The sequence below is a fragment of the Streptomyces sp. NPDC048353 genome (assembly GCF_055587165.1).
On record NZ_JBVJGU010000007.1, the window covers coordinates 134,215 to 245,664 of the forward strand.

105 protein-coding genes, 7 tRNA genes and 1 pseudogene (2 of these 113 cut by a window edge) are annotated in these 111,450 nt (G+C 73.1%); 31 read left to right on the forward strand and 82 right to left on the reverse strand.

What is annotated here, in order from left to right; all coding sequences use genetic code 11:
- The 3 genes from ACZ6RC_RS24715 to ACZ6RC_RS24725 all read right to left on the reverse strand — a co-directional run.
- On the reverse strand, positions 1–154 hold the 5' end (the start) of the coding sequence (locus tag ACZ6RC_RS24715) for a vitamin K epoxide reductase family protein (RefSeq protein WP_391145053.1). Its footprint begins 455 nt before the window's first position; 154 of the gene's 609 nt are visible here — the first part of the coding sequence; its start codon is at positions 152–154; the stop codon falls past the left edge of the window.
- 164 nt (positions 155–318) lie between these two features.
- Entirely contained in the window at positions 319–1,581 is a 1,263-nt protein-coding gene (gene hisS, locus ACZ6RC_RS24720; RefSeq protein ID WP_469587009.1) for a histidine--tRNA ligase, read from the reverse strand.
- Positions 1,582–1,591: 10 nt separating this feature from the next.
- Positions 1,592–2,299 carry an MBL fold metallo-hydrolase gene (locus ACZ6RC_RS24725; protein WP_391145047.1) on the reverse strand — a complete coding sequence of 236 codons (708 nt, stop codon included), beginning with the start codon at positions 2,297–2,299 and terminating at the stop codon, positions 1,592–1,594.
- Between the two features lie 153 nt (positions 2,300–2,452).
- Between ACZ6RC_RS24725 and ACZ6RC_RS24730 the strand changes: the two genes are divergently transcribed.
- Positions 2,453–3,241, forward strand: coding sequence for a peptidylprolyl isomerase (locus tag ACZ6RC_RS24730; protein ID WP_391145045.1), 789 nt, complete (start codon positions 2,453–2,455; stop codon positions 3,239–3,241).
- A 186-nt stretch (positions 3,242–3,427) separates the two neighbouring features.
- Positions 3,428–4,657 carry a DUF349 domain-containing protein gene (locus tag ACZ6RC_RS24735; RefSeq protein ID WP_469587016.1) on the forward strand — a complete coding sequence of 410 codons (1,230 nt, stop codon included), beginning with the start codon at positions 3,428–3,430 and terminating at the stop codon, positions 4,655–4,657.
- Between the two features lie 100 nt (positions 4,658–4,757).
- Here ACZ6RC_RS24735 and ACZ6RC_RS24740 read toward each other — a convergent pair whose 3' ends face one another.
- From ACZ6RC_RS24740 to pgsA, 15 genes are all read right to left on the reverse strand, one after another.
- Positions 4,758–7,235, reverse strand: a complete 2,478-nt coding sequence (locus ACZ6RC_RS24740) for a RelA/SpoT family protein (RefSeq protein WP_391145042.1) — start codon at positions 7,233–7,235, stop codon at positions 4,758–4,760.
- Positions 7,236–7,437: 202 nt separating this feature from the next.
- Positions 7,438–7,989 carry an adenine phosphoribosyltransferase gene (locus ACZ6RC_RS24745; protein ID WP_391145039.1) on the reverse strand — a complete coding sequence of 184 codons (552 nt, stop codon included), beginning with the start codon at positions 7,987–7,989 and terminating at the stop codon, positions 7,438–7,440.
- Positions 7,986–9,074 carry a protein translocase subunit SecF gene (gene secF, locus ACZ6RC_RS24750; protein WP_453618104.1) on the reverse strand — a complete coding sequence of 363 codons (1,089 nt, stop codon included), beginning with the start codon at positions 9,072–9,074 and terminating at the stop codon, positions 7,986–7,988. The genes ACZ6RC_RS24745 and secF overlap by 4 nt, the downstream gene beginning before the upstream one ends.
- Position 9,075: 1 nt before the next feature.
- Positions 9,076–10,872, reverse strand: coding sequence for a protein translocase subunit SecD (secD, locus tag ACZ6RC_RS24755; protein ID WP_469587020.1), 1,797 nt, complete (start codon positions 10,870–10,872; stop codon positions 9,076–9,078).
- A gap of 145 nt (positions 10,873–11,017) precedes the next feature.
- Positions 11,018–11,494, reverse strand: a complete 477-nt coding sequence (yajC, locus tag ACZ6RC_RS24760) for a preprotein translocase subunit YajC (RefSeq protein WP_391145030.1) — start codon at positions 11,492–11,494, stop codon at positions 11,018–11,020.
- Positions 11,495–11,670: 176 nt separating this feature from the next.
- Positions 11,671–12,750 carry a Holliday junction branch migration DNA helicase RuvB gene (ruvB, locus tag ACZ6RC_RS24765; protein ID WP_391145026.1) on the reverse strand — a complete coding sequence of 360 codons (1,080 nt, stop codon included), beginning with the start codon at positions 12,748–12,750 and terminating at the stop codon, positions 11,671–11,673.
- 54 nt (positions 12,751–12,804) lie between these two features.
- A complete protein-coding gene (ruvA, locus tag ACZ6RC_RS24770) occupies positions 12,805–13,437 on the reverse strand; it encodes a Holliday junction branch migration protein RuvA (RefSeq protein ID WP_453618111.1) in 633 nt (210 codons plus the stop codon).
- Positions 13,434–14,030, reverse strand: coding sequence for a crossover junction endodeoxyribonuclease RuvC (gene ruvC / locus ACZ6RC_RS24775; RefSeq protein ID WP_469587025.1), 597 nt, complete (start codon positions 14,028–14,030; stop codon positions 13,434–13,436). The genes ruvA and ruvC overlap by 4 nt, the downstream gene beginning before the upstream one ends.
- Positions 14,031–14,159: 129 nt before the next feature.
- Complete coding sequence (locus tag ACZ6RC_RS24780; RefSeq protein WP_391145018.1) at positions 14,160–14,912, reverse strand: YebC/PmpR family DNA-binding transcriptional regulator; 753 nt, start codon at positions 14,910–14,912, stop codon at positions 14,160–14,162.
- Positions 14,913–14,974: 62 nt separating this feature from the next.
- Positions 14,975–15,565, reverse strand: coding sequence for a pyridoxal 5'-phosphate synthase glutaminase subunit PdxT (gene pdxT / locus ACZ6RC_RS24785; RefSeq protein ID WP_391145015.1), 591 nt, complete (start codon positions 15,563–15,565; stop codon positions 14,975–14,977).
- A 6-nt stretch (positions 15,566–15,571) separates the two neighbouring features.
- A complete protein-coding gene (pdxS, locus tag ACZ6RC_RS24790) occupies positions 15,572–16,495 on the reverse strand; it encodes a pyridoxal 5'-phosphate synthase lyase subunit PdxS (protein ID WP_391145012.1) in 924 nt (307 codons plus the stop codon).
- 121 nt (positions 16,496–16,616) lie between these two features.
- Positions 16,617–17,159, reverse strand: a complete 543-nt coding sequence (locus ACZ6RC_RS24795) for a hypothetical protein (RefSeq protein ID WP_391145010.1) — start codon at positions 17,157–17,159, stop codon at positions 16,617–16,619.
- A gap of 174 nt (positions 17,160–17,333) precedes the next feature.
- Complete coding sequence (locus ACZ6RC_RS24800; RefSeq protein WP_391145008.1) at positions 17,334–18,497, reverse strand: glycosyltransferase family 4 protein; 1,164 nt, start codon at positions 18,495–18,497, stop codon at positions 17,334–17,336.
- Entirely contained in the window at positions 18,494–19,504 is a 1,011-nt protein-coding gene (locus ACZ6RC_RS24805; RefSeq protein WP_453618114.1) for a phosphatidylinositol mannoside acyltransferase, read from the reverse strand. Before ACZ6RC_RS24805 ends, ACZ6RC_RS24800 begins: the two co-directional genes overlap by 4 nt.
- On the reverse strand, positions 19,501–20,175 hold the full coding sequence (gene pgsA / locus ACZ6RC_RS24810) for a phosphatidylinositol phosphate synthase (protein ID WP_391145002.1): 675 nt from the start codon (positions 20,173–20,175) through the stop codon (positions 19,501–19,503). Before pgsA ends, ACZ6RC_RS24805 begins: the two co-directional genes overlap by 4 nt.
- Before the next feature lie 252 nt (positions 20,176–20,427).
- On the opposite strand from pgsA, the gene ACZ6RC_RS24815 reads away from it, so the two are divergent.
- Both ACZ6RC_RS24815 and ACZ6RC_RS24820 read left to right on the forward strand, forming a co-directional pair.
- A complete protein-coding gene (locus ACZ6RC_RS24815; RefSeq protein ID WP_469587034.1) occupies positions 20,428–22,635 on the forward strand; it encodes an elongation factor G-like protein EF-G2 in 2,208 nt (735 codons plus the stop codon).
- 229 nt (positions 22,636–22,864) lie between these two features.
- Positions 22,865–24,523: a hypothetical protein gene (locus ACZ6RC_RS24820; protein WP_391144997.1), complete on the forward strand. Its 1,659-nt coding sequence runs from the start codon at positions 22,865–22,867 to the stop codon at positions 24,521–24,523.
- 58 nt (positions 24,524–24,581) lie between these two features.
- Here ACZ6RC_RS24820 and ACZ6RC_RS24825 read toward each other — a convergent pair whose 3' ends face one another.
- The 4 genes from ACZ6RC_RS24825 to ACZ6RC_RS24840 form a co-directional block, all read right to left on the reverse strand.
- On the reverse strand, positions 24,582–25,145 hold the full coding sequence (locus ACZ6RC_RS24825; RefSeq protein WP_469587037.1) for an HIT family protein: 564 nt from the start codon (positions 25,143–25,145) through the stop codon (positions 24,582–24,584).
- Between the two features lie 165 nt (positions 25,146–25,310).
- Positions 25,311–27,287 carry a threonine--tRNA ligase gene (gene thrS, locus ACZ6RC_RS24830; RefSeq protein WP_391144991.1) on the reverse strand — a complete coding sequence of 659 codons (1,977 nt, stop codon included), beginning with the start codon at positions 27,285–27,287 and terminating at the stop codon, positions 25,311–25,313.
- 154 nt (positions 27,288–27,441) lie between these two features.
- Positions 27,442–28,713: a hypothetical protein gene (locus ACZ6RC_RS24835; protein WP_469587042.1), complete on the reverse strand. Its 1,272-nt coding sequence runs from the start codon at positions 28,711–28,713 to the stop codon at positions 27,442–27,444.
- Positions 28,713–29,279, reverse strand: coding sequence for a DUF4365 domain-containing protein (locus ACZ6RC_RS24840; protein ID WP_453618123.1), 567 nt, complete (start codon positions 29,277–29,279; stop codon positions 28,713–28,715). The genes ACZ6RC_RS24835 and ACZ6RC_RS24840 overlap by 1 nt, the downstream gene beginning before the upstream one ends.
- 120 nt (positions 29,280–29,399) lie before the next feature.
- Between ACZ6RC_RS24840 and ACZ6RC_RS24845 the strand changes: the two genes are divergently transcribed.
- Positions 29,400–30,125 (forward strand): 3'-5' exonuclease, encoded by a 726-nt coding sequence (locus ACZ6RC_RS24845; RefSeq protein ID WP_453618124.1) that lies wholly within the window; start codon positions 29,400–29,402, stop codon positions 30,123–30,125.
- Positions 30,126–30,188: 63 nt separating this feature from the next.
- Here the strand turns inward: ACZ6RC_RS24845 and ACZ6RC_RS24850 are convergent.
- Both ACZ6RC_RS24850 and ACZ6RC_RS24855 read right to left on the reverse strand, forming a co-directional pair.
- Positions 30,189–30,260 (reverse strand) — tRNA-Val (locus ACZ6RC_RS24850).
- 39 nt (positions 30,261–30,299) lie between these two features.
- Positions 30,300–30,746, reverse strand: a complete 447-nt coding sequence (locus tag ACZ6RC_RS24855; RefSeq protein ID WP_469587046.1) for an SRPBCC family protein — start codon at positions 30,744–30,746, stop codon at positions 30,300–30,302.
- Positions 30,747–30,829: 83 nt separating this feature from the next.
- Between ACZ6RC_RS24855 and ACZ6RC_RS24860 the strand changes: the two genes are divergently transcribed.
- Positions 30,830–33,397: an SCO7613 C-terminal domain-containing membrane protein gene (locus ACZ6RC_RS24860; protein WP_469587049.1), complete on the forward strand. Its 2,568-nt coding sequence runs from the start codon at positions 30,830–30,832 to the stop codon at positions 33,395–33,397.
- Between the two features lie 57 nt (positions 33,398–33,454).
- On the opposite strand, the gene ACZ6RC_RS24865 is transcribed toward ACZ6RC_RS24860, so the two are convergent.
- Both ACZ6RC_RS24865 and ACZ6RC_RS24870 read right to left on the reverse strand, forming a co-directional pair.
- Positions 33,455–33,529, reverse strand: a tRNA-Val gene (locus tag ACZ6RC_RS24865).
- A gap of 55 nt (positions 33,530–33,584) precedes the next feature.
- Entirely contained in the window at positions 33,585–34,007 is a 423-nt protein-coding gene (locus tag ACZ6RC_RS24870; RefSeq protein ID WP_391144974.1) for a TIGR02611 family protein, read from the reverse strand.
- Positions 34,008–34,197: 190 nt separating this feature from the next.
- On the opposite strand from ACZ6RC_RS24870, the gene ACZ6RC_RS24875 reads away from it, so the two are divergent.
- Positions 34,198–34,611, forward strand: a complete 414-nt coding sequence (locus ACZ6RC_RS24875) for an SsgA family sporulation/cell division regulator (RefSeq protein WP_015032345.1) — start codon at positions 34,198–34,200, stop codon at positions 34,609–34,611.
- Between the two features lie 344 nt (positions 34,612–34,955).
- Complete coding sequence (locus tag ACZ6RC_RS24880; RefSeq protein WP_469587053.1) at positions 34,956–35,513, forward strand: CGNR zinc finger domain-containing protein; 558 nt, start codon at positions 34,956–34,958, stop codon at positions 35,511–35,513.
- A gap of 19 nt (positions 35,514–35,532) precedes the next feature.
- On the opposite strand, the gene ACZ6RC_RS24885 is transcribed toward ACZ6RC_RS24880, so the two are convergent.
- Together ACZ6RC_RS24885 and ACZ6RC_RS24890 are read right to left on the reverse strand one after the other, a co-directional pair.
- Positions 35,533–35,685 (reverse strand): hypothetical protein, encoded by a 153-nt coding sequence (locus ACZ6RC_RS24885; protein ID WP_391144969.1) that lies wholly within the window; start codon positions 35,683–35,685, stop codon positions 35,533–35,535.
- Between the two features lie 95 nt (positions 35,686–35,780).
- Positions 35,781–36,209 carry a hypothetical protein gene (locus ACZ6RC_RS24890; protein ID WP_469587056.1) on the reverse strand — a complete coding sequence of 143 codons (429 nt, stop codon included), beginning with the start codon at positions 36,207–36,209 and terminating at the stop codon, positions 35,781–35,783.
- A gap of 166 nt (positions 36,210–36,375) precedes the next feature.
- Here ACZ6RC_RS24890 and ACZ6RC_RS24895 point away from each other — a divergent pair, with 166 nt between their 5' ends.
- A complete protein-coding gene (locus tag ACZ6RC_RS24895; protein WP_469587059.1) occupies positions 36,376–36,897 on the forward strand; it encodes a DsbA family protein in 522 nt (173 codons plus the stop codon).
- Here ACZ6RC_RS24895 and ACZ6RC_RS24900 read toward each other — a convergent pair.
- Genes ACZ6RC_RS24900 through ACZ6RC_RS24910 form a run of 3 tightly spaced genes read right to left on the reverse strand, consistent with a single transcriptional unit; the run spans position 36,894 to position 39,669 of the window.
- A complete protein-coding gene (locus tag ACZ6RC_RS24900) occupies positions 36,894–37,733 on the reverse strand; it encodes a GNAT family N-acetyltransferase (protein ID WP_391144961.1) in 840 nt (279 codons plus the stop codon). The genes ACZ6RC_RS24895 and ACZ6RC_RS24900 overlap by 4 nt on opposite strands.
- Before the next feature lie 56 nt (positions 37,734–37,789).
- Entirely contained in the window at positions 37,790–38,620 is an 831-nt protein-coding gene (locus tag ACZ6RC_RS24905) for an aminotransferase class IV (RefSeq protein WP_469587063.1), read from the reverse strand.
- The gene (locus ACZ6RC_RS24910) at positions 38,617–39,669 is read right to left on the reverse strand and encodes a chorismate-binding protein (RefSeq protein ID WP_469587066.1); all 1,053 of its coding nucleotides are present in this window, start codon (positions 39,667–39,669) and stop codon (positions 38,617–38,619) included. Before ACZ6RC_RS24910 ends, ACZ6RC_RS24905 begins: the two co-directional genes overlap by 4 nt.
- A 243-nt stretch (positions 39,670–39,912) precedes the next feature.
- Here ACZ6RC_RS24910 and ACZ6RC_RS24915 point away from each other — a divergent pair.
- From ACZ6RC_RS24915 to ACZ6RC_RS24935, 5 genes are all read left to right on the forward strand, one after another.
- Positions 39,913–39,985: transfer RNA gene (locus ACZ6RC_RS24915), tRNA-Gly, on the forward strand.
- Between the two features lie 39 nt (positions 39,986–40,024).
- Positions 40,025–40,098: transfer RNA gene (locus ACZ6RC_RS24920), tRNA-Cys, on the forward strand.
- Between the two features lies 1 nt (position 40,099).
- Positions 40,100–40,171: transfer RNA gene (locus tag ACZ6RC_RS24925), tRNA-Val, on the forward strand.
- 35 nt (positions 40,172–40,206) lie between these two features.
- A tRNA-Val gene (locus ACZ6RC_RS24930) sits at positions 40,207–40,278 on the forward strand.
- Positions 40,279–40,319: 41 nt separating this feature from the next.
- A tRNA-Val gene (locus ACZ6RC_RS24935) sits at positions 40,320–40,391 on the forward strand.
- Between the two features lie 60 nt (positions 40,392–40,451).
- Here the strand turns inward: ACZ6RC_RS24935 and ACZ6RC_RS24940 are convergent.
- The 4 genes from ACZ6RC_RS24940 to ACZ6RC_RS24955 all read right to left on the reverse strand — a co-directional run bounded on the left by ACZ6RC_RS24940 (position 40,452) and on the right by ACZ6RC_RS24955 (position 42,597).
- Positions 40,452–40,739: a TFIIB-type zinc ribbon-containing protein gene (locus tag ACZ6RC_RS24940; RefSeq protein WP_453618139.1), complete on the reverse strand. Its 288-nt coding sequence runs from the start codon at positions 40,737–40,739 to the stop codon at positions 40,452–40,454.
- A gap of 41 nt (positions 40,740–40,780) precedes the next feature.
- A complete protein-coding gene (locus ACZ6RC_RS24945; protein WP_469587070.1) occupies positions 40,781–41,719 on the reverse strand; it encodes a phosphotransferase family protein in 939 nt (312 codons plus the stop codon).
- Positions 41,720–42,008: 289 nt separating this feature from the next.
- Positions 42,009–42,176, reverse strand: coding sequence for a hypothetical protein (locus ACZ6RC_RS24950; RefSeq protein WP_391144949.1), 168 nt, complete (start codon positions 42,174–42,176; stop codon positions 42,009–42,011).
- Positions 42,177–42,363: 187 nt separating this feature from the next.
- The gene (locus ACZ6RC_RS24955; RefSeq protein WP_137990476.1) at positions 42,364–42,597 is read right to left on the reverse strand and encodes a hypothetical protein; all 234 of its coding nucleotides are present in this window, start codon (positions 42,595–42,597) and stop codon (positions 42,364–42,366) included.
- A 195-nt stretch (positions 42,598–42,792) separates the two neighbouring features.
- Here ACZ6RC_RS24955 and ACZ6RC_RS24960 point away from each other — a divergent pair, with 195 nt between their 5' ends.
- The gene (locus tag ACZ6RC_RS24960) at positions 42,793–43,953 is read left to right on the forward strand and encodes a serine/threonine-protein kinase (protein WP_391145347.1); all 1,161 of its coding nucleotides are present in this window, start codon (positions 42,793–42,795) and stop codon (positions 43,951–43,953) included.
- A gap of 52 nt (positions 43,954–44,005) precedes the next feature.
- Here the strand turns inward: ACZ6RC_RS24960 and ACZ6RC_RS24965 are convergent, their stop codons facing one another.
- From ACZ6RC_RS24965 to ACZ6RC_RS25000, 8 genes are all read right to left on the reverse strand, one after another.
- Complete coding sequence (locus ACZ6RC_RS24965) at positions 44,006–44,824, reverse strand: TrmH family RNA methyltransferase (RefSeq protein WP_391144946.1); 819 nt, start codon at positions 44,822–44,824, stop codon at positions 44,006–44,008.
- A 101-nt stretch (positions 44,825–44,925) separates the two neighbouring features.
- Positions 44,926–46,158 carry a uroporphyrinogen-III C-methyltransferase gene (gene cobA, locus ACZ6RC_RS24970; protein ID WP_453618144.1) on the reverse strand — a complete coding sequence of 411 codons (1,233 nt, stop codon included), beginning with the start codon at positions 46,156–46,158 and terminating at the stop codon, positions 44,926–44,928.
- 196 nt (positions 46,159–46,354) lie between these two features.
- Complete coding sequence (gene cobT / locus ACZ6RC_RS24975; RefSeq protein WP_469587075.1) at positions 46,355–50,101, reverse strand: nicotinate-nucleotide--dimethylbenzimidazole phosphoribosyltransferase; 3,747 nt, start codon at positions 50,099–50,101, stop codon at positions 46,355–46,357.
- Between the two features lie 303 nt (positions 50,102–50,404).
- On the reverse strand, positions 50,405–51,628 hold the full coding sequence (cbiE, locus tag ACZ6RC_RS24980; protein ID WP_391144939.1) for a precorrin-6y C5,15-methyltransferase (decarboxylating) subunit CbiE: 1,224 nt from the start codon (positions 51,626–51,628) through the stop codon (positions 50,405–50,407).
- 106 nt (positions 51,629–51,734) lie between these two features.
- Positions 51,735–52,370 (reverse strand): GNAT family N-acetyltransferase, encoded by a 636-nt coding sequence (locus ACZ6RC_RS24985; protein WP_453618148.1) that lies wholly within the window; start codon positions 52,368–52,370, stop codon positions 51,735–51,737.
- Positions 52,371–52,535: 165 nt separating this feature from the next.
- Positions 52,536–53,396, reverse strand: a complete 861-nt coding sequence (locus tag ACZ6RC_RS24990) for a MetQ/NlpA family ABC transporter substrate-binding protein (protein ID WP_469587080.1) — start codon at positions 53,394–53,396, stop codon at positions 52,536–52,538.
- An 83-nt stretch (positions 53,397–53,479) separates the two neighbouring features.
- Positions 53,480–54,148, reverse strand: coding sequence for a methionine ABC transporter permease (locus ACZ6RC_RS24995; protein WP_391144934.1), 669 nt, complete (start codon positions 54,146–54,148; stop codon positions 53,480–53,482).
- Positions 54,145–55,245 (reverse strand): methionine ABC transporter ATP-binding protein, encoded by a 1,101-nt coding sequence (locus ACZ6RC_RS25000; RefSeq protein ID WP_469587085.1) that lies wholly within the window; start codon positions 55,243–55,245, stop codon positions 54,145–54,147. The genes ACZ6RC_RS24995 and ACZ6RC_RS25000 overlap by 4 nt, the downstream gene beginning before the upstream one ends.
- 553 nt (positions 55,246–55,798) lie before the next feature.
- Between ACZ6RC_RS25000 and ACZ6RC_RS25005 the strand changes: the two genes are divergently transcribed.
- Entirely contained in the window at positions 55,799–56,161 is a 363-nt protein-coding gene (locus ACZ6RC_RS25005) for a hypothetical protein (protein WP_469587087.1), read from the forward strand.
- Positions 56,162–56,163: 2 nt separating this feature from the next.
- Entirely contained in the window at positions 56,164–56,586 is a 423-nt protein-coding gene (locus ACZ6RC_RS25010; protein ID WP_391144929.1) for a hypothetical protein, read from the forward strand.
- 40 nt (positions 56,587–56,626) lie between these two features.
- Here the strand turns inward: ACZ6RC_RS25010 and ACZ6RC_RS25015 are convergent, their stop codons facing one another.
- The 3 genes from ACZ6RC_RS25015 to ACZ6RC_RS25025 all read right to left on the reverse strand — a co-directional run bounded on the left by ACZ6RC_RS25015 (position 56,627) and on the right by ACZ6RC_RS25025 (position 59,004).
- A complete protein-coding gene (locus ACZ6RC_RS25015) occupies positions 56,627–57,103 on the reverse strand; it encodes a GNAT family N-acetyltransferase (protein WP_453618157.1) in 477 nt (158 codons plus the stop codon).
- A gap of 17 nt (positions 57,104–57,120) precedes the next feature.
- A complete protein-coding gene (locus ACZ6RC_RS25020; RefSeq protein ID WP_469587092.1) occupies positions 57,121–57,666 on the reverse strand; it encodes a sigma-70 family RNA polymerase sigma factor in 546 nt (181 codons plus the stop codon).
- A gap of 174 nt (positions 57,667–57,840) precedes the next feature.
- Positions 57,841–59,004: a glycerophosphodiester phosphodiesterase gene (locus ACZ6RC_RS25025; protein WP_469587094.1), complete on the reverse strand. Its 1,164-nt coding sequence runs from the start codon at positions 59,002–59,004 to the stop codon at positions 57,841–57,843.
- Between the two features lie 212 nt (positions 59,005–59,216).
- Here ACZ6RC_RS25025 and ACZ6RC_RS25030 point away from each other — a divergent pair, with 212 nt between their 5' ends.
- Positions 59,217–59,888 carry a lysophospholipid acyltransferase family protein gene (locus tag ACZ6RC_RS25030; protein ID WP_391145344.1) on the forward strand — a complete coding sequence of 224 codons (672 nt, stop codon included), beginning with the start codon at positions 59,217–59,219 and terminating at the stop codon, positions 59,886–59,888.
- An 85-nt stretch (positions 59,889–59,973) separates the two neighbouring features.
- Here the strand turns inward: ACZ6RC_RS25030 and ACZ6RC_RS25035 are convergent, their stop codons facing one another.
- Positions 59,974–61,518 carry an MFS transporter gene (locus ACZ6RC_RS25035; protein WP_469587098.1) on the reverse strand — a complete coding sequence of 515 codons (1,545 nt, stop codon included), beginning with the start codon at positions 61,516–61,518 and terminating at the stop codon, positions 59,974–59,976.
- Positions 61,515–62,066 (reverse strand): TetR/AcrR family transcriptional regulator, encoded by a 552-nt coding sequence (locus ACZ6RC_RS25040; protein WP_391144917.1) that lies wholly within the window; start codon positions 62,064–62,066, stop codon positions 61,515–61,517. Before ACZ6RC_RS25040 ends, ACZ6RC_RS25035 begins: the two co-directional genes overlap by 4 nt.
- 85 nt (positions 62,067–62,151) lie before the next feature.
- Here ACZ6RC_RS25040 and ACZ6RC_RS25045 point away from each other — a divergent pair, with 85 nt between their 5' ends.
- Complete coding sequence (locus ACZ6RC_RS25045; RefSeq protein ID WP_391144915.1) at positions 62,152–62,661, forward strand: HAD domain-containing protein; 510 nt, start codon at positions 62,152–62,154, stop codon at positions 62,659–62,661.
- A gap of 33 nt (positions 62,662–62,694) precedes the next feature.
- On the opposite strand, the gene argH is transcribed toward ACZ6RC_RS25045, so the two are convergent.
- Positions 62,695–64,122: an argininosuccinate lyase gene (argH, locus tag ACZ6RC_RS25050; RefSeq protein ID WP_391144912.1), complete on the reverse strand. Its 1,428-nt coding sequence runs from the start codon at positions 64,120–64,122 to the stop codon at positions 62,695–62,697.
- Positions 64,123–64,329: 207 nt separating this feature from the next.
- Between argH and ACZ6RC_RS25055 the strand changes: the two genes are divergently transcribed.
- The 3 genes from ACZ6RC_RS25055 (at position 64,330) to ACZ6RC_RS25065 (ending at position 67,178) form a co-directional block, all read left to right on the forward strand.
- Entirely contained in the window at positions 64,330–65,787 is a 1,458-nt protein-coding gene (locus ACZ6RC_RS25055; RefSeq protein WP_469587102.1) for a HEAT repeat domain-containing protein, read from the forward strand.
- 66 nt (positions 65,788–65,853) lie between these two features.
- Positions 65,854–66,450 carry a pyridoxamine 5'-phosphate oxidase family protein gene (locus tag ACZ6RC_RS25060; protein ID WP_391144909.1) on the forward strand — a complete coding sequence of 199 codons (597 nt, stop codon included), beginning with the start codon at positions 65,854–65,856 and terminating at the stop codon, positions 66,448–66,450.
- Positions 66,451–66,488: 38 nt separating this feature from the next.
- The gene (locus tag ACZ6RC_RS25065) at positions 66,489–67,178 is read left to right on the forward strand and encodes a L,D-transpeptidase family protein (protein WP_469587106.1); all 690 of its coding nucleotides are present in this window, start codon (positions 66,489–66,491) and stop codon (positions 67,176–67,178) included.
- Between the two features lie 24 nt (positions 67,179–67,202).
- Here the strand turns inward: ACZ6RC_RS25065 and ACZ6RC_RS25070 are convergent, their stop codons facing one another.
- The 12 genes from ACZ6RC_RS25070 to ACZ6RC_RS25125 form a co-directional block, all read right to left on the reverse strand.
- On the reverse strand, positions 67,203–67,739 hold the full coding sequence (locus tag ACZ6RC_RS25070; RefSeq protein ID WP_391144903.1) for an arginine repressor: 537 nt from the start codon (positions 67,737–67,739) through the stop codon (positions 67,203–67,205).
- Positions 67,740–67,746: 7 nt separating this feature from the next.
- Positions 67,747–68,946 carry an acetylornithine transaminase gene (locus tag ACZ6RC_RS25075; protein ID WP_469587110.1) on the reverse strand — a complete coding sequence of 400 codons (1,200 nt, stop codon included), beginning with the start codon at positions 68,944–68,946 and terminating at the stop codon, positions 67,747–67,749.
- On the reverse strand, positions 68,943–69,845 hold the full coding sequence (argB, locus tag ACZ6RC_RS25080) for an acetylglutamate kinase (RefSeq protein ID WP_391144900.1): 903 nt from the start codon (positions 69,843–69,845) through the stop codon (positions 68,943–68,945). The genes ACZ6RC_RS25075 and argB overlap by 4 nt, the downstream gene beginning before the upstream one ends.
- Positions 69,842–71,008 carry a bifunctional glutamate N-acetyltransferase/amino-acid acetyltransferase ArgJ gene (gene argJ / locus ACZ6RC_RS25085; protein WP_469587114.1) on the reverse strand — a complete coding sequence of 389 codons (1,167 nt, stop codon included), beginning with the start codon at positions 71,006–71,008 and terminating at the stop codon, positions 69,842–69,844. Before argJ ends, argB begins: the two co-directional genes overlap by 4 nt.
- Complete coding sequence (gene argC, locus ACZ6RC_RS25090; protein ID WP_469587117.1) at positions 71,005–72,033, reverse strand: N-acetyl-gamma-glutamyl-phosphate reductase; 1,029 nt, start codon at positions 72,031–72,033, stop codon at positions 71,005–71,007. The genes argJ and argC overlap by 4 nt, the downstream gene beginning before the upstream one ends.
- A gap of 115 nt (positions 72,034–72,148) precedes the next feature.
- Complete coding sequence (locus ACZ6RC_RS25095) at positions 72,149–72,673, reverse strand: AAA family ATPase (protein ID WP_469587120.1); 525 nt, start codon at positions 72,671–72,673, stop codon at positions 72,149–72,151.
- A 46-nt stretch (positions 72,674–72,719) separates the two neighbouring features.
- Positions 72,720–73,907, reverse strand: a complete 1,188-nt coding sequence (locus ACZ6RC_RS25100; RefSeq protein WP_453618177.1) for an MFS transporter — start codon at positions 73,905–73,907, stop codon at positions 72,720–72,722.
- A gap of 226 nt (positions 73,908–74,133) precedes the next feature.
- Positions 74,134–75,309: a methyltransferase gene (locus tag ACZ6RC_RS25105; RefSeq protein ID WP_469587124.1), complete on the reverse strand. Its 1,176-nt coding sequence runs from the start codon at positions 75,307–75,309 to the stop codon at positions 74,134–74,136.
- Between the two features lie 7 nt (positions 75,310–75,316).
- Positions 75,317–76,006 carry a nucleoside deaminase gene (locus ACZ6RC_RS25110; protein ID WP_469587127.1) on the reverse strand — a complete coding sequence of 230 codons (690 nt, stop codon included), beginning with the start codon at positions 76,004–76,006 and terminating at the stop codon, positions 75,317–75,319.
- A 75-nt stretch (positions 76,007–76,081) separates the two neighbouring features.
- Positions 76,082–76,657: a histidine phosphatase family protein gene (locus ACZ6RC_RS25115; protein WP_391144883.1), complete on the reverse strand. Its 576-nt coding sequence runs from the start codon at positions 76,655–76,657 to the stop codon at positions 76,082–76,084.
- Positions 76,658–76,751: 94 nt separating this feature from the next.
- On the reverse strand, positions 76,752–77,204 hold the full coding sequence (locus ACZ6RC_RS25120) for a GNAT family N-acetyltransferase (protein ID WP_391144881.1): 453 nt from the start codon (positions 77,202–77,204) through the stop codon (positions 76,752–76,754).
- Positions 77,205–77,394: 190 nt separating this feature from the next.
- The gene (locus tag ACZ6RC_RS25125) at positions 77,395–78,831 is read right to left on the reverse strand and encodes an aminotransferase-like domain-containing protein (RefSeq protein ID WP_453618184.1); all 1,437 of its coding nucleotides are present in this window, start codon (positions 78,829–78,831) and stop codon (positions 77,395–77,397) included.
- Here ACZ6RC_RS25125 and ACZ6RC_RS25130 point away from each other — a divergent pair.
- Together ACZ6RC_RS25130 and ACZ6RC_RS25135 are read left to right on the forward strand one after the other, a co-directional pair.
- The gene (locus tag ACZ6RC_RS25130) at positions 78,830–79,858 is read left to right on the forward strand and encodes a DMT family transporter (RefSeq protein WP_469587132.1); all 1,029 of its coding nucleotides are present in this window, start codon (positions 78,830–78,832) and stop codon (positions 79,856–79,858) included. The genes ACZ6RC_RS25125 and ACZ6RC_RS25130 overlap by 2 nt on opposite strands.
- A gap of 158 nt (positions 79,859–80,016) precedes the next feature.
- A complete protein-coding gene (locus tag ACZ6RC_RS25135; protein ID WP_453618187.1) occupies positions 80,017–80,208 on the forward strand; it encodes a DUF1918 domain-containing protein in 192 nt (63 codons plus the stop codon).
- A gap of 92 nt (positions 80,209–80,300) precedes the next feature.
- Here ACZ6RC_RS25135 and ACZ6RC_RS25140 read toward each other — a convergent pair.
- Positions 80,301–81,407: pseudogene (locus ACZ6RC_RS25140) on the reverse strand (glycoside hydrolase family 10-like protein); the annotation flags it as partial.
- A 214-nt stretch (positions 81,408–81,621) separates the two neighbouring features.
- Between ACZ6RC_RS25140 and ACZ6RC_RS25145 the strand changes: the two are divergent.
- Complete coding sequence (locus ACZ6RC_RS25145; protein WP_391144870.1) at positions 81,622–82,482, forward strand: 3-hydroxybutyryl-CoA dehydrogenase; 861 nt, start codon at positions 81,622–81,624, stop codon at positions 82,480–82,482.
- Between the two features lie 158 nt (positions 82,483–82,640).
- Here ACZ6RC_RS25145 and ACZ6RC_RS25150 read toward each other — a convergent pair whose 3' ends face one another.
- From ACZ6RC_RS25150 to infC, 9 genes are all read right to left on the reverse strand, one after another.
- The gene (locus ACZ6RC_RS25150; RefSeq protein WP_469587136.1) at positions 82,641–83,171 is read right to left on the reverse strand and encodes an NUDIX hydrolase; all 531 of its coding nucleotides are present in this window, start codon (positions 83,169–83,171) and stop codon (positions 82,641–82,643) included.
- Positions 83,172–83,222: 51 nt separating this feature from the next.
- Positions 83,223–84,563 (reverse strand): transcriptional regulator, encoded by a 1,341-nt coding sequence (locus tag ACZ6RC_RS25155; RefSeq protein ID WP_469587139.1) that lies wholly within the window; start codon positions 84,561–84,563, stop codon positions 83,223–83,225.
- Between the two features lie 486 nt (positions 84,564–85,049).
- Positions 85,050–87,563, reverse strand: coding sequence for a phenylalanine--tRNA ligase subunit beta (pheT, locus tag ACZ6RC_RS25160; protein WP_391144864.1), 2,514 nt, complete (start codon positions 87,561–87,563; stop codon positions 85,050–85,052).
- Positions 87,563–88,690, reverse strand: a complete 1,128-nt coding sequence (gene pheS, locus ACZ6RC_RS25165; protein ID WP_391144861.1) for a phenylalanine--tRNA ligase subunit alpha — start codon at positions 88,688–88,690, stop codon at positions 87,563–87,565. Before pheS ends, pheT begins: the two co-directional genes overlap by 1 nt.
- A 135-nt stretch (positions 88,691–88,825) precedes the next feature.
- The gene (locus tag ACZ6RC_RS25170; protein WP_469587144.1) at positions 88,826–89,950 is read right to left on the reverse strand and encodes a sensor histidine kinase; all 1,125 of its coding nucleotides are present in this window, start codon (positions 89,948–89,950) and stop codon (positions 88,826–88,828) included.
- Between the two features lie 82 nt (positions 89,951–90,032).
- Entirely contained in the window at positions 90,033–90,872 is an 840-nt protein-coding gene (locus tag ACZ6RC_RS25175; RefSeq protein WP_391144856.1) for a TrmH family RNA methyltransferase, read from the reverse strand.
- 176 nt (positions 90,873–91,048) lie between these two features.
- Positions 91,049–91,435, reverse strand: a complete 387-nt coding sequence (rplT, locus tag ACZ6RC_RS25180; protein WP_125652405.1) for a 50S ribosomal protein L20 — start codon at positions 91,433–91,435, stop codon at positions 91,049–91,051.
- Positions 91,436–91,540: 105 nt separating this feature from the next.
- Positions 91,541–91,735: a 50S ribosomal protein L35 gene (gene rpmI, locus ACZ6RC_RS25185; RefSeq protein WP_019884943.1), complete on the reverse strand. Its 195-nt coding sequence runs from the start codon at positions 91,733–91,735 to the stop codon at positions 91,541–91,543.
- Positions 91,736–91,858: 123 nt separating this feature from the next.
- The gene (gene infC, locus ACZ6RC_RS25190; protein ID WP_391144854.1) at positions 91,859–92,590 is read right to left on the reverse strand and encodes a translation initiation factor IF-3; all 732 of its coding nucleotides are present in this window, start codon (positions 92,588–92,590) and stop codon (positions 91,859–91,861) included.
- A gap of 309 nt (positions 92,591–92,899) precedes the next feature.
- Between infC and ACZ6RC_RS25195 the strand changes: the two genes are divergently transcribed.
- Entirely contained in the window at positions 92,900–93,268 is a 369-nt protein-coding gene (locus ACZ6RC_RS25195) for a DUF1844 domain-containing protein (protein WP_365719564.1), read from the forward strand.
- A gap of 125 nt (positions 93,269–93,393) precedes the next feature.
- On the opposite strand, the gene ACZ6RC_RS25200 is transcribed toward ACZ6RC_RS25195, so the two are convergent.
- The 3 genes from ACZ6RC_RS25200 to ACZ6RC_RS25210 form a co-directional block, all read right to left on the reverse strand.
- Positions 93,394–94,137, reverse strand: a complete 744-nt coding sequence (locus tag ACZ6RC_RS25200; protein WP_469587150.1) for an SseB family protein — start codon at positions 94,135–94,137, stop codon at positions 93,394–93,396.
- 221 nt (positions 94,138–94,358) lie between these two features.
- The gene (mycP, locus tag ACZ6RC_RS25205; RefSeq protein ID WP_469587154.1) at positions 94,359–95,576 is read right to left on the reverse strand and encodes a type VII secretion-associated serine protease mycosin; all 1,218 of its coding nucleotides are present in this window, start codon (positions 95,574–95,576) and stop codon (positions 94,359–94,361) included.
- A complete protein-coding gene (locus ACZ6RC_RS25210) occupies positions 95,573–96,997 on the reverse strand; it encodes a hypothetical protein (RefSeq protein WP_469587157.1) in 1,425 nt (474 codons plus the stop codon). Before ACZ6RC_RS25210 ends, mycP begins: the two co-directional genes overlap by 4 nt.
- A 109-nt stretch (positions 96,998–97,106) precedes the next feature.
- Here ACZ6RC_RS25210 and ACZ6RC_RS25215 point away from each other — a divergent pair, with 109 nt between their 5' ends.
- A complete protein-coding gene (locus ACZ6RC_RS25215; protein WP_469587160.1) occupies positions 97,107–98,309 on the forward strand; it encodes an amino acid deaminase/aldolase in 1,203 nt (400 codons plus the stop codon).
- A 44-nt stretch (positions 98,310–98,353) separates the two neighbouring features.
- On the opposite strand, the gene ACZ6RC_RS25220 is transcribed toward ACZ6RC_RS25215, so the two are convergent.
- The 4 genes from ACZ6RC_RS25220 to ACZ6RC_RS25235 form a co-directional block, all read right to left on the reverse strand.
- Positions 98,354–99,265, reverse strand: coding sequence for a DUF2510 domain-containing protein (locus ACZ6RC_RS25220; RefSeq protein ID WP_469587163.1), 912 nt, complete (start codon positions 99,263–99,265; stop codon positions 98,354–98,356).
- Between the two features lie 124 nt (positions 99,266–99,389).
- Complete coding sequence (locus ACZ6RC_RS25225; protein WP_453618202.1) at positions 99,390–100,172, reverse strand: 3-oxoacyl-ACP reductase; 783 nt, start codon at positions 100,170–100,172, stop codon at positions 99,390–99,392.
- Between the two features lie 5 nt (positions 100,173–100,177).
- On the reverse strand, positions 100,178–101,551 hold the full coding sequence (locus ACZ6RC_RS25230; protein ID WP_469587167.1) for an aldehyde dehydrogenase family protein: 1,374 nt from the start codon (positions 101,549–101,551) through the stop codon (positions 100,178–100,180).
- Between the two features lie 8 nt (positions 101,552–101,559).
- The gene (locus ACZ6RC_RS25235) at positions 101,560–102,924 is read right to left on the reverse strand and encodes a glutamine synthetase family protein (protein ID WP_453618204.1); all 1,365 of its coding nucleotides are present in this window, start codon (positions 102,922–102,924) and stop codon (positions 101,560–101,562) included.
- Positions 102,925–103,002: 78 nt separating this feature from the next.
- Here ACZ6RC_RS25235 and ACZ6RC_RS25240 point away from each other — a divergent pair, with 78 nt between their 5' ends.
- The 3 genes from ACZ6RC_RS25240 to ACZ6RC_RS25250 all read left to right on the forward strand — a co-directional run bounded on the left by ACZ6RC_RS25240 (position 103,003) and on the right by ACZ6RC_RS25250 (position 106,124).
- Positions 103,003–103,764 (forward strand): FadR/GntR family transcriptional regulator, encoded by a 762-nt coding sequence (locus tag ACZ6RC_RS25240; RefSeq protein WP_391144827.1) that lies wholly within the window; start codon positions 103,003–103,005, stop codon positions 103,762–103,764.
- Positions 103,765–103,915: 151 nt separating this feature from the next.
- Positions 103,916–105,370, forward strand: coding sequence for an ethanolamine permease (gene eat / locus ACZ6RC_RS25245; RefSeq protein WP_453618207.1), 1,455 nt, complete (start codon positions 103,916–103,918; stop codon positions 105,368–105,370).
- A gap of 31 nt (positions 105,371–105,401) precedes the next feature.
- Positions 105,402–106,124 carry a gamma-glutamyl-gamma-aminobutyrate hydrolase family protein gene (locus tag ACZ6RC_RS25250; RefSeq protein WP_469587174.1) on the forward strand — a complete coding sequence of 241 codons (723 nt, stop codon included), beginning with the start codon at positions 105,402–105,404 and terminating at the stop codon, positions 106,122–106,124.
- A 139-nt stretch (positions 106,125–106,263) separates the two neighbouring features.
- On the opposite strand, the gene ACZ6RC_RS25255 is transcribed toward ACZ6RC_RS25250, so the two are convergent.
- Positions 106,264–107,226: a LysR family transcriptional regulator gene (locus tag ACZ6RC_RS25255; protein ID WP_469587176.1), complete on the reverse strand. Its 963-nt coding sequence runs from the start codon at positions 107,224–107,226 to the stop codon at positions 106,264–106,266.
- A gap of 70 nt (positions 107,227–107,296) precedes the next feature.
- On the opposite strand from ACZ6RC_RS25255, the gene ACZ6RC_RS25260 reads away from it, so the two are divergent.
- The gene (locus tag ACZ6RC_RS25260) at positions 107,297–108,454 is read left to right on the forward strand and encodes a TDT family transporter (protein ID WP_469587179.1); all 1,158 of its coding nucleotides are present in this window, start codon (positions 107,297–107,299) and stop codon (positions 108,452–108,454) included.
- Here ACZ6RC_RS25260 and ACZ6RC_RS25265 read toward each other — a convergent pair.
- From ACZ6RC_RS25265 to ACZ6RC_RS25275, 3 genes are all read right to left on the reverse strand, one after another.
- Complete coding sequence (locus tag ACZ6RC_RS25265; RefSeq protein ID WP_469587183.1) at positions 108,381–109,157, reverse strand: helical backbone metal receptor; 777 nt, start codon at positions 109,155–109,157, stop codon at positions 108,381–108,383. The genes ACZ6RC_RS25260 and ACZ6RC_RS25265 overlap by 74 nt on opposite strands.
- Positions 109,154–109,705: a helix-turn-helix domain-containing protein gene (locus ACZ6RC_RS25270; RefSeq protein WP_391144812.1), complete on the reverse strand. Its 552-nt coding sequence runs from the start codon at positions 109,703–109,705 to the stop codon at positions 109,154–109,156. Before ACZ6RC_RS25270 ends, ACZ6RC_RS25265 begins: the two co-directional genes overlap by 4 nt.
- 240 nt (positions 109,706–109,945) lie before the next feature.
- On the reverse strand, positions 109,946–111,450 hold the 3' portion of the coding sequence (locus tag ACZ6RC_RS25275; protein ID WP_469587187.1) for an ABC transporter permease/substrate binding protein. Its footprint extends 304 nt past the window's final position; only the last 1,505 of its 1,809 coding nucleotides appear in the window; its start codon lies off the right edge, out of view — the gene reads right to left on this strand; the stop codon is at positions 109,946–109,948.

Genomic DNA, 111,450 nt, shown 5'->3' on the forward strand with positions numbered 1-111,450 from the left:
GCGTGAAGTTCGGGTCCTCCAGCAGCTTGAACTTGTCGATCGTGATGACCCAGGCGGCGAGCACCCCGGCCGCGCCGGTGATCACCAGCATCCAGGCGAAGGCCCGGCTCGCGCCGATCGTGCCGCCGTCGCGCTCCACCTTGGCTGTCGTCATATCGCCGTTTCCGTCGTTTCGCTGGGCTGGGGCAAGGTCATTCTGCCGCACGCGGACCCGTACTCGCCGTTCGGTGGACATAAGTGCGAGCAGGCCGTACGGGAGAGGGGCCTCGGCCGCTCCCCCGCGGTCCGGGCCCCTCTCCGTGTGCGTCCGCCGCCGGGTCAGGCCGACTTGGCGCGGAGCTCCTCGACCACCCTGTCCAGGGCGATGGGCTCCTGCTCGCCGGTCTCCATGTCCTTGAGCTGGACGAGGCCCTCGGCGAGGTCCCGCTCGCCGGCGACGAGGGCGTAGCGGGCGCCGGACCGGTGGGCGTTCTTCATGTGGCTCTTCAGGCTCTTCGCGCCGTAGCCGAAGTCCGTCGCCACGCCCGCCTTGCGCAGCTCGGTGACGAGGCCGAACAGCACGCGGCGCGCCTCCTCGCCGAGCGGGACGGCGAAGACGCTGGTGGCCGGCGGGATGTCCAGCTCGATGCCCTCGGCCTCCAGGGCGAGGACCGTGCGGTCCACGCCGAGGGCCCAGCCGACGGAGGGGAGCGCGGGGCCGCCGATCATCTCGGAGAGGCCGTCGTAGCGTCCGCCGCCACCGACCGCGGACTGCGAGCCGAGGCCGTCGTGGACGAACTCGAAGGTGGTCCGGGTGTAGTAATCGAGGCCGCGGACCAGCTTCTCGTCGTCCTCGAAGGCCACGCCGGCCGCCGTGAGCAGCGCGCGCACCTCGGAGTGGTAGGCCTTGCAGGCGTCGCAGAGGTGGTCGGCGAGCGAGGGCGCCCCGACGAGCTGCTTCTGGACCTCCGCCCGCTTGTCGTCGAGGACGCGCAGCGGGTTGATCTCGATGCGGCGGCGGGTCTCCTCGTCGAGGTCGAGGCCGCGCAGGAAGCCCTGGAGCACCTCGCGGTAGACGGGGCGGCACTCCTTGTCGCCCAGGGAGTTCAGCAGGATGCGGAAGTCCCGCAGGCCGAGCGAGCGGTACGCCTGGTCGGCCAGGATGATCAGCTCGGCGTCGAGTGCCGGGTCCTCGGCTCCGATGGCCTCGGCGCCGACCTGCGAGAAGTGGCGGTAGCGGCCCTTCTGCGGGCGCTCGTAGCGGTAGTACGAGCCGGAGTACCAGAGCTTGACGGGCAGGTTGCCCTGCTTGTGGAGGCTGGCCTCCAGGGCCGCGCGCAGTACGGAGGCGGTGCCCTCGGGGCGGAGCGCCAGCTCGGAGCCGCCCTTGGTGGTGAGGGTGTACATCTCCTTGGTGACGATGTCGGTCGACTCGCCGACACCGCGCGCGAAGAGGTTGACGTCCTCGAAGCCGGGCGTCTCGACGTAGCCGTAGCCGGACCGGCGCAGGGGGCCGGAGATGGCGTCGCGGACCGCCAGGTAGGTGGCGGAGTACGGCGGGATCAGGTCGAAGGTGCCCTTGGGGGCCTTGAAGGTGCTCACGTAGATCTCGTCACATTCCTCGTCGGGGAGCCTTCGTGCTCCCGAGGCCGGCGGCCACGTCCCGTAGGTACGGGTTGGTGGCGCGCTCCTGGCCGATGGTCGTCTGGGGACCGTGTCCCGACAGCACCACGGTCGAGTTGTCGAGGGGCAGGCACACGCGGGCCAACGATTCGAGCATCTCGTCCATGTCACCGCCGGGCAGGTCGGTGCGTCCGATGGAGCCGGCGAAGAGCAGATCGCCCGAGAAGAACACGGAGGGGATCTCCGTGGTCTGCGGCATCTGGAAGGTCACCGACCCCTTGGTATGACCGGGCGCGTGGGCGACGGAGAACCGCATGCCGGCGAGGTCCAGCGCCGCGCCGTCGCTCAGCTCGTGCACGTCGTCCGGCTCGCCCACGGTCAGCTCGCCCATGAGGGGCATCCCGATGGAGCGGCCGAGGGCCTTCTCCGGGTCGCTCATCATGTAGCGGTCGGCGGGATGGATCCACGCGGGGACGTCATGGGCGCCGCAGACGGGGACGACGGAGGCGACGTGGTCGATGTGGCCGTGGGTGAGGACCACCGCGACCGGCTTCAGCCGGTGCTTCTTCAGCGTCTCCTCGACTCCCTGGGCGGCCTGGTGGCCCGGGTCGATGATCACGCACTCCTCGCCCGCTGCGGGGGCGACCAGATAGCAATTGGTCCCCCAGGCCCCGGCGGGGAACCCGGCAATCAGCACGATCGTCCTTAATTGTCGTCCGGCACAGGGGTGCGACGGGGCGGAAGCGGCAGATCAGAGCCTACCGGCGCTGCGTATTCCACAGCCAACCCGTATACGGTACGGGCACATCCGGCCAGGACTGGAACAGACGACCTACAAGGAGCAGACCCGGTGGTCAGCAGCGATCAGCGGCGGCGGCAGCTCGCCCGGGAGAAGTACGTGCGCCAGCAGCAGCGGCGCCAGGAGCAGCAGAAGGCGCGGCGCCGCAACACCGTCATCGCGGCCGCCCTCGCCGTGGTGCTGGCCGCCGGCGGTGCGGTGTACGCCTCGGTCGCGCTGACGGACGGGGAGAAGAAGGGCGGGGACAGCGCGGCGCCCGGCGACACCACCCCGACGCCCTCGCAGAGCGAGTCGCAGGCGCCCGAGCCGGCCCTGGCCATCGAGAAGAAGGGCACGTACACGATGGCCCTGAACACGAACCAGGGCAACGTCTCGATCACGATGGACGCGGCGAAGACCCCGCGGACGGTGAACTCCTTCAAGCACCTCGCGGACAAGAAGTACTTCGACGGCTCGAAGTGCCACCGGCTCACCACGGACGGCATCTTCGTCCTGCAGTGCGGCGACCCGAAGGGCGACGGCACCGGCGGCCCGGGCTACAACATCCCGGACGAGAACCTGACCGCGCTGGGCAAGGCGGGCGCGGGCGGCACGGTGACGTTCCCCGCCGGGACCGTCGCCATGGCCAACACCGGCCAGCCGGGCACCGGCGGCAGCCAGTTCTTCCTGGTCTACAAGGACACCAAGCTGCCGCCCACCTACACCCCCTTCGGCACGATGGACGCGGCCGGTCTGAAGGTGGTCGAGGAGGTCGCGAAGGGCGGCGTCGAGGGCGGCGCCAAGGACGGCGCCCCGAAGAAGCCGGTCACCATCGCGAAGGCCACCGTCACCAAGGAGTGACGCGGGAGGGACAGTGGGCGCGAGCCTCGGCGTGACCATCCGATTTCGGTCGCGCGGAGTGCGGACAGCCGGGCGACCGGTCGCCTAGATTGGCGTTGTGCAGGGCGGGCGCTGCCCGCCCCCGGAAACTGTGGACGATGCCCAGGGGGCACAACCCCCTCGTCGGCATCATGTGGAGGAGGCGCTGTGAGCAGCGACCCGTGGGGCCGCGTCGACGAGACGGGCACCGTGTACGTGCGTACTGCCGAGGGCGAGAAGGTCGTCGGATCGTGGCAGGCCGGTACTCCCGAGGAGGCACTGGCCTACTTCGAGCGCAAGTACGAGGGCTTGGTGGTCGAGATCGGCCTCCTCGAGAAGCGGGTGAGGACGACCGACCTCTCCGCCAAGGACGCGACGACCGCGATCGATCACATCCGTCAGCAGGTGGACGAGCATCACGCCGTCGGCGACCTCGCCGCGCTGGGTGCCCGGCTGGACAAGCTGGTGGAGACGGTGGAGTCGCGCCGCGAGGAGCGCAAGGCCCAGAAGGCCAAGCAGACCGACGAGGCGCGCGGCGCCAAGGAGGCTCTGGTCAAGGAGGCCGAGGAGCTGGCGCAGAGCGAGCAGTGGCGCTCCGCCGGTGAGCGGCTGCGGGCCCTCGTCGACACCTGGAAGGGCCTGCCGCGGCTCGACCGGAAGTCCGACGACGAGCTGTGGCACCGCTTCTCGCACGCCCGCTCGGCGTTCTCCAAGCGCCGCAAGGCGCACTTCGCCTCGCTGGACGCGCAGCGCGAGGAGGCCCGCAAGGCCAAGGAGAAGCTGGTCGCGGAGGCCGAGTCGCTCTCGAACTCCAACGACTGGGGCGGCACGGCCGCCCGGTACCGCGAGCTGATGACGGAGTGGAAGGCGGCGGGCCGCGCCCAGCGCGAGCACGAGGACGACCTGTGGAACCGCTTCCGCGGTGCCCAGGACGTCTTCTTCGCGGCGCGCGGCGAGGTCTTCGCCGAGCGGGACGCGGAGCAGACCGAGAACCTCAAGCTCAAGGAGGAGCTCGCGACCGAGGCCGAGAAGCTGGTGCCGGTGACGGACCTGAAGGCGGCCCGTGCCGCCTTCCGCTCCCTCAACGAGCGCTGGGAGGCCATCGGCCATGTGCCGCGCGACGCCCGGCCCAAGGTCGAGGGCCGGATGCACGCGGTGGAGCGGGCGATCGGCGAGGCCGAGGAGACGGAGTGGCGCCGGACGAACCCGGAGGCACGCGCGCGTGCCGCGGGCCTGACCGGTCAGCTCCAGGACGCGGTCGACAAGCTGCAGAAGCAGATCGACGCGGCCCGCGCGGCGGGCAACGACGCCAAGGCCGACAAGCTGGCGCGTGAGCTGGAGGGCCGTCAGGCCCTGCTCGACCAGGCGCTGAAGGGCCTGCACGAGTTCGGCGGCTGAGACCACGGCCGCCCGCGTACGGCGAAGGGCCCCGACACCTGAAGAGGTGTCGGGGCCCTTCGCCGTACGCGGGCGGGCCCGGAGGGCGTAACCGGTGGCCCTACGGCCTGCGGGCCGAGGTGACGCGGTAGACGTCGTAGACGCCCTCCACGCCGCGGACGGCCTTCAGGACGTGCCCCAGGTGCTTGGGGTCGCCCATCTCGAAGGTGAAGCGCGAGGTGGCCACCCGGTCCCGGGAGGTCTGGACGGCCGCCGAGAGGATGTTGACGTGCTGGTCCGACAGGACCCGCGTGACGTCCGAGAGGAGCCGGGAGCGGTCCAGGGCCTCGACCTGGATGGCGACCAGGAAGACCGAGGACTGGGTGGGCGCCCACTCGACCTCGAGGATGCGCTCCGGCTCGCGGGAGAGCGATTCGACGTTGAGGCAGTCGCTGCGGTGGACCGAAACGCCGCTGCCCCGGGTGACGAAGCCGATGATCGGGTCTCCGGGCACGGGGGTGCAGCAGCGGGCCAGCTTGACCCAGACGTCGTCGACGCCCTTGACGACGACACCGGGGTCGGCGCTCGAGCGGCGCTTGGCGCGGCCGCGCGAGGGCGGGGCGGTCTCGACCAGGTCCTCGTTGGCGGCCTCTTCGCCGCCGAGCGCCTGGACCAGCTTCTGCACGATCGACTGCGCGGTGACATGGCCCTCGCCGATGGCCGCGTACAGCGAGGAGATGTCGCTGTAGCGCATCTCGTGGGCGAGGGTGACGAGGGAGTCGCCGGTCAGGATGCGCTGGATCGGCAGGTTCTGCTTGCGCATGGCCCGCGCGATGGAGTCCTTGCCCTGCTCGATCGCCTCGTCGCGGCGCTCCTTGGAGAACCAGGCGCGGATCTTGTTGCGGGCCCGCGGGGACTTGACGAAGCCGAGCCAGTCGCGGGACGGGCCGGCGCCCGCGGCCTTGGAGGTGAAGACCTCGACCAGGTCGCCGTTGTCGAGGGTCGACTCGAGCGGGACGAGCCGCCCGTTGACCCGCGCGCCTATGGTGCGGTGGCCGACCTCGGTGTGGACGGCGTAGGAGAAGTCGACGGGGGTGGCCCCGGCCGGCAGCGCTATGACGTCGCCCTTGGGGGTGAAGACGAAGACCTCGTTGCGGGAGAGGTCGAAGCGGAGGGACTCCAGGAACTCGCTGGGGTCCTCGGTCTCCTTCTGCCAGTCCAGCAGCTGGCGCAGCCACGCCATGTCGTTGAGGTGGTCGTCCTTGCCGGTCTTCTTCGGCACGTCGGCGCGCACCTTGGAGGCGCCGGCGACGGCCTCCTGCTTGTACTTCCAGTGCGCGGCGATGCCGTACTCGGCCCTGCGGTGCATGTCGAACGTACGGATCTGCAGCTCGACGGGCTTGCCGTTGGGTCCGATGACCGTCGTGTGGAGCGACTGGTACATGTTGAACTTCGGCATCGCGATGTAGTCCTTGAACCGGCCGGGGACCGGGTTCCATCGCGCGTGGACGGTGCCGAGTGCGGCGTAGCAGTCGCGGACGGTGTCGACGAGGACACGGATGCCGACCAGGTCGTAGATCTCCGCGAAGTCACGGCCGCGGACGATCATCTTCTGGTAGACGCTGTAGTAGTGCTTGGGGCGGCCGGTGACGGTGGCCTTGATGCGGGCGGCGCGCAGGTCGGCCTGGACCTCGTCGGTCACTATCGCGAGGTATTCGTCGCGCTTGGGCGCGCGCTCGGCGACGAGCCGGACGATCTCGTCGTACATCTTGGGGTAGAGGATCGCGAAGGCGAGGTCCTCCAGCTCCCACTTGATGGTGTTCATGCCCAGGCGGTGGGCCAGGGGCGCGTAGATCTCGAGGGTCTCGCGGGCCTTCTTCTCCTGCTTCTCCCGCTTGAGATAGCGCATGGTGCGCATGTTGTGCAGCCGGTCGGCGAGCTTGATGACCAGGACGCGCGGGTCCTTCGCCATGGCGACGACCATCTTGCGCACGGTCTCGGCCTGCGCCGCCTCGCCGAACTTGACCTTGTCGAGCTTGGTGACGCCGTCGACGAGGAGGGCGACCTGGTCGCCGAAGTCGCGGCGCAGGGTGTCGAGGCCGTACTCGGTGTCCTCGACGGTGTCGTGCAGCAGACCGGCCATCAGCGTCGCCGGGTCCATGCCCAGCTCGGCGAGGATGGTGGTGACGGCGAGCGGGTGCGTGATGTACGGGTCGCCGCTCTTGCGCTTCTGGCCGCGGTGCCAGCGCTCGGCGACCTGGTAAGCGCGCTCGACCTGGCGGAGCGTCGCCGTCTCGATCTTGGGGTCGTTGGAGCGGACGATCCGCAGCAGCGGTTCCAGGACCGGGTTGTACGGGGAGGAGCGCTGGACGCCCAGGCGGGCGAGGCGGGCGCGCACGCGGTTGGAGGAGCCGCCGGAGCGGGCCGGAGCGGGGGGCACGGGCCGCGCCGCGGACGGCTGGACCGGCGCCGGCGTGGGGGCCACGGGCGAGGGGCTGCTCTCCGCGGACGTGTTCTGGGGCGTGGCGGGGCCCGGCCCGGCCTTCTCGGCCTGCTGGTCGGGCTGCGCTGCGGAGAGTGGCTGGGCCTCGTCTGGCAAGAGCGCTCCTCGTGCGGTACCGGGTCCCCCGGACAGGCCCGGAAAGCCCATGGTATCGACCCGGGCGCCGGGGTGCGCAGGCGTGGGGCCGGTGCGCGGGGCACCCACCCCGCCGGGGGTCCCTTTCCGGGACATACCGGAGAACGGACGGGGCGCCCCGGGGATTCCCCCGGAGCGCCCCGCTCCGTACTCGTCCACGGCGTCAGACCGTGATCAGCGCCTCCAGGGGAGCGCCGCGCAGGGCGGGCTCCAGGCGGGCGCGCCCGGCGAGGAAGCCGAGCTCCATGAGGACCGCGACACCCGCGACCTCGGCCCCGGCCCGCCGGATGAGCTCCAGCGCGGCCTCGGCGGTGCCGCCGGTGGCGAGGACGTCGTCGATGACCAGGACCCGGTCACCGGGCAGCAGGTCCTCGGCGTGCACCTCGATCTCGGCGGTGCCGTACTCCAGCTCGTACGCCTGCTTCAGCGTGGCTCCGGGCAGCTTGCCCGCCTTGCGGACCGGGATGAATCCCAGGCCCGCGCGGACCGCGACGGGCGCGGCGAGGATGAAGCCGCGCGCCTCCAGGCCGACGACCTTCGTCGCGCCGTGCGTGGCGCACAGCGTGGCGAGGGTGTCGGTCAGGGCGGTGAACGCCTCCGGGTCCGCGAGCAGCGGGGTGATGTCCTTGAACAGCACGCCCGGCTTCGGATAGTCGGGGACGTCCCTGATCCGGCTGAGGAGCAGAGCCGTGGTGTCCGGGGCCTCGGCTGTCATCCGCGGGGCTCCGACGCCTGCCCGCGACGGCCGCGCTGGCCGACGACGGCGGCTTCCGCCTCGTCCTGGAAGTCGTCCGCGTCCTCGGCGCCGTCGTCCGGGGACTCGCCCTTGGCGGCCGCGGCGGCCCGCTTGGCGACGACCCGCTTCCTCAGCGCCTTGATCGCGGGCTCGCGCTCCTTGAGGTCGGCGACGAGCGGGGTGGCGATGAAGATCGAGGAGTACGCACCGGCGGCGAGGCCGACGAAGAGCGACAGCGAGATGTCGTTCAGCATGCCGGCGCCGAGGAATCCGCCGCCGATGAAGAGCAGGCCGGCGACCGGCAGCAGCGCCACGACGGTGGTGTTGATCGACCGGATCAGCGTGCTGTTGATCGAGCGGTTCGCCAGGTCACTGTAGGTGTAGCGGCTCTGCTTGGTGATGCTCTTCGTCCCCTCCTTGAGGGAGTCGAAGACCACGACCGTGTCGTACAGCGAATAACCGAGGATCGTCAGCAGACCGATGACCGTGCCGACCGTGACCTCGAAGCCCACCAGCGTGTAGATGCCCACGGTGATGGTGAGGTCATGGATCAGGGCGATGAGCGCCGCGACCGCCATTCTCCATTCGAAGGCGATGGCCAGATAGATCACCACGAGGATCATGAAGACGGCGAGACCGGTCCATGCCTTGTTGGCGATCTGCTCGCCCCAGCTGGGACCGACCAGCTCCGCCGCGATCTTGCTCTCGGGGATGTTGAGGTCCTTGGCGAGCTCGGCGCGGACCTGGTCGGACTTGGCGGTGTCGAGGCCGCCGACCTGGATGCGCAGCGCGCCGCTGCCGAGCTTCTGGACGACCGCCTCGTGGCCGGAGGCCTCCTCGGCGTGCTCCTGGGCCTGCGAGACGGAGATGTCCGACTTCGGGGTGGTGAAGACGGCGCCGCCCTGGAACTCGATGCCCATGTTCAGACCACGGACGGCAAGGGCCACGATCGCCGTGATCGTGATGAGGATCGACAGGCCGTACCAGAGCTTGCGGTTGCCGATGAAGTCGTAAACGATCTCACCGCGGTTGAGCCGGGCGCCGAGGCTGTTGGTCTTGGCCATGTCACGCCTCCTTCGGGTCGACAGAGCCGGCGGCGGGGGCGGCGGCACGGCGGGAGCGGCGCAGCGGCGGCTTCGCGCCGAGGCGCTTCGGGTCCAGTCCGGACCAGGCGTGGCCGTCGCCGTAGAACTTGGTGCGCGCGAGCAGCGTCATCAGCGGCTTGGTGAAGAAGAACACCACGACCACGTCGAGCAGGGTGGTCAGGCCGAGGGTGAACGCGAAGCCCTGGACCTTGCCGACCGTGACCACGAACAGCACGGCGGCGGCGAGGAACGACACGAAGTCGGAGACCAGGATCGTACGACGGGCACGCGGCCAGGCGCGCTCGACGGCCGGGCGCAGCGTGCGGCCCTCGCGGACCTCGTCGCGGATGCGTTCGAAGTAGACGATGAACGAGTCCGCGGTGATACCGATGGCGACGATGGCACCGCAGACGGCCGGGAGGTTCAGCGCGAAGCCGATGGCCGGGCCGAGCAGCGACATGATCACGTAGGTGAGGAGGGCCGAGGCGCCGAGGCTGAGCAGGGCGATCAGCGACAGGCCGCGGTAGTAGACGACCAGGTAGATCACCACGAGCGCCAGACCGATCGCACCGGCGATCAGACCCGCCTCGAGCTGCTCGCCACCGAGGGCCGCGGTGACGGTGTCGACGCTCTGGGTGTCGAAGGAGAGCGGCAGCGCGCCGTAGGACAGGATGTTGCCGAGGTCCTGGGCGGACTGCTGGGTGAAGCTGCCGGAGATCTCCGCGTTGGCGCTGAGCGCCGTGCGCACGGACGGGGCCGAGACGACCTCGCCGTCGAGGACGATCGCGAACTGGTTCTGCGGCTCCTGCTGCTGCGCCAGCTTGCTGGTGATCTTCGAGAACTTCTTGGCGCCCGCGTCCGTGAACTCCATGTTCACGATCCACATGCCGCGCTGCTGGTCGAAGGTGCCCTGGGCCTCGTCGACGTCCCTGCCGTCGACCTCGGCGGGGCCGAGGAGGTACTTGGCGTCGCCTTCGGCGCCGCACGCGACGGTCGGCTGCTCCGCGGGGACACTGCGGGCCGGGTTGGGCACGACCTTCTTGGCGCCGGCCTTCTCCGCCTTGGGAGTGCAGTCGAGCGCCGCGAACTGCTGCTGCAGCTTCGCGTCGGCCGAGTCGGCCGCGGGCGGGGTCGCCGCGGGCTCGGGGGACTTCGAGGCGTTCGGCGTGGCGCTCCCGGAGGCGCTGGGGCTGGGAGCCTTCTTCAGCGCTTCGCTGACGGCTCGTCCCTGCGTGGCGCCCGCGGACGGGGTGGCCGAGGTGCCGGCCTTCGGCGTGGCCGAGCCCGACGGTTCGGCGGACGGCTTCGCGGAGCCGGACGGCGTGGGGCTGCCGGACGGCGTCGGAGTCGTCGGTCCGCCCGGCGCCCAGGTCAGCACGGGCCGGAAGTGCAGCTGGGCGGTCGTACCGACCTGCTCACGCGCCTGCTTCTCGTTCACACCCCGGGGGATGTTGACGATGATGTTCTCGCGGCCCTGCGTCTGGACCTCGGCCTCGGAGACACCGAGACCGTTGACACGGCGGTCGATGATGCCGACCGCGGTGTTCATGTTGGTCTCGTTGACGGCCTCTTCCTTGCCCGGCTCCGCCTTCGCCTTCAGCGTGATCGACGTACCACCGGCGAGGTCGATGCCCAGTCGCGGCGTGGTGTGACCCGACCAGAACATTCCGCCCGTGAGCGCGACCATCGCGATCAGGATCAGAGCCAGGGCACGCCCCGGCCTGCTCTGGCCCCCCGGGCCCCCCGCCGGCCTTCGGGCCTTCTTCGGTGCTGCCACCTTGTCGTTTCTCCCTGTCCAACCGTTCCGCGCCGGGTGTGCGCGTACGGCCACGAAGTGTGTGTGGGGACCTGCCCCCGCAGACGTGCAACCGTGCCGGGGACCGCGGACGCCGGGTGGGCGTCCTGGCGGTCCCCGGTCGCGACTACTTCCCGTCCGTCTCGCCGTCGGCCTTGACGTCCTTCTTGACCTCGCCGCCGGTCTCGGCCGCGTCCGCCTTCTTGGTCAGGTCGGTCTTGGCCTCCCCCGAGACCTCCACGGCGTCGTGCTCGGCATCCTCGGCGGACTCGGTCAGCGAGGAGGCGTCGTCGGGCACGACGGCGGCGTCGGCGTCGGGCTCGTCGCCGTGCACGATCCGGTTGTACTCCTCGTCGGCGAGAACCGCGCCGATGGAGTTCTTGGCGTAGACGGCGTGCACGCCGGGCGCGACCTCGAGGAGGACGGTCTCGTCACCGACCTCCTTGACGGTGGCGTACATCCCCCCAATGGTCCGTACGCCGGTGCCGGGCTGCATCTGGTTGCGCATCTCCGCCGCCGCCTGCTGCTTCTTCTTGGCAGAGCGGGTCATCAGGAACATGGCCCCGATGAGGACGATGAAGGGGAGGAGGGTCACGATACTCACGGGACGGGTTTCCTTCGCACGGACGCGGAGAAACCGCGGCCTGATCTTCGGGGGTGGGCGTGCCGACCAGAAAGGTCGGCATCGGCGGAGTCTAGGCGAGTCCGCATCGATGGAACAACGTCCAGCATCGCACCGCGGTTCCTCGTCCGACGAGTCTCCGCGCCGTCACCGTGCCGTCACGCCCCGAAGAGCCCCTGTTGTCCGCTTCCCCGCGCCCCCGGGGCCGCTGCCTGCGGCGGGACGAGCCCGAGATGGGTCCATGCGGCCGGAGTGGCGACCCGACCACGGGGCGTACGGGCCAGGAGTCCCTCTCGTACGAGGAAGGGCTCGGCGACCTCCTCGACGGTCTCCCGCTCCTCCCCCACGGCGACCGCGAGGGTCGACAGGCCGACCGGGCCACCGCCGAAGAGTTTGAGCAGGGCCTGCAGGACGGCGCGGTCGAGCCGGTCGAGGCCCCGGCTGTCCACTTCGTACACCCCGAGGGCGGCGGCGGCGATCTCGCGGTCGATCACTCCGTCGGCCCTGACCTGGGCGTAGTCCCGGACGCGACGGAGGAGGCGGTTGGCGATGCGGGGGGTTCCCCGGGAGCGGCCGGCGATCTCGGCGGCACCGGCGGTGTCGATCTCGACGGCGAGGAGGCCGGCGGAGCGGTGGATGACGCGCTCCAGCTCGGAGGGGTCGTAGAACTCCATGTGGCCGGTGAAGCCGAAACGGTCCCGGAGCGGGGGCGGCAGGAGTCCGGCGCGGGTGGTGGCGCCGACCAGGGTGAAGGGCGGGAGCTCCAGGGGGATGGCGGTGGCCCCGGGGCCCTTGCCGACGATGACGTCGACGCGGAAGTCCTCCATCGCCATGTAGAGCATCTCCTCGGCGGGGCGGGACATCCTGTGGATCTCGTCGAGGAAGAGGATCTCGCCCTCCTGGAGGGACGAGAGGATCGCGGCGAGGTCACCGGCGTGCTGGATGGCCGGGCCGGAGGTGATCCGGATGGGGGCGTTCATCTCGGCCGCGATGATCATCGAGAGGGTGGTCTTGCCGAGGCCGGGGGCGCCGGAGAGCAGGACGTGGTCGGCGGTGGCGCCGCGCTGGCGGGCGGCCTTGAGGACGAGGTCGAGCTGCTGGCGGACCTTCTCCTGGCCGACGAACTCGCCGAGGTCCTTGGGGCGCAGGGCCGCCTCGACGGCCTGGTCGTCACCTTCGGCGGAGGCGTCGACGATCCGCTCCTCGGCGGCCGGTGCGGTGTCGTCGTCCCAGTTCACGTGTCTGCCTTCTCGGTCGTCTCGGTGCGGTACGGGTACGGGTAAGGGCCGGGGTTACCGGGCGCGGTTGAGGGTCTGGAGCGCGGCGCGCAGCAGCTGCGGGACCGGGGCGGAGCCGGATTCGGCGATGGCGGCCTCGGCCTGCGGGGTGACGGCGGCGACGGCGTCCTCCGCCTCGCGGCTCGCGTAGCCGAGGCCGATGAGCGCGGCGGACAGCTGCTCCGTCCACGGGGCGGGGCCGGAGGCGGCGGCGCGCTGGGCGCCCACCAGGCCGCTGGTGCCGAGCGGCCGGCCCAGCTTGTCCTTCAGTTCGAGGAGCAGCTTCTGGGCGCCCTTCTTGCCGATGCCGGGGACGGCGGTGAGCGCTTTCTCGTCTCCGGTGGAGACGGCCAGGCGCAGGGCGTCGGGGCTGTGCACGCCGAGCATGGCCTGGGCGAGGCGCGGGCCGACGCCGCTGGCGGTCTGGAGGACTTCGAAGACCTGCCGCTCGTCGTCGTCGGCGAAGCCGTAGAGCGTGAGGGAGTCCTCGCGCACCACCAACGACGTGGCCAGCCGGGCTTCCTGACCGATCCTCAGGTCGGCGAGGGTGGTCGGGGTGCACTGGACGGCCATGCCCACACCGCCGACCTCGATCACGGCCGTGGTGGGGGCGAGTGCGGCGACGGGGCCACTGACGAAGGCGATCATCGGGTACGGCCTTTCGCGGTGCGCGGAGCGGAGGTCGGGGCGGACGGCACGGAAGCGGCACCGGAGGCGGTCCGGGCCGCGGCGGTGTGCTGGGCGACCGCCTGCTGGAGGCGGTTCTGGGCGGGGGCCCGCCAGATGTGGCAGATGGCCAGCGCGAGGGCGTCCGCCGCGTCGGCCGGCTTCGGCGGTTCCGCGAGACGCAGCAGCCGGGTCACCATGGCGCCGACCTGCGCCTTGTCGGCCCGTCCGCTGCCGGTGACGGCTGCCTTGACCTCGCTCGGGGTGTGCAGGGCGACGGGGACCCCGCGCCGGGACGCGCACAGCATGGCGACCGCGCTTGCCTGGGCGGTGCCCATGACCGTACGGACGTTGTGCTGGCTGAACACCCGCTCCACAGCGACCAGTTCGGGAGAGAAGCGGTCGAGCCACTCCTCGATGCCGCGCTCGATGCCCACCAGCCGTACGCCGATGTCCGCGTCCGCGGCCGTCCGCACCACGCCCACGCCGAGCATGGCCAGGGGCCGGCCGGCGACGCCCTCGACGACGCCGATCCCGCACCGGGTCAGCCCGGGGTCCACCCCCAGTACGCGCACGCCACCACCCCTGCCTCGACCATCGTTCATGTGTTTGTGCAGGCTATCGGCTCGCACTGACAACCCCCCACGAACGGCGACGGGCCGACGGGAGTGTGTCCCCGTCGGCCCGTCCGAGACGGCCCGCCGTCAGGCGTCGACCTTCTCCATGACCTCGTCGCTGACGTCGAAGTTGGCGAAGACGTTCTGCACGTCGTCGCTGTCCTCGAGCGCGTCGATCAGCTTGAAGATCTTGCGCGCGCCCTCTTCGTCGAGTTCGACCTGCATGGTCGGGAGGAAGTTGGAGTCGGCGGAGTCGTAGTCGATGCCGGCCTCCTGGAGGGCGGTGCGGACCGCGACCATGTCGGTGGCCTCGCTGATCACCTCGAAGCTGTCACCGAGGTCGTTGACCTCCTCGGCGCCCGCGTCGAGCACCGCGCCGAGGACGTCGTCCTCGGTCAGCTCACCCTTGGGGAGCACGATGACGCCCTTGCGGTTGAAGAGGTACGAGACCGAGCCGGGGTCGGCCATGGAGCCGCCGTTGCGGGTCATGGCGACGCGGACGTCGGAGGCGGCGCGGTTGCGGTTGTCGGTGAGGCACTCGATGAGCACCGCGACACCGTTCGGACCGTAGCCCTCGTACATGATCGTTTCGTAGTCGACGCCGCCCGCCTCGAGACCACCGCCGCGCTTGACCGCGGAGTCGATGTTCTTGTTCGGGACGGAGCTCTTCTTCGCCTTCTGGATGGCGTCGAAGAGGGTCGGGTTGCCGTCGATGTCGGCACCGCCGGTACGCGCGGCGACCTCGATGTTCTTGATCAGCTTCGCGAAGAGCTTGCCGCGCTTGGCGTCGATCACGGCCTTCTTGTGCTTCGTCGTAGCCCATTTAGAGTGGCCGGACATCTGCCTGTCTCCTTCGCGTAACCCATTACTGAACGAACCCCAGAGATCCTACCGGGATCGTGTCACCGCGCCGCGCGCACCATGTCGACGAACAGGGCGTGGAGGCGGTGGTCTCCGGTGAGCTCGGGGTGGAACGAGGTCGCGAGGGCGTGTCCCTGTCGTACGGCGACGATGTGCCCCTCGTGCTCGGCGAGGACCTCGACCCGCGCGCCCACCGACTCGACCCAGGGGGCGCGGATGAAGACGCCCTCGACGGGGCCGTCCTCGATGCCGCGCACCTCGACGCCGGCCTCGAAGGACTCGTTCTGCCGTCCGAACGCGTTGCGGCGGACGATCATGTCGATGCCGCCGAAGGTCTCCTGGCCCGAGCGCGGGTCGAGGATCTTGTCGGCGAGCATGATCAGGCCGGCGCAGGTGCCGTAGACCGGCAGGCCGGCGGCGATGCGCTCGCGCAGGGGGCCCATGAGGCCGAACAGCTCCGCCAGCTTGGAGATGGTGGTGGACTCGCCGCCGGGGATGACCAGGCCGTCGACCTCGGCGAGTTCTTCGGGGCGCCGGACCGGCCTGGCCACGGCGTCAGCCGCGGCCAGGGCGATCAGGTGCTCCCGTACGTCGCCCTGGAGAGCCAGGACACCGATCACAGGAGTGTTCATGGGGGTTTACCAGCCGCGGTTGGCGTAGCGCTCGGACTCGGGGAGGGTGTCGCAGTTGATGCCGACCATGGCCTCGCCCAGGTTGCGGGAGGCGTCCGCGATGATCTTCGGGTCGTCGTAGAAGGTGGTGGCCTTCACGATGGCGGCGGCGCGCTTGGCCGGGTCGCCGGACTTGAAGATGCCGGAGCCGACGAAGACGCCCTCGGCGCCGAGCTGGCGCATCAGCGCGGCGTCGGCGGGGGTGGCGACGCCACCGGCGGAGAACAGCACGACCGGCAGCTTGCCCAGCTCGGCGACCTCCTTGACCAGCTCGTACGGGGCGCGCAGGTCCTTGGCGGCGGCGAACAGCTCGTTGTTGTCGTAGCCGCGCAGGCGGGCGATCTCGTTCTTGATCTGGCGCAGGTGGCGGACGGCCTCGACGACGTTGCCGGTGCCGGCCTCGCCCTTGGAGCGGATCATGGCCGCGCCCTCGGCGATGCGGCGCAGGGCCTCGCCCAGGTTGGTGGCGCCACAGACGAAGGGGGTGGTGAAGGCCCACTTGTCGGAGTGGTTGACCTCGTCGGCCGGGGTGAGGACCTCGGACTCGTCGATGTAGTCGACGCCGAGGGACTGCAGGACCTGGGCCTCGACGAAGTGGCCGATGCGGGACTTGGCCATGACGGGGATGGAGACGGCGCCGATGATCTCTTCGATCATGTTCGGGTCGGACATCCGGGCCACGCCGCCGTCCTTGCGGATGTCCGCGGGGACCCGCTCCAGGGCCATGACGGCCACGGCGCCGGCGTCCTCGGCGATCTTCGCCTGCTCGGCGTTGACCACGTCCATGATCACACCGCCCTTGAGCTGCTCGGCCATGCCGCGCTTGACGCGGGAGGTGCCGATCGCGGACGACTCGGCGGACGGGTTGCTGTCGGGAAGCGTGGTGGACACAGGGACCTCACTCGGGAAAGCGGTGTGGAGACATAGAGAGGAAACAGGCCACCTGCGGTCCACAGCAAGGGCCAATACCCACCCCGTGGATCGTTTTCGTTGCTTTCCCAGGCGAGACGGGTCAGGTCGGGCGATCGGCAAGGGCCACCGGCGGCTCGTCGTCCATTTCGAAGGCCAGCGGGAAGGGGGCGTGGCCCGCGAGGCGGAACAGGCGGACCGTACGGTGGCGGCGCAGCGCGCGGGCGGCGCGTACGGAGTCGTTGTGGAACCTGCGGGCCATGGGGACCCGGCGGACGGCCGCCGCCAGTTCGTCGGCGGCCTCGTCGCCGCCGGGGGCCTGGCGTACGACCTCGACCTGCTCGGGCTCGCCGAACACGGCGCGCAGGGCCTGGCTCAGCTCGCTCTCGGCGACCTCGCGGTGGTCCTCCTCGGCCTGGCGGGCGGCGTGGGCCGCTTCGTAGAGCACGATCGAGGCGGCCGGGTCGAGCACTCCGGCGGTGGCGAGCTCCTGCGTGACCGAGGCCCGGCGGAGCAGCTGGGCATCGAGGGCGGCGCGGGCGGCGTCGAGCCGGGAGTGCAGCCGGTCGAGCCGCCCGGCGGTCCAGCTGAGGTACAGGCCGATCGCGATGAGCGCGACGACAATCCAGATCAGGGTTACGGTCACGGGCGCACAGGCTACCGGGGCCGCGGCGGCGTCCCTGCCCGCAGGTGGTGGCCGGGCCGGAGGCACGGTCACCCTCCGGTCGGGGCGCCCGTCCGCAAGGGCCCGCCTAAGCCCCCTCCCGCCGGGGCCCGGCCTGGGGCGCCCGTGGCGCCGGGCCGGGCGGCCGGCGGGCCGTCAGTCGCGGGCCGCCAGGCCGAAGCGGGCGCGCAGGCCCGTGCGTTCGTCCGCGGCCACCGAGGCCGCGCCGTCCGTCACCGTCTCGTACACGGCCAGGATGTCCGCGCCCACCGTCGACCAGTCGAAGCGCCGGACGTGCGCGCTCCCCCGGGTCCGGAGCTCCTTGCGGCGCTTCTCGTCCCCGAGCAGCCGGATCGCGGCGTCCGCCAGCGCGTCGGCGTCCTCGTTGGCGAACAGCTCGCCCGCGCCGCCCTGGTTCAGGACCTGGGCGAAGGCGTCGAGGTCGGAGGCGAGGACCGGCGCCCCCGCCGACATCGCCTCCACGAGGATGATCCCGAAGCTCTCGCCGCCGGTGTTGGGTGCCACGTACACGTCGACGCTGCGCAGCAGACGGGCCTTGTCCTCGTCGCTGACCATTCCGAGGAACTCGACCCGGGCGCGCATCTCGGCCGGCAGCGAGGCCACGGCCTCCTCCTCGTCGCCGCGCCCCGCGACGAGCAGCCGCGTCCCGGGCCGCTCCGTGAGGATCTTCGGCAGGGCCCGCATCAGGACGGGCAGCCCCTTGCGGGGTTCGTCGATCCGCCCGATGAACCCGAGGGTCTCCCCCTGCCACTCCGCCTTCGGCTCGGCCCGCGCGAAGAAGTCGACGTCGACGCCGTTGGGGATGACGACGGCGTCGCCGCCCAGGTGCTCGACCAGCGTCCGGCGCGCGTACTCGCTCACGGCGATGCGCGCGCTGATCTTCTCCAGGGCCGGCTGGAGGATCGGGTACGCGGCGATCATCGCCCGCGAGCGCGGGTTGGAGGTGTGGAAGGTGGCGACGATCGGCCCCTGCGCCGCCCAGCAGGTCAGCAGCCCCAGCGAGGGGGAGGCCGGTTCGTGGATGTGGATGACGTCGAAGGTGCCCTCGTGCAGCCAGCGCCGTACCCGCGCCGCTGAGAGGAAGCCGAAGTTCAGCCGGGCCACGGAGCCGTTGTACGGCACGGGCACGGCGCGGCCGGCCGAGACGACGTACGGCGGGAGCGGGGTCTCGTCGTCGGCGGGGGCGAGGACCGAGACCTCGTTCCCGAGCCGGATCAGATGCTCGGCGAGGTCGCGGATGTGGAACTGGACGCCGCCCGGCACGTCCCAGGAGTACGGGCAGACGATGCCGATCCTCACGCGGTCCGCTCCCCGTCCGCGCCGGCGGCGCGCCGCTCGCCCGCACCGTCGCCCTGCTTCCCGGCCTGGCCGGCGGCGCGCGTGGCCCCGGGCTCGCCGCTTCGCTCGTCGAGATCCGCGAGCCACAGTCGTTGCAGCATGTGCCAGTCCTCCGGGTGGTCGGCGATGCCGGTGGCGAAGGCGTCGGCGAGCGCCTGTGTCATCCGGGACGTCTTCTCGGCCCGCGTGCCCGTCTCGGGGACGTCGACCGGCGGGTACACCTGCCCCTTCATGACCGGGGAGTCGTCGTACCAGAGCGTCACCGGCAGCAGCAGGGCGCCGGTGTGCTGCGCCAGCATCGCCGGGCCGGCCGGCATCCGCGCGGTGTCGCCGAAGAAGGTGACCTCGGTGCCGGACGACGACAGGTCGCGGTCGGCGACCAGGCAGACCAGTCCGCCGGCCCGCAGCCGTCGCGCCAGGGTGCCGAAGGCGGCGCCGCCGGTGTGCGGCAGGACCTCCATGCCCAGGGACTCGCGGTAGGCCACGAAGCGGTCGAACAGCGTCTCCGGCTTGAGCCGCTCGGCGACCGTCGTGAACGGCACGCCGAGGGCGCGGGTGACCCACACGCCCGCCAGGTCCCAGTTGGCCAGGTGCGGCAGGGCGAGGACGACACCGCGCCCGGACGCCAGCCCGTCCTTCAGATAGTGGATGTCCTTGATGTCGACACTGCCCGCGACGCGCTCCTGGCTCCAGGCCGGCAGCCGGAAGGACTCCATCCAGTACCGCATGTAGGAGCGCATGCCGGCCTTCGACAGCTCGGCGAGCCGCTCCGGGCCGGCATCGGGCGCCACGCGCGCGAGGTTGGCCTCCAGCCGGAGCACGCTCGCGCCGCGCCGCTTCCAGACGGTGTCGGCGATCCGCCGGCCGAGGCGGGCCGCCACCGGCTCGGGAAGTCTCTTGACCGTCGACCAGCCGAGCCCGTACAGCCCGTCGGTCAACCGGTCCCGCAGGTCACCGGCGCCGCTCATGACGTCGCCTCGCTCCCCCGGCCGGCGCCCGCGTCTCCCCGGGCGTCCGCCTCCGCGGACTCGCGCCGTACCGTCACGACCCGCTGCCCGAGCGTCACCGCCGAGCCGACGGCCACGATCCAGAGCGCGATCGGCAGCAGGACGTCGATGCCGGGCACGCCGAACGCGTGCAGTCCGGCCAGACCGGCGGCGACCAGCGAGATCACCAGGCGCTCGGCCCGCTCGACGAGACCGTTGACCGCGACCGGCAGGCCGATCGCCTCTCCACGGGCCTTGGTGTACGACACGACCTGGCCGCTGGCCAGGCAGAAGATGGCGACCGCGCACAGGACGTTGTCGTCACCGCCGCCCGCGTACCAGAGGGCGAAGCCGCCGAAGATGGCGCCGTCGGCGACCCGGTCGAGCGTGGAGTCGAGGAAGGCACCCCAGCGGCTGGAGATGCCGGCCTGCCGGGCCATGTTGCCGTCGACGAGGTCGGAGAAGACGAAGAGGGTGATGACGATCGTGCCCCAGAAGAACTCTCCCCGGGGGAAGAAGACCAGGGCGCCCGCCATCACTCCGGCCGTGCCGATGAGCGTGACCGCGTCGGGGCTCACGCCCCGGCGGAGCAGAAACGCGGCGAACGGTGTGAGGACACGCGTAAAAAATGCACGCGCGTACTTGTTCAGCATGGCCTTCCCGACGTTCGGTGGGCCGCGGTCCCTATGACCACCGGCTCGCCCATCGTAGCCAGGACCCGCACGCGCCACTGTCGGGCACCCGGTCCGCCGCGTCGGGTACGACGTATGGACGCATGGTGACGTCGGTGCAAAGCTCGAAGGACAACCGCGGGCGTCGCCGGAGCTGCACGCGAAGCACCGTCCGCCGCGCCCCCTCCCCTCGCCCGCGCCCACCTCGACGTGCGAGCGATCGGGAGGAACATCATGGGCGACAAGGCGAACGCACACACCGGGGCCGCCGGCAGGGCGCCGACGGCCGACCGGCCCTCGGCGGTACGGAACGTGGTGCTGGTCGGCCACAGCGGATCGGGAAAGACCACCCTCGTCGAAGCCCTCGCCCTGGCCACCGGAGCGGTCAACCGGGCGGGACGCGTCGAGGACGGCGGGACGATCTCCGACTACGACGAGATCGAGCACCGCCGGCAACGTTCCGTACAGCTCTCCCTCGTCCCGCTGGAATGGGACGGGTGCAAGATCAATCTCCTCGACACCCCCGGGTACGCCGACTTCGTCGGGGAGCTGAGGGCCGGTCTGCGCGCGGCGGACGCGGCCCTCTTCGTCGTCTCGGCGGCCCAGGAGGCCGACGCCGTCGCCGGATCCACCCGCGCGGTGTGGGAGGAGTGCGCGGCCGTCGGCATGCCCCGCGCCCTCGTCGTCACCCACCTGGACACGGCCCGCACCGGCTTCGCCGAGCTCACCGAGGTGTGCGCCCGGATCTTCGGCGGCGACGACCCGGACGCCGTGCTGCCGCTCTACCTCCCCGTCCACGGCGCCGAGGCGCCCGACGGTCATGCCCCCGCCACCGGCCTGGTCGGGCTGCTCTCGGAGAAGGTCTTCGACTACTCCGGCGGCGAGCGGCGCGAGAACCCGCCCGACGAGGAGCAGCGGCCGCTCATCGCCGAGGCCCGGTCCCGCCTCATCGAGGGGATCATCGCGGAGAGCGAGGACGAGTCCCTGATGGACCGCTATCTCGCCGGGGAGCGGATCGACCTCACGACCCTGATCGCCGACCTGGAGAAGGCCGTCGCCCGGGGCACCTTCCACCCGGTGCTCGCCGCCGCGCCCGCCGCCGACGGCGGGAAGCAGGGGCTGGGGACCGTCGAACTCCTGGAGCTGATCACCCGCGGGTTCCCCACCCCCCTGGAGCGCGAGCTGCCCCCGGTGACCACGCCCGCGGGCGAACCCCGCCCGCGGCTCGTGTGCGACCCGGACGGCCCGCTCGTCGCCGAGGTGGTCAAGACGGCCTCCGACCCCTATGTCGGCCGGATCTCGCTGGTCCGCGTCTTCTCCGGGACCCTGCGCCCCGACCAGACCGTCCACGTCTCCGGGCACGGCCTGACCGACCGGGGGCACGAGGACCACGACGTCGACGAACGGATCGGCGCGCTGACCACCCCCTTCGGGAAGCAGCAGAGGCCGCTCGACCGCTGTTTCGCGGGTGATCTGGCCTGTGTCGCCAGGCTCGGCCGCGCCGAGACCGGCGACACCCTCTCCGCCAAGGACGATCCGCTCCTGATGGAGCCGTGGACGATGCCCGACCCGCTCCTCCCGCTCGCCATCGAGGCGCACAGCAAGGCCGACGAGGACAAGCTGTCCCAGGGTCTCGCGCGGCTCGTCGCGGAGGACCCGACCATGCGCCTCGAACAGAACCAGGACACCCACCAGGTGGTTCTGTGGTGCCTCGGCGAGGCCCACCGCGACCTCGCGCTCGAGCGGCTGCGCGACCGCTACGGCGTCCAGGTCGACGCCGTCCCGCACAAGGTGGCGCTCCGCGAGACCTTCGGCGGTCCGTCGGCGGGGCGGGGCCGGCACGTCAAACAGTCCGGCGGGCACGGCCAGTTCGCCATCTGCGAGATCGACGTCGAGCCGCTGCCCCCGGGCAGCGGCATCGAGTTCGTCGACAAGGTGGTGGGCGGCGCCGTGCCGCGGCACTTCATCCCGTCCGTCGAGAAGGGCGTACGGGCCCAGGCCGCGCGCGGGGTCGCAGCCGGGTACCCGCTGGTCGACGTGCGGGTCACCCTGCGCGACGGCAAGGCGCACTCGGTCGACTCCTCGGACGCGGCCTTCCAGACGGCGGGGGCGCTGGCCCTGCGCGAGGCGGCCGCCGAGGCGAGCATCCAGCTCCTGGAGCCGGTCGCGGAGGTCCAGGTCCTCGTCCCCGACGAGTACGTGGGCCCGGTGATGAGCGATCTGTCGGGGCGGCGCGGCCGGGTCGTCGGCACCGAGCAGGCGGGGCCGGGGCGGACCGTGGTGCGCGCCGAGGTCCCGGAGATCGAGATGGGGCGGTACGCCGTCGACCTGCGGTCCGTCTCGCACGGCACCGGGCGCTTCGACCGCTCGTACGCCCGTCATGAGGCGATGCCGCCGCCGGTCGCGCACAAGCTCCGCGAACAGGCGGCGGCCGGGGTGTAGTCGGCGCGCCGGAGGCGAGTCCGGCGCGCGGTCGGCCGGCACGTGGTCCGCCGGCGCCGCCCGCCGGACTCGCCTCCGGTGGGCGGCATCCGGCCGTCCGCTCCCCATTCCGTGACGCATCCGCCGGTACCCGGTTACGCTGTGGTGCCCAGCTCAGAAGGTGTGCGGGGCACGGTAGTTGGGAACAGGCCGCAGAGGAACACGCGGTGAACCACGCGGGCACGCGGCGATGGGGGCGGCAGTGACGATCGGCAGTTTCGGACCCGGGGCGCAGATCCCTCTCCAGGGCTCGGACGGACAGACGGCGGCGACGCATGCCCTCGCCTCCGCCGCGTACCGCGACGGTCCGCTCGAGGAGATCCTCAAGGCCAACAACGACGTCCACCAGTCGAAGGTGGTCGAGGGCAAGTGGCACAAGCTCTTCCGGCCGGACCTCGGCGAGGCGTTCGCGCGCGCGGTGCAGGTGCGGATGCTCGGCGGTGCCCGTAATGCCCTGATCCAGTCCTTCGGCACCGAGCCGCAGCCGGTGGTCGAGCACTGTCTGGCCGCCACCCGCATCCGCAAGCAGCGTGACACCAAGCTGACGCTGGTCACCTTCGTCTTCGGTGTGGTCTTCCTGCCCGGTCTGCTGCTCTGGCTCGGCGTGATCCAGCTGCGCCGCATGGTCTCCGGCACGGAGAACCGGCGGACCGGAGCCGTCGGGACCGCGCTGCTCCTCGGCGCGGGTCTGCTGGCCGCGCTGGTCCTGTTCAAGCTGCCGTTCGGCGGGCTGCCGGCGTTCTACCTCCGGGCCATGCTGGTGGCCCCGGTCATCGGCTGGTTCCTGGCCAAGCGGATCTGCGAGTCCACCGCCCGGGACCTGCGGGCCCGCTGGGACGGTCTGCTCAGCGGCGGCGGGATCGCCGCCAGGATCCCCGAGGCGGTCCCCGGAGACCCGACCGAGAAGGCCGCGGAGGACCTCCGCCAGAACCTGGAGAAGCTGACCGCCGAGCAGCACTCCAACGTCGTCTTCTACGCCGGCCCCAAGGGAATACTGGGCATGGGCACCCGCTGGGGCAGCTGGACCCTCGCCGAGGAGCTGGTGCCGCAGGAGGGGCGGGAGATCCACGACTTCCGCGCCTGGGACGTCGTGCGCAAGATCCACGACGAGCTGTCGCTCCTGGAGCGCGGCTCCCTCAAGACCGGCTTCCCGAAGCCGACCGTCAAGCACTGGATCGTCTCGCCCATCGGCGAGGGCGCCGACGAGGTGGCCCGTCCGGCGGGCGACAACGTCGTCCACTTCCAGGTCAAGCCGCACGAGATACAGCGCATCTGCAACGACCAGCAGTTCGGCAGCGGCAACCGGCACTACCTCGGCGTGCAGTTCACGCTCTGGGACGGCCAGCTCGTCCTCACGATGATGATCACCGTCACCTCGCTGCTCCACACCCTGCGCGTCGAGGTCACCGGCCACGCGCTGGGTCCGGTCCACTCGCTCTTCACCACCAAGCCCAAGGCGAAGACGAAGGCGGTCTCCAAGACGGTCCGGTTCTGGGAGACGAAGGAGATCCAGCTGCCGCTGATCGAGACCGACGAGGTGGTCCGCCTCGCGGTCCGCGCCCCGCTGACGTGGTTCCCGCCGGTGCTCGACTTCCTCGGCGGCAAGCTCGTCCTGCCGGAGCCGTTCGGTCTGCGGCACGCCTGGGCGGCCCAGCCCTGGCGTCACCGCTTCATGGCCGACGACGCGATCCGGGCCGCTACCCCGGTGATGCGCGCGGTCCACTCCGCGACCATCAAGGTGCTCGACGATCACGGCGTGGACACGGAGCGCTTCACCAACCGTTCGCTGATCCTGAGCGGCCTGGTCCAGGAACCGGCGCCGCGGAGGGCCGACCTCTACGACGCCTGAGGCGGTCGGGCCCGGCCGGTCCGCGGATCGGGCCCGGGGCAGCTCCGAGAGGGGCAGCCTAGGAAGCGGCCGGCCAGGCGTCGGCGAGCATCGCGCGGGTGTCGGCGAGGAGCTGCGGAAGCACCTTCGTGTGCCCGACGACCGGCATGAAGTTGGTGTCGCCGCCCCAGCGTGGCACCACGTGCTGGTGCAGGTGGGCGGCGATGCCGGCGCCCGCGACCGATCCCTGGTTCATGCCGATGTTGAATCCGTGCGCCCCGGAGGCGGACCGCAGCGCGGCCATCGCGCGCTTGGTGAACTCGCCGAGTTCGGCGGTCTCCGGCGGGTTCAGCTCGGTGTAGTCGGCGACGTGCCGGTAGGGCACGACCATCAGGTGGCCGCCGTTGTACGGATAGAGGTTGAGCACGGCGTACACCTGCTCGCCCCGCGCGATCACGAGCCCGTCCTCGTCCGATTTCGACGGAATCGAGCAGAACGGACAGCCGTCCTCGGCCCCCGGCCCGGTCGGCTTGTTCTCGCCCTGGATGTACGCCATCCGGTGAGGCGTCCACAGGCGCTGGAACGCGTCCTGCGTCCCCACTCCGATCTGCTGCTCCGGCTCAATCGTCATGCTGTGCAGCATATTGCTTCGCCCGTTCGGAAGAAGTCGGCGGGGCGAGGATCCGCCGGGCCCGCGATGCCGCGGCGGTGGAGGAGAGGCCGCGGGAGCAGCGGCGCCGGGGACCGCCGGGCAGGACGACGGGAGGCCTCCGGGGGATCCCCCGGAGGCCTCCTGGCAAGGAGAGCGTCAGACCTGGACGCGGTCCTCGACGATCTTGGCGATCTTGGCGATGGCCTCGTCGCGCGGGATGCCGTTCTCCTGCGAGCCGTCGCGGTAGCGGAAGGAGACGGTGCCCGCCGCCATGTCCTCGTCACCGACGATGATCATGAACGGGACCTTCTGCTTCTGCTGGTTCCTGATCTTCTTCTGCATCCGGTCCGAGGAGGCGTCCACCTCGACCCGCAGGCCCTTCTTCTTCGCCTCGGCGGCGAACTCCTGCAGGTAGTCGACGTGGGCGTCGCCGATCGGGATGCCGACCGCCTGCACCGGCGCCAGCCACGGCGGCATCGCGCCCGCGTAGTGCTCCAGGAGCACGGCGAAGAACCGCTCGATCGAGCCGAAGAGCGCGCGGTGGATCATGACCGGGCGCTGCTTGGTGCCGTCCGGCCCGGTGTACTCCAGGTCGAAGCGCTCGGGCAGGTTGAAGTCGAGCTGCACGGTCGACATCTGCCAGGTGCGGCCGATGGCGTCGCGGGCCTGGACGGAGATCTTCGGGCCGTAGAAGGCGGCGCCGCCCGGGTCGGGGGTCAGCGGGAGGCCCTGTTTCTCGGCGACCTGCTGGAGGACCGCGGTGGCCTCCTCCCAGACCTCGTCCGAGCCGACGAACTTCTCCGGGTCCTTGGTGGACAGCTCCAGATAGAAGTCGGTCAGGCCGTAGTCGCGCAGCAGGTTGAGCACGAAGGTGAGGGTGCGGTCGAGCTCCTCGGCCATCTGCTCACGGGTGCAGTAGATGTGCGCGTCGTCCTGGGTGAAGCCGCGGGCCCGGGTCAGGCCGTGCACCACGCCGGACTTCTCGTACCGGTACACGGTGCCGAACTCGAAGAGGCGCAGCGGCAGTTCGCGGTACGACCGCCCGCGCGCGTCGAAGATCAGGTTGTGCATCGGGCAGTTCATGGGCTTGAGGTAGTAGTCGGTACCACCATCGAGCTGCATGGGGGGGTACATGCCCTCCGCGTACCAGTCGAGGTGGCCGCTCTTCTCGAAGAGGGCGCCCTTGGTGGCGTGCGGGGAGTAGACGAACTCGTAGCCCTCCTCCTCGTGCCGGCGGCGGGAGTAGTCCTCCATGGTCCGGCGGATGATGCCGCCCTTGGGGTGGAAGACGGCGAGGCCGGAGCCGATCTCGTCCGGGACGGAGAAGAGGTCCAGCTCGTTGCCGAGCTTGCGGTGGTCGCGCTTCTCGGCCTCGGCGAGGAAGTCGAGGTGCGCCTTCAGCTCGTCCTTCGACGGCCACGCGGTGCCGTAGATGCGCTGGAGCATCGGGTTCTTCTCGCTGCCGCGCCAGTAGGCGGCGGCGTTGCGCATGAGCTTGAACGCCGGGATGTTCCGGGTGGTGGGCAGGTGGGGACCGCGGCAGAGGTCCTTCCAGCACAGGTCGCCGGTCTTGGCGTCGAGGTTGTCGTAGATGGTCAGCTCGCCGCCGCCCACCTCGACGTTGGCGCCGTCGTCGGTGGAGGCGGAGCCCTTGATGCCGATGAGCTCCAGCTTGTACGGCTCGTTCGCGAGCTCCTCGCGGGCGGCCTCGTCGGTCACCACGCGGCGGGAGAAGCGCTGGCCCCGCTTCTGGATCTCCTGCATCTTCTTCTCGACGGCCTTGAGGTCCTCCGGGGTGAAGGGCCTCTCGACGTCGAAGTCGTAGTAGAAGCCGTCACGGACCGGCGGGCCGATGCCCAGCTTGGCCTCGGGGAAGAGTTCCTGCACGGCCTGCGCCATCACGTGCGCGGTGGAGTGGCGCAGGATGTCGAGACCGTCCGGGGAGGAGATCTCGACGGGCTCGACGACATCGCCGTCCCGGACCTCGTAGGAGAGGTCCTTCAGCTCGCCGGCGACGCGGGCGGCGATCACCGACCGGTCCTCGGCGAACAGGGCGCCGGCGGTGGTGCCCGCGCTCACCGCCCGATCCTCGGCTCCTGAGGCGGACTGGACGGTCACACGGACATCAGACACTGGTGCTCCATACATAGGGGCGCGGGCAGATACGAAGTGCCGGCGCCGGCGGCGCGCGACAGAGACGAGGTGCCGCGTCGTGAGGGATCGTACCGAGCCGGGGGGCCTGTCCGCGAAACAGTTCCCCGCCGGCGCCGGCGGCCCGCTCCCCCGGTCACTCCCCGCCGCAGGCCTCCTCGAAGAAGTCGAGGTTCTCGTGCAGCGACTTCATCAGCCGGTCCCGCTCCGACTCGTCCACCTGCACCGGCACGACCCCGGTGGCGTCGGTCAGCCGGCGGAAGCCGCCCCGGCGCTCCAGGCGCCCCACGACCCGGATCGGCAGCCCCACCAGGTGGGCGTGGCCGGCCGTCCGGTACGCCTCCTCGTCCAGCGTGACCCGCACGTGCGGCACCTCCGCGCCCGCCAGGACGCGCAGGCGTACGGTCCCCTCGCCGCGGGGGCCGGAGCGGCGCATGCGGACGACGGCGCCGGTGATCCGCACCGGTACGGACGGCTCGTCGGTGAGGTAGCGGACACCGGCCTCGCGCAGCGCCGGCAGATCGCCCGGGGAGAACTCGACCGGCTCGGGGCGGGCGGCGCAGCCGGCCGGGGTCCCGGCGGTCGGGGCCCACTCCAGGGCGATCCGGGCCCCTTCGGAGCCCCGGACCAGGGTGACCAGGGCCTCGGTCAGCTCGCGGCTGACGCCCGCCTCCACGGCGGTGTCGAAGGCCTCCATGCCGCCGGTGGCCCGCTGGTAGTCGACGGCCTCCCGGGCGGCGTAGAGCGCGTGGTAGAGGCGTACGGCGACGGCCCGGCCCGGGTCGACGGGAACGAAGGCGGTCAGGCCCCGGCCGCCCTGCGCGGCGCCGACGACCACCGCTTCCAGCGAGGCCTGGGCCTGGCGGCGGTGGCGGGCGCCGTAGTACCCCGCCCGGGCCCGGACGGCGAGGGCTCCGGCCAGCAGGAGCTGGCGGGCGGCGGAGCCGAGCTGCTCCTGGACGCTCCACGGCACGGTGCCGGCGGGCCCCGGGGGCACGTCCCGCCACCAGCGGATCTCGTCGCTCGGCACGCTCAGGCCGACCAGGACCTCCCGGGCGGAGGGCGCGGCGCTCCGGGAGAGGGCGGTGAGGGCGTCCTCCAGGAGGTCCTCGCAGTCCGGGAAGGCGCGGCTCTCCGGCACCAGGAGGCTCGTCGAGGCGGGGCCCGTGCCGCTCCCCGGCGGGGTCCAGCGGCTGTAGCGGCCGGTGGCGCCGCCGCGCCGGCGCCAGCCGTGGCGGGCGAGGAGCGCGCCGAGGACCCGCGGGTCCACCTGCCCAGGGTCCGGCGGGCCCTCCGTGTCCCCCCAGGGGGCGCCGGGCAGTTCGCCGGGGGTGGGGTGGGGGCGGAAGGGCGGGGGGACGGGCCCGTGGCCGGCCCCGCCCTCCGGTTCGTCGATCGGCCGGTGCATCAAGGTCTCCCTCCCACGCCGACGCGGGCCATGATCTCGCACAGGGCCCGGTCGTCGAAGATCCGCGCCGTCGGTATGCGCACGGTGGTGCGGTGCCGTCCCGTGACCGGGTGTCCGGCCAGGTTGATCCAGTAACAGCAGTGCCGCAGGTCGAGCCGGTCGTGCCCGGCCCGCAGCCAGTCCTCCTGGGATCGCGGGACGAGCATCACGACCAGGATCTTGTGCACCGACACGGGCGTCCGGGCGAGCTTCGCCAGGTGGCCGTTGTCGAGGGTGAACGAGAACGTGGCCCCGGGCGGCCGTGGCGCTGTCTGATAGGTGCATTTGAGCTGCACCTTGATGGTCACTTCGTCGTCGACCGTGTGGCCGGGAGAGCCGTGGCTCACGTGCCAGTCGATGCCGTTGTCCGGAAACGGCTGCGACAGCGAACAGCCCGCCGCCGCCGCGACCGCGTGGAGATAGCCCACCTGCAGGGTCTCCATGCAGGCGGTGGTGGCGAGTGAGCCGCGCAGCGGTGCTGCCCGTTGGGGCGGCAGCCCTCCCGATTCGGGCTGGGCGAGCGCCATGTCAATTCCCTTCCCCGTCATCTGTGTTGTCACCGGCCCGCGTACGGCGCAAACAGCCCGGGTATCACCGATTCGGGCAGGGCGATCGCCATCTGCCGCACACGTGCGAGGAGTTCGGGGATGACGCACTGGTATGAGGGGCCCCTGGCCGCGTTCGACACGGAAACCACGGGAGTCGACGTCGAGGAGGACCGGATCGTCTCGGCCGCCCTCGTCGTCCAGGACATGGCGGGCGGGCGCCCCAGGGTCACCCGCTGGCTGGTCAATCCCGGGGTTCCGGTGCCCGAAGCGGCCACCGAGGTCCATGGACTGACGGACATTCACCTCCAGCGGAACGGACGCTGGCCCGCGCCGGTGATGGAGGAGCTGGGGCGGGCACTCGCCGAGCAGTGCGCGGCGGGCCGCCCACTGGTGGTGATGAACGCTCCCTTCGACCTGACCATCCTGGACCGCGAGCTGCGCCGCCACCGCGCCTCCTCGCTGGGCCGCTATCTGCAGAACACGCCGCTGTGCGTGCTGGATCCGCGGGTCCTCGACCGGCATCTGGACCGCTACCGCAAGGGCCGCCGCACGCTGACGGACCTCTGCGAGCTGTACGGAGTGGAGCTGGAGGGCGCGCACGACGCGGCCGCCGACGCGACGGCGGCGATGGATGTCGTACGGGCGGTGGCGCGGCGTTTCGCGTCCCGGCTCGAACGGCTGTCGCCGGCGGAGCTGCACACCCTGCAGGCGGTGTGGCACGCGGCGCAGGCGCGGGGGCTGCAGGCCTGGTTCGCGCGCAACGGGACGCCGGAGGTGGTGGATCCGACGTGGCCGCTTCGTCCGGAGCTGCGGACGGCGGCGTGAGGCCGGGGGGTCCCTGGAATGCGGAAGGCCGGTCCGTCGTGGTGACGGACCGGCCTCTCCCGGTGGGCGATACTGGGATCGAACCAGTGACCCCTTCGGTGTGAACGAAGTGCTCTCCCGCTGAGCTAATCGCCCGGGAACGGGTTGAACCATACAGGTCCCGGCGGGTTTCCTTCAAACCCGCCGCAGCCGGGCGGCAAGACCGCGCCGGCCGCCGCGCATCATCAGGGCGTGGTTGGCGCGGAAGAGGGGCCGGGCGGGGAGCGCGAAGCGGCGCATCAGGGGATTGCGGACCTCGACCTCCTGCTCGTAGAGCGCGTGGGTTCCGGTCGGTTCCGCGGTCAGGGTCCAGCGGAACCAGCCCTCCAGATCGCCGCCGAGTCCGGCCTCCAGGACGTGCGCGACCGGGTCGTTGCGCCGGGCGCGGACGGTGACGACGAGGTCGTACGGCAGGACGGAGCGGAAGCGGGCGGTGCCGGTGGTGTCGTCGTGGGGGACGACCTCACGGACCTGCGGCCACCACTGCGGGTAGTCCTCGGCGCGTTCGAGGACGCCGTGGACCGCGTCGGGCGGGGCCGCCAGGCGCCAGACGCTGCGGAAGCGATAGTGATACCGGTCCATGCCCCCAGTGTGGACGTACTCAGGCCCGGATCTGAGTACCCGCGCGCATGGCCGCGGCATGTGCCCCGCGCCACACTCCCGATATGAACACTCCCCTGCCGCCCGCGGACGAACTGCGGCTCGTCGACCGCGAGCTGGCCGAACTCGACTCCCGTAGGGCCGTGTTGCTGGCCCGCCGGGCTTGGCTGCTGCAGATCCTGCACCCGCCCGTGGCGCGGGCGGCGGCGACCGCCGGCCGCCCCGCTGCCCCGCGTCAGGACTCCACGCCGCGCAGCGCGCAGAACGTGCTGCTGACCCTCGGCGGGGCCCTGCTGACGATCGCCGCGGTCGCCTTCACCCTGGTGAGCTGGGGCTCGATGGGGATCGGCGGGCGCGCGGCGGTGCTGTTCGTGGTGACCTCGGCCGCGCTGGGCGCGCCGGTGGCGCTGCTGCGCCGCGGGCTGGCCTCCACGGCGGAGTCGGTGGCGGCGCTCGCGCTGGCGCTGATGGTGCTCGACGCGTACGCGCTGCACCGGGTGGCGTTGCCGGGACTGTGGTACGCGGCGGTGGCGTCCGCGGTGCTCGCGGGCGCGTGGACGGTGTACGGCTCGGCGCTGGGGCGGCTGCGGATCCCGCTGCCGGTGGCGGTGGTGGCCGGTCAGCTCCCGCTGATCCTCGGCGTGCCGGCGCTGGGCGGGGGGCTGCTCGCGACGGCGTGGGCGGCGCTCGTGACGGCGGCGGCGGACGTGGCGCTGGTGCTATGGGCGAAGCCGGTGGCGGTACGGGTCACGGCGGGCGTCGGCGGTGGCGTGCTCGGCGGCTGGGCGCTGCTGTCGGGCGGCTGGCTGTCGCTCACGTCCGCGGTTCCGGCGGCCGCGCTGCTGCTGGGCGGTGCGGCGCTCGCGCTGGGCCTGGCGTGGCGGGAGGCCCGGTCGGCGACGGGCGCCTCAGTGGTGGCGGGTCTCGCGGTGATCGCGGCGGCCGGCGGTGTGCTGCGCGGGGCGCTGCCCGGCGACTGGGAGGTGCCGGGGTACGTGGTGTGCGCCGTGGCGCTCGCGACGGTGCTGCGGTCGGCGGCGCCGCGTGCGGTGCGGCTCGGCCTGGCGGGCGCCGGGGGCGGCGTCCTGGCGCTGGGGGTGGTGTGGGCGCTGCCTCCGGTGGCGGCGGCGCTCCTGTCCCCGGCGGCGCGGACGACCGCGGTCTGGTCGGGCGGGCACGCGGAGCCGGCGCTCGCCTCGTACCCGTCGACGGCACCGCTGGTGCTGTCGGTCGCGGCGGCGGCCCTGGCGGCCGTACCGCTGCTGTGGGCGCGCTGTGGCGCCGTGTTCCTGGCCTGGGCGGTCCTGACGGTCCTGCCGCTGTCGTTCGGTCTGCCGTACGGGGTGGGCCTGACGCTCCAGGTCGTGACCACGGCGGCGGCCCTGCTCCTGGCGGTCCGGCCGGGTCCGGCGACCCGCGGGCTGCGGGCCCCCACGGCCACGCGGCCGGCCGTGGCTTCCGCACCGCTTCCGCCGACGGGGACGCCGACCGGCACTCCGACGGGGGCGGCGGCGGGCGCTGCCGCCGAGGGCGGCCCGGCTGCCGGTACGGGTGCGGGCGGGCCCGGTCAGGCAGCCGGCGGGTTCGGGCCGGCACCGGCGTGGGGGCCGTGGGGCTCGTGGGGCTCAGGGGCCGCCGTCGCGGCGGTCCGCGCCCCGCTGCCGCCGGGTGAGGTGCTCGGCTGGAGCGGGCTCGCCTGCGGTCTCGCCTCGGCGGCCGGCGCACTCGCGGCCGGTCTGGACACCCGCGGCGCGACGTTCGGGGTGCTGGGCGCGCTCCTCGCCCTCTTCACCGCGGTGGCGTTCCTCGGCGCGGGGGCACGGCGGGCCGTGGGCGCCTGTGCCGCCGTGGCCTCGGGGACCGGGCTCGTCCTGGCCGCGGCGGCCGCCGCGGGGCTCCCCGCTCACCACGCGGCGCTGTTCCTGCTGCTCGTCCCGGCGGCGACCGCGGCCGTCGGCGCGCGGCTCGGGCGGCTGCCGGTCGCGGTGCCGGTGGAGATCACGGGCGCGGCGGCGGGGCTGCTCGCGCTCGGCATGGCCGCTTCCCGGCCGGCGGTCCTGGCGCTCGTCCTGGCGCTGGGCGGGGTGATCGCGGCGGCGACGGCGGTGCGCCCGGAGCGGCGCCGCTTCGCGGGGTGGGCGGCGGCCGGGCTGTTCCTGCTCGCGACGTGGGTGCGGCTCGCCGTCTCGGACGTGGTGACGCCGGAGGCGTACACGCTGCCGGTCACCGTGCCCGCGCTGGTGGTGGGCGTGCTGCGCCGGCGCCGCGACCCCGAGGCGTCGTCCTGGACGGCGTACGGCCCCGGCCTCGCGGCGACGCTGGTGCCGAGCCTCTTCGTGGCCTGGACGGATCCCCACTGGGTGCGGCCGCTGGTGCTCGGGGCGGCCGCGCTGGTGGTGACGCTCCTGGGGGCCCGGTTCCGGCTCCAGGCGCTGCTGGTGCTCGGCGGCGCGGTGCTGGCCCTCGACGGACTGCACGAGCTGGCGCCGTACGTGGTGCAGGCCGTGGGGGCGCTGCCCCGCTGGCTGCCGCCGGCCCTGGCCGGTCTGCTGCTCCTGGCGGTGGGCGCGACGTACGAGCAGCGGCTGCGGGACGCCCGGCGGCTGCGTGAGCGGCTGGGGCGGATGCGGTAGCGGCCGGGGACGCCGAAGGCCCGGAGACCTGATCGGTCTCCGGGCCTTCGGTCCGGGTGGTGGGCGATACTGGGTTCGAACCAGTGACCTCTTCGGTGTGAACGAAGCGCTCTCCCACTGAGCTAATCGCCCGGGCGCACCGCACACATTACCGCATGTCAGCGGGTCCCCTCGACCGCCCGACGGCTCACTGGTCGATCTTCCAGGGCATCACGAAGCCGAACTTCCAGAGGTAGATCCCGAGGAGTACGGCGACGATCACCAGGCCGATGGTGGTGAGGATGATGTTGCGTCGGCGGACCTTGGGATCGAGGGCCCGCTGGGCGGCCTCGGTCACCTTGCGCTTGGTCCAGCGGAGCACCAGCTGGGCCCACACGAACTCGGTCGCCCAGATCGCCATGCCGCCGAAGATGACCAGCCAGCCGGGGCCCGGCAGCGGCAGCATCACGATGCCGGCGCCGACCACGGCGAGACCCACGATGAAGACGCCGACCTGCCAGCTCAGATGCAGGGTCCGACGGGCCTTGATGAACTCGGGGGCCCGGGATCCCAGCTCGGACTCGCCGTCCGCCGCGGACTGCCCGGTCCGCTCGTCACTCTCCGCATTCATGGGTCCCAACCTACCGGATTCGTCGCCATCACCGGTTTGGCCGTATTACCCCAAGTTACACTCCCCCATACGAGCTACCTGAACGATCACAAAACAGACAGAGGGGTTTACAACGGCACCGTAGGTGGCATGTCGATTTCGCCGACGTGCGAATCCCCGAGCGCACACTGAGCGAAAGGCCCTGGCGCTTATGAACACCACGGTCAGCTGCGAGCTGCACCTGCGCCTCGTTGTGTCGAGCGAGTCCTCACTGCCTGTACCCGCGGGCCTGCGGTATGACACGGCCGATCCGTATGCCGTGCACGCCACCTTCCACACCGGAGCCGAGGAGACGGTCGAGTGGGTCTTCGCCCGCGACCTTCTCGCCGAGGGGCTGCACCGGCCCACCGGCACCGGCGACGTCAGAGTCTGGCCGTCCCGCAGTCACGGTCAAGGCGTCGTCTGCATCGCACTGAGTTCCCCAGAGGGCGAAGCCCTGCTCGAGGCCCCGGCGAGGGCCTTGGAGTCGTTCCTGAAGAGGACCGACGCCGCCGTGCCCCCGGGCACCGAGCACCGTCACTTCGACCTCGACACCGAGCTCTCCCACATCCTGGCCGACAGCTGAGCCAGGCCGAGAGCCGCACGGCGCCGTCCGACTCGGGGAGACGGCGCCGCGCGGAAAATCCCATACGAACATCGGCGTCCTCACCGCGCAGCCGGCGCGGCCGAGGGCGCCGATGTCCGTTTCCCGGCGCCGCCCCGCTCCGTCGCCCCCGGCAGTCCCCCCGCTCGGCCCGCCCGGCCGGCAGGGCCGCCTCCGGGGCCGACGGGCCGGGCGGCGTTTGGTTTCGGACCCGTTCCTGCCCGCTTTCGGACCGGCGACGGACCAACCCCGGCTCCCCGCGCCCGAGCCGCTAGAGTCAGCGCAATTCCGCGGGCGCCCGCCCGCAGCAGGCCAGGGAGCGAATCGTGCTGATCCCCCACGACACCCGGATTGCCCTCGACGCCGTCGTCGGACTGATGAACACCGCTCCGCAGGGCGACCGCGTCGACGAGCTGGAGGACCTTCCGGCGCTGCGCGCCTTCGTGCGGAACCACGACATCAGCGGTGTGGGGGAGCTGGACGAGCACGACCTCAAGGCGGTCCGTGAGCTGCGCGGCCGTTTCGCGGCCGTCTTCGCCGCGCCGGACGCCCGGATCGCCGCCACGCTCATCAACCAGCTCGTCGCGGCAGCGGGCACCACGCCCCAGCTCACCGACCACGACGGCTACGACTGGCACGTCCACTACTTCGCGCCGGGCGCCTCGGTCGCCGACCACCTGGGCGCCGACTGCGGCATGGCGCTGGCGTTCATCGTCGTCGCCGGGGAGCAGGAGCGGCTGCGGCGCTGCGAGGCGCCGGACTGCGGCCGGGCCTTCGTCGATCTCTCCCGCAACCGCTCGCGCCGCTACTGCGACAGCCGCACCTGCGGCAACCGTCTCCACGTGGCGGCGTACCGGGCGCGCCGTAAGGAAGCCGCGGGCTGAGCCGCCGGAACCGGGCCCCTCACAGCAGGAAGAGGTCGTCCACGGCGGCCAGCAGGAACAGGCAGCCGATCACCGCGAGGAAGATCATGAGCGGCGGCTGGGAGAGCGCGAACAGGCATCCGCGCGGCTCTTCGGTGGCGGCGGGGGCGTGATCCCGCGAGGTGTCCGACATGTCGGGGCGATCATGGCGCAGACACCCGTCGGGACCGCCCGCAACACGCTTCGGTCAGGCGGCAGTTCATCCCATCCCGTGGACGGGTCCGGCCGTCAGATCCCGTGCTTCTTCAGGATCGCCTCGATGTCGCTGAAGTCGTCCCCGCTCCCGGTCGTCCGCGGCTCGGGCGTCTTGCCGCGCTGCCCGCCGCCGAGCGAGGGCGCCGACGCGGCGGGCGCGACGGTCTCGCTCCGCTTGCCGCCGGTGGTCTCCTCGCGCTTCGCGCCCCTGCGCCGCTCGACGGCGCGCGTGGTCATGAAGAGCAGCCAGGCCACACCGAGCACGCCGAAGCCGGCCCAGGCCCAGGGGCTGAAGGCCGTCGCGGCGAGCCACTCCACGACTCCCGTCATCACCAGGCCCACCGGAACCAGGGCATAGGCCGCGATTCTGGTAGCGGTGAGGAACCGCTTGCGGTACGCCGTGATCGCGGCGATGCCCAGGCCCGCCGCGGACACCGCGGAACAGATGGTCTCGGCAAGCATCGGTCCTCCAGGAGCCGGGCGATACGTCCCTTCCATCCTGCACCGCCGGGGCCGGTCTCGGCCACGTTCCGGGCCCGACCTCAGGGAGATCTCCGGGTCGGACCCCGACGATCTCCTCCCCAGGTCCCGGTTGGGCGACGCCGCCGGGGGCTGGAAGACTGCTCCCATGAGCGACTCCACCACGCCCGCGGCCCCCTCCCCCGTCGTCCTGGAGGCCTGGTTCGACCTCCAGTGCCCGGACTGCTTCCATGCCCTCGACGACGTGCGCGCGCTGCGCGAGAAGTACGGCGAGGGGGTCGACGTACGGCTGCGGCACTTCCCGCTGGAGAAGAACAAGTTCGCCTACGCCGCCGCCCAGGCCGCCGAGGAGGCCGCCGAGCAGGGCCAGGGCTGGCCGTACGTGGAGGCGCTGCTCGCCAGGACCGCGGACCTCGGCCGGCAGGGCGAGCCCCTGCTGATCGAGGTGGCCCGGGAACTCGGCCTGGACGCCGAGGAGTTCGACACCGCCCTGATCGACGGCCGGCATCTGCTAGCGGTCGACGCCGACGAGGCGGAGGGCAAGGCCATCAAGGTCACCGGCACCCCCACCTACGTCGTCGACGGGAAGCGCCTCGACGGGGGTAAGAGCCAGGACGGCCTGCGCGACCGCATCGAGGAGATCATCGACCGCCTGCGGACTGCCCGCTAGAGCACGGCCTTGTAGCTGTTGACGTGCGTGGTCCGGTAGCCGAGGGAGGTGTAGAGGCGGATCGCCGGGGTGTTGCCGGAGAAGACGTGCAGACCGAGCAGGCTCTGGCCCGCCTCGAGCGCGACCCGTTCGGCGAGGAGCATGAGCGCGCGGCCGTAGCCGTGGCCGCGCCGGCCCTCGGCCACCTCGATGTCGTAGACGTAGGCGCCCGTCCGCCCGGAGCTCAGCTCGCGGCGGCCGGTCCAGAGCTGCCCGACGACCTGTCCCTCGCGCACCGCCAGGTGGAGGGCGGTGCCGGGGCTGGCCAGGCCCCGCGGCAGGTTCTCGCGGTGGCTGGCCTCCGCCTTGGCGCGCGCCTGGTCCGCCGGAACGCCCCGGTCCATCCAGCTGCGCGCGAACTCCTCCTTGGCCTTCACCGACCAGGAGACGTACTCCGCCTCCGTCATGGGGCGGACCTCGATGCCTTCGGGCAGGGCGGGCGGCTCCCGGGGCAGGTCCTTCTCCATGTTCCGGCTGCGCTCGACGTAACCGAGGGCGGTGGCCATCCGCAGCGCCGCCTCGGCGGCGGACGGGACGGAGATCTGGACCTCGCGGCAGCCCCATCCGCGCAGCACCTCCTCGGCGGCGAGCGCGGCGACCGTGCCCCGGCCCCGTCGGCGGTCCCGCTCGTCGATCCGCAGGTCCTCGATCACTCCGGACCCGGAGCCGAAGCCGGGGGCGGTGGAGAGGTGGAGCGAGCCGACACGACGGCTGTTCACGCATACGTCGAAGGGGCGCGAGCGCCCGCCGTCGCTGGTCTGCTGAAGCGGCCCGGCCGGCCGCAGGGTGGTGGTCATCAGAGGTGTTCTACCCACCCGCCGGGCCGCCGTCATCCGGATTTGCCCGGCGGGCGTCAGCCGAGGCGGGGATCCCGGTCCGCCGCCGCCCGCTCGTCGAAGATCCGCATCGCCTTCGCGGTCACCGGCCCGAGCGCCCCGGCCAGGTCGCGCCCGTCGACCCGGTGGACCGCCTGGATGTCGCGCAGGGTCGACGTCAGGAAGATCTCCTCGGCGCGGTCCAGGACGTCGAACGGCAGGTTCGTCTCCCGGGCGCCGGTCCACTCCACCGCGAGGGCGCGGGTGATGCCGGCCAGGCAGCCGGAGGAGACGGGCGGGGTGTGGATGCGGCCGTCGAGCACCACGAACACGTTGGAGCCGGTGCCCTCGCAGAGCTGCCCGACGGTGTTGGCGAACAGCGCCTCGGAGCCGCCCTGTTCGCGCGCCCTGGCGAGGGCGACGACGTTCTCGGCGTACGAGGTGGTCTTCAGGCCGGTGAGCGCACCGCGCTCGTTGCGCGTCCAGGGGACCGTGACGACGGCGGTGGAGTCGGCGCGGCGCTTCGTCTCGCCGACCGCGACCACGAGCCCGGCGCCGGCGTCGCCCCGCTCGGAGCCCAGCGGGGAGACCCCGCCGGTGTAGGTGATGCGGAGCCGGCCGAGCTCCACCGGGTTGGCCTCCAGGACGGCGGCGCAGGCGCGGCGGACCTCGTCGAGGTCGGGGTCGGGCAGGCCGAGGCCGCGTGCGGAGCGGGTGAGGCGTTCGAGGTGCGCGGTGAGGGCGAAGGTCCCGCCCCGCTCGGCCTTGACCGTTTCGAAGACGCCGTCGCCGACGGTCAGTCCGTGGTCCAGGACGGACACCCGTGCTTCCTCCGCGTCGTACAGCCCGCCGTTGACCCAGAGTTTCATCGAGAGATGGCCTTTCCGCTCGCCTCGTACGTACCCGACGCTACCGCCAGCAGGCGGGACGCCTTCAATTCGGTCTCCGCCCACTCGCGCTCGGGGTCGGAGCCCCAGGTGATCCCCGCCCCGGTGCCGAAGCGCAGCAGGCCCTCGGCGCGGTCGATCCAGAAGGTCCTTATCCCGACGGCGAGCTCGGCGGTGCGCCGGTCGGCGTCGACCCAGCCGATGCCGCCGCAGTACGGGCCCCGGGGCGAGGTCTCCAGGGCCTCGATGATCCGCAGGGCGCTGGACTTGGGCGCGCCCGTGACGGAACCGGGCGGGAAGGTGGCGTCCAGCAGCTCGCGCCAGCCGGCCTTCACGTCCAGCTCGCCGCGGACCGTGGAGACGAGGTGGACCAGGCCGGGGTGGGGCTCGACGACGCAGAGGTCGGGGACGGTGACGGATCCGGTGGCGCAGACGCGGCCGAGGTCGTTCCGTACCAGGTCCACGATCATCACGTTCTCGGCGTGGTCCTTCTCCAGGAGGTCCTCGGCCGTCCGCCCGGTGCCCTTGATCGGGCCGGACTCGACGGTTCCGCCGTCGCGGCGCAGATACAGCTCCGGGGAGGCGGTGGCGATCTCGACACCGTGGGCGGGCAGCCGAATCGTTCCGGCGTACGGCGCGGGGTTGCCGCGCGCGAGGAGTGCGGTGAGCGCGTCGACGTCGGCGCCCTCCGGCTCGGGCAGCGGCGCGGACAGCACCCGGCAGAGATTGGCCTGGTAGACCTCGCCGCGCGCGATGTGCTCCCGGATCCGGCGTACGCCCGCGGTGTACGCCGCGCGGTCGAGCGAGGACGTCCAGTCACCCCCGGCGGGGCCGCGCCAGGCGCCCGGGACCGGCCCGGGGACGGGCTCGGTCCGTACGTCACCGAAGCGGGCGCAGGTCAGGCGGCCCTCGAAGTCCGCGGAGACGGCCCAGAAGCCGGCGGAGTCCAGGGCCTCGGGGTCACTGGTGACATCCCGCAGGTCGGTCGCGACGAGGCCGCCGAAGCGGGCCAGAGGAGCAAGGTCGTGCACGGTGCGAGTCTAGGCCGGTCACGGCGCGAGGACCGGGGCCGGCCGAAGGGGCGGGACGCGAGGGCTGCGAGCCACCCGGGGAACACGGGGAGTGAACGCCTGGCGAACGCTCGCGGGCGCCCGGCCGGGGCCTCGGACAAGCGGGCAGCTCAGCACGCTGCGGAAACGCGTTTTTGTGCTGGCCCGGGAATCCGCTAGAGTTCAACACGTCGCCGGGACGCGCAAGCGGACCGGAACCGACAAGCGGACGTGGCTCAGTTGGTAGAGCATCACCTTGCCAAGGTGAGGGTCGCGAGTTCGAATCTCGTCGTCCGCTCGATGTGGGGGATCTTCCCGACTCCCCGTATTCACTCCTGGTGGAGTGGCCGAGAGGCGAGGCAACGGCCTGCAAAGCCGTCTACACGGGTTCAAATCCCGTCTCCACCTCCAAGGACGATTAGCTCAGCGGGAGAGCGCTTCCCTGACACGGAAGAGGTCACTGGTTCAATCCCAGTATCGTCCACGGATCCGCAAGGATCACGGTCCGCAAGGATCCCCGCGCGATTAGCTCAGCGGGAGAGCGCTTCCCTGACACGGAAGAGGTCACTGGTTCAATCCCAGTATCGCGCACGCAGCACACCCCCTGGTCCTGTATCGTTCGGGACCGTCCCGCGCGATTAGCTCAGCGGGAGAGCGCTTCCCTGACACGGAAGAGGTCACTGGTTCAATCCCAGTATCGCGCACGGTAAAGAAGCCCCCGGCCGCCTGAGCGGCCGGGGGCTTCTTCGTGCCCGCTCCCCTCGTCAGGAGGAGAAGAGCATGCGGCCGAAACCGCGCTGGCGGTGGTGCCCGCCGTGGTGGCCGCCGTGGTGCGGGGCGCCCCAGGCGGGCGCGGCGGGGGCGGGCTGCGCCGGGTACGCCGGCGGGGCGGGGGCGGGCGGCGCCTGCTGGACCCACTGCGACTCCAGGCGGGTCAGGGACTCCAGCTCGCCATAGTCGAGGAATATCCCGCGGCAGCCGCTGCACTGCTCGATCTGGACGCCATTGCGGTTGTACGTGTGCATCGCTGCATGGCACTTGGGACACTGCATGCTCGGCTCAACTCCCTGCCGTTCGAAATGGTGCCTTCACTCTAGGGGGACGCAGGCGGGGCCAACTCGGTTCGGAGTGCGCCGATTCGGACACAGGTGTCGATCATCACGCTCTCGACCTCGTCGAGGGGGCGCTCCTGTGCGGTGGACTTGGCGATGGCGAGAGCGGCGGTCTGCACGGTCAGGGCCCGCGCCGGGACGTCCAGTTGGGCCCACGGATCGTCCGGAGCGACGGCCGGGCCGCCGGCCGCGAGGTACGCGCCGAGGAACCGGGACCAGACGTCCGGGGGGAGGAGCCCGGCCGCGAACCAGGCCGCGGGGCGCGCCAGGTCCCAGGCGGGGTCGCCCGTACCGAGGTCGTCGACATCGATCAGGCGCCAGGAGCCGTCCCCGGGGCTGCCCGGGGCGCGGACGAGCTGGCCGAGGTGGAAGTCGCCGTGGCAGAGGAACCCGGCCTCGGCGGCGGGCGGCGCGGGCAGGGTCTCCCGGGCGCGCAGCACCGCCCCGGCCGCCGGGTGCGGTCCCGCGGCCCGCATCCGCTCGACGGCCAGGGCGACCTTGACGCGGGCGCGCATCGGCGGAAGCCCGGCGGGGGCGGGCGTCCGGTGCAGCAGGGCGAGGAGCCGGGCCGCCTCCTCCCAGGGCGCCGCGTCGGGGTCGACCGGGTCGACCGGGGCGCCGTAGGGCCAGGCGGTGACGGGGCGGCCGTCGACGGCGGTGCCGTGCGGGGACGGGAGGGGCGGCAGGAGGACCTCGCGAAGCCGCCGGTCCGCGGCGACGGCGACCCGTGCCCGGTGCGCGGGGCCTCCGGTCCCGGGCGCGTGCGCCTTCACGACGACGGGCCCGTGCCGGACGACGGTGCCGTCCTCGCGGTCGGCGAGAACGGCCTCGGCGCAGCCGCAGCCGTCCGGCCCCGCCGCGGCGAGGTGGGCGGCCGTGCGGGCGTGGGTGCGGAGGAGGGCGAGGTCATGGGCGTGCACCCGGGGAGCGTACGCCGGGGCCGCGCCTCGGCGCCGGGAAGGGCCCTCACTCCCCTGCGTACGCTCCTGGGGACCGGGGAGGGAGCCTCGCCTCACGCGGGCGTTCATCCGGGGCCGGGAGCTACCGCCCTCGCGGGCAGGGGGGTCGGCCCGGCTTCCGGAAAGCGCGAGGGCCGGTCAGCTCCCCAGCTGACCGGCCACACGCTGCCGTCCGCCGCACCCCCGTCCCCACGGGGTTGTTGGCCGGATGTCCCCGACCCGGGCCGCTCACCCGGGTCCGGGGCGCCGCTCAGCGCCCCAGCATCACGCCCACGGACGACGCATGAGTGACCACCGCGTCCCAGCCGCCGAAGGCGACCACGAGCAGGGTCGCGAGAGGGAGGACCATGGCGGTCGCCACCAGGGGGTGACGTCGGCCCGAAGGACGGGTGTTCATCCGCGGTGCCGTGTACGCCATGGGTCCTCTCCTGTCGTGTCTACAGCGGCGGGTGTCTGACCTCGGGGGACGAGTGCTGCACCCGCCGCTTGACCTCAACACTAGGTTCCGGCGGCCGCCGGGACGTCATGCCCGCGTACCGACTTCCGGGCCTCCCGGAGGATGACGGCCCACCTCGCGGTGTACTCCCCTGGGTGGAGACGACTCCTCAGGACTGAGGGTCTTCCCTGAGGGGCACCGGCTGTTCGACCAGGGCGAGGACCCGGCTGGCCATGAAACGGGCCGTCCGGACGACCACCCCGGTGCGGGTGACTTCGCTCACTTCCACCACCCCGCGACGGACCGCCGTCTCCACCCTCCGGCCCGCCCGGCTTGCCACCACTTCATACGTCCGCGTCGTGTCCCCCGCATCCACGACTATCTCCACGCGATCACCCTTCATCGATCCAATCCCCCTTCTGCGACCGGACATTGGGAAATCCCACGGCTTCGTCCGCGGCCGGGGGCCGCGTCCTGACCACCCCTCAAGTGTCCCCCTCAGCACTGACAATCGATCCGTGCGGGAGGGCGCGGCCTATGAGCACACCGGGGCGGGGATACGTAAGCTGTGCCTCGTCGAACGGACGAGGGGACGGACATGGCGATGATGCGGCTCCGGCGCGAGGATCCGCGGATCGTCGGGTCGTTCCGGCTCCACCGCAGGCTGGGGGCCGGCGGGATGGGGGTCGTGTATCTCGGCTCCGACCGGCGGGGGCAGCGGGTCGCGCTCAAGGTGATCCGGCCGGACCTCGCCGAGGACCAGGAGTTCCGCTCGCGCTTCGCGCGCGAGGTGTCCGCCGCCCGGCGGATCCGCGGCGGCTGCACGGCCCGGCTCGTCGCCGCCGACCTGGAGGCCGACCGCCCCTGGTTCGCCACCCAGTACGTCCCGGGGCCCTCCCTGCACGACCGCGTCGCGGAGGAGGGCCCACTGCGGGCCGCCGACGTGGCCGCGATCGGCGCCGCCCTCTCCGAGGGCCTGGTCGCCGTGCACGAGGCCGGGGTCGTCCACCGGGACCTCAAGCCGTCGAACATCCTCCTGTCGCCCAAGGGCCCCCGGATCATCGACTTCGGCATCGCCTGGGCCACCGGCGCCAGCACCCTCACCCACGTGGGCACGGCCGTCGGCTCCCCCGGCTTCCTCGCGCCCGAGCAGGTACGGGGCGCGGCCGTCACCCCGGCCACGGACGTGTTCTCGCTCGGCGCCACCCTCGCGTACGCGGCGATGGCGGACTCCCCCTTCGGGCATGGCAGTTCGGAGGTCATGCTCTACCGCGTGGTGCACGAGGAGCCGCAGCTGAACGGCGTACCGGACGCCCTCGCCCCGCTCGTACGGGCGTGTCTGGCGAAGGACCCGGAGGAGCGTCCGAGCACGCTCCAGCTGTCCATGCGGCTCAAGGAGATCGCCGCCCGCGAGGCCCAGGGGCTGCCGGCGTCCCGCCCGCCGGTGCAGCGGGAGCGCACGGAGCAGTCCACGGGCACCGGCAGCCGGCCCACGGAGCGGTACATCGAGGGCGGTACGCAGGGCGGCCGGGCGCAGGGGCCGGCGTCGCGTCCGTCCGGGCCCCGCACGGGCGGCCGGCAGGCGCCGCAGTCGAGGCCGAACAGCCGCCCGACGCCGTCGCGGCCCGGTGCCCGCACCACGTCCACGGGCCGCAGGCCCGCCAACCCCCGGCTGCTGCGGCAGCGGCTCTTCGTCTTCGTGGTGGTGACGCTGGTGGTGGCCCTGGGCATCGCCGCCGCGCAGGCCCTGCAGGGCTAGACGGGACTCTCCGGACACGGCCTGGGGCGCGCCCCAGGGCTGCCCGCCCGGGTCAGTCCTGGGGGCGGCCGCTCGCCACGGCGTAGAAGGCGACCGCGGCGGCGGCGCCCACGTTGAGCGAGTCGACCCCGAGGGCCATCGGGATGCGGACCCACTCGTCGGCGGCGCGCAGCGCTTGGGTGGACAGGCCGTCGCCCTCGGCACCGAGCATCAGCGCCGCCCGCTCCAGCCTGTGCGGGGCGGCCGCGTCGATCGGCGTGGCCTTCTCGTCGGGGGTGAGCGCGAGCAGCTTGAAGCCCGCCTCCCGGACGGCCTCCAGTCCGCGGGGCCAGGTTTCCAGCCGGGCGTACGGGACGGAGAAGACCGCGCCCATGGAGACCTTCACGGACCGGCGGTAGAGGGGGTCGGCGCAGTCCGGGGAGAGCAGCACGGCGTCCATGCCGAGCGCGGCGGCGCTGCGGAAGATGGCGCCGATGTTGGTGTGGTCGTTGACCGACTCCATGACGGCGACCCGGCGGGCCGGGCGCAGGAGTTCCTCGGCCGTCGGCAGCGGTTTGCGCTGCATGGAGGCGAGGGCTCCGCGGTGCACGTGGTAGCCCGTGACCCGCTCGGCGAGGTCCGGCTGGACGGCGTACACGGGCGCGGGGACCTCGTCGATGACATCGCGCATGACGTCGACCCACTTGGCCGAGAGCAGCATCGACCGCATCTCGTAACCGGCCTGCCTCGCCCGGCGGATGACCTTCTCGCCCTCGGCGATGAACAGACCCTCGGCCGGCTCGCGTCTGCGTCGCAGTTCGACGTCGGTCAGTCCGGTGTAGTCGCGCAGGCGCGGGTCGTCGGGATCGTCGATGGTGATGAGTTCGGCCACGAGGTGATACTGCCTTGTCCGGGGTGCGGTGCCAATGTGCGGGGCGAGGGTGTACGAGGGGTGCGGCGGGGGCGCGGGCCGGGCCCGGCGCCCCCGGAGGGTCAGGGGACGAGCTTGTCCGGGCCCTCGCCGACGACCTCGCCGATGACGATGACCGCGGGCGGCCGGACCTCCCGCGCCTTGACCGTCTCCGCGACGGTGGCGAGCGTCGCGTCGACCCGGCGTTGGGCGGCCGTCGTGCCCTCCTGGACCAGGGCGAGGGGCGTCGCGGGGTCCTTGCCGTGGGCGACGAGCGCTTCGGCGATCCTGCCGATCTTGTCCACGCCCATGAGGATCACCAGCGTGCCGGTGAGCTTGGCGAGCGAGGCCCAGTCGACCAGGGAGCGCGGGTCGTCGGGGGCGACGTGGCCGCTGACGACGGTGAACTCGTGCGCGACCCCGCGGTGGGTGACGGGGATGCCGGCCGCGCCGGGGACGGAGATCGAGCTGGAGATACCGGGGACGACGGTGCAGGCGATGCCCTCGACGGCGAGCGCCTGGGCCTCCTCCATGCCGCGGCCGAAGACGAACGGGTCGCCGCCCTTGAGGCGGACGACCGACTTGCCGGCCTTGGCGTGCTCGATGAGCGCGTTGTTGATGGCCTCCTGGGCCATGAACCGGCCGTAGGGGATCTTGGCCGCGTCGATGACCTCGACGTGCGGGGGCAGTTCGTCGAGCAGGTCGCGGGGGCCGAGGCGGTCGGCGATCACCACGTCGGCCTCGGCGAGCAGCCGGCGTCCGCGGACGGTGATCAGGTCCGGATCGCCGGGGCCGCCGCCGACGAGGGCGACGAAGGGGGTACGGGAGCGGTGCTGCGGGGCCGCGAGGGAGCCGTCCCGCAGGCCTTCGACGATCGCGTCGCGTACGGCGGCGGAGCGGCGGGGGTCGTGGCCGGTGAGGACGGCGACGGTCACGCCCTCGCTGCGGCCGGTGGCCGGGGTCCAGGCGGTGGCGGCCTCGGCGTCGTCGGAGCGCACGCACCAGGTCTTGGTCCGCTCGGCCTCGGCGGACGCGGCGGCGTTGGCGACCGGGTCGCTGGTGGCGACGAGCGCGTACCAGGCGTCGGCGATGTCCCCGTCCTCGTACCGGCGCCGTACCCAGGTGATCTCGCCGGCCTCGGCCATGGCCTCGACGGACGGGGTCGCGGACGGGGAGACGAGGGTGACGTCCGCGCCGGCCGCGATCAGGGCGGGGAGCCTGCGCTGGGCGACCTGGCCGCCGCCGAAGACGACGACGCGGCGGCCGGAGAGGCGCAGTCCGACGGGGTAGGCGGGGTGCTCGGCGTGCTCGGCCATGGGCGTGCGGCTCCTCGGGAGGGGCGGGGCTTATGCGGGGCCGCTGCGGCGGTGAAGCGGCTGGTGGAGCGGGGTGTTCGACCTGGGCCCACGATATCGGTCACCGCGGATGCGCGGCCTGTGACCCATGTCCCTCTCACGGTGGCGGGCCCGCGCTCCCCACTGGGAGGAACGCGGGCCCGCGCGCGCTGCCGGTCTACTTCTCCGTCACGCCCGCCGAGTCGAAGGTGGCGACCTCGTGCATCGCGCGCGCGGCGCTCTGGACGACGGGGAGGGCCAGGAGGGCGCCCGTGCCCTCGCCGAGGCGGAGGTCGAGGTCGACCAGGGGGCGCAGGCCCAGCTTGTTGAGGGCCGCGACATGGCCGGGCTCGGCGCTGCGGTGGCCGGCGATGCAGGCCGCCAGCGACTCGGGCGCGATCGCCCGGGCGACCAGCGCGGCCGCGCCGGTCGAGACTCCGTCCAGGATGACCGGCGTACGCAGCGAGGCGGCACCGAGGATCAGACCGACCAGGGCCGCGTGCTCCAGGCCGCCGAGCGCCGACAGGACGCCGATCGGGTCCGCCGGGTCCGGCTGGTGGAGATCGAGGGCGCGGCGGACCACATCCACCTTCCGCGCGTGCATCTCGTCGTTGATGCCGGTGCCGCGGCCGGTGACCTCGACCGGGTCGACGCCGGTGTACACGGAGATCAACGCCGCCGACGCCGTCGTGTTCGCGATCCCCATCTCACCGGTCAGCAGCGCCTTGTTGCCGGCCGCGACCAGGTCCCGGGCGGTCTCGATGCCCACCTCGATCGCGGCGAGCACCTCCTCCCGCGACATCGCCAGACCGGTGGTGAAGTCGCCCGTGCCGGGGCGGACCTTGCGGGGCAGCAGCCCGGGCGTGGCCGGGAGTTCGGAGGCGACGCCGACGTCGATGACGCAGACCTCGGCACCGACCTGGTTGGCGAAGGCGTTGCAGACCGCGCCGCCGCCGAGGAAGTTCGCGACCATCTGGCCGGTCACCTCCTGGGGCCAGGCGGTGACGCCCTGGGCGTGGACCCCGTGGTCGCCTGCGAAGATCGCGACGGCGGCGGGTTCCGGGATCGGCGGCGGGCACATCCGGGACAGGCCGGAGAGCTGCGCGGAGATGATCTCCAGCATGCCGAGGGCGCCGGCCGGCTTCGTCATCCGCTTCTGCCGCTCCCAGGCCTCGCCGAGCGCCTTCGCGTCCAGCGGGCGGATGGAGGAGACGGTCTCCTTGAGCAGGTCGTGCGGCTCCTCGCCGGGCAGGGCGCGGCGGCCGTACGTCTCCTCGTGGACGACCCAGGAGAGCGGGCGGCGCTTGGACCAGCCCGCCTGCATCAGCTCGGGCTCCTCGGGGAACTCGTCGACGTACCCCACGCAGAGGTAGGCGACGACTTCGAGGTGCTCGGGCAGGCCGAGGGCCCGGACCATCTCGCGCTCGTCGAAGAAGCTGACCCAGCCGACGCCGAGGCCCTCGGCGCGGGCGGCGAGCCAGAGGTTCTCGACGGCGAGGGCCGAGGAGTACGGCGCCATCTGCGGCTGGGTGTAGCGGCCGAGGGTGTGACGGCCGCCCCGGGTGGGGTCGGCGGTGACGACGATGTTGACCGGGGTGTCGAGGATGGCCTCGATCTTCAGTTCCTTGAACTGCTTCGCGCGGGCCTTCGGCAGCGACTGGGCGTACGCCTCACGCTGGCGCTGGGCCAGTTCGTGCATGCTCCGGCGGGTCTCTGCGGAGCGGATGACGACGAAGTCCCAGGGCTGGGAGTGGCCGACGCTGGGGGCCGTGTGGGCGGCCTCCAGGACGCGGAGCAGCACCTCGTGCGGGATCGGGTCGGAACGGAAGCCGTTGCGGATGTCGCGGCGCTCGCGCATCACGCGCAGCACGGCCTCCCGCTCGGCGTCGTCGTAGCCGGGCGCGGCGGGGCCGGCGGAGACGGGGGCGTTCATGTCACCGGGCTCGGCTTCGGGTTCGGTCGCCGGGTCGGTGTGTGCCTCGGGGCCGGGTGCGGCTTCGGGCTCGGTCGCCGGCGCGGGCGCGGCCTCCGCGTCCGGTTCGGCGTGCGCCTCGGGCTCGGGCGCGGGCTCCGCCTCGGGGGCGGGCACGGCGTGCGGCTCGGTCTCCGCCTCGGGGGCGGACGGTGCCTCGGCCACGGTCTCGGCGAGCGGCTCGGCAGCGGGCTCCGGCTGGGGCTCGGGGGCGGCGACCGGTGCCTCGGCCTCCGGCTGCGGCTGCGTCTCGGCCTCGGGCTGGTTCTCCGCCGCCGGGGCCGGCTCGGGCGCCTCCGGGGCGCTCTGCGCGACGACGGGCTCCGGCATCGGCTCCGCCGCGGGCGCGGGCTCGGCCTCGGCCTCCGCCAGGGGCTGGGGCTCCGGCTGAGGGGCGGCTGCCGGCTCGGGCGCGGCCTCCGCGACGGGCTCGGGGGCGGCTTCCGGCGCGGCCTGCGGCTGCGCCTCGGCGACCGGCTCGAGCTCCGGCTCGACCGGGGGTACGGGTGCGGCGGCGGGGTCGCTGCCGTCGCGCGGGGCCGGGACGGTCGCCGGAGACTCCTCCACCGGGGCCTCGTTCACCGGGGCCTCATCCACCGGGGTCTCGGCGGCGGGCTCCGCGACCGGGGCGGTCTCCACGGGCTCCACCGGCTCCACGGCCTCGGTGACCGGCTCCTGCGCGGCCTGGGCGGCGGCGGGCTCCTCGACCGTCTCGGGGACCTCGGGCACGGCGGACGCCTCGGGCGTCTCCGGGGCATCGGGAGCCTCGGCGGCCTCGGGCGCGGCCTCGGCCACCGGGGCCGGCGCAAGGTGGGGAGCGGTCGGGACGGTGCCCTCGACCTGGACGAACTGGCCGACCGTTTCTGCGGGGGCGGCGGGGTCCTGCGGCGCGACGGACCGCGGCGGCTGCGGGTCCCACGGCTCGGCGCCCTGCGGCGGGACGTCGCCGAGCTGGGGGGCGGTCCGCGGCGCCGGGCTCTCCTGCGCGTCCTGAGGGATGTCCAGGTATTCGAGGCCGCTCGTCGGCGGGCCGTCCGCCAGGGCGGGCATCGGGCCGGGCGCCGTGGCGCCGACCACGGCCGGGGCGGGCTCGGGAGCCGGGGCGGGGGCCGGCGCGCCGGCGGGGCCGCGGTCGGCGAGCGAGCGGACGACTCCCCCGGTGTTGTCCGGCACCGGCGGGCCCATGTGCAGCGGGCGGCGCGCGGGCGGCGGGGTGGTCGCGGCGTGGGGCGGCATGCGGACGCCGCCGAGGTCGACGGAGCCGGAGTCGCGGCCGGCGGCCTCGTGGGCGCCGGTGTCCAGGATCCCGGGTTCGTAGCCGTGCGGGGTGGCGGTCTCGTAGGCGGGCTCGGGGGCGGCGGGCTGCTCCTGCGGTGCGACCGGCACGCCGTGGGCCGGGGTCCCGAACCCTTCGGCGGAGACCGTCACGCCGTGCGCGGGGGCCGCCGGGCTCTGGCCGGTGAACGGGGCGCCCTGTCCGCCGGTCGCGTGACCTTCCGCGGCGGGGAAGCCGTGCGCGGGCGTCGGGACGCCCGGCTGGGGGTGGTGCCCGGCCGACGCGTCGGCCGGGACCCCGTGCGCCGGGGTGGAGTGGGGGGCCTGCTCGGGCTGGTGGGCGGCCGGGGACGGGCCCAACGGCGCCTGGGCGGCGAGGGCGTCCGCGAGCGGCCCGGCCAGCGGATCGGTGAGCGGGTCGACCATCGGCGGCTGCCCGGGGACCTGCGCCGGGGCGGCCGACGGAGGCACGGCGACGGGCGGCGCCGGTACGGCGCCCGGCTGGTGCTCGCTCCAGGCGCCCTGGGCGCCGGGCATCAGCAGGAGGTCGTCTTCTTCGGCTGCGCTCTCGGAGGGGTCCAGGAAGGTGTACGCGCCCGGGGCGGGGATGCCCGGCTGCTCGACCATGCCTGCGTTCTCCGGCAGCCCCTCGCCCGGGATCTGGCCGGTGTCCGTCATGCGTACCCCTCGCCCATCGCTTGTGCTCCTTCAACCGTCGCCCGTCGACAACAACGAGCGTGCGCGTCGCGCGGCACGAATGACGCGCGGACACCCAAGCATTGTCGCGGCCTTCGGCCGTCGTGGCAGGCAGATCCGCCACGGTGCGCTGTGGACTGCGCCACGTCGCGCGTCCCCCGGTTGCTCCCTCCCACGTGAGCGGCGCGAGCGGCCACTGCTGCCGGACATGGGCGAACAAAGCGCCGAACGTCCCGGGGCGGTACAACGATCGGCCAGCCTACCTGGCCCTGCGGGGGCGATCGATCACGGGGCGCGATCGATCCTGCGGCCGGAGAGCAGGAAGACGACCGAGCGCTCGCGTTCGGTCCAGTCGCCGGGGTCCAGGCCGACGCTCTGGAGCAGGGCGCACTCGACGGCGTAGCCGCCGTCGGCGAGGGCCGCGCCGAGGGCCTCGGCCTCGTCGCGGGTGGAGGCGTGGGTGACGATCCGCTCGGGCCTGCGGTCGGTGCAGGCGGTGACGACCGGGGCGCCGCCTCCGCCGATCCGTACGACATCGGGTTCGGGGAGTCGTTCCAGGACGTGCGGGGCGCGGCCCGCGACGACGTGCAGTTGGACGCCGGAGCGCCGGGCGGCGGCGTCCGCGCGGGCGCAGGCGGCCGGATCGGAGTCGACGGCGATCACGGCGGCGCCGAAGCGGGCGGCCTCGACGGAGAAGGCGCCGCCGCCGCAGCCGATGTCCCAGACGAGATCGCCGACCCGGGGGCCGAGGCGGGCGAGCTGGGCGGCGCGCAGGGTGGGGGTCCGGCCGTCGCCGGAGTCGTGCGCCCGGCCGGGCTCGGTGCCGTACTCCTCGGGGGGCAGGGCCCAGCCCCGTACGGCGGGGGTCTCGTGGCCCATGAGCCAGCCGCCGCCCTGGGCGGGGGAGGCGCCGCCGATGACGATGACGACGTTGGGATCGCGCCAGGCGTGGTCGGCGGCCTTGTCGGAGGTGAGGACGGTGACCTGTTCCCGGTCGGTGCCGAGCTCCTCGCAGATGACGAAGGTGCGGTGGACGCCGTCGAGGAGGAGGGCGAGTTCGGCGGGTCCGGCGCCGGGCGAGGTGAGGACGGCGACCTTGGGGTGGGCGCGGCAGACGTTGACCGCGCGGCGGAGGGTGCGCTGGTGGGCGACGACGACCCGGGCGTCGTCCCAGGGCATGCCGGCCCTGGCGAAGGCGGCGGCGACGGAGGAGACCGCCGGGACGACCTCGACCTCCAGGCCGTGTTCGGGGGCGCGCAGGGTGCGGACGACGCCGAAGAAGCCGGGGTCGCCGTCGGCGAGGACGACGGCGCTGCCGCGGTGGCCGGCGATGCGGCGTGCGGCGAGGTCGACGCTGCCGAGGCGGATGCGTTCGGCGCGGGGCGGGACCTCGGGCAGGGCGAGGTGGTGGGCCGCGCCGGCCACGAGGGTGGCGGCCGAGAGCGCGGACCGGGCGCCTGCGGTGAGGGGCGAGCCGTCCCAGCCGATCACCGTGACCCGGTCGGCCATCGTCGTCTCTCTCCTCAGGTGGGTCGTGCGGTCGGCGGAGGTGGCGCGGCCGAGGGTGGCCGGGGGCCTCCAGGGGGGTGTCGAGCGTACCCGCCCCGCCGGAGGCTCAGCTCCAGTCGGCGTACGAGGAGTATCCGGCCTCGGCCATCTGGTCGGCGACGCCTTCGAGGTCCTCGGGGAGGAGGCCCCACACGATGAAGTCGGTGCGCAGGTCGGTCAGGCCGCCGTCCTCGGTGCGGGTGCGGGCTATGCAGGCGCCGCGCAGGACGCCCTCGCTGATGCAGCCGATCTTCTGGGCGACCTGCTGGGAGGCGGTGTTGTCGGCCGCCGTGCGCAGCTCCAGGCGTTCGAAGCGCTGGTCGCCGAAGAGCCATTGGGCGGTGGCGAGGGCGGCTTCGGAGGCGTAGCCCTCGCCGCGGGCCCAGGGCGCGATGATGTAAGAGAGTTCGGTGGAGCGGACGCGCCAGTCGGTGTGGGTGAGCTGGATGACCCCGACCAGGCGCTGGGTGAGGAATTCGGTGACGGCGAGGTCGATGCCGCGGCCGGCGGCGCGCTCGGTGGGCGCGTAGTCGTTGATCCAGGTGAGCGCGGCCGCTTCGGTGAAGGGCTGGGGGACGGCGGTCCAGGCGGCCACGAGTTCGTCGTTCATCATCTCGGCGAGGGCGGGCGCGTCGGCCTCCTCCAGGGCGCGCAGCACCAACCGGTCCGTGCTGATGGAGATGTCCGGAAAGGTGGTAGTCATGCGCAGCTCCATGCCGAGGACCGTCCGAATCGACCGTGAACGCACAGCATGCAGCATGCAGCCGTCCGTGTGCATGGGCGGGTCCGGAGTGTGCGGCGGGCGACGAAGGCCCCGCGCATCGGACGGGATGCGGGGGCCTTCGTCACAAGGACTGTACGTCGGGCCTTACTTGGCGACGGCGCCGAAGGCCGGAACGACAGCGCCGTTCTTGTAGGTGTCCGCGATGTACTTCTTCACCTCGGGCGAGTTGAGGAGCTTGACGAGCTTCTGGACGCGGGCGTCCTTCTCGTTGCCCTCCTTGACGGCGAGGAAGTTGGCGTAGGGGTTGCCCTCCGCCTTCTCCAGGGCCAGGGAGTCCTGGGCCGGGTTGAGCTTGGCCTCGATGGCGTAGTTGCCGTTGACGACCGCGGCGTCCACGTCGTTCAGGGCGCGGGGCACGGTGGCGGCCTCCAGCTCCTTGAACTCCAGGCCCTTCTTGTCGGTGATGTCGGAGAGCTTGGCGTTGGAGCCGACGCCGTCCTTCAGGGTGATCAGACCGTTGTCGGCGAGCAGCTTGAGCGCGCGGCCGCCGTTGGTGGTGTCGTTGGGGACGGCGACGGTCTGGCCGGCCTTGATGTCCTTGATGCTCCCGAGCTTCTTGGAGTAGAGGCCGAGGGGCTCCAGGTGGACGTTGACCACCGGGACGATGTGGGTCTTGTTCTTCAGGTTGAAGTCGTCGAGGTACGGCTTGTGCTGGAAGAAGTTGGCGTCGACCTGGCCGGACTCGGTGGCGGTGTTCGGCAGGACGTAGTCCGTGAACTCCTTCACCTCCAGCTTCAGGCCCTCCTTCGCGGCGAGGTTGTCCTTGACGTAGTTCAGGATGTCGGCGTGCGGCGTCGGGGACGCGGCGACGACGAGCGGCTTGTCGGCGGAGGCGGCCGCGTCCTTCGAGGAGGACGGGTCGGAGGCCGTGCCGCAGGCGGTGAGGCCGAGGGCGAGCGCGGCGGTGGCGGCGATGCCGGCGGTGAGCTTGATGTTCTTACGCACGAAGAGTGCCTCTTTCAGGTGGTGCGGTGGACGCCTGGACAACAAGTCCGGGCTTGTCTTCGCGTGGACGAAGTCGGTGGGGGTTACGCGGTGCGTCCCCGGCGGGCGAGGAGCCGGACCGCGAGGTCGCCGATGACCTGGACGACGGTGACGATCGCGATCAGGACGACGACGGTGACCAGCATGAACTGGGTGTCGAAGCGCTGGTATCCGTAGGTGATGGCCTTGGAGCCGAGGCCTTCGCCGCCGACCGCACCGGCCATCGCGGAGTAGCCGATGAGGACGATGACGGTGGTGGTGACGCCGGAGACGAGCGAGGGCAGCGACTGCGGCAGCAGCACCTTGCGGATGATCGTCGGTACGGAGCCGCCCATGGCCTGGACGGCTTCGACGAGGCCGTGGTCCACCTCGCGGATCGCGGTCTCGACGAGGCGCGCGAAGAAGGGGATGGCTCCGATGGCGAGGGGCACGATCATCGCGGTGGGCCCGATGAAGGTGCCGACGACGAAGGTGGTGAAGGGGATCAGGGCGATCAGCAGGATGATGAACGGCAGCGAGCGGCCGATGTTCACGATCACGCCGACGACCTTGTTGACCACCGTGTTCTGCAGCAGTCCGCCCTTGTCGGTGAGGACGAGGAGGATGCCGAGCGGCAGGCCGCCGAGGATGGTGACGAGGGTGGCCCACAGGACCATGTAGAGCGTGTCGACGGTGCCCTGCTCCAGCAGGGGCTGCATCTCCGACCAGGTCACTTGGCACCTTCCTTGACCAGTACGGGCGCCGCCTGGGGCGCCGTCTCCTCCTCGACGACGTCGACCTGGAGGCCCTGCTCGCGCAGGAAGCCGACCGGGACGACGTTCTCCTCGTACCGTCCGGGGAGTTCGATCCGCATCCGGCCGATCTGCTTGCCGCCCACGGTGTCCATCGCGGCCCCGAGGATCGAGATGTCGACGTTGTACGTGCGGGAGAGCTGGGAGATCACCGGCTGGGTCGCGGCCTCGCCGTGGAAGGTGACGTCGACGACCGTGCGGTCGGGGCCGGTGGGGGCGCCGCCGACGGGGAAGAGCTCGGCCGCCAGCTGGGAGCCGGGGGTGGCGAGCAGTTCGCTCACGGTGCCGGACTCGACGATCCGGCCCTTCTGCATCAGCGCGGCGGAGTCGCAGATGGTCTTGACGACGTCCATCTCGTGCGTGATGAGCAGGACGGTGAGGCCGAGCTGCCGGTTGAGGTCGCGCAGCAGCTGGAGGATGGAGCGGGTGGTCTCCGGGTCGAGGGCGCTGGTGGCCTCGTCGGAGAGCAGGACCTTGGGCTCGCCGGCCAGGGCGCGGGCGATGCCGACGCGCTGCTTCTGACCGCCGGAGAGCTGTCCGGGGTAGGCCTTGGCCTTGTCGGCGAGGCCGACGAGGTCGAGGAGTTCCAGGGCGCGGCGGGAGCGCTCGGCGCCGGAGACGCCGAGGATCTCGAGCGGGAGCTCGATGTTGTCCTCGACCGTGCGGGAGGACAGCAGGTTGAAGTGCTGGAAGACCATGCCGATGCTGCTGCGGGCACGGCGGAGGTCCTTGCCGGCGCGGCGGCCGCGGGCGGCGAGCGCGGTGAGGTCGACGCCGTCGACGGTCACGGTGCCGGAGGTGGGGCGCTCCAGGAGGTTGACGCAGCGGATGAGCGAGGACTTGCCGGCGCCGCTCTGGCCGATCACGCCGTACACCTCGCCCTCGCGGACGTGGAGGTCGACGCCGTCCAGAGCGGTGACCTCGCGGCCGCGCGACTCATAGACCTTGGTCAGGCCCGAAGTGGTGATCACAGGGGTTTCCGTCACTGTCGAGTGCGCGGCGCGGGGTCCGCCGGGCACGGGGCATTCGTCGTTCGGACAGTCAGGCGCGGGTCGGCTGGTTTCGGCGGGTGGCCGGGGGCAGCTAGTGCGCGGGGCAGGCACGGTCCGGCGCCGGTGGGCGGACGGATCGGCTCGGCCGTCGGGTCGTCTCGCTTCGGGGCGCGCGACTCAGGCGGGGGCCCTCAGAAGGCGCACATTCGACACATACAACGAGCACCGGGCGTGCTGATCGCCTCGGTCGCAAGGGTGCGGCTGCTCGTCGTGGTCATGGCTGCAAGTAAAGCACGCAGGCGTTCGACACCCTGAGGCATGTCCGAATAGCGGACTGGATTGCACCATCATGCGGACATACGGAGGGGCCCGGTCCGCGAGCGGAAGGCCCTCGCCGGACCGCCCGTGGCCTGCGCCGACGCCCGCCTCGCGGGGCCGTGGGGACCCCGGTCAGGGGGGTCGGCGGGCAGCCTGTTGTGGTCAAGGCCACGATCGTGCGGACCGGCCCGCGGCGAGGTCCCGGAGGGGGCGCCGGGGGGCGGGCGCGTCGGGTCTTTTGGCCCGTAATACCCTCGGGGCCATGCTTGACGCCCTGACGGTCGCGGTTTCGGTGGCCGCGCTCGCCCTCGCCGCCTGGTGCGGCTTCGCCGCCTTCCGGGACCAGCCCACCAAGGACTGGCACTTCATCGGCATGGCCGTGGTGACCGTCCTGGCGCTGGCGCAGCTGGTCGTCGGCATCGCGCGGCTGGCGAGCGGCGAGAAGGCCGACGAGGGCGCGACGATCTTCGTCGCGTATCTGCTGGGCGCGCTGTGCGCGGTGCCCGCGGCCGGGTTCATGTCGCTCGCGGAACGGAGCCGGTGGGGCTCGGCGACGGTGGCGGCCGGGGCGGTCGTGCTCGCCGTCCTGGAAGTGCGTCTCTTCGACATCTGGACGGTGGACTGACCATGACCGTGACGCGCGAGAACCGCACGCGGACGCGGCTCGTCCAGGGCCCCGGGATGCTGCTGGTCTGGCTGTACGGCGTGATGTCGGTGGGCGCGGTCTCGCGCTCGATCTACCAGATCGCGACCGAGTTCGACCGGGCGCCGCTGGCCTACGCGCTGTCGGCGGTGGCGGCCGTGGTGTACGCCTTCATCACCTACACGCTCGTGCGCGGCGGGGACACCGCCCGCAAGGCGGCGCTGGTGTGCTGCGCCGCCGAGCTGGTGGGCGTGCTGACCGTGGGGACCTGGACCCTGCTCGACCCGTCGGCGTTCCCGGACGCCACCGTCTGGTCGGACTACGGCTACGGCTACATCTTCATTCCGGTCCTGCTGCCGCTGAGCGGGATCTGGTGGCTCCGCCGGTCCCGCGCGGAAACCGTCTGAGCCGCCCGGGCCGGCCCGGCACCGGGCCGCCCGAGAGGGGTCAGGCCGCCTTCTCCAGGGTCACCAGCGTGAGACGCGGCCCGATCTCGCGCGTGCCGACCGCCGCGTAACCCTTGCGGCGGTAGAGCCTGAGGTTCCCGTCGCTGCGGTGGCCGGAGAAGAGCTGGTAGCGCTTGGGGGCGGCGTCGCCGGCGAAGTGGCGCTCGATGGCGTCGAGCAGACGCCCGCCGAGTCCGTGGCGCCGCATCCGCGGGTGGACGAACAGATGGGCGATCACGACCGTTCCCGCCTCGTCGACCCGGCCGCGGACGGAGGCGATGATCTCGTCCCCGAGCCGCGCCACGAGCGCGTGACCGTCGGCCAGTTCGGCCCGCAGCGCGTCCAGGGTCTGCGTCAGGGGCTCGATGGACCAGTCGCCGTAGAGCTCCGCCTCGCTCTGGTAACACAGGTACTGGAGCTTGAGTATGTGCTCCGCGTCCTGCGCGTCTGCCGCTGAGATGGTCACGCTCATGCCCATGTGCGCATGCCTCCCGCTCACCTGGTCCGCCGGTCGGTCTCCCGCACCCTTCCCCTCGGGCGGGGCGCGGGAACCTCTGCCGCCAGCATTCTGCGCAAACATCCCAGGCAGCGGGAACGCATCGGCCCCAGACTTCCCTGTGAGATACCCAACTCCCCTGCGATTTCCCGGTAGGTGGGGTCGGCGGGGTCGAGCATCGCGGTGAGCAGACGCGGGCAGGGGCCGGGGGTGCGGCGGACGGCGGCGCGTACGGCGCGGCGGCGCTCGGCGACGAGGGCGGAGCTCTCGGGGGTCGTGTCCGGTCCGGTGGACTCCTCGCCTCGGTAAGGGCGTTCGCGCAGGGTGGCGCGCCGGGCTCGGCGGGCCTCGGCGCGGACGGCTCGGCGGAGCCAGTCGGCGGGGCGGGTGGGCGGCTCGTCGTCCCGGAAGCGTTCGAGGAGCTTGAGCCAGACGGCCTGTTCGAGGTCGCCCGCGTCGACGCCGGCGGCGGGGGCCTCGGCACGCGACTCGGCCGCGAGGAGCGGGGCGAGGGTGCGCAGGAGACGGGGGTCGGGGGAGGTCATGCCCGGCACGACGGGGCGGGGCGGCGGGCGGTTGCGGCCTCCGGCGCAAACCACCCGGGCGGGTGCCGTTCCGCGGGCACGGACCGGCACCCGGGCGGACGGACGGCCACCGCGCGGGCGCCGCCCTCCCGCCCGGCCCGGGCGCTTGGCCCGGGCCCCGCCGCCCCGCCGGGTTCAGCGCGAGCGGAGGTCCGCCGCCGCGAGCAGCGCCGTGTCCGGGTTGTCGGAGAAGATGCCGTCGATGCCCGTCGCCAGATACGCCTTCAGGGCCCCGAAGACGTCTCCGTAGGCGTTCGGGTCCGTACCCCGGCGGAACTCCGCGGGCAGGAAGCCGTTCTCGTTGCGCTGCGTGTACGGGTGGAGGATCAGGCCGCGGGCGTGCGCGTCGCGCACCAGGGTCGTCGGGGTGCCGAGCCGGCCGCTCGCGTCGCGCGGGATGACGAGGTCGAGGGTGGGGCCGATGCCCTGGGCGTACGAGGAGATCCAGCGCAGGCCCGCCGGGGTGATCAGGTCGGCGACCGTGCGGGGGTCGCCCGCCTCGACGAAGTCCCAGGGGCGGCTGGTGGCGCCCGACAGCAGGACCACGCGCGGGGAGTCGACCAGGCCGGCGAGCCGCCGGACGCTGCTCGGTTCGAAAGACTGCAGGAAGACCGGGGAGTCGGCGCGGTGGCGGCCGTACCGGCGCAGCAGTCTGGCGAGCCGCTCCTCCAGGCCGAGGCCGAGGGAGCGGAAGTAGGTGGGGTGCTTGGTCTCGACGTGCAGCCAGACCTCCCGGCCCCGGCGGCGTCCCTCGCGCTCGGCCCAGCGCAGCACCTCCTCGAAGGTGGGGATCTCCCAGCGGCCGTCATAGAGGGTGTTCTCCTGGCGGGTGCCGGGGATCCGCTCCTTGGCGCGCAGGGTCTTGAGCTCGGCGAGCGTGAAGTCCTCGGTGAACCAGCCGGTGAACGAGGTCCCGTCGACGGTCTTGGTGGTCCGGCGGGAGGCGAACTCCGGGTGGTCGGCGACGTCGGTCGTCCCGGTGATGTCGTTCTCGTGGCGGCAGACGAGGTGCCCGTCCTTGGTGGGGACGAGGTCCTGTTCGATCACATGGGCGCCGAGGTCGAGGGCGAGCTGGTAGGAGCCGAGGGTGTGTTCGGGGCGGTAGCCGCTGGCGCCGCGGTGGGCGATGACGGTGGGGACGGGCAGGGAGTGGTGGCCGCGGTCCCGTCCCCGGGTGTCGGCGGCGTGCGCGGTGCCGGCCGGCAGGGCCGCCGAGGCGCCCAGGACGGCCGCGCCCGCCGCGCCCGCCGCTCCGAGGACCGTCCGCCGGGCCGGGGCCGGGTGTGCTCCCTGGGTCATGAAGGGCTCCTTCAGTGTGATGTCCCGCACCTGTCAATCGATGGTCCGACGGTAGGCATCCACCCCCTCCACCGGGCAGACCCTGGTCGAACATGGCGGAAACACACGTCAACACCGCGTATCCGCTCCGTGAGCCCGATGTGCGCACCGAGGTGACCCGCGAGTATCGTCGCGACCTGCACAGACCGCCCGCCCCGACACCGGAGGAACCGTTGTCCCGTCTCGCACTCATCAAGGCAGTGCTCGGACCGATCCTGCGCCTGATGTTCCGCCCTCGGGTCGAGGGCGTGGAGAACATCCCGGGGACGGGTCCGGTGATCCTGGCGGGCAATCACCTCACCTTCATCGACTCGATGATCATGCCGATCTGCACGGACCGCCCGGTCTTCTTCATCGGCAAGGACGAGTACGTCACGGGCAAGGGGTTCAAGGGCCGGCTGATGGCCTGGTTCTTCACCAGCGTCGGCATGATCCCGGTGGACCGCGACGGCGGGCGCGGCGGTGTGGCGGCGCTGATGACGGGGCGTCGGGTGCTGGAGGAGGGCAAGATGTTCTCCATCTACCCCGAGGGCACCCGCTCCCCCGACGGCCGGCTGTACCGGGGCCGTACGGGCATCGCGCGCCTCACGCTCATGACGGGCGCGCCGGTGGTGCCGTTCGCCATGATCGGCACGGACAAGATCCAGCCGGGCGGTGCGGGACTGCCGCGGCCGGGCCGGGTGACGGTCCGCTTCGGTGAGCCGATGGAGTTCTCGCGGTACGAGGGGATGGACCGGGACCGCTACGTGCTGCGGGCGGTGACGGACTCGGTGATGGCCGAGGTCATGCGCCTGTCGGGCCAGGAGTACGTGGACATGTACGCCACGAAGGCGAAGGCCGCGTAGTCGCCACGACGTGAACGCGTGGGGCCCCGTACGGCGTCTGCCGTACGGGGCCCATTCGTGTGCGGGGTGTGCGGGACGCCCCGCGTCAGTGCTCGACGCCGTCCTCCAGCTTCTGGCCCTTGAGGAGGAACCAGGCCGCGACCGCCGTCGCGAGGAGGACCGCCGCGCCGACGCCCGCCGCGATGTTCAGGCCGTCGACGAAGGCCTTCTGGGCCGCGGAGACCAGGGAGGTCGCCGTCTCGGGCGCGAGCCCCGCCGAGACCTCCACCGCGCCGCCCAGCGATTCGTGGGCCGCCGCCGCCGCGTCCGCGGGGACGCCCGCCGGGGCCGTGAAGCCCCGGTAGACGCCGGTGACGATCGAACCGAGGAGCGCGATGCCGAGCGCCGCGCCCAGTTCGTACGCGGTCTCGGAGACGGCGGAGGCGGAACCGGCCTGCTCCTTGGGGACGCTGGAGAGGATCACGTCGGCGGTGACGGTGAAGGAGAACCCGGCGCCGAGACCGACGACGAGCAGGGCCGCGCCGAGCAGCGGATAGCCGGTGTCCTGGTGGACCAGGGTGATGACGGCGAGCGCGAGTCCGATCGCGCCGAGGCCGCCGGCCACGATGCCCCGAACCGAGAACCGCCGGGCGTACCGGCCGGCGACCAGGCCGGTGGCCACCGCGCCGATGGCGGCGGGCAGTTCGGCCAGGCCGGCCTCCAGCGGGTCACGCCCCTGGACGAGCTGCAGGAACTGGGAGAGGAAGAAGACCAGTCCGGACAGTCCGAAGACGGTGAGCAGGTCGGCCAGGACCGCGCCCGAGAAGCCGCGGTGCCTGAACAGCCGCATGTCGAGCAGCGGCGCGGTCAGCGTGTGCTGGCGGCGGACGAAGGCGTAGAGGGCCGCGGCGCCGATCGCGGCGGACGCGCCGACCTCCCACGTCGGGCCGTGCGAGGCGAGTTCCTTGATCGCGTAGACGACGCCGATGACACCGACCAGCGAGAGACCGACGCTGACCAGGTCCCACGGGCCGGCCACCGGATTCCTCGACTCGGGCAGCAGCTTGATGCCGACGAGGACCAGGGCGGCCATCACGGGCAGGTTGATGAGGAAGACCGAGCCCCACCAGAAGTGCTGGAGCAGCGCTCCGCCGACCACCGGGCCGACGGCCGCGCCGGCCGAGGCGGTGGCGCCCCAGATGCCGATGGCGAGGCTGCGCTCCTTGGGGTCGTGGAAGATGTTCCGGATGAGCGCGAGCGTCGACGGCATCAGCGTCGCGCCGGCCACGCCGAGGAGCGCGCGGGCGACGATCATCATCTCGGGGCTGGTCGCGTAGGCGTTGAGCACGGAGACGGCGCCGAAGGCGGTCGCACCGATCAGGAGCAGCTTCTTGCGCCCGATCCGGTCGCCGAGGGAGCCCATGGAGACCAGGAGTCCGGCGATGACGAAGGAGTAGATGTCGCCGATCCACAGCAGCTGGGTGCCGGACGGCTTCAGGTCCTCGCTGAGCGCGGGGGTCGCCAGACCGAGTACGGTGGCGTCCACCGCGACCAGCAGGACGGCCAGGACCAGCACCGAGAGCGCGAGCCAGCGGCCGGGGCTCTTCACCTCCGTCCCCGCCGTCGGGCTCGTCCGCAGGGTCCTGCTCATCTCTCCACGCTCCGTCGTGCGCCACCGAGCAGCAACTCGGTGATCATGTACTGAAAGTCCTTGGTCGCGACCCGGCCGTCCATCACGGACCAGGCGCAGGCCGAGACGAGGCCGTAGAGGGCCTCGGTGAGCCAGGCGGGGCTCAGGTCGATCCGGAAGGTGCCCTCCTCCTGGCCGCGCCGGAAGAGGGCGCTGACCCGGGCGTCGAGCCGGGACCATCCCTCGTCGACGTCGTCGCCCTCGAAGAGCTGGTTCTCCGTGACGAGGAAGGCCAGCAGCTGCGCGTTGGGCTCCGTCGCGGCGACGAGCCGTCGCAGCGCCTCGTCGGCCGGCCCGTCGTCGAGCCGCGCGCTGTCGCACGCGGCCTCGAACTCCTCGAGGCCCATCGCCTCCAGCGCCCTGACCAGCGCGTCCCGGCCGGCGAAGTGCCGGTGCAGGGTGGCGCGGCCGATGCCCGCGGCCCGGGCGACCTCGTCCATGGTGGCGGTCGATTTCCGGGCGAGCAGGGCGGCGGCGGAGCGGAGCATCTGGGTGCGGTCGACTGACATGAGACAACCATACACCGAATGAGACGTTGATGTCTCATTCGATAATTCGACGCCTCACCCACGGGGCGGAAGGAATCCTGTGACCATGACGAAGCCGCTCCTGCTGATCGATGTCGACGGACCGCTGAATCCCTATGCGGCGCAACGCGAACGCCGTCCGGCGGGGTACACCACGCACCGGATGAGCCCCACCGGCTGGACGGGCGCGAAGCCGCTGCGGGTGTGGCTGAATCCCGCGCACGGGGGCGAGCTGCTCGCGCTGGCGGAGGCGTACGAGCTGGTGTGGGCGACGACCTGGAAGGGCGAGGCGAACGACTGGATCGGGCCGCACCTCGGGCTGCCGGAGCTGCCGTTCATCGACTGGCCCCAGATGCACGGAAGGGCCCCTTACGGGACCTTCTGGAAGACGCAGTACATCCTGGAGTACGCGGCCGGGCGGCCGTTCGCCTGGATCGACGACGACATCGCTTCCCACGACCGCGCGTACGTGGAGCAGAACCACCTCGCCGCCGCCCTGTTGCTGCACGTCGACGAGCGGATCGGGCTGACCCGGCCGGACTTCGACGCGCTCGCGGAGTGGGCGGCGGCGCTGTGACGTTCTGAGGGGTGTGGCGAGGACGCCCGAGGGCTACTTCTTGGCGGCGGCCCAGGCGTGCTGGATGACCAGGTCGGCCTTGACCTCGACCAGCTGGGCGGCGACCGCCGACGGGGCCGTACCACCGCGTCCGTCGCGGGAGGCGAGGGCGCCCGCCACGTTGAGGACGGTGCGGACCTCCGGCGTGAGGTGGGCGGAGATCTTCGCGAACTGCTCGTCCGTCAGCTCGTCCAGCTCCTTGCCGTCCGCCTCGGCGACCTTCACGCACTCGCCGGCCACCTCGTGCGCCACCCGGAACGGCACGCCCTGCTTGACCAGCCACTCGGCGATGTCGGTCGCGAGCGAGAAGCCGGCCGGGGCCAGCTCCTCCATGCGCTCCCGGTTGACGGTGAGCGTGGCCATCATGCCGGTGAAGGCGGGGAGCAGGACCTCCAGCTGGTCGCAGGAGTCGAAGACCGGCTCCTTGTCCTCTTGGAGGTCGCGGTTGTAGGCGAGCGGCAGCGCCTTGAGCGTGGCCATGAGTCCCGTGAGGTTGCCGATGAGCCGGCCGGACTTGCCCCGGGCCAGCTCGGCGATGTCCGGGTTCTTCTTCTGCGGCATGATCGACGAGCCGGTGGAGAAGGCGTCGTGCAGGGTCACGAAGGAGAACTCCTTCGTGTTCCAGATGATGATCTCCTCCGCGATGCGGGAGAGGTTGACCCCGATCATCGCGGTGATGAAGGCGAACTCGGCGACGAAGTCGCGGGAGGCCGTGCCGTCGATGGAGTTGCCGGCCGAGCCGCGCTCGAAGCCGAGGTCGCGGGCGACCGCCTCCGGGTCGAGCCCGAGGGAGGAGCCGGCCAGGGCGCCGGAGCCGTACGGCGAGACGGCCGTACGGGTGTCCCACTGCCGCAGCCGCTCGGCGTCCCGCGAGAGGGACTGGACGTGCGCGAGGACGTGGTGGGCGAAGAGCACCGGCTGGGCGTGCTGGAGGTGGGTCCGGCCCGGCATGGCGACGTCCGGGTGGGCCTCGGCGAGGCCGACGAGCGCGTCCTGGAGGTCGGCGATCAGGCCGCCGATGATCCGGGCGTGGTCGCGGAGGTACATCCGGAAGAGGGTGGCGACCTGGTCGTTGCGGGACCGGCCGGCGCGCAGCTTGCCGCCGAGGTCGGCGCCGAGGCGCTCCAGGAGGCCCCGCTCCAGGGCGGTGTGGACGTCCTCGTCGGCGATCGTGCCGACGAACTCCCCCGACGCGACGTCCGCTTCGAGCAGGTCGAGTCCCGCGAGCATGCGCGTCAGCTCGTCCTCGGTGAGGAGACCCGCCGTGTGGAGCACGCGCGCGTGGGCGCGCGATCCGGCGATGTCGTACGGCGCCAGCCGCCAGTCGAAGTGGACCGACGCGGACAGCTTCGCGAGGGCCTCGGCCGGCCCGTCGGCGAAACGGCCGCCCCAGAGCCGGACGTCACCGTTGTTGCTGCTCACAGCTGCTGCTCCTCAGGAGGGTGATTAACAGGCCGCCTCCCGGGCCCCTGCGGTGGGGAGGCGGCTGTGGAACGAGTCGTGGTCGCGCGAGGTCACGCCGGGAAGTGAGTATAACTATGCAGTCCTCCGTATGTTTCTGTCAACGCGGTGGTGCGCGGCGGGAAAAACCGCAGGCGGGAGGCGGGCTGTCCCCTCTAGGCTCCATCCGTGTTGACAAGGGGATTCGACGAGGCGGCGGAACGCCTGGCGCGGGGAGCGGCACCGGCCGAGGTGCTGGACACCTCCGACGGGCGGGCGTGGATTGCGCTGGACCTCGCGGTGCGCGAGGTGGCCTGGCGGTGGGAGACCCCCGCCTTCGGCGGCGGGCCGGGCGGCCGCGACGCCCTGGCGCCGCACCGGCCGGCCGGGGAGCGCGAACCCCTCGCGGTCGACACGGAGGCCGGTCTGGCCTTCGCCCTCTGCCACCCGGACGGCCGGGTGCGCGAGGCCGCGCTGGCGCGGGCCGACGGGGTGCCGTCTCTGCTGCCGCTCCTCGCGATCCGCTGCGCGGACTGGGTGGAGCCGGTACGGAATCGGGCCAGGGCTCTGCTCGGTGCGGCGCTTCCCGGGGTGGGGCCCGCCCTGCTGCCGGGGTTGTCGGCCGTGATCCTGGCGGTCGCCCGGCGGGAGCGCGGGGACGCCGCACGGGAGTCGCTGGCGGAGACGCTGCGCGGGGCCGAGCCGGACGTCCTCGAAGCCGTCCTCGCGAGCGAGGACCGGGCCGTGCGGCGCCTCGCCCATCAGATCTCCGTCGCGCGCGGCCACTTCCCCGCCGCCCGCCTCGCCGCGATCGCCGCCGCGGACGCGGACGTCGTGATCCAGGACGTCTGCTCCGAGGCCGCGCTGGCCGCGGCGGGCGCCGGCACCGGAGACGACGTCCTTCTTCCGCTCCTCGGCTCCCGTGGCTCGCGGGTGCGTTCCGCGGGGGTGACCGCGCTCCACCGGACCGGACGGCACGGCCAGGCGGAGCCGTTCCTGTACGACCGGTCGCCGATGGTGCGGGCCTGCGCCCGCTGGGTGCTGCGCCAGGCCGGAACGGACCCGTTGGACCGCTACCGCGCCCGGTGCGCGGAAGGAAGGGAAGCCCGGGACCTCCCGCCGGGCGCCCCCGTCGGGCTCGCCGAGTGCGGGACTCCCGCCGATGCCGCACTCCTCTGGCCGCTCACCCGGCATCCGCGCGACGGGGTGCGGGCGCGGGCGGTGGCCGGGCTGCGCCTGCTGGCCGCCCGGGACCTCGTCCGTCTCGCACCGCTCCTCGACGACCCGGCCCCCGGCGTCGTACGAGAGACGGCGACCACCCTCGTACCGTGGGCGTCCTCCCTCCCGGTCGAGGAGCTGACGACACGTCTGGCGGAGGACCGGCCCCGGCACGTCCGGACCGGAGCGTTCCGGCTGCTCGCGGCGTGCGACTCGGTGGAGTGCCGGGCCGTCATAGGGCGGCTCGTCGACGACCCGGACCCCAAACTCCGCTCGGCGGCCCGGGTGTTGACGGCGTACCGCGAACCGGCCCGCGCCCCGCTCTCCACGCCGGCGCCCGGGCCCGCGCCCGTGACGGCGAAGGCCGACGAGGGCGGGCGGGCCCGGCGTTGGCTGCGGCGGCTGCGGGGCGGCGGGGCGGCCGGCTGACCGAGACGGAGGGCGTCGGGTCGCCCGTGGGCGGCAGGCGTCGGGACCAGAGGGAGAATCACGGTCATGGGAAAGACACACGAACACATAGACGGACGACTCCGCGCCTTCATCGAGGCCCAGCCGGTCTTCTTCACCGCGACCGCGCCGCTCGACGGCGAGGGGACCATCAACCTCTCCCCCAAGGGCCTGACGGGCTCCTTCGTCGTCCTCGACGAACGGACCGTGGCCTACCTGGACTTCGCGGGAAGCAACGCCGAGACCGTCGCGCATCTGCGCGAGAACGGCCGCATCACGCTGATGTGGTGCGCCTTCCAGGGACCGCCGAACATCGTCCGTGTCCACGGCCGGGGCGAGCCCGTCTTCCGGGACGACGACCGGTGGGAGGAACTCCTCGGCCACTTCCCCGGCATCGACGTCACCCAGCACGGGCTGCGTGCCGTCATCGTGGTGACGGCCGAGCTGATCCGCGACACCTGCGGGTACGGAGTGCCGTTCATGTCGTACGACGAGGACCGCGACCTGCACGCGAAGCGGTTCGCGCGCGAGGACGACGCCTCGCTGAGCGCGTACTTCGGGAAGAAGGAGCACATCGCCTCCAGCATCGACGGGCTGCCCGGACTGCCCCTCCCGCTGCCGCCGCTCCCCCGCCCGGCCCACTGACGGTGGCGGCGGGCGGGCGGCGCGCCTAGCGTCGCGCCATGCGCACCCTTCTCGCCGTCGGCGCGGCCGTGCTCTCGCTGACCGCCCCCGCCGCCGGGGCCGTGTCACTGCCCGAGCGGATGGCCGACACGGGCGGCGGCTCGCAGCTGATCACGGCCGAGGCCCCCGCCGCCGCGTCCACCACCGGGACCGTCACCTGGTGGGACCGGCGCGGCGGCCGGTGGGTGCGGGCGGGCTCCGCGAGCGCCCGGTTCGGTGCCAACGGGCTGGTCGAGGGGGCCGGGCGCCGGCAGGGGACGAACACGACACCGACGGGGCTGTACGACCTGCCGTACGCCTTCGGCAACGAAGCGCCGCCGCACGGGACCGTCTACCGTTTCGCCCCCGTCACCGAGCGGTCCTGGTGGTGCCAGGACAACGACTCCCGGGCGTACAACCGGTGGGTGGAAGGGCTGCCCCCGGACTGCCGGGCCGCCGAGGCCGAGCACCTCGTCTCGTACGGCTCCCGGTACGCGCACGCCCTGGTCATCGGCTTCAACTACCGCCGTCCCGTGCGCGGGCGGGGCGCCGGGATCTTCCTCCATGTCAACGGGCGGGGCGCGACGGCCGGTTGCGTGTCCGTACCGGCCGACGCGATGCGCCGGATCCTGGCCTGGGCCGATCCGGCGCGGCGCCCGCACATCGCGATCGGAACCCACGGCGGCCGGACGGCGATCACCCGGTACTGACGGGCGGCCGCCGCCGGGCCCGCGTCAGCTCTCCTTCTGCGCCAGCCGCAGCAGGTGGTCGGCGAGGGCCTGGCCGCCCACCGGGTCGCGCGAGATCAGGAGCAGGGTGTCGTCGCCCGCGATCGTGCCGAGGATGGCGTGCAGTTCGGCCTGGTCGATGGCGGAGGCGAGGAACTGGGCGGCCCCCGGCGGGGTCCGCAGCACCACGAGGTTGGCGGAGGCCTCCGCGGAGATCAGCAGCTCGCCGGAGAGGCGCCGCATGCGCTCCTCCTTGGCGGACTCGCCGAGCGGCGCCTGCGGGGTGCGGAAACCGCCCTCGCTGGGCACCGCGTAGATCAGCTCGCCGCCCGTGTTGCGGATCTTCACCGCGCCGAGTTCGTCGAGGTCGCGGGAGAGCGTCGCCTGGGTGACGCTCAGCCCGTCGTCCGCGAGGAGCTTGGCCAGCTGGCTCTGCGAGCGCACCGGCTGCCGGTTGAGGATGTCGACGATCCTGCGGTGGCGTGCGGTACGGGTCTGCGGAACGGACGGCCCTCCGTGCTCGGTTTCCTGCGCGTCGGTCATCGTCGTCTCATTCTCCGGTTCGTCCTTGCCCGTTCACCGCTCCGTCGAGGACGCCCGGCAATGCCTCCAGGAAGGCGTCCACCTCCGCGTCCGTGATGATCAGTGCCGGCATGAGCCGTACGACATCGGGGGCGGGCGCGTTCACCAGAAGGCCTGCGTCCTGAGCCGCCTGCTGCACCTGGGGCGCGAGGGACTCGGTGAGCACGATACCCAGCAGGAGGCCCGCGCCGCGGACGTGGGAGACCAGCGGGTGGTGCAGGCCCTCGATTCCGTCGCGGAGCTTCTCGCCGAGCCGCTTGACCTCGTCGAGGATCCCCTCGCCTGCGAGGGTGTCCAGGACGGCGAGTCCGGCGGCGCAGGCGACCGGGTTGCCCCCGAAGGTGGTCCCGTGATGGCCGGGCCCGAACAGCTCCGCCGCCTCGCCGAAGGCGACGGTCGCACCGAGCGGCAGCCCGCCGCCGAGGCCCTTGGCCAGGGTCACCACGTCCGGGTCGACCCCTTCGTGCGCCTGGTACGCGAACCAGCTGCCGCACCGGCCGACGCCCGTCTGGACCTCGTCCAGGACGAGCAGGGTGCCGGTAGCGCGGGTGATCTCGCGGGCGGCCCTCAGATAGCCCACGGGCGGGACGACGACACCGATCTCGCCCTGGATCGGCTCGATGATCACGAACGCCGTCTCCTCGGTCACCGCGGCCCGCAGCGCCTCCACGTCCCCGTACGGGACGTGGGTGACGTCGCCGGGCAGCGGCAGGAACGGCGTCTGCTTCCCGGGCTGGCCGGTGAGGGCGAGCGCGCCCATCGTCCGGCCGTGGAAGCCGCCCGTGGTGGCGACCATGTGGCTCCGGCCGGTCAGCCGGCCGATCTTGAAGGCGGCTTCGTTGGCCTCGGCCCCGGAGTTGCAGAAGAAGACCCGGCCCGGGCGGCCGAAGAGCTGGAGCAGCCGCTCGGCGAGGGCGACGGGCGGTTCGGCGACGAAGAGGTTGGAGACGTGGCCGAGGGAGGCGATCTGGCGCGACACGGCCTCGACGACCGCCGGGTGGGCGTGGCCGAGCGCGTTGACGGCGATGCCGCCGACGAGGTCGAGGTACTCCTTGCCGTCGGCGTCCCAAACCTTGGCGCCCTCGCCGTGGACCAGGGACAGCTTCGGCGTGCCGTAGTTGTCCATCAGCGCACCCCGCCACCGCCGGGTCAGCTCCGTGTTGGTCATGACTCCCCCTGTCCGTCCGGCACGACCATGGTGCCGATGCCCTCGTCGGTGAAGATCTCCAGCAGGATCGAGTGCTGGACCCGGCCGTCGATCACGCGCGCCGTCGTGACCCCGTTGCGCACCGCGTGGAGACAGCCCCGCATCTTGGGGACCATGCCGCTGGACAGCTCCGGCAGCAGTTTCTCCAGCTGGCTCGCGGTGAGCCGGCTGATGACCTCGTCACTGTTCGGCCAGTCCTCGTAGAGACCCTCGACGTCGGTGAGGACCATCAGGGTTTCGGCGCCAAGCGACGCAGCGAGAGCCGCAGCCGCCGTATCAGCATTGACGTTGTAGACATGTCCGTCGTCCTGGGAACGGGCGATGGAGGAGATGACCGGGATCCGGCCGTCCTCCAGGAGCGCCTTGATGGCGCCGGTCTCGATGGCGGTGATCTCACCGACCCGGCCGATGTCGATCTGCTCGCCGGCGATGACCGGCATGTGCCGGGTGGCCGTGAGGGTGTGCGCGTCCTCGCCGGTCATCCCGACGGCGAACGGCCCGTGCTGGTTGAGCAGCCCGACCAGCTCGCGCTGCACCTGGCCGGCGAGGACCATCCGTACGACGTCCATCGCCTCGGGGGTGGTGACCCGCAGACCGGCCTTGAACTCGCTGACCAGGCCCGCCCGGTCGAGCGCGGCGCTGATCTGCGGGCCGCCGCCGTGCACGACGACGGGCTTGAGGCCGGCGTGACGCAGGAAGACGACGTCCTGGGCGAAGGCCGCCTTCAGATCGTCGTCGATCATGGCGTTGCCGCCGAACTTGATGACGACCGTCTTGCCGTTGTGGCGGGTCAGCCAGGGCAGCGCCTCGATGAGGATCTGCGCCTTGGGCAGGGCGGTGTGCTTCCGGGTACCGGTCATGAGGAGTACGCGCTGTTCTCGTGGACGTAGTCGGCGGTCAGGTCGTTGGCCCAGATCACGGCGGACTCGGAGCCGGCGGCGAGGTCGGCCGTGATGGTGACCTCGCGGTAGCGCATGTCGACGAGGTCGCGGTCCTCGCCGACCGAGCCGTTCCTGCAGACCCAGACGCCGTTGATCGCCACGTCGAGCCGGTCGGGGTCGAAGGCCGCCCGGGTCGTGCCGATGGCGGAGAGGACCCGGCCCCAGTTGGGGTCCTCGCCGTGGATGGCGCACTTGAGGAGGTTGTTGCGGGCGATGGAGCGGCCCACCTCGACGGCGTCGTCCTCGGTCGCCGCGTTGACCACCTCAATACGGATGTCCTTGCTGGCGCCCTCGGCGTCGCCGATGAGCTGGCGGGCGAGGTCGTCGCAGACGGACCGCACGGCGTCGGCGAACTCCTCCTGCGCGGGGGTGATCCCCGAGGCGCCGGAGGCGAGGAGGAGGACGGTGTCGTTGGTGGACATGCAGCCGTCGGAGTCGACCCGGTCGAAGGTCAGCCGGGTGGAGTGGCGCAGGGCCGTGTCGAGGTCCTTGGACGGGACGTCGGCGTCGGTGGTGAGGACGACGAGCATGGTGGCGAGGCCCGGGGCGAGCATGCCGGCGCCCTTGGCCATCCCGCCGACCGTCCAGCCGTCCTTCGTCACGACGGACGTCTTGTGGACGGTGTCGGTGGTCTTGATGGCGATGGCCGCCTTCTCGCCGCCGTGCGCGGAGAGCTCCTTCGCGACCTTCTCGACGCCGGCGAGGACCTTGTCCATGGGGAGCAGGAGTCCGATGAGTCCCGTGGAGGCGACGGCGACCTCACCGGCGCCGGTCTCCGCGCCGGCCGCGGTCAGGACCTCGGCGACCTTCTCGGCGGTCGCGTGGGTGTCCTGGAAGCCCTGGGGGCCCGTACAGGCGTTGGCACCGCCGGAGTTGAGCACGACGGCGGTCAGCTCGCCGTCGGCCAGCACCTGCTGGGACCACAGGACGGGCGCGGCCTTCACACGGTTGGAGGTGAAGACTCCCGCGGCGGCGCGGCGGGGCCCGGTGTTGACCACGAGGGCCAGGTCCGGGTTGCCGTTCTCCTTGATCCCGGCGGCGATGCCCGCCGCCGTGAATCCCTTCGCTGCGGTGACGCTCACGGAGCGACTCCAATCGTGGAAAGTCCGGTGTCCTCGGGAAGCCCGAGGGCGATGTTCATGCTCTGCACCGCGCCGCCGGCGGTGCCCTTGGCGAGATTGTCGATGGCGCTGATCGCGATGATCCGGTGTGCGGCCTCGTCGAAGGCGACCTGGACCTGAACGGCGTTGGAACCGTGGACGGACGCCGTGGCAGGCCACTGGCCCTCGGGGAGCAGGTGGACGAAGAGCTCGTCCGCGTACGCCTTGGCGTACGCGGCGCGCACGGCCTCGGCGGTCACGCCCGGCTTCGCCTTCGCCGAGCAGGTGGCGAGGATGCCGCGGGACATCGGGGCGAGGGTGGGGGTGAAGGACACCCCGACCCGCTCGCCGGCGACCGCGCTGAGGTTCTGGATCATCTCGGGGGTGTGGCGGTGTCCGCCGCCGACGCCGTACGGGGACATCGAGCCCATGACCTCGCTGCCGAGCAGGTGGGGCTTGAGGGCCTTGCCGGCGCCGGAGGTGCCGGTGGCGGCGACGATCACGGCGTCGGGCTCGGCGAGCCCGTCCCCGTAGGCGGGGAAGAGCGCGAGGGAGACGGCGGTGGGGTAGCAACCGGGCACCGCGATGCGCTTGGATCCCTCCAGCGCGGCACGGGCGCCGGGCAGTTCGGGAAGGCCGTACGGCCAGGTCCCGGCGTGCGGGGATCCGTAGAACTTCTCCCAGTCGGCGGCGTCACCGAGCCGGAAGTCGGCGCCCATGTCGACGACGAGGGTGTCCGGCCCGAGCTGCTCGGCGACGGCGGCGGACTGCCCGTGCGGGAGCGCGAGGAAGACGACGTCGTGCCCGACGAGCGAGTCGGCGGTGGTCGGCGCGAGCACCCGGTCGGCGAGCGGCAGGAGGTGCGGCTGCAGCCCACCGAGCCGCTGACCGGCGTTGGAGTGCCCGGTCAGGGTGCCGATCTCGACGTGGGGGTGGGCGAGGAGGAGACGCAGGAGCTCTCCGCCCGCGTATCCGCTCGCGCCTGCCACTGCTGCTCGTACCGTCATCGAAACTCTCCTCCTTGATGGCATGACTATACGCAGACCCGCAGTTTTATGCAAAGCTCGGCCACGGGCCGGGGTCACCAGGTGTCGCCCGGCCCCTGGGGGCGGGGCCGGGGCCTCAGCCCTGGACGGCCTCGACGATCCGCCGGGCGGCCTGCTGGGGCGTGAGGTGCGTGGTGTCGACGACCTCGGCCTCGCCGTGCAGCCAGGTGCGGGCCGCCTCGGCGTAGGGCTCGAGGTACTGGAGTCGGAACGGGGAGTCGGGGCCGGTGACGGTGTCGCCCGCGATGCGCCGGCGCAGGGTGTCCTGATCGGCGTGGAGGACGAAGTGCCGTACGGGAATGGAGTGGTGGGCGAGACCCGCGCTGATCTCGCGCCAGTACGGCTCGACCAGAACGGTCATCGGCATCACCAGCGTGCCGCCGGTGTAGTCGAGGACGCGGCGCGCGGTCTCCACGACGAGGGGCCGCCACGGCGGCCAGTGCTGGAAGTTCTCCGTCGCGGGCAGCCCCGGGGTGATGTCCATGAGCGTCTCGCCGACCTTCTCGGCGTCGAACACGCGTGAGTCGGGGAGCGACCGCTGCACGAGTGCGGCGGTCGTCGTCTTTCCGGCGCCGTGGGTTCCGTTGAGCCATACGATCATGGGACCGAGGCTAGGACGTTTCGACGGCCGGTTCCCGCCCGCCGTCTCATGCGCCGCTCCGTACCGGTCGCCGCAGGAGATAGACCGCGGCGGCGGAGACCAGGACGGCCATGCACGCGATGAAGACCAGGCCGGCGCCCTCCAGGCCGATCGGGTCCGCCAGGAGGCCGACGCCGATCACCGGGACCGAGATGCCCGCGTACGCCACGACGAAGAGGGTGGAGATCACCGCCGCCCTCCGGTCCGGCGGCGACGCCCCGGCGACCGCGGCGAGGGCCCCGCGGAAGGCCAGTCCCTGGCCGGTGCCGCCGACGAGCGCGCTCAGGACCACGAGAGGGAAGAGCTCCCACCGCAGCGCGCCCGCGAGGAGGGCGAGGCCGGCGAGGAGCGCCGCGCAGCCCAGGGGCAGGGCGTGGGTTCCCGTCCGGCCGACCAGCAGCTGTCCGGCGGTCGAGGCGAAGAAGGCGAGGGCGACGACCAGTCCGCTGACGGCGTGGTCGTGCACGTCCAGGGATTGGGCGAGGAACGCCGGGCTGACCGAGGTGAAGACGCCGAAGAGCGCGAAGCCGACGAACGCGGCGGTCGCGGCGGGCGCGAAGACCGCCCGGACCTGCGGGGGAAGGCTGGGCCGCTGCGGCCGGACGGTGCGCGCCGGCCGCCGCTCTCGTACGGTCTCCGGCAGCCGGAGCAGGACCACGGCCGAGACCGCGACCAGGGCGAGGTGCACGGCGAAGGGCAGATAGAGCGGCCAGGGGGCGTACTGCGCCAGCACACCGGCGAGGAGGGGCCCGCAGCCGAGGCCGCCCATGTTGGCGGCCGTCGCGACGAAGGTGGCGCGGGAGGTATCGCCCTTGGGGGCCAGTTCCATCACGTACGCGGTGGCGGCGCCGGTGAACAGGCCGGCGGAGAGACCCGACAGCAGGCGTCCGACGTACAGCCAGCCGAGGCCGGTGGCGCACAGGAAGCAGACCGCGCTGAGCGCCGAGAAGCCCAGCCCCCACAGCAGGACCGGCCGCCTGCCGACCGTGTCCGACGCGTTGCCCGCCAGGAGGAGGACGCCGATGACCCCGAAGGCGTACACGGCGTAGACGACGGTCACGATCAGCTCGGAGAAGCCGAACTTCTCCTGGTAGAGGCCGTAGAGGGGGGTCGGCAGCGTGGTGCCGGCCATGCACACGGCGAACACCGCCCCGCCGAGGGCGCACCGGAGCCTGCCTCGGCGATCAGCGTCCATGCCGCCGACGTTAACCCCGCTCGCCGCGGCCCGCCGCGCGTGGCGTCCCATCGGGGGGCCGGGCCGACCGGCCGGGGTGCTCTCCGGCGGGCTGCTGCTCCCCGACGCGGGACGAGGACCTGTGGCGCGAGGAGTACCAGACCTGGTGGCGCCGGCGTCAAGCGGCGGTCGGGGGGCCGGGGCGGCGGTCGGCGGCTGGCGAGGCTGGGGCGGGCCGGGCGCGGTCTCAGTCGCGGGTCGGCCGCCCGGCGCCCTTCACGGCCCGCAGCACCACGAACTTCGGTTCTCCGGCGACCAGTTCGCAGGAGCCGAAGATGCGGCGCAGGGTCACGTGGTAGCCGAGGTGCCGGTTGCCCACGACCCACAGCTCGCCGCCCGGGCGCAGCACCCGCCGCGCGTCGGTGAACATCCGGCGCGCGGTGCGGTCGGTGGTGGCCTGGTGGCTGTGGAACGGCGGGTTGGCGAGGACGAGGTCCACGGACTCGTCCGCGAGGTCCGCCGTCCCGTCGCCGACCGCGAACGTGGCGGTGCGGTCGGCCCCGAGGTGGGTGCGGAAGTTCTCCTCGGCCGAGGCGACGGCCTGGTACGACTCGTCGGTGAAGACGAGTTCCGCCTCGGGTTCGGCGAGTGCGACGGCGAGGCCGACGACGCCGTTCCCGCAGCCGAGGTCCACGACCCGGGCGCTGCCGAGGTTCCCGGGCAGGTGCCGGAGGAAGAAGCGGGTGCCGATGTCGAGACGGTCGGCGCAGAATACGCCGGCCTGGTTGACGAGGGTCCGGCCGGCGGCGGCCGGGGCGTCGGCGGGGAGTGCGTAGCGGTACGGCCAGGGGTTGGCGCCCCGGTCCAGGCCGGGGTCCGGGGTGCAGAAGATCAGCCGGGCCTTCTTCGCGGCGAGCGAGGTGCGCGTGGGGCCGAGGATGGTCTCGAAGAGCCGGAGCGTGGAGGTGTGGATCTCCTTCACCATGCCGGTTCCGAGGACCACGGTCCCTTCGTGCACGGCGGGCGCCAGTCGGTGCAGCTGGTCCTCCAGGAGCGCGAGGCTCTTGGGGACCCGGACGATCAGCACGTCGACGCGGGCGGGCGGCGGTTCCTGGGTGGTGAGCAGCCGTACCGCGTCCGGGTCGACGCCCGCGCGGGCCAGGTTCTCGGCGGTCGCCCGGCGGCCGAGGTAGGAGTCGCCGACCTGGACGAGCCGGCCGGGGCGTCGGGCGGCGAGCGCGGTGGCGAGGGCGCCCCAGCGGTCGCCGACGACCGCGACCGTGCCGGACAGGTCGACGTCCGTCTCGGCCAGGTGCCGCAGCAGGTATTCGTCGGAGGCGTCCCAGGCGCGGAGGGGGTCGCGCGGGTCCTCGGGAAAGCGGGTGAGCGGGAACGTGCCCCATGACGTGGTCAAACGGTTCATCGTGTTCTCAGGCTAGCCGGTCAGGGGACGGCTCCCCGCCGGAGGCCGCGACCAGCCCGCCCCACAGGGCGGCCAGGAGGCGCTCCGGGGTGGGGGCGTCGGGGAAGCAGGGGTCGGTGGCGAGCGCCGTGACCTCGGGCGCCAGTTCCGCCATGCGGCGCACGGTGGCGGCCCCGCTTCCGGCGGCCAGGACGACGCTGCGGAGGAAGAGGAGGGTGGCGGCGGCCTGCCAGACGGGCTCGGCCGAGAGGCGGGCGCGGGTGGACGGGGAGGGCCGGCCGGTGGCGGTGGCCCAGGGATCGGCGGCCAGGAAGCGGACGGTTCCCACGCCGGTGAACTCGGCCGCGGCCGCGCACATGGAGCACGGCTCCTGCGTGGACCAGAGGGTGTGGGTGTCCAGGTCCCAGCCCGTACGTGCCTGGGCCAGGGCGTTCATCTCGGCGTGGGCGAGCGGGGTGCCGAGCAGGGTGTCCGGGCCCTCGCCGCCCGGGTCGTACGCCCTGTTCCGGCCCTCGGCGACGATCGCGCCGTCGGCGTCGGTGAGGACCGATCCCACGGCCAGGCCCCCGGAGCGCAGGGCGCGGTGGGCGAGGGCGAGGGCGCGCCGGGGCGCCGCCGGAAGGGCCTCCCAGGCGACGGCGAACGCCGGGGCCGGTACGGCTGGGGAGGCGGCGGCCGGGTCGTGCGTCTCGGACATGCCCGCATCCTAGGGAGAGCCCTGAGACGGCGGGGAGAGCAGGCGGTGGAGGGGCGGACGGCGGAGGGGCGGGCGCTACCCCACGGCCGCCTGGAGGTGGAGGTGCCAGAGGCCGGGGCGGCCGGTCAGGGTGACCGTCGAGAGGGGGCGGACGTCGACGTTCCAGTACGTCGCCGGCGGGGCCTTCAGGGCGTACACCAGAGCAGCCCGTACGACGGCGGGTTCGGCGACCGCCACGATGGCGCCGTCGTCGGCCGGGCGGGTGTCGAGCCAGCCTCCCACCCGGGAGATGAAGTCCAGGAGCGTCTCGCCGCCGTGCGGAGCCGTACGCGGGTCGGCGAGCCAGGCGCCGACGGCGGCCGGTTCGAGGGCGGCGACCTCGGCGAGGGTCAGTCCCCGCCAGCGGCCCATGTCGCAGTCGCGCAGGGCGGGCTGGGCGAGCGGGGCGTAGCCGAGGGCCGTGCCGGTGGCCCGGCTGCGGGGCGTCGGCGAGCAGTAGCGGAGCTCTGCCGCGCCCAGGGGGATCAGCGCGTGCGCGGCGAGCTGTACCTCGTACCAGCCGGCCTCGTCGAGCGGCCGGTCGTCGTCGAACCGTTCGGCGAGCAGGGAGGAGCTGCGCGCCGCTGCGACGAGCGTGACCCGTAGACCCATGGCCGCGATCGTGAGGCCGTACGCCTGGCAGGTCAAGGGGTCATATGCGCCGCGTGCGGGGCGCGCCGATCGGGGCGGAAGGGACGCGGGAGGGTCAGTTGAGACCGAGAGCCATCCACATGTCCGGTTCCTGCAGCGGCTCGAAACCGACCTTCCTGTACACACCGTGCGCGTCCGCGGTCGCCAGCATGATGCGGCGCAGGCCGAGCGGCGCCAGGTGGTCGCGGACGGCGGTGACCAGAGCGGTGCCGAGGCCGGTGCCACGGGCGGGCCGGTCGACGTAGACGTCGCAGAGCCAGGCGAAGGTGGTGTGGTCGGTGACGATCCGGGCGTAGGCGGCGATCTCGCCGGTCTCGCGGTGATAGGCGGCGAAGTTGAGCGAACCGGCGATGGCCCGGTCCTGGGTGTCGCGGGGGCGGCCCTGGGCCCAGTAGGTGTCGGTGGAGAGCCAGTGGTGGATCCGTTCGGCGTCGAGCCGGGCGGGGTCGGTGGATATCTCGTAGGCACCGTGCGTGAGGGTGGGCGGCGCAGTGGCGGGATCGGTCATGCGGGAAGGCTTCCAGACGGCGCGGAGGGTTGTCATTCGCCTTTCCGGCGGCCCCCCGGTCGGGGCCTGTGGTCGCGGGGCGGCACGGGGCGGTGACGCCACGGGGCGAGAGGGACGCCACCGGGCCGCGTGGGCGTGGCGGGCGAGGGGGCGTCACCGGGCCGCGTGGGCGTGGCGGGGCGTGTCCTCGTCACGCGGTGAGTTCGTCGACGGCGGCCCGCAGCCGCCGTACCCCCTCCGCGATCTCGGTGGGGCCGGCCACGCCCGCGAAGCTGAGCCGGAGGTGCCCTGCGGGCGGTTCGGCGCAGAAGTAGGGGCGGCCGGGCGCCACGGCCACGCCGGTGCGCAGGGCGGCCGCGTGCAGGGCGGGTTCGGAGAGGCCGCCGGGGAGGCGGAGCCAGAGGTGGTACCCGCCGGCGGGGACGTGGGGCAGGGCCAGTTCGGGGAGGTGGCGGACGACGGCGGCGGTCATCGTGTCGCGGCGGCTCTTCAACTCCTGGGACACCGCGCGCAGATGACGGTTCCAGGCGGGCGAGCCGACGAGTTCGAGGGCGGCTTCCTGGAGGGGGCGGGGGACGAAGAAGCTGTCGACGACCTGGATGGCGCGGAGCCGTTCCAGGACGGGGCCGCGCGCGGCCAGGGCGCCCACGCGCAGGCTCGGGGAGGTGGCCTTGGTGAGCGAGCAGACGTGGACGACGACGCCGTCGGGGTCCTCGGCGGCCAGCGGCGCGGGCAGCGGGCCGGCGTCCTCGTGGACGAGCCGGCGGGCGAAGTCGTCCTCGATGACGAAGGCTCCGGCCGCGCGCGCGATCCGGACGACCTCGCCGCGCCGTTCGCCCCGCAGGACGGCGCCGGTGGGGTTCTGGAAGAGCGGCTGGCAGACGAGGACCCGGGCTCCGGTGGCCCGGAAGGCGGCTTCGAGCAGTTCGGGGCGGACGCCGTCGGCGTCGGCGGGGACCGGGACGGGCCGCAGGCCGGAGGCGCGGGCGACCGCGAGCATGCCCGGGTAGGTGGGCGACTCGACGAGGACGGGGCTGCCGGGCGGGGCGAGGGCCCGCAGGGCGGTGGTGATCGCGGACTGGCCGCCGGCGGTGACGAGGACCTCGGCCGCGGTGACGGTGCCGCCGATCTCGCGGGCGAACCACTGGCGGAGCTCGGGCAGGCCGTCGGTGGGCGGCCGGCCCCAGGCGCCGGGCCGCCGGCCCGCGCGGGCCAGGGCGGCGGCCATGGCCCGCTCCGGCTGGAGCGAGGGGTGGAGGTATCCGCCGTTGAACTCGACGACCCCCGGGGGCGGCGGGGAGAGGGTGACCAGCACGCCCGAGGCGTCGACGGCGCGGGGCACGAGCTCGGTGGCGGTGTCCGCGCTGAGCGTGACCTCCTGCCAGGAGGTGTCGCCGGTGACGGGGGCCGGTGGGCGGGGCTCCGCGCGGAAGGCGCCGGCTCCCGGGCGGGTGACGACCAGGCCTTCGGCGGCGAGCTGGGCGAGGGCGCGGGTGACGGTCACCGGCGAGACGCGGTAGCGCTCCACCAGCGCCCGACTCGACGGCAGCTTTCCGCCGGGTGAGTAGCGGTTCAGCTCGGCCCTCAGGGAGTTCGCCAGGTCACCCACACTGCTACGCTCATGCATGAGAGCACAGAATAGCGCTACCGACGCCGGACGGATAGCGGTTCGCACCTCCCCGCAGGCCACCGCCGATCCCGCCTCCGGGAGGCTCGCCGCCGGGTCCCCCGCCGCGCGACGTGCCGCCGGCCCCGCCCCGGCCTCCCGCTCCGGGAGCCCCGCCGCCGACGCCTCCCCGCGGCCCCGTGGCACGCTCCTCGCCGCGCTGGGCGTGGTCGCCTTCTCGCTGACCTTCCCCTCCACCGCCTGGGGTCTGGAGAGCTTCGGCCCATGGTCCCTGGTCGCCCTGCGCTCCACCCTCGCCGCGCTCATCGCGGGCGCCTTCCTGCTGGCGAGGCGGGTACCGCTGCCCGAGCGGCGCCACTGGGCCGGCCTCGCCGTCGTCGCCGGCGGGGTGGTCGTCGGCTTCCCGCTCCTCACCTCGCTCGCCCTGCAGACCTCGACCACCTCCCACGCCGCGGTGGTCGTGGGACTGCTCCCGCTCACCACGGCCGTGTTCGCCGCCGTCCGCACCGGCCGCCGGCCCTCCCGTACGTTCTGGATCGCGGCCCTCTCCGGAGCGGCCGTCGTCATCGCCTTCACGCTCCAGCAGAGCGGCGGCGCCCTCTCCACAGGAGACCTCTACCTCTTCGGTGCGCTGCTCGTCTGCGCCGCCGGCTACACCGAGGGCGGCCGGCTCGCCCGGACCATGCCCGGCTGGCAGGTCATCGGCTGGGCCTTGATCCTCTGCCTGCCGCTGATGGCGGTCGGCTCGGTCGTGGCCCTCTCCCTCGAACCGGTGCGGCTGACCGCCCACGGCGTCATCGGCCTGGTGTGGGTGGCGGCCGGTTCGACCTTCTTCGGCCTGTACGTCTGGTACCGGGGCATGGCCGCCATCGGCATCCCCAAGGCCAGCCAGCTGCAGCTCGCCCAGCCGCTGCTGACCCTGGTGTGGTCGGTGTCCCTGCTCGGCGAGCGGCTCGCCCCGGCCGCCCCTCTCGCCGCCGGAGCGGTCCTGGTCTGCATCGCGGTGACCCAGCGCGCGAAGGGGTGACCCGGCGGGCGGAAAGCGGCCGACAGGACAGCGGAGGGTGCCGCGCGACACAATGGCGGACAGAGGCTCCACCGTGGAGCGGCTCCGGGCCGCCCGGAAGACGCGGACGGCCCGCAGGACCCGGACAACGCGGAAGACGGCCGCGAGGAGGCCCTCCGATGCAGGCGAGCGTGGGCGACACACTGCTGGTGCACGGCCGGACCGTCGGCAAGCACGACCGTACGGCCGAGATCACGGAGGTACTGGGGGAGAACGGCACTCCCCCGTACCGCGTGCGATTCGACGACGGACACGAGGCCCTGATGTCACCGGGCCCCGACTCCGTCGTACGTCACGACGAGAAGAGCTGAGACCCTCCGGCATTCAGGGCCGGCGTGCAGAGCCGGCGTTCAGAGTCGGTATGCGCAGCCGGCGCTCAGGGCGCGGGCGCGGCGGACGCGCCCCGCTCGGGGTAGTGGTCGCGCACCACGGCGGTCATCGCCCCGAGGGGGTCCGCCGCGACCTCCTTCGCCGAGAAGAAGCAGTGTCCGCCGACGGCGGCGTACCGCCCGGCGAGCGTCAGATGGCGGGACAGCTCCCCCGGGTCCTGCCAGGCGGACGGCTGCCCTGAGGCACCGCACTTGTACAGCGCCTCCCCGACGTAGAGACCGACGCCGGTGCCCCGCACCACCGCGTCCCACCAGGGGAGCGCCTTGGCGTAGTCGACGGCCTCGTGGCCGATGTGCCAGTACAGCTGCGGGATCACATGGTCGATCCAGCCCTCCCTGATCCACTTCCGAGTGTCGGCGTGCAGGTCGTCGTACGTCTGCACGCCTCCGCGGGTGTCCGAGCCCTCCGGGTCGGTGGCGGCGTTGCGCCAGACCCCGAAGGGGCTGATCCCGAAGGCGACGCCTTCCCTGGTCTCCCTGATCCGCGCGGAAGTCTCGGAGACCAGCAGGTCGATGTTGTTCCGCCGCCAGGCGGCCTTGTCCGGGAAGTCCCCGCCGTACCTTTCGTACGCCGGGTCGTCGGGGAACTCCTCGCCCGCCACCGGGTACGGGTAGAAGTAGTCGTCCCAGTGCACGGCGTCGACGGCGTAGCGGCGCACGGCGTCCAGCATCGCGTCCTGGACGAAGCGGCGGACCTCGGGGCGGCCGGGGTCGTAGAACAGCTTCCCGCCGTAGGGGAGCACCCAGTCGGGGTGCCGCCGGGCCGGATGGCCGGCCGCCAGCCGTGACGGGTCCGTGTGATGCGCCACACGGTACGGGTTGAACCAGGCGTGCAGCTCCAGACCGCGCCGGTGGGCCTCCTCGACGGCCGTGCCGAGGGGGTCCCAGCCCGGGTCACGGCCCTGGACCCCCGTCAGACACTGCGCCCAGGGCTCGTGCGGCGAGGGCCACAACGCGTCGGCGCTCGGCCGGACCTGGAGCACGACGGTGTTCAGCCGCCGCTCGACGGCCGTGTCGAGGTGGGCGAGGAGCTCCGCCCGCTGCCGGTCGGCGCTCAGGCCGCTCCGGGAGGGCCAGTCGCGGTTCGCGATCGTGGCGATCCACATGCCGCGGAACTCCCCCGACCGGCCCGCCGCTGACCCTCTTCTCCCGTTACGTCCCATACGTCACCCCTCCGGTGTCGGACACGTCACACGTGCGCGGGCAGAGCATGCCCGCCCCGGACGATCGATCATCCGCTCAACCGGAGTAACGTCGTGGGGTCGAGGCGGACGCACCGGAATCACACGGGGCCCGCCGCCAGTGAAGAGCGAAAGGCACGAGGTGACGGACTCCATGGCCGACATTGAGCGCGTCGGAGTGGTGGGCTGCGGCCAGATGGGCGCGGGCATCGCGGAGGTGTGTGCCCGCAGCGGTCTCGAGGTGATGGTCGCCGAGACCACCGGCGAGGCGCTGGAGATCGGCCGCACGCGGCTCTACAACTCGCTGGCCAAGGCCGCCGAACGCGGCAAGATCAGCGAGGAGGAGCGCGACGCCACGCTGGCGCGGCTCAGCTTCACCACCGACCTGGGCGAGTTCGCCGACCGGGACCTCGTCATCGAGGCCGTGGTCGAGAACGAGCAGGTCAAGACCGAGATCTTCCAGGTGCTCGACCAGGTGGTGACCCGGCAGGACGCGATCCTGGCGTCCAACACCTCCTCGATCCCCCTGGTGAAGCTGGCCGTGGCGACCTCGCGGCCCGACCAGGTCATCGGCATCCACTTCTTCAACCCGGCCCCGGTGCAGAAGCTCGTCGAGCTGATCCCGGCCCTCACCACCTCCGAGGGCACGATCAGCCGCGCCCAGGCGATGGTGGAGAAGGTGCTGGGCAAGCACGCCATCCGCGCCCAGGACCGTTCGGGCTTCGTGGTGAACGCGCTGCTGATCCCGTACCTCCTCTCGGCGATCCGGATGTTCGAGTCCGGGATCGCGAGCCGTGAGGACATCGACAACGGCATGGAGCTGGGCTGCGCCCACCCGATGGGGCCGCTGAAGCTGTCCGACCTCATCGGTCTGGACACCGTCGCCTCGGTCGCGGACTCGATGTACGCGGAGTTCAAGGAGCCGCTGTACGCCGCTCCCCCGCTGCTGCAGCGGATGGTGGACGCGGGCCGGCTCGGCCGCAAGACCGGTTCGGGCTTCTACCCGTACCCCTGAGCCCCCGGGGCCCGCGAACGGCCCCGCCGCACCCCCTGGCCCGCGCTCGGCCGAACGGCCCGTACACCGCACAGGTACGGGCCGTTCGGCCGTCCCGGGTCCCCGCGCGCCGGGCTGACGGCCCCAGCGCGCGGGCCCCGGGACCCGCGCGCGGGCGGTCAGCCGAGGCGCAGGTGGTGCAGCATCAGCAGCCCGGCGGCCATGTTGGCGGCCGGGACCTCGCCCCTGGCGATCATGTCGGGGACGAGCTTGAGCGGTATCCACGCACGGCGCGAGGACTCGAAGTCGTCCTCGGGCGGGCCGATGTACGTGGCGTGCTCGGCCCAGTAGAGGTGGTGCCGGGCGTCGGTGAGGCCGTTGGACGGCTCCACCGTGAGCAGATGGCGCAGGGGGCCGGGGCGCCAGCCCGTCTCCTCCTCCATCTCGCGGGCGGCGGCGGCCTCGGGGTCCTCGCCGTCCTCGACGACACCGGCGGCCAGCTCCCAGCCCCAGCTGTCGGTGATGAAGCGGTGGCGCCAGAGCATCAGTACCTCGTTGGCCTCGTTGACGGCGGTCGCGACGGCGACCGGCCGGAGCCGGATCAGATAGTGGTCGAGGCGGCGGCCGTCCGGGAGTTCGACGTCCGCGAGGTTCACCCGGAACCAGCGGTTCTCATACACCGATTGTTCGCTTAGTTTCGTCCACTGCACGTTTCTGCCACCTTCCGATTGGTCGGTGGCAATATGGCAGCAGGCGGGACCTCACAGCGGAACGCGTAGGGCCCCATCGATGAGTTCCGCCGCCTCCCGCGCGTCCGCGCCGTCGCTCGCGAGGAGGTGCTCCCGCACCAGCCGCAGCCGGTCGCGCAGCCGCTGGGACTCCATCCCCCGCGCCCCCTCCGTCATCTCCCGCGCCGTCCGCGCCGCCTGGTCGGCCTCCCCCTGGCGCAACTCGATCTGGCACAGCATCGCCAGCCGGTGCACCCTCCCCCGGTCGTGGGCGGGAGTCCCCACCGCCGCCTGCGCGTGCTCCCGCGCCGCCGGGAGATCACCCAGACTGAGCAGCGCCTCGGCGACCTGCACATTGACGAGCCCGGGCTGGACATAGCCGGTCTCGGCCGGCTCGTGCACCGGACAGATCCGCTCCGCCTCCGCCTCCGCCCGCCGTATGCACGCCAACGCCGCCGCCCCGTCGCCGAGATGGGCGTACGCCTTCGCCTGCATCGCGGAGAGATCGGCGGCCAGCGCCGGAGTGATCCGGCGTCCGGCCGACCGCAGCGCCGCCTCGGCGAACGCCACCGCCTGCCGGTACTCCCCCATGAACAGCGACTGGTTGACGAGCAGCGCGACCACATAGGCGCCGAGCCCCCGGTCGCCGCTCGCCTTCGCCAGCCGCAGCGCCTGATGGAAATAGCGCTGGGCGAGCCCGAGCGCGTCGGAGTCGTACGCGCAGATCCCGGCCACCGCCACCAGCCCACCCGTCGCCCGGTGCAGCTCCCGGCCGAGACCGTCGCTGTACGCACCGCGCAGCAGCGGCGCGGTCGCGGAGTTGAGGAAGCCGACGATCCGCACGCGGGTCGCGACACCGCCCGCCTTGCGGTACATCTGCTCGTAGTGCGCGCGGGCCGCGCGGAGCATCGTGATGTCGGCCATCGAGACGCGTGTCGGCCCGTCGCGGGAGACGTCGGCGTCCTCCGGCGGGTTCTCCCACTCCCACACCGGCATCACCGCTGGCGTACCGGTGACGGCCGGCGCCCCGAGCAGATGCGTCCGCTGCTGTTCGTCGGAGCGCCACAGGGCGGCGGCCCGCTCCACGAAGCCCGAGAGCGGCGAGCCGTGGGACGGGGCGGCGGCGCCGGGCACACCGAGTCCGATGTCGTCGAGGGTGACCGCGCGGCGCAGCCGGACCGCCAGCACCTCGCAGATCAGGTCGGGCACCTGCCCGCGCGGCCGCTGGCCCTTCAACCACCGGGCGACGGCGGTGTGTTCGTAGCGCAGGGCCAGACCCCGGGCGCGGCCCGCCCGGTTCACCTGGGCGGCCAGGCCGGCGTGGGACATGCCCGCCTCGTCCAGGACGGCGTCGAGCAGGGTGTTGGGCAGCATGGGCCCCTCCGGTGGCTCAGTGGCGCTCAGATTAGTGGAGGGCGGTTTCGCACGGGGTGTGAATGAAGTGCCCGTTTCTCCCGTCCGCGTACTCTGCCGCCGTACGTCCCGGACCGGTTGACTGATCGTCTCGCCGCAAGGCGACCGGGCCGCCGACTCCCCCTCTGGCAAGTGCGGCGGCCCGCCCGCGCCGCCCGCCCCGCCGATCTGCCCGACACTCCGTGGCGGGGCGGGTGGCGCCGGCCCACCGAACCCTCCTCCCGCCGGGTGCTCACCGGTGGGAGGAGGGCGCGGGCCGGGTACGGCGCAGCCCGGGTTCGGCGGGCTGCGCCGGCACCCGGGCACGGTCGTCGCGGACGACCGACAGGACCATGTCGTCGACGAGTCGGCCGCGGGTGCGCCGGAGCAGGGCGCTCCGCGCACGCCGGAGGGGGCCGCCCCGGTGCGTGGTGCACCAGGGCGGCCCCCTCCGGGGGTGGTTCGCCGTCAGGCGCCGCGCAGGGTGGCGCCCGTGCGTTCGGCGGCGAGGGAGACCGCCGCGTCGCGGGCGGCGGTGGCCTCCTCGACGGTGAGGGTGCGGTCCGTGGCGCGGAACTTCAGGGCGTACGCCAGGGACTTGCGGCCCTCGCCGAGCTGGTCGCCGGTGTAGACGTCGAACAGGCGGATGGCCTCCAGGAGTTCACCGGCGCCCTCGCGCAGCGCGGTCTCGACCGTGGCGGCCGGGACGGCGGTGTCAACGACCAGGGCGACGTCCTGGGTGGCGACCGGGAAGGAGGAGATCCGGGGGGCCTTCAGCGGGCCCTCGGACGCCCGCTCCAGCAGGTCCAGGTCGATCTCCATCGCGCAGCTGCGCGCCGGCAGACCGAACGCCTTCACCACGCGCGGGTGGAGCTCGCCGGCGTGGCCGACGAGGACCTTCTCGCCGTCCACCTCGACGTGGAACGCGGCGCAGCGGCCCGGGTGCCACGGGGCGTGCCGGTCGGCGCTGATGATCAGCTCGACCCCCGCCTCGGCGGCCACGGTCCGGCCGGCCTCGACCGCGTCGGCCCAGTCGGACGGACGGCCCTTGCCCCACCAGCCGGCCTGCTCGCGCGCGCCGGTGAGGACGACGGCGGCGCGGCGCGGCTGCGCGGGCAACGCGGCGTTGACCTCGGCGATCTCCTCCTCGGTGGGGCGGCGGTCGACGGGCAGCCGGACGGCGACGCCGGGCTCACCCTCGGGGCGGAAGACCGTACCGGTCTCGAAGAGCGCCAGGTCGTGGCTGCCCCGGCTGTCGTTCCGGCGGAGCGCGGCGAGCAGACCCGGGAGCAGGGTCGTGCGGAGCGCGGGCTCCTCGTCCGAGATCGGGTTCACCAGCTTCACGAGGCGGCGACGGGCGTCGTCCGCGTCGAGACCGAGGTGGTCGAGGGCCTGCTCCCCGATGAAGGGGTAGTTCAGCGCCTCGACGTAGCCGGCGCCGGCCAGGGCGCGGCCCACCCGGCGGTGGGTGCGCTGGCGCTCGGTGAGCCCGCGGCCGGCCGGCGGCTTGGGCAGCGTGGAGGGCAGGTTCTCGTACCCCTCCAGGCGGATGACCTCTTCGGCGAGGTCGTTCGGCTCGTTCAGGTCGGGGCGCCACGTCGGGACGGTGACGACCAGCTCGTCCTGGCCGTAGACGTCGCAGCCGATCTCCTGGAGGCGGCGGACGACGGTCTCGCGGCCGTAGCCCACGCCCGCCACCCGGTCCGGGTGGTCCGCCGGCATGGTGACCGTGCGGGGCGCGGACGGTGCCAGGATCTCCGTGACGCCGGCCTCGGCGGTGCCGCCCGCGAGGAGCACGAGCAGGTCGACGGTCCGCTGCGCGGCGGCGGCCGCCGCCTGCGGGTCGACGCCGCGCTCGAAGCGCTTGGACGCCTCGGAGGCCAGCTTGTGGCGGCGGGCCGTGCGGGCGATGGAGATCGGGTCGAAGTGCGCGGCCTCGATGACGACCTCGGTGGTGGCGCCCGCCTCGTCCGCGTGGTCGGCGATCTCGGTGTCGGCGCCGCCCATGACGCCCGCGATGCCGATCGGCCCGCGGCTGTCGGTGATGACCAGGTCGGCGCCGTCGAGGACGCGCACGGCGCCGTCGAGGGTGGTGATCTTCTCGCCGTGCTCGGCGCGGCGGACCCCGATGGGCCCGTCGAGCCGGGTGCGGTCGTAGGCGTGCAGGGGCTGGCCGAGCTCGAGCATCACGTAGTTGGTGATGTCGACGGCGAGCGAGATCGGACGCATGCCCGCCTTCTGCAGACGACGCTGCATCCAGATCGGCGTACGCGCCTCCGGCTCCAGGCCGACGACGGTGCGCGCGGTGAAGCGGTCGCAGCCGATCGGGTCGGCGATCTGCACGGGGTAGCCGTACGAGTTCGGCGCGGGCACGTCGAGGAGCGCCGGGTCGCGCAGCGGCAGGCCGTAGGCGATGGCGGCCTCGCGGGCGACGCCGCGCATCGAGAGGCAGTAGCCGCGGTCGGGCGTGACGGCGATGTCGAGGACCTCGTCGTACAGCTCCAGGAGGACGGTGGCGTCGATGCCGATCTCGTGCTCCGGCGGCAGCACGATGATGCCGTGGGTGCCGTCGTCGCCCATGCCCAGCTCGTCGCCGGAGCAGATCATGCCGCGGGAGACCCGACCGTACGTCTTGCGCTCGGCGATCCGGAAGTCACCGGGGAGCACGGCGCCGGGCAGGGCCACGACGACCTTGTCGCCCTCGGCGAAGTTCCGGGCGCCGCAGATGATCTCCTGCGGCTCGCCGGTTCCGTTGGCCTGGCCGACGTCGACGGTGCAGAAGCGGATGGGCTTCTTGAACTCCGTCAGCTCCTCGATGGTGAGGACCTTGCCGACCACCAGCGGGCCGGTCAGTCCGTCGCCGAGCCGCTCGACGGTCTCGACCTCGAGTCCTGCCGAGATGAGCTTGGCCTGGACGTCACGTCCGGTCTCCGTCGCCGGCAGGTCGACGTACTCCCGCAGCCAAGAAAGCGGGACCCGCATCAGATCTCCATCCCGAACGGCCGGGTGAACCGGACGTCACCCTCGACCATGTCTCGCATGTCATCGACGTTGTGGCGGAACATCAGCATCCGCTCGATTCCGAACCCGAAGGCGAAGCCGCTGTACTTCTCCGGGTCGACACCGCAGGCGACGAGCACCTTGGGGTTGACCATCCCGCAGCCGCCCAGCTCGATCCAGCCCTCGCTGCCGCAGGTGCGGCAGGGCCGGTCGGCGTTGCCGACGGACTCGCCGCGGCAGACGTAGCAGAGCATGTCCATCTCGGCGGACGGCTCGGTGAACGGGAAGAAGTTCGGGCGGAGCCGGGTCTTCATGTCGGGCCCGAAGAGCGCCTGGACCATGTGGTCGAGGGTGCCCTTGAGGTCGGCCATGGTCAGGCCCTCGTCGACGGCGAGCAGCTCGATCTGGTGGAAGACCGGGGTGTGCGTGGCGTCCAGCTCGTCGGTGCGGTAGACCCGGCCGGGGCAGACGACGTAGACCGGGGGCTCCCGGTCGATGAGCGTGCGGGCCTGCACCGGGGAGGTGTGGGTGCGCAGCACGACACCGGACTCGTCGCCGGTGGTCCCCTCGGGGCCCTGGACGAAGAAGGTGTCCTGCATCTGGCGCGCCGGGTGGTCCGGCACGAAGTTGAGGGCGTCGAAGTTGAACCACTCCGCCTCGGCCTCGGGGCCTTCGGCGACCTCGTACCCCATGGAGACGAAGACGTCGGCGACCCGCTCCATGAGCGTGGTCAGGGGGTGGCGGGCGCCGGCCGGGGTGCGGTCGTACGGCAGGGTGACGTCGACGGCCTCCTCGACGAGGACGCGGGCGTCGCGCTCGGCCTCGAGCTCCGCCTGGCGGGCGGCGAGGGCCTTGGAGACGACGCCGCGGGCCTGGCCCACGAGCTTGCCGGCCGCGGCCTTGGCCTGCGGCGGCAGGGCGCCGATCTCACGGTTGGCCAGCGCGAGCGGCGAGGTGCCACCGGTGTGCGCGGTCTTCGCGTGTGCGAGCGCGTCGAGGTCACCCGCGGCGGCGAAGGCGGCGAGCGCCTCGTCCCGCATGCGCTCGATCTCTTCCGGTTTCAAGGCCTCGACCTCGACCGGGTCGTACGACTTATTGGGTGCGGACATCTCTTCCCGTGCTTCCGTTTGGCTGGCTGGGCGGCCCCGCTCGACGACAAGGGCGCAAACGTGCCAAAGGTCGAGTCTAACGGGGTGCGAGGACGCGGATGAGCCCGTGGGCGGGCCGGGCGGCCGATGATCTCGTCAGGCGAGATAGGCCGGGGCACCCACGGGCAGGATAAATCGGAACTCGGCGCCGCCCCGGGGGCCGCGCCCGACGGTGATGGTGCCGCCGTGGGCCTCGACGATGCCCTTGACGATGTAGAGGCCCAGGCCGGTGCCCCCGCGCTTGCTCCCCCGCCAGAAGCGGGTGAAGACGCGTCCCATCGACTCTTCGGGGATGCCGGGGCCTTCGTCGCTCACGGTGACCGCCGTTCCCTTCTCTCCGTCGGTGGTGGCGCGGGTGGGTGCCACCTCGATGGTGACGGTTCCCTCGCCGTGGCGCACCGCATTTTCGAGGAGGTTGCCGAGGACCTGGTCGACCTTGTCGGGGTCGGCCCACAGGTCGGGCAGCTGCGGCCGTACGCGGACGAAGAAGCGGTCGGGCGACTGGCCGCCGGCGGTGAGGGCCTGGATGTGGCGGCCGACGGCGGCGGCGATGTCGACGGGCTGGCGGCGGACCTCCAGGCGGCCGGAGTCGATCCGGGAGATGTCGAGGAGTTCGGCGATGAGCCGGGTGACGCGGTTGGCGTCGGCGTCGACGGTCTCCAGCATGAGCCGCTTCTGGTCGTCGGTGAACCGCTCCCACTTGGCGAGCAGGGTCGCCGTGAAGCCCTTGACGGAGGTCAGGGGCGAGCGCAGCTCGTGGGCGACCGTGGCGATCAGCTCGGCGTGGCTGCGTTCGGTACGCCGCCGGGCCTCGGTGCCGCGCAGCGAGACGACGACACGGCGCACGGGCCCGGTGGGGTGCTCGCGGACGTAGCGGGCGGAGACGAGGATCTCGCGGCCGCCGGGGAGGAGCAGGTTGCGCTCGGGCTGGCCGCGGCGGGTGGCGAGTCCGCCGTACGGGTCGGTGAGGGTCCACCAGCGGCGGCCCTTGAGGTCCTCCAGGGGCAGGACCTGCTCCAGGGGGGCGCCGATGGCCTCGTCACGGGGGACGGAGGTGAGGCGGGCCGCGGCGGCGTTGAAGCAGACGACGCGGCCGGTGGCGTCGGCGACGACGAGACCGTCGGGCAGATCGTCGGGGTCGACGCAGGTCCGGGCGCCGTGCTCGGAGGCACGCGGCTCGGAGCCCCGCCCGTCTGTGGACCTGTCCGTGCCGACCGTCATCCCCGTCCCCACCCCTCCGTGTTGCGCAGTGGGCCCCCCGAGCCCGTCACCCTACTAGGTGGAGGTGACGGAGTGGACCCCCTCAGGCGGTGGTGCGGGGGCGCTGGGCCCGTGCGGAGGCGTACAGGCACACCGCGGCGGCGGTCGCGAGGTTGAGGCTCTCGGCCTTGCCGTGGATCGGGACGCGGACGACGGCGTCGGCGAGGGCGCGGGTCTCCTCGGGCAGACCCCAGGCCTCGTTGCCGAAGATCCAGGCGGTGGGCCCGCCCATGGTGCCGGCGTCCAGTTCGTCGTCGAGGTCGTCCTCACCGGCCCCGTCGGCGGCCAGGATGCGGACGCCCGCGCTCTTCAGACCGGCGACGGCCTGCTCGACCGGGACGCCGACGGCGACCGGGAGGTGGAAGAGGGAGCCGACGGAGGCGCGGACGGACTTGGGGTTGTAGAGGTCGACGGAGGCGTCGGTGAGGACGACCGCGTCGGCTCCGGCGGCGTCAGCGCAGCGCAGGACGGTGCCGGCGTTCCCGGGGTCGCGGACGTGGGCGAGGACGGCGACCAGTTTGGGCCTGGCGGCCAGGATCTCCTCGAACGGCGAGTCGAGGAAGCGGCAGACGCCGACCAGGCCCTGGGGGGTGACGGTCTGGGAGACCTCGGCGAGGACCGCGTCGGAGGCGTGGTGGACGCGGGCTCCGGCCTCGCGGGCCGCGTCGACGATGCCGGCGTACCGCTCGGCGGCCTCGACGGTGGTGAAGAGCTCGACGAGGGTGGGCTCGCCCGCGCCGCCGCGGTGTTCGACGGCCTCGCGGACGGCCTGCGGGCCCTCGGCGATGAAGAGGCGGTCCTTGCCCCGGAAGTTGCGCTTGGCGAGCCGCCGGGCGGCGACGACGCGCGGCGAACGCGGGGAGATCAGCTCGGGGGTGCCCATGGGGTCGGCGGCTCTCTTTTCGTCCGTACGAGAGGGGTGCGAGGCGGGGTGCGGCGGCCGGCGGCGGTCCGGGACGCGGGCTCAGCGGGCCCGGGCGGGCCCGGCGCTCCCGGAACGCGCCGGACCCGCAGGCGCGGGGCCTGCGGGTCCGGGCGGAAGTACTGCGGCCTGGAAGATCAGGCGGCGGCCTTCGGGGCGTTGACGTCGGCCGGCAGAGCCTTCTGCGCGACCTCGACCAGCGCGGCGAACGCGTTGGCGTCGTTGACGGCCAGCTCGGCGAGGATCTTGCGGTCCACCTCGATGTTGGCGGCCTTCAGACCCTGGATGAGGCGGTTGTACGTCATGCCGTTCTGGCGGGCAGCGGCGTTGATGCGCTGGATCCACAGCTGACGGAAGTCGCCCTTGCGCTTCTTGCGGTCGTTGTAGTTGTAGACCAGCGAGTGGGTGACCTGCTCCTTGGCCTTGCGGTACAGGCGCGAACGCTGACCGCGGTAGCCGGAGGCCGCCTCGAGGATCGCCCGGCGCTTCTTGTGGGCGTTGACTGCCCGCTTGACGCGTGCCACTTGTTAACTCCTTGTAGCGGGGCCGTGGTTGGACTCACACGACCCGGAAACGAATGGGGCCCGGACTGGGCCGGTGGCTCCCGGTCACCGGGAGCCGGAGATCAGTCAGATGCCCAGCATCTTCTTGATCTTGGCCGCGTCGCCCGGGGCCATCTCGGCGTTGCCGGTGAGGCGGCGCGTCAGCTTGGACGACTTGTGCTCGAGCAGGTGGCGCTTGCCGGCGCGCTCGCGCAGCACCTTGCCGGAGCCGGTGATCTTGAAGCGCTTCTTGGCACCGGAGTGCGTCTTGTTCTTCGGCATCGCGCCGTATCTCCTCGTCAGTGGCGCTCCCCCCGGTGCGGGCACCGGACGACCGGGAGCGTCAATTCTTGGTGTGGTGGTTCCGGGCGAAGCCCGGGGCTGCCTGGCGGGCAGCCCCTCGGGTCACGCCTCGGGGTTCTCGGCCGGGGCCTCGGCGGAAGCCTCGACCACGGTCTCCTCGGCCGGAGCCTCGGCGGACTCGTCGGACGAAACGCCCTGACGCTCCGCCTTGCGCGCGGCCTGAGCCTCGCGCGCCTCGGCCATGGCCTCGGTCTTCTTCTTGTGGGGGCCGAGAACCATGATCATGTTCCGGCCGTCCTGCTTCGGGTTGGACTCGATGAAGCCAAGCTCCTCGACGTCCGAAGCCAGTCGCTGCAGCAGACGGAAGCCAAGCTCCGGGCGGGACTGCTCACGACCACGGAACATGATCGTGATCTTGACCTTGTCGCCCTGCTTGAGGAACCGGACGACGTGACCCTTTTTGGTGTCGTAGTCGTGCGGGTCGATCTTCGGCCGGAGCTTCATCTCCTTGATGACCGTGTGCGCCTGGTTCTTGCGCGCCTCACGGGCCTTCATGGCCGACTCGTACTTGAACTTCCCGTAGTCCATGAGCTTGCACACGGGCGGACGGGCGGTCGCCGCGACCTCGACCAGGTCGAGGTCGTACTCCTGTGCGAGCTCCAGGGCCTTGGCAAGCGGAACAATCCCGACCTGCTCGCCGCTGGGTCCGACAAGTCGCACCTCGGGAACGCGAATCCTGTCGTTGATGCGGGGCTCGGCGCTGATGGATCCTCCTCGGTAGCACCACGCGACCGCCTGGCGGACGGACGCGCATGTCTGTTTCTGTGAGACCAACCGCGCCGGAACGTGAAAAACGCCCCGGACGGGACACAGGCGGGGCTCCGCGAAAATACCGGAGCACCGCCGCGGTCAACCGCGGGGCGCACATCGGGCGGCTCCATCGTCCGTACGGAACGATGGGCGCCACCTGACCGGTGACCCGCCGCCCGCGAGGGCGGCCAGGTGGGAAGTCGGAGCCTCCACTTGTGGGCCGGGCACACACGTGTCCGGCCGGTCGTTACACAAGGTTAGCACCGACCGGGGCGGTTTGCTAACGGAGGACCGGGACCGCTCCCCCGCCCGCCGCGGCTTATCGTGTGGGGCATGAGCGAAACGCCCCACACCGAGTCCGCGGACTCCCCCGACTTCGACGCCATGACCCGCGACATCGCGGAGGTCCCGGCCGTCGAGGTGATCGTGACGGTCGCCGTCAACCTGATGAGCGCCGCCGCGGTGAAGCTCGGGCTCACCGAGGAGGGCGAGGAGCACAAGGACCTCGACGAGGCCCGCAAGCTGATCCACGCGCTGGCGGGTCTGCTGGACGCCGGCGCGACGGAGATCAGCTCGTTCCACGCGGCGCCGCTGCGGGACGGTCTGAAGTCCCTGCAGCTCGCCTTCCGCGAGGCCTCTTTCGTCCCGGACGAGCCGGGCCAGGGCCCGGGCGAGAAGTACACCGGTCCGGTGTACGGCTGAGTCCACCGCTCGATCCAGGGCCCGCCGGTGGCGGGCCGCACCGCTCCGCCACTGTGCGGCGGAAAGCCACGCCGAGGGGCGGGCGCCGGTTCCGGCCGGCGCCCGCCCCTCCGTCGTCCGCGCGCTCAGTCCGCGTGGGCGCTGACGTAGAAGGGCTCGCCGGGCGGCGTGGCCGTGGCGGGCAGGAGCGCCAGGTCGAGGCCGCGTACGAGGCGGGCTCTGAGCGTCTCGTCGGCGGCGAGCAGCCGGGCGACCCGCTGGGCGGCTTCCGCCGGGGCCGCGTCCGGCGCCAGGACGAGGGCGAGGGTGCCGTCGGCGCTGCCGGGGCCGAGGTGGGCGCGCAGGACGGCGGGCTCGGCGGCGACGGCGGCGCGCACCGCCTCCCGTACCGCCGGGTCGTCCAGCGGGTCCGCGCTCCGGCGGCCTTCCGCGAGGGCGAGCAGGGCCGGGCCGGTCACCTGGTACGGCACGGGCCCCGCCAGGTCCAGGACGAGGGTGTCCGCCTTCTCGTGGGCGAGGGCCTGGAGCGCCTGGTGGAGGGGGACGGCGACGGGGCGGGCGGCCGGGTCCCAGAGGGCGAGCGCGGCGAGGGAGGTGAAGGCGGGGAGCGCGCGCCGGTCACCCGCGGTCAGCGTCGGCACGGCCATGTCGCTGGTCTTCTCGCGGCGCAGACCCGTCTCGGGGTCCTCCTCGACCTCGCCGAGGACGGCCACGACGGGCACGAGCAGGCGCGCGTCCCGGAGCGCCTCCAGGACGGGGCCGTGCGCGGTTCTGTCCGCCGCCCAGGCGGCCAGGGCCTGCGAGAGCCGCGGGTCGGCGGTGCCGTCGTCGTCGGAGAAACCGGGGTCAGGGATGTTCTTGAGCGCCACGCGACGAGCCTAGCCGCCGCGGTCGGGGGGTCGTTCCCCGGCCGGGGAACGGGAGCGCCTGCCGGTCCGGTCCGCGAGCCGGGCGGGGCGGTCGGGCCCGGGAGCGCCTGCGGTCCGGTCCGCGAGCCGGGCGGGGCGGTCGGGTCGGGGATCGCCTGTCGGCCGGGTCCGCGAGCCGGGCGGGGCGGGGCGGTCGGGCCGGGTGTCTCGGCGCGGGACCGTCAGCGGGGCGGGCGGGGGTCGGTGAGGCCGGTGCGCCAGAGGACGGCCGCGGCCACGAGCAGCAGCACGCCGACGCCGCCGGCGACGGGGGCGAGCAGGCCGGTCGGTTCGCCGTCGTCGGCGGCGGGGCTCGGCCCGGGGCCGAAATAGCGCCCGCCGAAGCCGGCGGCGGCGTTCTTGGGGTCGGCGCCCCGGAGTGCGGCCCCGGCCTCGATGGCGGCGGCGGGGTCGACCGTCCCGTACCCCTTGGCGTCGCTGCGGCCTGCCTTGGGCCGGTTGCGGGCGGTGTCCGTGAGGAGCTTCTTGACCTGGGCCGGGGTCAGGTCGGGGTGGGCGGAGCGGACGAGCGCCACGGCGCCGGAGACGAACGCGGCGGCGGCGCTGGTGCCCCAGCCCTGGTAGTAGCGGCGGTCGGGGTCGGCCATGACGATGTCGACGCCGGGCGCGCTGACGGTGGCGTACCAGCGGCTGGTGGAGAAGGAGGCGTGGGTGCCGTAGCGGTCGACGGCGGTGACGGCGATGACGCCGGGGTAGGCCGCCGGGAAGGAGATGTGGTCGCCCTTCTCGCCGCCGTTGCCGGCCGAGGCCACGACGGAGACGCCCTTGGCGAGGGCGTACTGCACGGCGGCGTCCTCGCCGGCGTCGGGGTGCGCGGACTCGGAGTCGTCGCCGAGGGAGAGGTTGATGACGTCGGCGCCGTGGTCGACCGCCCAGCGGATGCCTTCGGCGAGGGCGGTCCCCCGGGACTTGCGGGCCTTGTCGCGGGCCTTGTCGGTGCCTTCGAGGATGACCCGGACAGGCAGGATCCGCGCCTGGGGCGCGACGCCGAGGACGCCGTCCTGGCGGTCGGGGCCGTGGCCGTGCCCGGCGATGATGCCGGCCATGGCGGTGCCGTGGCGGGCCCAGGCGCGGTCGCCTTCCCGGGCGCCGAAGCCGATGAGGTCGGTGCCGGTGAGGACCGAGCCGGCGAGGTCGGGGTGGTCGGCGTCGACGCCGGTGTCCAGGACGGCGACGGTGACGCGCTCGCCCCGGGTGGTGCGCCACGCCTCCTCGGTGTGCAGCGCCTCCAGGCCCCACTGCTGCCCGCGGATGGTGTCGGCGTGGGCGGGTGCGGCGGTGGCGGGGAGGACCGCGAACGCGGCGGCGAGGAGGGCCGCGGCGGTGGCGCGCGCGCGGGTACGGCGCCGGACGGGGCTCCGGGTGGGGCGTGCGGTCACCGGTCGTCGTCCTTCTGGGCGGCCGCGGCGACGGTCGCGCGCAGGCCGCGCTCGATGCCGTCGGCGACACCCTTGGCCTCGTGGCCGAGGCCGGCCTGGGCGGGGGCGGTGGTCCGGTCGGCCGCCATGGCCTCGGCGGCGGGCTCGGGGCTGACCGGGCGGCCGTCGGCGAACCCGGAGACCGAGAAGACGACGACGGGGAGGTCGGGCAGGGCGCGCGTCCACCAGCTGGCGCGCTGTCCGGCGCCGAAGCGCTCGGCGACCGTGCCGGGGGCGGAGAGCGGCGGGGGCGCGTCGTCGCCGATCAGGGGCCCGTCGAGGGAGCGCATGGTGGCGGGGTCGGCCGGGGTGAACGCCAGGCCGACGGTGATGACGCTGGTGGCGGTCGCGTCGGTGTAGGTGGCGCGCAGGACGCGGTCGCAGCCGGGGGGCCGCAGGGCGGTGAGGACGCTGGCGGGCAGGACGGCGGGCGTGCAGGGGCTGTCGGGGGCGACGACGACACGCGTCCAGGAGCGGGCGGCGTCCCCGGGTCCGGCTTTCGGGCCGGCGAGGGTACGGGGGAAGAGGGTGTCCACCGGGGCGTTGTGCCAGAGGGCCCTGGCCTGCGAGAAGCCGGGGGGTTCGGGGGGCTCGCCCACATGGCCGGCGGCGAGGACGGTCCCGGCGACGGCGCCGCCGGTCAGTCCCAGTCCGACGACGAGGCACACCCCGGCCGCGATCAGGCGTCCGGTCCGGCGCTCCTGGACGGGACGGAGCCGCGTGGTCGTCTCGGCGGGCGTCTCGGGCGGCACGGTGTACGCCTGGTAGGCGCCGTACGTCCCGTAGGCCTGCCGGGACCGCCCGGCGGCCGCGGCCCATGTCGCCTGCGCCGCCGCTTCGGTCCCCGTCTCCGGTCGGGAGCCGGCCCGGTCGCCGTGCGCGGGGTCGGTGTGCGGGCCCCTCGGCGGGGCCGGGCGGCGCGGGTCGCCGGTGGCGGGGGCGGTCAGGGGGTGGCCGGCGCGCCGGGGCGCGGGTACGGAGCCGTTGGCCGGGGCCGTACGCGGGTCCCGGCCGGTGTCGCGGATCGGGCGCAGCCGGGCGGTCGTCTCGACGGAGGGGGCCTCGGCGGGGCGGGGCGGTATGCCGCGGGCGTCGCCGCCGGCGGCCGGGGGCCCGGCGGGGCGGGGCGGCACGGGGGCGTCCGGGGCGGCCGTCGCGGGGCGTGCGGCGCCTGCCGGGACGGGGGCGCCGGGCGCCGGAGCCTGCGCGGACCGGTTCGGCGCGGGGGCCGGGGCGGACGTGCCCGGCACGGAGGGAGCGGCGGACCGGCTCGGCGCCGGGGCGGCGGACGTGCCCGGTGCGGGGGTGCTCGGGGCGGGGGGCGTCTGGGGGAGCAGCGCCTCGGTGATCCGGGACCTGGGAGGGTGCGCGTCGGTGGTCATACCCGTCCCCCTGGTCGTTCTGGCAATGGCCGTCACTCTACGGGCTGTTCCCCCCTGCACGGGAACCGAGGGGCTACCCTGCCGTAAACCTGTCTGGCAAGCTCGGCCCATGACTCCCCGCGCCGCCGACCGGGCCCGGTACGACCGGGCCACCGCCCATCTCGACGCGCCCGTGGCGATCGTCGATCTGGAGGCGTTCGACGCCAATGCCGAGGATCTCGTCCGGCGGGCCGGCGGCAAGCCGATCCGGGTGGCGAGCAAGTCCGTGCGGTGCCGGGCGCTGCTGGAGCGGGTCCTGGCGCGCGAGGGCTTCGCCGGGATCATGTCGTACACCCTCGACGAGTCGCTGTGGCTCGCCCGCGCCGGGTTCGACGACGTGCTGCTCGCCTATCCGTCCGCCGACCGGACCGCGTTCGGCGAGCTGGCGAACGACCCCAAGCTCGCCGCCGCCGTCACCGTCATGGTCGACGATCCGGCGCAGCTCGACCTGGTCGACCACGCCCGCGCGGGCGGCGAGGAGGAGATCCGGGTCTGTCTGGAGCTCGACACCTCCCTCCGGCTGTTCGGCGGGCGGATCCGGGTCGGGGCCCTGCGCTCCCCCCTGCGCGAGCCCGCCCAGCTGGCCGAGCTGGCCCGGTCGGTGGCCCGCCGTCCGGGCTTCCGGCTGGTCGGGATCATGGCGTACGAAGGTCATGTCGCCGGGGTCGGGGACGCGGTCGCGGGGCGGCCGCTGCGCTCCCGGGCGATCCGGCTGATGCAGTCCGCCGCCCGCAGGGAGCTGGCGGAGCGGCGGGCCGCCGTGGTCCGTGCCGTGCGGGCGGTCGCGCCGGACCTGGAGTTCGTCAACGGCGGCGGGACGGGCAGCGTGCAGCACACGGCGGCCGAGGAGGCGGTGACCGAGATCGCCGCCGGGTCGGGGCTCTTCGTGCCGCGCCTCTTCGACAACTACACGTCCTTCTCCGGCCGCCCCGCCGCCCTCTTCGCCCAGCCGGTGGTGCGCCGCCCGGGCGTCGGCGTGGTGACCGTGCTCGGCGGCGGCTACCCCGCGTCCGGCGCGGCGGGGCCGGACCGGCTGCCCGTCCCGTACCTTCCGGAGGGGCTGCGGTACGACCCGCAGGAGGGGCCGGGCGAGGTGCAGACCCCGCTGCTCGGCTCCCCCGCCGACGATCTGCTCATCGGCGACAAGGTGTGGTTCCGGCACGCGAAGGCCGGTGAGCTGTGCGAGCGGTTCGACAGCCTGCGGCTGGTCGAGGGCGACCGGGTCACGGCGACCGTACCGACGTACCGGGGCGAGGGCCGCACGTTCCTCTAGAAGGTGTCCGCCGTACGTTCCTCTAGGACGCGTCCGCGGGGGTGTCAGGAGCCCGGGGTGATCGGGGCGCCCACGCCTCCGTTGGTCGTGCTGCCGAGGGGGAGGATCCCGCGCACGATCTCGTCCATCGCGGCGAGCGGCGGCCCGGCGGGCCCCGCGTCGAAGGCGAAGCGGACCAGGACCGGGGACTCGCTGCCCAGCGGGGAGGGGAAGGCCACGGACTGGACGTAGGCGCCGGGGCCCTTGCCGGTGGTGACCTGCCAGCGCACCAGGTAGCCGGTGCGGCCGGCGACGACGGTGGGGCGGGCGGCGACCTGCCGGTGGGAGACGATCCCGCCGTAGGGGTGGTTGCCGTAGACGTCGTCCTCGAGGAAGGCGTCCGCGGCCAGGGCGATGTCCTCCTTGGCGAGGGCCTCCGGGGTGGCGGCGTCCGTGCCCGACGCCGTGCGGGAGTCGACCGTGCCTCGGCGGCAGTCGACGCTGGGCGCGCCGGGGCAGGTGTAGGTGCCGGCGGTCGTGACCGTCGGCATGCCGCCGGCGGTGTACCGCGGCTTCTCCCATCCCTTGATGACGGGGAGGCTGATGCCGTTGAGCTGGTCGACGACCCGCGTCGGGTCCTCGTCCTCGTCGTCGGTCGCCGGGCCGCTGGAGGAGGTGGTGGTGGGCGCGGCCGAGGTGGTCGTCGGGGGCGCCGGGGGCGGTCCCGCCTTCTCCGGGTCCTCCTCGTCGCCGCCGAGGACGACGCCCACGACCACGCTCGCCGCGACGGCGGCGACCGCCACCGCGCCGAACACGACCGCCCGGCCCCGTCGTGCGGGTGCGGGAGCGACGACCGGCATCGGAGCGGTGACCGGCAGGGGCCGGGTGTGGGCGCTCCAGGTCGTACCGTCCCACCAGCGTTCGACGGAGGGCGTGGTCGGGTCCGGGTACCAGCCGGGAGGGGTCGTCATGCTCATCCGGCCACCCTAGAGGTCGTGTTCGAGGGGCCGTACACGGAGTCCTGCCGGGCCGGGGTGCACCGTTGTGCGTACGGGACAGCCGGGCGTCGGACGCCCGCCTGTCCCGTCGGCAAGACATCCCCTAGAGCGGGGTGACGTACGCGCCCGAGATGCCGCCGTCGACGAGGAAGTCGGTGGCGTTGACGAACGACGAGTCGTCGCTGGCGAGGAAGGCGACGGCGGCCGCGATCTCCTCGGCCTCGGCGAACCGGCCCACCGGGATGTGCACGAGGCGGCGCGCGGCGCGCTCCGGGTCCTTGGCGAACAGCTCCCGCAGGAGCGGGGTGTTGACGGGCCCGGGGCAGAGCGCGTTGACCCGGATGCCCTCGCGGGCGAACTGCACGCCCAGCTCGCGGGACATGGCGAGCACGCCGCCCTTGGAGGCGGTGTACGAGATCTGGCTGGTGGCGGCGCCCATGACGGCGACGAAGGAGGCGGTGTTGATGATCGAGCCCCGGCCCTGCCGCCGCATGTAGGGCAGGGCGGCCTTGCAGCAGAGGTAGACGGAGGTGAGGTTGACGTCCTGGACGCGCTTCCATGCCTCCAGGCCGGTGGTGAGGATGGAGTCGTCGTCGGGCGGCGAGATGCCCGCGTTGTTGAAGGCGATGTCGACGGAGCCGTAGGTGTCGAAGGCGGCCTTGAAGAGCGCCTCGACTTGCTCGGGGTCGGTGACGTCGACCTGGACGAAAGTGCCGCCGACCTCCTCGGCGGCGGCCTTGCCCGCGGTCTCGTCGATGTCGCCGCAGACGACGTGGGCGCCCTCGGAGGCGAGGCGGCGGGCGGCGGCGAGGCCGATGCCGCTGCCGGCCCCGGTGATGACGGCGGTACGGCCGACGAGGCGCCGGCAGACGATCGGGTCGGTCATGGGGTTCAGGCCTCCGTGCTTTCCGTGCTGATGAAGACGTTCTTGGTCTCGGTGAAGGCGGTGAGGGCGTCGGGGCCCAGTTCACGGCCGAGGCCGGACTGCCGGTAGCCGCCGAACGGGGTCCAGTAGCGGACGCTGGAGTGGGAGTTGACGGACAGGTTGCCGGCCCGGACGCCCCGGGAGACGCGCAGCGCGCGGCCGACGTCCCGGGTCCAGATCGAGCCGGACAGGCCGTACTCGGTGGCGTTGGCGAGCCGGATCGCGTCGGCCTCGTCCTCGAAGGGCAGGACGACGGCGACGGGGCCGAAGACCTCCTCGACGGCGCAGGGGGCGTCCTCGGGGACACCGGTGAGGACGGTCGGCGGGAACCAGAAGCCGGGGCCCTCGGGCGCCGTGCCGCGGAGGGCGGGCGCGGAGTCGGGGACGTACCCCCGTACGCGCTCCAGTTGGGCGCGGGAGATGAGCGGGCCCATCTGGGTCTTCTCGTCGGAGGGGTCGCCGACGACGATCTTCTCGATCGCGGGGGCGAGCAGGTCGAGGAAGCGGTCGTGGACGGAGCGCTGGACGAGGATGCGGCTGCGGGCGCAGCAGTCCTGTCCGCTGTTGTCGAGGAAGGACATCGGCGCCGCCGCCACCGCCGCTTCGAGGTCGGCGTCGGCGAAGACGATGTTGGGGCTCTTGCCGCCGAGTTCGAGCGTCACGCGCTTCACCTGGTCGGCGCACTTCGCCATGATCGATTTGCCGACGCGCGTCGAGCCGGTGAAGACGATCTTGGCGACGCCCGGGTGTCCGACGAGCGCGTCGCCCGCGACGGCCCCCTCGCCCGGCAGGACCTGGAAGAGCCCCGCGGGGAGCCCGGCCTCCAGGGCGAGTTCGGCGAGCCGGAGCGCGGTGAGCGGGGTGGTCTCGGCGGGCTTCAGGATCACGGCGTTGCCGGCGGCGAGGGCGGGGGCGGTGGCCCAGGCGGCGATCGGCATGGGGAAGTTCCAGGGCGCGATCACGCCGACGACGCCGAGGGGTTCGAGGAGGGTGAGGTCGATCCCGCCGGCGACGGGGATCTGGCGGCCGTTGAGCCGCTCCACTCCCCCGGCCGCGTAGTCGAGCAGGTCGCGGACGTTGCCGGCCTCCCAGCGGGCGTTGCCGAGGGTGTGGCCGGCCTCGCGGACTTCGAGGAGGGCCAGCTCCTCGGTGTGGGCGTCGACGACGGAGGCGAAGCGGCGCAGCAGCCGGGCCCGGTCGGCGGGGGCCGCGGCGGCCCAGCCGCGCTGGGCTTCGGCGGCCCGGGTGACGGCCGCGTCGACGTCTTCGGCGGTGGCGGCCGGGACGGTCGCGACGACCTCTTCGGTCGCCGGGTTCAGGACAAGCAGTTCGTGCGGCAACTCGTTCCTCACATGCGTTCGAAGGAGCGGCGCAGTTCCCAGTCGGTCACCGCGGCGTCGTACGCGTCGAGTTCGACGCGGGCCATGTTGCGGTAGTGGGCGACGACCTCGTCGCCGAATGCGGCCTTGGCGATGGGGCTGGTCTCCCAGAGTTCGGCGGCCTCGCGCAGGGTGGTGGGGACGTGCGCGTAGTCGGCGGTGTAGGCGTTGCCGTCGCAGGCCGGGGGCAGTTCCAGGCGCTGCTCGATGCCGTACAGGCCGGCGGCGACGAGGCCGGCGACGGCGAGGTGGGGATTGACGTCTCCGCCGGGGAGGCGGTTCTCGAAGCGGATCGAGCGGCCGTGGCCGACGACGCGCAGGGAGCAGGTGCGGTTGTCGACGCCCCAGGCGACGGCGGTGGGGGCGAAGGAGCCGGGCTGGAAGCGTTTGTAGGAGTTGATGTGGGGGGCGTAGAGGAGGGAGAAGTCGCGCAGGGCGGCGAGCTGTCCGGCGAGGAAGTACCGCATGACGTCCGACATGCCGCCGGGCCCGTCCCCGGCCATCGCGTTCCGCCCGTCCGCGTCCTGGAGCGAGAGGTGGATGTGGCAGGAGTTGCCCTCGCGCTCGTTGTACTTCGCCATGAAGGTGAGCGAGACGCCTTCCTGGGCGGCGATCTCCTTGGCGCCCGTCTTGTAGACGGCGTGCTGGTCGCAGGTGACGAGGGCTTCGTCGTAGCGGAAGACGATCTCGTGCTGGCCGGGGTTGCACTCGCCCTTGGCGGACTCGACGGTCAGCCCGGCAGCCGCCATCTCGTTGCGGATGCGGCGCAGCAGGGGCTCGACGCGGCCGGTGCCGAGGACGGAGTAGTCGATGTTGTACTGGTTGACCGGGGTCAGCCCGCGGTAGTTCGCGTCCCAGGCCTGCTCGTAGGTGTCCTTGAAGACGATGAACTCCAGCTCCGTGCCGACGTGCGCGGTGAAGCCGTGTTCGGCGAGCCGCTCCAGCTGGCGGCGGAGGATCTGGCGGGGCGCGGCGACGACGGGTGAGCCGTCGTTCCAGGCGAGGTCGGCGATGAGCATCGCCGTACCCTCGTTCCAGGGGACGCGGCGCAGGGTGGCGAGGTCGGGGATCATGGCGAAGTCGCCGTAGCCGCGGTCCCAGGAGGACATCTCGTATCCGTCGACCGTGTTCATCTCGGTGTCGACGGCCAGGAGATAGTTGCAGCCCTCGGTGCCGTGGTCGAGGACGTCGTCGAGGAAGAACGGTGCGGCGAACCGCTTGCCCTGGAGCCGCCCCTGCATGTCGGGGAAGGCCAGGACGACTGTGTCGATCTCACCGCTCGCGACGAGGGCACGCAGCTCCTCGACGGAGAGCGGGGCTTTGCGGTCTGCCACGGGATTACTCCTCCTTCGGCCAGCCGGGAGCCATAAGGTATTGCCGAAGACCATTGCTTGGGAAGGGGAAACCGCGACGTGGCGAAGATCGGTGGGGAGACGGACGCGGCCTCGGCCGCGGTGGCGCACGTGCCGGACCGGCTGACGCCCGTGCTGCGGCCGGTGCGGGCGGGCAACGGATTCGAGGAGGCGCTGGAGCAGATCCTCCAAGTGGTACGGCTCGGGCTGGTGCCCGGCGGGGAGCGGCTGCCCGCGGAGCGGGAACTGGCCGACCGGATGGGGATCAGCCGGGTCACCCTGCGCGAGGTCCTGAAGGTGCTCCAGGAACAGGGGCTGGTGGAGAGCCGGCGGGGACGGTACGGCGGAACGTTCGTGCTGCACCGGCCGCAGACGGGGGGCGAGGACGAGCTGCGCCGCCGGATCGCCTCCGTCGACGTCGAGGACACCCTGCGCTTCCGCGAGGTCCTGGAGGTCGGCGCGGCGGGGCTGTGCGCGGCGCACGGGCTGACGAGCGAGGGCGCGGAGCGGCTGCGCGCGGCCCTGGCGGCCACGCACGACGCCCCCCTGGCCGACTACCGCCGCCAGGACACCCTGCTCCATCTCACCCTGGCCGAGCTGTCCGGGTCGGCGACGCTCACCGCGCAGTACGCGGGCGTCCGGGCGGCCGTGAACGACCTGCTCGACTGCATCCCGCTGCTGGTGCGCAACCTGGAGCACTCCCAGCACCAGCACACCGCGCTGGTGGAGGCGGTGCTCGACGGCGACGCGGACGCGGCCCGCGAGGTCATGCGGGAACACTGCGGCGGTACGGCGGCCCTGCTGCGCGGTTTCCTCACCTGAGGGCCCACGGCGGCAGCCGGGGCCGGCGCGGTCCGTCGGCGCGGGGCGTCGGCGTAACCCGAAAGTAACGCACGGGGGTTGCGTTCCCGCCGACCCGGCGCAAAGGTATGGCACCAATCCATTGGGCCCGCTGCGGGGAGCTGACGCTGCCATGACGCTCGAAGACACCACCGGGGACACGACCGGAGCCACGACCGCGCCCGACGACTATCTCGACCGCCGCGCCCTGCGGCGCGGCAGCGCCGGCTGGCTGCTGCTCACCGGACTCGGCGTCGCCTACGTCGTCTCCGGCGACTTCTCCGGCTGGAACATCGGCCTGTCCAAGGGCGGCTTCGGCGGGCTGGCCATCGCCACCGTCCTGATGGGCGCAATGTACGCCTGTCTCGTCTTCGCGCTCGCCGAACTCTCCGCCATCCTGCCCACCGCCGGCGGCGGATACGGCTTCGCCCGGCGTGCCCTCGGCACCTGGGGCGGGTTCCTCACCGGCACCGCGATCCTCATCGAGTACATCCTCGCGCCCGCCGCGATCTCCATCTTCATCGGCGACTACGTCGAATCGCTCGGCCTGTTCGGTCTGGAGTCCGGCTGGCCGGTCTACCTCGCCTGCTTCGCGGTCTTCATCGGGATCCACCTGTGGGGCGTGGGCGAGGCGCTGCGGTTCAGCCTCATCGTGACGGCGATCGCGGTCGCGGCGCTCGTCGTCTTCGCGCTGGGCGCGCTGAGCGGCTTCCACGTCGACGGACTGAACGACATCCCGGTCGACGGCGAGGCGTTCGGCGCCAACTCCTGGCTGCCGTTCGGACTCCTGGGGATCTGGGCGGCCTTCCCCTTCGGCATGTGGTTCTTCCTCGGCGTGGAGGGCGTGCCGCTGGCGGCGGAGGAGGCCAAGGACCCGGTCCGCTCCATGCCGAGGGCGCTCGCGATCTCGATGGGCGTCCTGGTGCTGCTCGCCGTGGTGACCTTCTTCGCCGCGACGGGGGCCCGGGGCTCGGCCGCCATCCAGGAGGCGGGCAACCCGCTCGTGGTGGCCCTCCAGGGCGACGGGGAGCCGACGGCGCTCAGCCGGTTCGTGAACTACGCCGGGCTCGCGGGGCTCGTGGCCTCGTTCTTCTCCCTCATCTACGCCGGTTCGCGGCAGCTCTTCGCCCTCTCCCGGGCCGGCTACCTGCCCCGCTTCCTGTCGCTGACCAGCCGCCGCAAGTCGCCGTACCTGGGCCTGCTCATCCCCGGCGCGATCGGCTTCGCGCTCGCGGCGGGCACCGGGAACGGGGCGCGGATGCTGAACATCGCGGTGTTCGGCGCCACCATCTCGTACGCCCTGATGGCGCTCTCGCACATCGTGCTGCGCCGCCGGGAACCGCAGCTGCACCGGCCGTACCGCACCCCGGGCGGCGTCCTGACCTCGTCGGTGGCGTTCGTGCTCGCCCTGTCGGCGCTGGTGGCCACCTTCCTCGTCGACAAGGACGCGGCCTTCATCGCCCTCGGGGTGTACGTGATCGCCCTCGCCTACTTCGCGTTCTACAGTCGGCACCATCTGGTGGCGAAGGCGCCGGAGGAGGAGTTCGCGGCGCTGGCGGCGGCCGAGGCCGAACTCGAACGCGACTGAAGTACCGTCCCCTACCGCAGGAGTGTCCCCCGTGCCCAAGCCGCTCATCGGCGTGACCACCTATCTCGACCCGGCCCGCTGGGGAGTGTGGGAGATGCCGGCAGCGCTGCTCCCCGCGCAGTACCCGCGCCTGGTCCAGGCGAGCGGCGGTCTCGCGACGATGCTCCCGCCGGACGATCCATCGGCGGCTGCGGGGGTCGTGGCCCGGCTCGACGGCGTGGTGGTGGCGGGCGGCGCGGACGTCGAGCCGGTACGGTACGGGGCCGCGCCCGACCCGCGTACCGGACCGCCGGCCCGGGCCAGGGACGCCTGGGAACTGGCCCTGATCGAGGCGGCGCTCGCCTCGGGGACGCCGCTGCTGGGCATCTGCCGGGGCATGCAGCTGCTGAACGTGGCGCTCGGCGGCACGCTGGTGCAGCACCTCGACGGCCATGTGGAGGCGGTCGGCGTGATCGGCCACCACGCGGTCAAGCCGGTCCCGGGGACCCGCTACGCCTCCCTGGTGCCCGAGCTGACGTCCGTCCCGACCTACCACCACCAGGCGGTGGACCGCCTCGGCGACGGCCTGATCCCGTCGGCGTACGCGGAGGACGGCACGGTCGAGGCGGTGGAGCTCCCGGAGCCGGCGTGGGCCCTCGGCGTCCAGTGGCACCCGGAGATGGGCGAGGACCTCCGGGTCATGCGCGGCTTGATCACGGCGTCGAGCGCCGGGGGTGTGATGTGGGGCGGGGAGGCGAGCTCCCGGACCCGCTGAGGAGCGCGGCCTGATCACGGCGTCGAGCGCCGGGGCGTGGTGAGGCGCGGGGAGTCGCACGCCCGGACCCGCTGAGGGCCCTTTCGGGGGCGCGGGGGGGCTGCGCGCGCACCCACGAGCACTCGTGGGCACCCCGGTCTCACCCCGTCGGCGTCGCCCGCGTCAGCGACAGCAGGTCCCGCGCCGGGCCCGTGGGCCGGTGCCCCGTCGGCCAGACCGCGCGGAGGTCGCGCCGGAGCAGGGCGCCCGCGACGGGGATCGCGACCAGGCGGCGGGAGGCCAACTCCTCGGCGACCGCCAGTTCGCTCAGGACGGCCGGACCCGCGCCGCTCACCGCCGCCGCCTTCACCGCGGTCGTGGAGGCCAGCTCCATGAGCGGCTTGGCGAGCCCGCCGTGGGCCGAGAGCGCCGAGTCGAGGACCTGCCGGGTGCCCGAGCCGCGCTCGCGCAGGATCAGCGGGGTCGCGGCCAGCTCGGCCGGGTCCAGCGGCCTGCGGCGGCGGGCCCAGGGATGGGACGGCGCGGCGACCACGGCGAGCCGGTCGTGGGCCACGATCGCCCCGTCCAGGCCGTCGGGCACGGCGAGCCCCTCCACGAACCCGAGGTCCGCCTCGTCCGCGAGGAGCCGCTCCGCGACCACCGCCGAGTTCCCCGCCAGCAGGGACACCGCCGTGTCCGGCCGCTGCGCCCGCAGGGCGATCAGCCACCCCGGAAGCAGGTACTCCGCGATCGTCATCGACGCGGCGACCCGCAGCCGCGAGTCCCGGCGCCCGCGCAGCGCCTGGGCGCCCGCGTCGAAAGCCTCCGCCGCCTCCACGATCCGCCGCGCCCAGTCCGTCACCAGGGCCCCCGCGTCCGTGAGCCGCGAACCGCGCGGCGAGCGGTCCACCAGGGCCACCCCGAGCTGCCGCTCCATCGAACGGATCCGGCTGCTCGCCGCGGGCTGGGTGATCCCGACCTCCCGGGCCGCCCGTCCGAGGCTCCCGTGGCGGGCGACGGCCAGCAGGAGTTCGAGCGCCCCGAGGTCCGGGACCCGGTGGGAGAGGGGCGCTCCCCCGTCGGAGGGGTGCTCGCCGCTGGCGCTGTGCATCTGGCCGGTCATAAATCCAGCTTATGGCGTCATAGGCTCATGATCCCTGGTGGGGCGGCCCCGGCCGGACGACGGTGGACGCATGGCAACACTCGCACCCTCCCGTCCGGCCCCCCTCGCCACCACCCCCGGCGTGCGGGCGGCCGCGGTCCGTCACCTCGGCCCCAACTGGTACGCCTCCGTGATGGGCACCGCCGTCGTCGCCACCGCCGGAGCGAACCTCCCGGTGCACGTTCCGGGACTCCGCACCGCCTGCACGGCCGTCTGGGCGCTCTCCTCGGTTCTCCTCCTGGCCCTGCTCACGGCCCGCGCCCTGCACTGGATCCACCATCGCGACCGGGCAAGGGAGCATCTGCTCGACCCGGCCGTGGCGCCTTTCTACGGCTGCCTGTCGATGGCCCTGCTGGCGGTCGGCGGCGGCACACTGCTCCTCGGCAGGGACTGGATCGGCCTCCCGGCGGCCCTCGCGATCGACACGGTCCTCTTCACCGCCGGCACGCTGATCGGCCTGGCCGCCGCCGTGGCGATCCCGTACCTCATGGTGGTGCGCCACCGGATCGAGGCCGCCTCTCCGGTGTGGCTGCTCCCCGTCGTGGCGCCGATGGTCTCCGCGGCCCTCGGCCCGCTGCTGCTGCCCCATCTGCCCGCGGGGCAGGCGCGCGAGACGCTGCTCATCGCCTGTTACGCCCTGTTCGGCATCAGCCTGCTCGCCACCCTCACCATGCTGCCGCTCGTCTTCGGCCGGCTCGTCACCGGCGGTCCGCCGCCCTTGGCGCTGACCCCCACCCTCTTCCTGGTCCTCGGCCCGCTCGGCCAGTCGACGACCGCCGCGAACACCTTCGCCGACGCGGCTCCGGGCGTCCTGCCCGCCCCGTACGCCCACGGCTTCGGCGCGTTCGCCGTTCTCTACGGCGTGCCCGTGATGGGTTTCGCGTTGCTGTGGCTGGCGCTCGCCGGCGCCCTCGTGCTGCGGGCACGGCGCAGGGGCATGGGGTTCGCGCTGACCTGGTGGGCGTTCACCTTCCCCGTCGGTACGTGCGTGACCGGCGCGGAGGGGCTGGCGCGGCACACCGGGCTCGACGCCTTCCGCTGGCTCGCGATCGTGCTGTACGCGGTCCTCGTGGCGGCCTGGCTGGTGGCCGCCACGCACACCCTGCGCGGGCTGGTCAGCGGCGCGCTGCTCGCAGGGCCCGGGTCAGCACGGCCGGCGCCTCGGCGAGCGAGGGTCCGTACCACGTGAGGTGCCGTCCGCTGACGAGGGCGGCGGGCAGGCCGGGGAAGGCCTCGGGCCCGTCGTCGGGCGTGAAGCGGTACGGCTCGTCGGGCAGCACGACGAGGTCGGCACCGGCGGCGCGGAGTTCGTCGAGGGGGAGGCGAGGGTAGCGCTCGGCGTGGTCGGCGTACAGCTGACGGACACCGAGCCGGGCGAGGACGGCGCCGGCGAAGGTGTCCCGGCCGAGGACCATCCAGGGGCGGCGCCAGATCGGCACGACGGCGGCGGGCCGCGCGGACCCGTCGGCGGGGCCCCCGTCGAGCGCCCGCGGGTCCACGGCCGCCCACGCCTCCTCCGCCTCGGCGAGCCAGCGCGGGCGCGGGGCGGCGCCGCAGGCCCGCAGGACCCGGGCCAGCTCGGCGAACGCCTGGTCGAGGTCGCAGATCTCGGTGACCAGGACGTCGAGACCGGCGGCGCGCAGGGCGGCCAGGTCGGGGGCCCGGTTCTCCTCCTCGTTGGCGATGACGAGGTCGGGGCGCAGGGCGGTGATCGCGGGGACGTCGGGGTTCTTGGTGCCTCCGACGCGGACGACGTCGAGGCCGGCCGGGTGGGTGCACCAGTCGGTGGCGCCGACCAGCAGGCCGGGGGCGGTGACGGCGATGGCCTCGGTCAGGGAGGGGACCAGGGAGACGACGCTGCGTACGCCGCGCGGGGGTCCGGCCGGGGTCATGCGTCGCTGGCCTCGATGTGTTCGGCGACGGCGACGACGAGCAGGCGGGTGCCGGCCTCGGTCGCGCGCCACCGGTGCCGCACGCCGCCGGAGAGGTAGAGGGTGTCGCCGCGTTCGAGCCGGTACGCGCGGCCTTCCGCCTCGACCTCGGCGGCGCCGTCGGCGACGTACAGCAACTCGTCGTTGCGGTGCAGGAATTCGCGGCCGGCGTCCTGCTCGCCGGTGAACTCCAGGGCGTGCAGCTGGTGGCGGCCCCGGACCACGGACCGTACGCCGGGGGGCAGCTCGCCGGCGGACTCGTGCGAGCGGACGATGTCGACGGTGCGGGCGGCCTCGGCGGCGGCGAGCAGTTCGCCGGCCGTGGTGTCCAGGGCGCCCGCGACGAGCTGGAGGGAACGGGTGCTGGGGCGGGCCCGCTCGTTCTCGATCTGGCTGAGGAAGGGCACGGACAGCCCGCTGCGGGAGGCGACGACGGCGAGGGTGAGCTGGAGCGCTCTGCGGCGCCTCTTGACGGCCGCGCCCACGCGCAAGGATTCCTTGTCGTCCATGCCGGCTCCCTCCCTCGTGCCTCGGGCTCGTACCCCGTACGGGCGGGTCGCCTCGTACTCGTCGGTTACCTGCACCTTACGCAGCTTTGGGGCAGGGTTTCGCGTCGTGGCGAAAAGGGGTGGCCGCCGAATACGCTCGGCGACCACCCCTTTTCGGACAGCAGTCGTAAATCCCGTTCCGGTGCCCGTCCCGGACTCTCCGAGGAGGCCGTACGGGTCCGTCACGCTCCCGGGCGACCCCTACTGCGGGGTCAGCTTCTCGGCGAGACCGGGGTTCTTCTCCAGCCAGCCGCGGACCGCGTCCTGTTCCTTGCCCTTGCCGGTCTTCTGGATGACGGCTTCGAGGTCCGTGAGCTGCTTCTCGGTCAGCTTGAAGTTCTTCAGCCAGGCGCCGACCTCGGGGTTGTCGGAGGAGAAGCCCTTACGGGCGAGGGTGTGGACGCCGTCGCCCTTGCCCCAGCTGCCCTTGGGGTCCTCGAGCTTCTTCAGGTCGTACGTCGAGTACGCCCAGTGCGGCGACCAGAGCGTGACGACGACCGGCTCCTTCTTGTCGTACGCGCGCTTCAGCTCCGACAGCATGCCGGGGGTCGAGCCGTCGAGGACCTTGTACTCGCCCTTGAGGCCGTAGTCGTCCAGGACCTTGTCCTTGAGGATGCCCATCATGCCGGCGCTGGGCTCGATGCCCACGATCCGGCCCTTGAACTGCCCGGCCTTGCCCTTGAGGTCGTCGAGGGAGTCGACGCCCTTCATGTAGGAGGGCACGGACAGCTCCAGGGAGGTGGGTCCGTACCAGGAGCCGAGGTCCTCCAGCTTGTTCCGGTACTTCTCCCAGTACTGGGCGTGGGTGACGGGAAGCCAGGCGTCGGTCTGGAAATCGATCTGGCCGCCCGCGAGGCCGGTGTAGAGCGCGCCGGCCTCCAGCTGCTTGGTGTCGACCTCGAAGCCGCGGCGCTCCAGCAGTTCCTTCCAGAGGAAGGTCGAGGCGATGCCCTCGTCCCAGGGGATGTAGCCGAGGCTGATCTTCTTGCCCTGGCCGACGTTCTTGCCGCCGTCGGCGGTGGTCGTCGGCTCCCCGGCGCCGAAGAAGCCCATGCCGCCGGCGACGAGCGCGAGGATCACGACGCCCACGAGGGCGGTGACGGGCTGCGGGCGGTGGCTCCAGATCTTCGCCCCGGTGCGGGAGGCGACCGCGGCGCGGGCCTTGGCCAGCGCCCGGCGGCCGAGCGGCGAGACCTGACGGCCCAGCGCGCCGGTGATCCGGTCCAGGTACATGGCGAGGATGACGATGGAGATGCCCGCCTCGAAGCCGAGGCCGATGTCGACGTTGCCGATGGCGCGGTAGACCGCGCCGCCGAGCCCGCCGCCGCCGACCATGCCGGCGATGACGACCATGGAGAGACCGAGCATGATCACCTGGTTGACGCCGGCCATGATCGTGGGCAGGGCGAGCGGTAGCTGCACGCGCAGCAGCGTGTTGCGCGGGGTCGTGCCGAACGCCTCGGCCGCCTCGACGAGTTCGCCGTCGACCTGGCGGATGCCGAGCTCGGTCATCCGCACGCCCGGGGGCAGCGCGAAGACGATGGTGGCGATGATGCCGGGGACGACGCCGACGCCGAAGAAGATGATGCCGGGGATGAGGTAGACCATCGCCGGCATGGTCTGCATGAAGTCCAGGACCGGGCGCAGGACGGCGCTGACGGTCTTGGAGCGGGCCGCCCAGATGCCGAGCGGTACGGCGATCACGA

Coding starts and splice junctions, on each gene's coding strand:
- ACZ6RC_RS25135 (WP_453618187.1), top strand. CDS start 80,017: ATGCAGGCGAGCGTGGGCGACACACTGCTGGTGCACGGCCGGACCGTC.
- secF (WP_453618104.1), bottom strand. CDS start 9,074: ATGGCCAAGACCAACAGCCTCGGCGCCCGGCTCAACCGCGGTGAGATC.
- ACZ6RC_RS25175 (WP_391144856.1), bottom strand. CDS start 90,872: ATGGGCACCCCCGAGCTGATCTCCCCGCGTTCGCCGCGCGTCGTCGCC.
- ACZ6RC_RS24825 (WP_469587037.1), bottom strand. CDS start 25,145: ATGCTGCACAGCATGACGATTGAGCCGGAGCAGCAGATCGGAGTGGGG.
- ACZ6RC_RS24835 (WP_469587042.1), bottom strand. CDS start 28,713: ATGCACCGGCCGATCGACGAACCGGAGGGCGGGGCCGGCCACGGGCCC.
- ruvA (WP_453618111.1), bottom strand. CDS start 13,437: ATGATCGCCTTCGTCAGTGGCCCCGTCGCCGCACTCGCCCCCACCACG.
- ACZ6RC_RS24895 (WP_469587059.1), top strand. CDS start 36,376: ATGAGCGACTCCACCACGCCCGCGGCCCCCTCCCCCGTCGTCCTGGAG.
- ACZ6RC_RS24875 (WP_015032345.1), top strand. CDS start 34,198: ATGAACACCACGGTCAGCTGCGAGCTGCACCTGCGCCTCGTTGTGTCG.
- ACZ6RC_RS25115 (WP_391144883.1), bottom strand. CDS start 76,657: ATGGGTCTACGGGTCACGCTCGTCGCAGCGGCGCGCAGCTCCTCCCTG.
- ACZ6RC_RS25225 (WP_453618202.1), bottom strand. CDS start 100,172: ATGACCGACCCGATCGTCTGCCGGCGCCTCGTCGGCCGTACCGCCGTC.
- ACZ6RC_RS25195 (WP_365719564.1), top strand. CDS start 92,900: ATGAGCGAAACGCCCCACACCGAGTCCGCGGACTCCCCCGACTTCGAC.
- ACZ6RC_RS24845 (WP_453618124.1), top strand. CDS start 29,400: ATGACGCACTGGTATGAGGGGCCCCTGGCCGCGTTCGACACGGAAACC.
- ACZ6RC_RS24840 (WP_453618123.1), bottom strand. CDS start 29,279: ATGGCGCTCGCCCAGCCCGAATCGGGAGGGCTGCCGCCCCAACGGGCA.
- cobT (WP_469587075.1), bottom strand. CDS start 50,101: ATGACGGACACCGGCCAGATCCCGGGCGAGGGGCTGCCGGAGAACGCA.
- ACZ6RC_RS25075 (WP_469587110.1), bottom strand. CDS start 68,946: ATGACCAACACGGAGCTGACCCGGCGGTGGCGGGGTGCGCTGATGGAC.
- ACZ6RC_RS25125 (WP_453618184.1), bottom strand. CDS start 78,831: ATGCATGAGCGTAGCAGTGTGGGTGACCTGGCGAACTCCCTGAGGGCC.
- ACZ6RC_RS25210 (WP_469587157.1), bottom strand. CDS start 96,997: ATGACCACCGACGCGCACCCTCCCAGGTCCCGGATCACCGAGGCGCTG.
- ACZ6RC_RS24955 (WP_137990476.1), bottom strand. CDS start 42,597: ATGAAGGGTGATCGCGTGGAGATAGTCGTGGATGCGGGGGACACGACG.
- pheT (WP_391144864.1), bottom strand. CDS start 87,563: ATGCGGGTCCCGCTTTCTTGGCTGCGGGAGTACGTCGACCTGCCGGCG.
- pgsA (WP_391145002.1), bottom strand. CDS start 20,175: ATGCTGAACAAGTACGCGCGTGCATTTTTTACGCGTGTCCTCACACCG.
- rpmI (WP_019884943.1), bottom strand. CDS start 91,735: ATGCCGAAGAACAAGACGCACTCCGGTGCCAAGAAGCGCTTCAAGATC.
- ACZ6RC_RS25060 (WP_391144909.1), top strand. CDS start 65,854: ATGGGAAAGACACACGAACACATAGACGGACGACTCCGCGCCTTCATC.
- ACZ6RC_RS25020 (WP_469587092.1), bottom strand. CDS start 57,666: ATGACCTCCCCCGACCCCCGTCTCCTGCGCACCCTCGCCCCGCTCCTC.
- ACZ6RC_RS24780 (WP_391145018.1), bottom strand. CDS start 14,912: ATGTCCGGCCACTCTAAATGGGCTACGACGAAGCACAAGAAGGCCGTG.
- ACZ6RC_RS24985 (WP_453618148.1), bottom strand. CDS start 52,370: ATGACTACCACCTTTCCGGACATCTCCATCAGCACGGACCGGTTGGTG.
- ACZ6RC_RS24870 (WP_391144974.1), bottom strand. CDS start 34,007: ATGAATGCGGAGAGTGACGAGCGGACCGGGCAGTCCGCGGCGGACGGC.
- cobA (WP_453618144.1), bottom strand. CDS start 46,158: ATGGCCGAGCACGCCGAGCACCCCGCCTACCCCGTCGGACTGCGCCTC.
- ACZ6RC_RS25120 (WP_391144881.1), bottom strand. CDS start 77,204: ATGACCGATCCCGCCACTGCGCCGCCCACCCTCACGCACGGTGCCTAC.
- ACZ6RC_RS25025 (WP_469587094.1), bottom strand. CDS start 59,004: ATGACCCAGGGAGCACACCCGGCCCCGGCCCGGCGGACGGTCCTCGGA.
- ACZ6RC_RS24960 (WP_391145347.1), top strand. CDS start 42,793: ATGGCGATGATGCGGCTCCGGCGCGAGGATCCGCGGATCGTCGGGTCG.
- ACZ6RC_RS24855 (WP_469587046.1), bottom strand. CDS start 30,746: ATGGACCGGTATCACTATCGCTTCCGCAGCGTCTGGCGCCTGGCGGCC.
- ACZ6RC_RS25065 (WP_469587106.1), top strand. CDS start 66,489: ATGCGCACCCTTCTCGCCGTCGGCGCGGCCGTGCTCTCGCTGACCGCC.
- argC (WP_469587117.1), bottom strand. CDS start 72,033: ATGACGGTACGAGCAGCAGTGGCAGGCGCGAGCGGATACGCGGGCGGA.
- ACZ6RC_RS24950 (WP_391144949.1), bottom strand. CDS start 42,176: ATGGCGTACACGGCACCGCGGATGAACACCCGTCCTTCGGGCCGACGT.
- ACZ6RC_RS25130 (WP_469587132.1), top strand. CDS start 78,830: ATGAGAGCACAGAATAGCGCTACCGACGCCGGACGGATAGCGGTTCGC.
- ACZ6RC_RS25265 (WP_469587183.1), bottom strand. CDS start 109,157: ATGACCCCGGCCGGACCCCCGCGCGGCGTACGCAGCGTCGTCTCCCTG.
- pdxT (WP_391145015.1), bottom strand. CDS start 15,565: ATGAACACTCCTGTGATCGGTGTCCTGGCTCTCCAGGGCGACGTACGG.
- pheS (WP_391144861.1), bottom strand. CDS start 88,690: ATGTCCGCACCCAATAAGTCGTACGACCCGGTCGAGGTCGAGGCCTTG.
- ACZ6RC_RS24745 (WP_391145039.1), bottom strand. CDS start 7,989: ATGACAGCCGAGGCCCCGGACACCACGGCTCTGCTCCTCAGCCGGATC.
- ACZ6RC_RS24890 (WP_469587056.1), bottom strand. CDS start 36,209: ATGCTTGCCGAGACCATCTGTTCCGCGGTGTCCGCGGCGGGCCTGGGC.
- ACZ6RC_RS25005 (WP_469587087.1), top strand. CDS start 55,799: ATGCTTGACGCCCTGACGGTCGCGGTTTCGGTGGCCGCGCTCGCCCTC.
- ACZ6RC_RS25105 (WP_469587124.1), bottom strand. CDS start 75,309: ATGAACCGTTTGACCACGTCATGGGGCACGTTCCCGCTCACCCGCTTT.
- ACZ6RC_RS25215 (WP_469587160.1), top strand. CDS start 97,107: ATGACTCCCCGCGCCGCCGACCGGGCCCGGTACGACCGGGCCACCGCC.
- argB (WP_391144900.1), bottom strand. CDS start 69,845: ATGACCGGTACCCGGAAGCACACCGCCCTGCCCAAGGCGCAGATCCTC.
- ACZ6RC_RS25145 (WP_391144870.1), top strand. CDS start 81,622: ATGGCCGACATTGAGCGCGTCGGAGTGGTGGGCTGCGGCCAGATGGGC.
- ACZ6RC_RS25155 (WP_469587139.1), bottom strand. CDS start 84,563: ATGCTGCCCAACACCCTGCTCGACGCCGTCCTGGACGAGGCGGGCATG.
- ACZ6RC_RS24940 (WP_453618139.1), bottom strand. CDS start 40,739: ATGCAGTGTCCCAAGTGCCATGCAGCGATGCACACGTACAACCGCAAT.
- ACZ6RC_RS25270 (WP_391144812.1), bottom strand. CDS start 109,705: ATGGACGACAAGGAATCCTTGCGCGTGGGCGCGGCCGTCAAGAGGCGC.
- ACZ6RC_RS25095 (WP_469587120.1), bottom strand. CDS start 72,673: ATGATCGTATGGCTCAACGGAACCCACGGCGCCGGAAAGACGACGACC.
- ACZ6RC_RS25045 (WP_391144915.1), top strand. CDS start 62,152: ATGACGAAGCCGCTCCTGCTGATCGATGTCGACGGACCGCTGAATCCC.
- ACZ6RC_RS25100 (WP_453618177.1), bottom strand. CDS start 73,907: ATGGACGCTGATCGCCGAGGCAGGCTCCGGTGCGCCCTCGGCGGGGCG.
- ACZ6RC_RS25010 (WP_391144929.1), top strand. CDS start 56,164: ATGACCGTGACGCGCGAGAACCGCACGCGGACGCGGCTCGTCCAGGGC.
- ACZ6RC_RS25170 (WP_469587144.1), bottom strand. CDS start 89,950: ATGACGGTCGGCACGGACAGGTCCACAGACGGGCGGGGCTCCGAGCCG.
- ACZ6RC_RS24885 (WP_391144969.1), bottom strand. CDS start 35,685: ATGTCGGACACCTCGCGGGATCACGCCCCCGCCGCCACCGAAGAGCCG.
- ACZ6RC_RS25220 (WP_469587163.1), bottom strand. CDS start 99,265: ATGAGCATGACGACCCCTCCCGGCTGGTACCCGGACCCGACCACGCCC.
- ACZ6RC_RS25110 (WP_469587127.1), bottom strand. CDS start 76,006: ATGTCCGAGACGCACGACCCGGCCGCCGCCTCCCCAGCCGTACCGGCC.
- ACZ6RC_RS25015 (WP_453618157.1), bottom strand. CDS start 57,103: ATGGGCATGAGCGTGACCATCTCAGCGGCAGACGCGCAGGACGCGGAG.
- ACZ6RC_RS24905 (WP_469587063.1), bottom strand. CDS start 38,620: ATGAAACTCTGGGTCAACGGCGGGCTGTACGACGCGGAGGAAGCACGG.
- ACZ6RC_RS25035 (WP_469587098.1), bottom strand. CDS start 61,518: ATGAGCAGGACCCTGCGGACGAGCCCGACGGCGGGGACGGAGGTGAAG.
- ACZ6RC_RS24805 (WP_453618114.1), bottom strand. CDS start 19,504: ATGAGCGGCGCCGGTGACCTGCGGGACCGGTTGACCGACGGGCTGTAC.
- eat (WP_453618207.1), top strand. CDS start 103,916: ATGACGCTCGAAGACACCACCGGGGACACGACCGGAGCCACGACCGCG.
- ACZ6RC_RS25070 (WP_391144903.1), bottom strand. CDS start 67,739: ATGACCGACGCGCAGGAAACCGAGCACGGAGGGCCGTCCGTTCCGCAG.
- ACZ6RC_RS24815 (WP_469587034.1), top strand. CDS start 20,428: ATGGGCGACAAGGCGAACGCACACACCGGGGCCGCCGGCAGGGCGCCG.
- ACZ6RC_RS25260 (WP_469587179.1), top strand. CDS start 107,297: ATGGCAACACTCGCACCCTCCCGTCCGGCCCCCCTCGCCACCACCCCC.
- ACZ6RC_RS24860 (WP_469587049.1), top strand. CDS start 30,830: ATGAACACTCCCCTGCCGCCCGCGGACGAACTGCGGCTCGTCGACCGC.
- cbiE (WP_391144939.1), bottom strand. CDS start 51,628: ATGGCCGACCGGGTCACGGTGATCGGCTGGGACGGCTCGCCCCTCACC.
- ACZ6RC_RS25255 (WP_469587176.1), bottom strand. CDS start 107,226: ATGACCGGCCAGATGCACAGCGCCAGCGGCGAGCACCCCTCCGACGGG.
- ACZ6RC_RS24820 (WP_391144997.1), top strand. CDS start 22,865: ATGGGGGCGGCAGTGACGATCGGCAGTTTCGGACCCGGGGCGCAGATC.
- ACZ6RC_RS24900 (WP_391144961.1), bottom strand. CDS start 37,733: ATGACCACCACCCTGCGGCCGGCCGGGCCGCTTCAGCAGACCAGCGAC.
- ACZ6RC_RS25040 (WP_391144917.1), bottom strand. CDS start 62,066: ATGTCAGTCGACCGCACCCAGATGCTCCGCTCCGCCGCCGCCCTGCTC.